General features: G+C 40.5%; 102 protein-coding genes, 1 tRNA gene, 1 pseudogene and 1 CRISPR repeat array (2 of these 105 cut by a window edge). Of the genes and pseudogenes, 15 read left to right on the forward strand and 89 right to left on the reverse strand.

The features are described from left to right. The 10 genes from dltD to QU661_RS05470 all read right to left on the reverse strand — a co-directional run. On the reverse strand, window positions 1-262 hold the 5' end (the start) of the coding sequence (gene dltD, locus QU661_RS05425; RefSeq protein ID WP_304989246.1) for a D-alanyl-lipoteichoic acid biosynthesis protein DltD. The gene continues 899 nt to the left of window position 1, outside the view; the window shows 262 of its 1161 coding nt (coding positions 1-262); the start codon lies at window positions 260-262; its stop codon lies off the left edge, out of view. 18 nt (window positions 263-280) lie between these two features. Then, complete coding sequence (dltC, locus tag QU661_RS05430) at window positions 281-520, reverse strand: D-alanine--poly(phosphoribitol) ligase subunit 2 (protein ID WP_106057095.1); 240 nt, start codon at window positions 518-520, stop codon at window positions 281-283. A 109-nt stretch (window positions 521-629) separates the two neighbouring features. After that, window positions 630-1799 (reverse strand): D-alanyl-lipoteichoic acid biosynthesis protein DltB, encoded by a 1170-nt coding sequence (gene dltB, locus QU661_RS05435; RefSeq protein ID WP_304989247.1) that lies wholly within the window; start codon window positions 1797-1799, stop codon window positions 630-632. Continuing rightward, window positions 1800-3317: a D-alanine--poly(phosphoribitol) ligase subunit DltA gene (gene dltA, locus QU661_RS05440; RefSeq protein WP_304989248.1), complete on the reverse strand. Its 1518-nt coding sequence runs from the start codon at window positions 3315-3317 to the stop codon at window positions 1800-1802. A gap of 202 nt (window positions 3318-3519) precedes the next feature. Further along, entirely contained in the window at window positions 3520-4131 is a 612-nt protein-coding gene (locus QU661_RS05445; protein WP_304989249.1) for a SurA N-terminal domain-containing protein, read from the reverse strand. Next, complete coding sequence (locus tag QU661_RS05450) at window positions 4118-5557, reverse strand: glycoside hydrolase family 25 protein (protein WP_304989250.1); 1440 nt, start codon at window positions 5555-5557, stop codon at window positions 4118-4120. Before QU661_RS05450 ends, QU661_RS05445 begins: the two co-directional genes overlap by 14 nt. A 261-nt stretch (window positions 5558-5818) precedes the next feature. Next, window positions 5819-6442: an NUDIX hydrolase gene (locus tag QU661_RS05455; RefSeq protein WP_304989251.1), complete on the reverse strand. Its 624-nt coding sequence runs from the start codon at window positions 6440-6442 to the stop codon at window positions 5819-5821. Window positions 6443-6638: 196 nt separating this feature from the next. Beyond that, window positions 6639-8333, reverse strand: a complete 1695-nt coding sequence (locus QU661_RS05460; RefSeq protein ID WP_304989252.1) for a phosphoenolpyruvate carboxykinase (ATP) — start codon at window positions 8331-8333, stop codon at window positions 6639-6641. 119 nt (window positions 8334-8452) lie between these two features. Beyond that, complete coding sequence (gene hslO / locus QU661_RS05465; RefSeq protein ID WP_304989253.1) at window positions 8453-9343, reverse strand: Hsp33 family molecular chaperone HslO; 891 nt, start codon at window positions 9341-9343, stop codon at window positions 8453-8455. A 66-nt stretch (window positions 9344-9409) separates the two neighbouring features. Beyond that, window positions 9410-10192: a CorA family divalent cation transporter gene (locus QU661_RS05470; protein WP_304989254.1), complete on the reverse strand. Its 783-nt coding sequence runs from the start codon at window positions 10190-10192 to the stop codon at window positions 9410-9412. Window positions 10193-10303: 111 nt separating this feature from the next. Here QU661_RS05470 and QU661_RS05475 point away from each other — a divergent pair, with 111 nt between their 5' ends. Next, window positions 10304-11821 (forward strand): Mur ligase family protein, encoded by a 1518-nt coding sequence (locus tag QU661_RS05475; RefSeq protein WP_304989255.1) that lies wholly within the window; start codon window positions 10304-10306, stop codon window positions 11819-11821. A gap of 33 nt (window positions 11822-11854) precedes the next feature. After that, window positions 11855-12889 carry a threonine aldolase family protein gene (locus QU661_RS05480; RefSeq protein WP_304989256.1) on the forward strand — a complete coding sequence of 345 codons (1035 nt, stop codon included), beginning with the start codon at window positions 11855-11857 and terminating at the stop codon, window positions 12887-12889. Between the two features lie 70 nt (window positions 12890-12959). On the opposite strand, the gene QU661_RS05485 is transcribed toward QU661_RS05480, so the two are convergent. The 25 genes from QU661_RS05485 to serC all read right to left on the reverse strand — a co-directional run bounded on the left by QU661_RS05485 (window position 12960) and on the right by serC (window position 39386). After that, entirely contained in the window at window positions 12960-13382 is a 423-nt protein-coding gene (locus tag QU661_RS05485; RefSeq protein ID WP_106057106.1) for a hypothetical protein, read from the reverse strand. Window positions 13383-13482: 100 nt separating this feature from the next. After that, on the reverse strand, window positions 13483-14751 hold the full coding sequence (locus QU661_RS05490) for a serine hydroxymethyltransferase (protein ID WP_304989257.1): 1269 nt from the start codon (window positions 14749-14751) through the stop codon (window positions 13483-13485). Beyond that, window positions 14744-16096, reverse strand: a complete 1353-nt coding sequence (locus tag QU661_RS05495) for a bifunctional folylpolyglutamate synthase/dihydrofolate synthase (protein WP_304989258.1) — start codon at window positions 16094-16096, stop codon at window positions 14744-14746. The genes QU661_RS05490 and QU661_RS05495 overlap by 8 nt, the downstream gene beginning before the upstream one ends. Beyond that, a complete protein-coding gene (locus QU661_RS05500; protein ID WP_304989259.1) occupies window positions 16086-18773 on the reverse strand; it encodes a valine--tRNA ligase in 2688 nt (895 codons plus the stop codon). The genes QU661_RS05495 and QU661_RS05500 overlap by 11 nt, the downstream gene beginning before the upstream one ends. A 95-nt stretch (window positions 18774-18868) precedes the next feature. Then, window positions 18869-19558 (reverse strand): GTP pyrophosphokinase, encoded by a 690-nt coding sequence (locus tag QU661_RS05505; protein ID WP_304989260.1) that lies wholly within the window; start codon window positions 19556-19558, stop codon window positions 18869-18871. Between the two features lie 54 nt (window positions 19559-19612). Beyond that, the gene (locus QU661_RS05510) at window positions 19613-20476 is read right to left on the reverse strand and encodes a bifunctional 5,10-methylenetetrahydrofolate dehydrogenase/5,10-methenyltetrahydrofolate cyclohydrolase (protein ID WP_304989261.1); all 864 of its coding nucleotides are present in this window, start codon (window positions 20474-20476) and stop codon (window positions 19613-19615) included. Window positions 20477-20660: 184 nt separating this feature from the next. Further along, on the reverse strand, window positions 20661-21983 hold the full coding sequence (locus QU661_RS05515) for a ribonuclease HII (RefSeq protein WP_304989262.1): 1323 nt from the start codon (window positions 21981-21983) through the stop codon (window positions 20661-20663). 51 nt (window positions 21984-22034) lie between these two features. Then, window positions 22035-22922 carry a ribosome biogenesis GTPase YlqF gene (gene ylqF, locus QU661_RS05520; protein WP_304989263.1) on the reverse strand — a complete coding sequence of 296 codons (888 nt, stop codon included), beginning with the start codon at window positions 22920-22922 and terminating at the stop codon, window positions 22035-22037. 75 nt (window positions 22923-22997) lie between these two features. Further along, window positions 22998-23339: a 50S ribosomal protein L19 gene (rplS, locus tag QU661_RS05525; protein ID WP_304989264.1), complete on the reverse strand. Its 342-nt coding sequence runs from the start codon at window positions 23337-23339 to the stop codon at window positions 22998-23000. A gap of 177 nt (window positions 23340-23516) precedes the next feature. Further along, on the reverse strand, window positions 23517-24398 hold the full coding sequence (locus QU661_RS05530) for a tyrosine-type recombinase/integrase (protein ID WP_304989265.1): 882 nt from the start codon (window positions 24396-24398) through the stop codon (window positions 23517-23519). A 34-nt stretch (window positions 24399-24432) separates the two neighbouring features. Then, window positions 24433-24969 (reverse strand): NUDIX hydrolase, encoded by a 537-nt coding sequence (locus tag QU661_RS05535; protein ID WP_304989266.1) that lies wholly within the window; start codon window positions 24967-24969, stop codon window positions 24433-24435. 382 nt (window positions 24970-25351) lie between these two features. Then, on the reverse strand, window positions 25352-25690 hold the full coding sequence (locus QU661_RS05540) for a hypothetical protein (protein ID WP_304989267.1): 339 nt from the start codon (window positions 25688-25690) through the stop codon (window positions 25352-25354). Window positions 25691-25806: 116 nt separating this feature from the next. Then, window positions 25807-26358, reverse strand: coding sequence for a hypoxanthine phosphoribosyltransferase (gene hpt, locus QU661_RS05545; RefSeq protein ID WP_304989268.1), 552 nt, complete (start codon window positions 26356-26358; stop codon window positions 25807-25809). Window positions 26359-26401: 43 nt separating this feature from the next. After that, window positions 26402-27016, reverse strand: coding sequence for a ribosome biogenesis GTP-binding protein YihA/YsxC (yihA, locus tag QU661_RS05550; protein ID WP_304989269.1), 615 nt, complete (start codon window positions 27014-27016; stop codon window positions 26402-26404). A 12-nt stretch (window positions 27017-27028) separates the two neighbouring features. After that, window positions 27029-29377, reverse strand: coding sequence for an endopeptidase La (gene lon, locus QU661_RS05555; RefSeq protein WP_304989270.1), 2349 nt, complete (start codon window positions 29375-29377; stop codon window positions 27029-27031). Between the two features lie 74 nt (window positions 29378-29451). Then, complete coding sequence (gene clpX, locus QU661_RS05560; RefSeq protein ID WP_304989271.1) at window positions 29452-30723, reverse strand: ATP-dependent protease ATP-binding subunit ClpX; 1272 nt, start codon at window positions 30721-30723, stop codon at window positions 29452-29454. A gap of 13 nt (window positions 30724-30736) precedes the next feature. Further along, window positions 30737-31330, reverse strand: coding sequence for an ATP-dependent Clp endopeptidase proteolytic subunit ClpP (gene clpP / locus QU661_RS05565; protein WP_304989272.1), 594 nt, complete (start codon window positions 31328-31330; stop codon window positions 30737-30739). A 39-nt stretch (window positions 31331-31369) separates the two neighbouring features. Further along, a complete protein-coding gene (tig, locus tag QU661_RS05570) occupies window positions 31370-32686 on the reverse strand; it encodes a trigger factor (RefSeq protein ID WP_304989273.1) in 1317 nt (438 codons plus the stop codon). A gap of 72 nt (window positions 32687-32758) precedes the next feature. After that, complete coding sequence (locus QU661_RS05575; RefSeq protein WP_304989274.1) at window positions 32759-33373, reverse strand: CYTH domain-containing protein; 615 nt, start codon at window positions 33371-33373, stop codon at window positions 32759-32761. Between the two features lie 152 nt (window positions 33374-33525). Further along, window positions 33526-34326 (reverse strand): glutamate racemase, encoded by an 801-nt coding sequence (gene murI / locus QU661_RS05580; RefSeq protein WP_304989275.1) that lies wholly within the window; start codon window positions 34324-34326, stop codon window positions 33526-33528. 49 nt (window positions 34327-34375) lie between these two features. Continuing rightward, a tRNA-Leu gene (locus QU661_RS05585) sits at window positions 34376-34461 on the reverse strand. Between the two features lie 127 nt (window positions 34462-34588). Then, window positions 34589-34870, reverse strand: a complete 282-nt coding sequence (locus QU661_RS05590; protein ID WP_304989276.1) for a DUF1292 domain-containing protein — start codon at window positions 34868-34870, stop codon at window positions 34589-34591. Between the two features lie 72 nt (window positions 34871-34942). Further along, the gene (gene uvrC / locus QU661_RS05595; RefSeq protein ID WP_304989277.1) at window positions 34943-36856 is read right to left on the reverse strand and encodes an excinuclease ABC subunit UvrC; all 1914 of its coding nucleotides are present in this window, start codon (window positions 36854-36856) and stop codon (window positions 34943-34945) included. Window positions 36857-36892: 36 nt separating this feature from the next. Beyond that, a complete protein-coding gene (locus QU661_RS05600; protein WP_304989278.1) occupies window positions 36893-38236 on the reverse strand; it encodes a D-alanyl-D-alanine carboxypeptidase family protein in 1344 nt (447 codons plus the stop codon). Window positions 38237-38294: 58 nt separating this feature from the next. After that, complete coding sequence (gene serC / locus QU661_RS05605; protein ID WP_304989279.1) at window positions 38295-39386, reverse strand: 3-phosphoserine/phosphohydroxythreonine transaminase; 1092 nt, start codon at window positions 39384-39386, stop codon at window positions 38295-38297. A 227-nt stretch (window positions 39387-39613) separates the two neighbouring features. Here serC and QU661_RS05610 point away from each other — a divergent pair, with 227 nt between their 5' ends. Further along, window positions 39614-40738, forward strand: coding sequence for a 3-phosphoglycerate dehydrogenase (locus QU661_RS05610; RefSeq protein ID WP_304989280.1), 1125 nt, complete (start codon window positions 39614-39616; stop codon window positions 40736-40738). A gap of 146 nt (window positions 40739-40884) precedes the next feature. Here the strand turns inward: QU661_RS05610 and QU661_RS05615 are convergent, their stop codons facing one another. The 4 genes from QU661_RS05615 to QU661_RS05630 form a co-directional block, all read right to left on the reverse strand. Beyond that, on the reverse strand, window positions 40885-41676 hold the full coding sequence (locus tag QU661_RS05615; protein WP_304989281.1) for a HEAT repeat domain-containing protein: 792 nt from the start codon (window positions 41674-41676) through the stop codon (window positions 40885-40887). 125 nt (window positions 41677-41801) lie between these two features. Next, a complete protein-coding gene (locus QU661_RS05620; protein ID WP_304989282.1) occupies window positions 41802-42731 on the reverse strand; it encodes a diacylglycerol/lipid kinase family protein in 930 nt (309 codons plus the stop codon). Window positions 42732-42804: 73 nt separating this feature from the next. Beyond that, complete coding sequence (locus tag QU661_RS05625) at window positions 42805-43887, reverse strand: YihY/virulence factor BrkB family protein (protein WP_304989283.1); 1083 nt, start codon at window positions 43885-43887, stop codon at window positions 42805-42807. Beyond that, window positions 43865-44470, reverse strand: coding sequence for an XTP/dITP diphosphatase (locus QU661_RS05630; protein ID WP_304989284.1), 606 nt, complete (start codon window positions 44468-44470; stop codon window positions 43865-43867). Before QU661_RS05630 ends, QU661_RS05625 begins: the two co-directional genes overlap by 23 nt. A 214-nt stretch (window positions 44471-44684) precedes the next feature. Here QU661_RS05630 and QU661_RS05635 point away from each other — a divergent pair, with 214 nt between their 5' ends. Beyond that, complete coding sequence (locus tag QU661_RS05635; RefSeq protein ID WP_304989285.1) at window positions 44685-45647, forward strand: AEC family transporter; 963 nt, start codon at window positions 44685-44687, stop codon at window positions 45645-45647. Here QU661_RS05635 and scfB read toward each other — a convergent pair. The 8 genes from scfB to hydE form a co-directional block, all read right to left on the reverse strand. Next, the gene (gene scfB / locus QU661_RS05640; protein WP_304989286.1) at window positions 45639-47030 is read right to left on the reverse strand and encodes a thioether cross-link-forming SCIFF peptide maturase; all 1392 of its coding nucleotides are present in this window, start codon (window positions 47028-47030) and stop codon (window positions 45639-45641) included. The two genes, QU661_RS05635 and scfB, sit on opposite strands and share 9 nt — an antisense overlap. Before the next feature lie 95 nt (window positions 47031-47125). Next, window positions 47126-47242 (reverse strand): six-cysteine ranthipeptide SCIFF, encoded by a 117-nt coding sequence (gene scfA, locus QU661_RS05645; RefSeq protein WP_465223536.1) that lies wholly within the window; start codon window positions 47240-47242, stop codon window positions 47126-47128. Between the two features lie 169 nt (window positions 47243-47411). Further along, window positions 47412-48842 carry a universal stress protein gene (locus tag QU661_RS05650; protein WP_304989287.1) on the reverse strand — a complete coding sequence of 477 codons (1431 nt, stop codon included), beginning with the start codon at window positions 48840-48842 and terminating at the stop codon, window positions 47412-47414. Between the two features lie 106 nt (window positions 48843-48948). Beyond that, window positions 48949-50043 carry a hypothetical protein gene (locus QU661_RS05655; RefSeq protein ID WP_304989288.1) on the reverse strand — a complete coding sequence of 365 codons (1095 nt, stop codon included), beginning with the start codon at window positions 50041-50043 and terminating at the stop codon, window positions 48949-48951. Window positions 50044-50133: 90 nt separating this feature from the next. After that, window positions 50134-51564 (reverse strand): acetate--CoA ligase family protein, encoded by a 1431-nt coding sequence (locus QU661_RS05660; RefSeq protein ID WP_304989289.1) that lies wholly within the window; start codon window positions 51562-51564, stop codon window positions 50134-50136. A 31-nt stretch (window positions 51565-51595) separates the two neighbouring features. Continuing rightward, a complete protein-coding gene (gap, locus tag QU661_RS05665) occupies window positions 51596-52609 on the reverse strand; it encodes a type I glyceraldehyde-3-phosphate dehydrogenase (protein WP_304989290.1) in 1014 nt (337 codons plus the stop codon). Window positions 52610-52647: 38 nt separating this feature from the next. After that, window positions 52648-53760 carry an Ldh family oxidoreductase gene (locus tag QU661_RS05670; RefSeq protein WP_304989291.1) on the reverse strand — a complete coding sequence of 371 codons (1113 nt, stop codon included), beginning with the start codon at window positions 53758-53760 and terminating at the stop codon, window positions 52648-52650. A 111-nt stretch (window positions 53761-53871) separates the two neighbouring features. Continuing rightward, the gene (hydE, locus tag QU661_RS05675; protein ID WP_304989292.1) at window positions 53872-54930 is read right to left on the reverse strand and encodes a [FeFe] hydrogenase H-cluster radical SAM maturase HydE; all 1059 of its coding nucleotides are present in this window, start codon (window positions 54928-54930) and stop codon (window positions 53872-53874) included. A 197-nt stretch (window positions 54931-55127) separates the two neighbouring features. On the opposite strand from hydE, the gene QU661_RS05680 reads away from it, so the two are divergent. Then, window positions 55128-55562, forward strand: coding sequence for a MarR family winged helix-turn-helix transcriptional regulator (locus QU661_RS05680; RefSeq protein ID WP_330692427.1), 435 nt, complete (start codon window positions 55128-55130; stop codon window positions 55560-55562). Between the two features lie 157 nt (window positions 55563-55719). Here QU661_RS05680 and QU661_RS05685 read toward each other — a convergent pair whose 3' ends face one another. From QU661_RS05685 to QU661_RS05695, 3 genes are all read right to left on the reverse strand, one after another. Continuing rightward, entirely contained in the window at window positions 55720-56550 is an 831-nt protein-coding gene (locus tag QU661_RS05685; RefSeq protein ID WP_304989293.1) for a patatin-like phospholipase family protein, read from the reverse strand. Window positions 56551-56579: 29 nt separating this feature from the next. Next, complete coding sequence (locus tag QU661_RS05690; protein ID WP_304989294.1) at window positions 56580-57188, reverse strand: histidine phosphatase family protein; 609 nt, start codon at window positions 57186-57188, stop codon at window positions 56580-56582. Between the two features lie 102 nt (window positions 57189-57290). Next, window positions 57291-59600 (reverse strand): SulP family inorganic anion transporter, encoded by a 2310-nt coding sequence (locus QU661_RS05695; protein WP_304989295.1) that lies wholly within the window; start codon window positions 59598-59600, stop codon window positions 57291-57293. Between the two features lie 98 nt (window positions 59601-59698). Between QU661_RS05695 and QU661_RS05700 the strand changes: the two genes are divergently transcribed. Beyond that, window positions 59699-60670 carry an aldo/keto reductase gene (locus QU661_RS05700; RefSeq protein WP_304989296.1) on the forward strand — a complete coding sequence of 324 codons (972 nt, stop codon included), beginning with the start codon at window positions 59699-59701 and terminating at the stop codon, window positions 60668-60670. A gap of 89 nt (window positions 60671-60759) precedes the next feature. Beyond that, a complete protein-coding gene (locus QU661_RS05705; protein ID WP_304989297.1) occupies window positions 60760-61626 on the forward strand; it encodes a nitroreductase family protein in 867 nt (288 codons plus the stop codon). Window positions 61627-61730: 104 nt separating this feature from the next. On the opposite strand, the gene QU661_RS05710 is transcribed toward QU661_RS05705, so the two are convergent. Genes QU661_RS05710 through QU661_RS05725 form a run of 4 tightly spaced genes read right to left on the reverse strand, consistent with a single transcriptional unit; the run spans window position 61731 to window position 66924 of the window. Next, a complete protein-coding gene (locus QU661_RS05710; protein ID WP_330692428.1) occupies window positions 61731-62219 on the reverse strand; it encodes an NUDIX hydrolase in 489 nt (162 codons plus the stop codon). Further along, the gene (locus QU661_RS05715; protein ID WP_304989298.1) at window positions 62216-64069 is read right to left on the reverse strand and encodes an ABC transporter ATP-binding protein; all 1854 of its coding nucleotides are present in this window, start codon (window positions 64067-64069) and stop codon (window positions 62216-62218) included. Before QU661_RS05715 ends, QU661_RS05710 begins: the two co-directional genes overlap by 4 nt. Next, window positions 64069-66372, reverse strand: a complete 2304-nt coding sequence (locus QU661_RS05720; protein ID WP_304989299.1) for an ABC transporter ATP-binding protein — start codon at window positions 66370-66372, stop codon at window positions 64069-64071. Before QU661_RS05720 ends, QU661_RS05715 begins: the two co-directional genes overlap by 1 nt. 3 nt (window positions 66373-66375) lie before the next feature. Further along, window positions 66376-66924 (reverse strand): MarR family winged helix-turn-helix transcriptional regulator, encoded by a 549-nt coding sequence (locus tag QU661_RS05725; RefSeq protein ID WP_304989300.1) that lies wholly within the window; start codon window positions 66922-66924, stop codon window positions 66376-66378. A gap of 372 nt (window positions 66925-67296) precedes the next feature. Here QU661_RS05725 and QU661_RS05730 point away from each other — a divergent pair. Then, window positions 67297-68334 (forward strand): annotated as a pseudogene (locus tag QU661_RS05730) (YeeE/YedE family protein). 96 nt (window positions 68335-68430) lie between these two features. Continuing rightward, window positions 68431-68655, forward strand: a complete 225-nt coding sequence (locus QU661_RS05735; protein ID WP_304989301.1) for a sulfurtransferase TusA family protein — start codon at window positions 68431-68433, stop codon at window positions 68653-68655. A gap of 57 nt (window positions 68656-68712) precedes the next feature. Here QU661_RS05735 and QU661_RS05740 read toward each other — a convergent pair whose 3' ends face one another. Both QU661_RS05740 and QU661_RS05745 read right to left on the reverse strand, forming a co-directional pair. Continuing rightward, entirely contained in the window at window positions 68713-69165 is a 453-nt protein-coding gene (locus tag QU661_RS05740) for a rhodanese-like domain-containing protein (protein WP_304989302.1), read from the reverse strand. A gap of 157 nt (window positions 69166-69322) precedes the next feature. Further along, complete coding sequence (locus tag QU661_RS05745) at window positions 69323-69859, reverse strand: LOG family protein (protein ID WP_304989303.1); 537 nt, start codon at window positions 69857-69859, stop codon at window positions 69323-69325. Window positions 69860-70077: 218 nt separating this feature from the next. Between QU661_RS05745 and QU661_RS05750 the strand changes: the two genes are divergently transcribed. From QU661_RS05750 to QU661_RS05760, 3 genes are all read left to right on the forward strand, one after another. Further along, window positions 70078-70656 carry a TlpA family protein disulfide reductase gene (locus tag QU661_RS05750; RefSeq protein WP_304989304.1) on the forward strand — a complete coding sequence of 193 codons (579 nt, stop codon included), beginning with the start codon at window positions 70078-70080 and terminating at the stop codon, window positions 70654-70656. Window positions 70657-70736: 80 nt separating this feature from the next. Then, window positions 70737-70826, forward strand: coding sequence for a CD1871A family CXXC motif-containing protein (locus QU661_RS08360; RefSeq protein WP_334307210.1), 90 nt, complete (start codon window positions 70737-70739; stop codon window positions 70824-70826). A gap of 8 nt (window positions 70827-70834) precedes the next feature. Then, window positions 70835-71719: a 4Fe-4S binding protein gene (locus QU661_RS05760; protein WP_304989306.1), complete on the forward strand. Its 885-nt coding sequence runs from the start codon at window positions 70835-70837 to the stop codon at window positions 71717-71719. Window positions 71720-71758: 39 nt separating this feature from the next. On the opposite strand, the gene QU661_RS05765 is transcribed toward QU661_RS05760, so the two are convergent. Next, complete coding sequence (locus QU661_RS05765; RefSeq protein WP_304989307.1) at window positions 71759-72277, reverse strand: methylated-DNA--[protein]-cysteine S-methyltransferase; 519 nt, start codon at window positions 72275-72277, stop codon at window positions 71759-71761. An 11-nt stretch (window positions 72278-72288) separates the two neighbouring features. Further along, window positions 72289-72939 carry a hypothetical protein gene (locus QU661_RS05770; RefSeq protein ID WP_304989308.1) on the reverse strand — a complete coding sequence of 217 codons (651 nt, stop codon included), beginning with the start codon at window positions 72937-72939 and terminating at the stop codon, window positions 72289-72291. A gap of 322 nt (window positions 72940-73261) precedes the next feature. Here QU661_RS05770 and QU661_RS05775 point away from each other — a divergent pair, with 322 nt between their 5' ends. Further along, window positions 73262-74287, forward strand: a complete 1026-nt coding sequence (locus QU661_RS05775) for a sugar-transfer associated ATP-grasp domain-containing protein (RefSeq protein ID WP_304989309.1) — start codon at window positions 73262-73264, stop codon at window positions 74285-74287. Between the two features lie 153 nt (window positions 74288-74440). Here QU661_RS05775 and QU661_RS05780 read toward each other — a convergent pair whose 3' ends face one another. The 6 genes from QU661_RS05780 to ygiD form a co-directional block, all read right to left on the reverse strand. Then, window positions 74441-75133, reverse strand: a complete 693-nt coding sequence (locus QU661_RS05780; protein WP_304989310.1) for a hypothetical protein — start codon at window positions 75131-75133, stop codon at window positions 74441-74443. Beyond that, entirely contained in the window at window positions 75130-78645 is a 3516-nt protein-coding gene (locus tag QU661_RS05785; protein WP_304989311.1) for an FMN-binding protein, read from the reverse strand. The genes QU661_RS05780 and QU661_RS05785 overlap by 4 nt, the downstream gene beginning before the upstream one ends. Window positions 78646-78902: 257 nt before the next feature. Further along, window positions 78903-79670, reverse strand: a complete 768-nt coding sequence (locus tag QU661_RS05790; RefSeq protein WP_304989312.1) for a hypothetical protein — start codon at window positions 79668-79670, stop codon at window positions 78903-78905. A gap of 465 nt (window positions 79671-80135) precedes the next feature. Then, window positions 80136-80648, reverse strand: coding sequence for a hypothetical protein (locus tag QU661_RS05795; RefSeq protein ID WP_304989313.1), 513 nt, complete (start codon window positions 80646-80648; stop codon window positions 80136-80138). Window positions 80649-80892: 244 nt separating this feature from the next. After that, window positions 80893-81726 (reverse strand): hypothetical protein, encoded by an 834-nt coding sequence (locus QU661_RS05800; RefSeq protein ID WP_304989314.1) that lies wholly within the window; start codon window positions 81724-81726, stop codon window positions 80893-80895. Between the two features lie 99 nt (window positions 81727-81825). Continuing rightward, window positions 81826-82593, reverse strand: coding sequence for a 4,5-DOPA-extradiol-dioxygenase (gene ygiD / locus QU661_RS05805; protein WP_304990465.1), 768 nt, complete (start codon window positions 82591-82593; stop codon window positions 81826-81828). A 211-nt stretch (window positions 82594-82804) separates the two neighbouring features. Here ygiD and QU661_RS05810 point away from each other — a divergent pair, with 211 nt between their 5' ends. Then, entirely contained in the window at window positions 82805-83203 is a 399-nt protein-coding gene (locus tag QU661_RS05810) for a hypothetical protein (protein ID WP_304989315.1), read from the forward strand. Between the two features lie 104 nt (window positions 83204-83307). Here QU661_RS05810 and QU661_RS05815 read toward each other — a convergent pair whose 3' ends face one another. The 10 genes from QU661_RS05815 to QU661_RS05860 all read right to left on the reverse strand — a co-directional run bounded on the left by QU661_RS05815 (window position 83308) and on the right by QU661_RS05860 (window position 96789). After that, window positions 83308-83514 (reverse strand): chemotaxis protein, encoded by a 207-nt coding sequence (locus tag QU661_RS05815; protein WP_304989316.1) that lies wholly within the window; start codon window positions 83512-83514, stop codon window positions 83308-83310. Window positions 83515-83589: 75 nt separating this feature from the next. Then, window positions 83590-83955: a CRISPR direct-repeat array (repeat unit 36 nt; unit sequence GCTTAGTTACTTTACTAATTTACAAGGTTCTCAAAC). 48 nt (window positions 83956-84003) lie between these two features. After that, a complete protein-coding gene (csn2, locus tag QU661_RS05820; protein ID WP_304989317.1) occupies window positions 84004-84672 on the reverse strand; it encodes a type II-A CRISPR-associated protein Csn2 in 669 nt (222 codons plus the stop codon). Next, the gene (gene cas2 / locus QU661_RS05825; RefSeq protein ID WP_304989318.1) at window positions 84669-84974 is read right to left on the reverse strand and encodes a CRISPR-associated endonuclease Cas2; all 306 of its coding nucleotides are present in this window, start codon (window positions 84972-84974) and stop codon (window positions 84669-84671) included. Before cas2 ends, csn2 begins: the two co-directional genes overlap by 4 nt. 4 nt (window positions 84975-84978) lie before the next feature. Beyond that, complete coding sequence (gene cas1 / locus QU661_RS05830; protein ID WP_304989319.1) at window positions 84979-85851, reverse strand: type II CRISPR-associated endonuclease Cas1; 873 nt, start codon at window positions 85849-85851, stop codon at window positions 84979-84981. Next, a complete protein-coding gene (gene cas9, locus QU661_RS05835; RefSeq protein ID WP_304989320.1) occupies window positions 85848-87242 on the reverse strand; it encodes a type II CRISPR RNA-guided endonuclease Cas9 in 1395 nt (464 codons plus the stop codon). The genes cas1 and cas9 (QU661_RS05835) overlap by 4 nt, the downstream gene beginning before the upstream one ends. Beyond that, the gene (gene cas9 / locus QU661_RS05840; RefSeq protein WP_304989321.1) at window positions 87128-90025 is read right to left on the reverse strand and encodes a type II CRISPR RNA-guided endonuclease Cas9; all 2898 of its coding nucleotides are present in this window, start codon (window positions 90023-90025) and stop codon (window positions 87128-87130) included. The genes cas9 (QU661_RS05835) and cas9 (QU661_RS05840) overlap by 115 nt, the downstream gene beginning before the upstream one ends. 393 nt (window positions 90026-90418) lie before the next feature. Further along, window positions 90419-91732 carry a 5-methylcytosine restriction system specificity protein McrC gene (locus tag QU661_RS05845; protein ID WP_304989322.1) on the reverse strand — a complete coding sequence of 438 codons (1314 nt, stop codon included), beginning with the start codon at window positions 91730-91732 and terminating at the stop codon, window positions 90419-90421. After that, window positions 91713-93563: an AAA family ATPase gene (locus tag QU661_RS05850; protein WP_304989323.1), complete on the reverse strand. Its 1851-nt coding sequence runs from the start codon at window positions 93561-93563 to the stop codon at window positions 91713-91715. The genes QU661_RS05845 and QU661_RS05850 overlap by 20 nt, the downstream gene beginning before the upstream one ends. 502 nt (window positions 93564-94065) lie before the next feature. Next, complete coding sequence (locus tag QU661_RS05855; protein ID WP_304989324.1) at window positions 94066-95907, reverse strand: ATP-dependent nuclease; 1842 nt, start codon at window positions 95905-95907, stop codon at window positions 94066-94068. Between the two features lie 9 nt (window positions 95908-95916). After that, entirely contained in the window at window positions 95917-96789 is an 873-nt protein-coding gene (locus QU661_RS05860) for a DNA adenine methylase (RefSeq protein ID WP_304989325.1), read from the reverse strand. A gap of 848 nt (window positions 96790-97637) precedes the next feature. On the opposite strand from QU661_RS05860, the gene QU661_RS05865 reads away from it, so the two are divergent. Then, window positions 97638-98864 (forward strand): ISL3 family transposase, encoded by a 1227-nt coding sequence (locus QU661_RS05865; RefSeq protein ID WP_304989326.1) that lies wholly within the window; start codon window positions 97638-97640, stop codon window positions 98862-98864. Window positions 98865-99039: 175 nt separating this feature from the next. Here QU661_RS05865 and QU661_RS05870 read toward each other — a convergent pair whose 3' ends face one another. The 15 genes from QU661_RS05870 to carB form a co-directional block, all read right to left on the reverse strand. Next, entirely contained in the window at window positions 99040-99624 is a 585-nt protein-coding gene (locus tag QU661_RS05870) for a hypothetical protein (RefSeq protein WP_304989327.1), read from the reverse strand. Window positions 99625-99641: 17 nt separating this feature from the next. Beyond that, window positions 99642-101003, reverse strand: a complete 1362-nt coding sequence (locus QU661_RS05875; protein ID WP_304989328.1) for an AAA family ATPase — start codon at window positions 101001-101003, stop codon at window positions 99642-99644. A 744-nt stretch (window positions 101004-101747) separates the two neighbouring features. Next, window positions 101748-103289 (reverse strand): glutamine-hydrolyzing GMP synthase, encoded by a 1542-nt coding sequence (gene guaA, locus QU661_RS05880; protein ID WP_304989329.1) that lies wholly within the window; start codon window positions 103287-103289, stop codon window positions 101748-101750. An 8-nt stretch (window positions 103290-103297) separates the two neighbouring features. Then, window positions 103298-104809, reverse strand: a complete 1512-nt coding sequence (locus QU661_RS05885) for an IMP dehydrogenase (protein WP_304989330.1) — start codon at window positions 104807-104809, stop codon at window positions 103298-103300. Between the two features lie 186 nt (window positions 104810-104995). Continuing rightward, window positions 104996-105592 carry a hypothetical protein gene (locus QU661_RS05890; RefSeq protein WP_304989331.1) on the reverse strand — a complete coding sequence of 199 codons (597 nt, stop codon included), beginning with the start codon at window positions 105590-105592 and terminating at the stop codon, window positions 104996-104998. A 9-nt stretch (window positions 105593-105601) separates the two neighbouring features. Then, window positions 105602-107245 carry a hydroxylamine reductase gene (gene hcp, locus QU661_RS05895; RefSeq protein WP_304989332.1) on the reverse strand — a complete coding sequence of 548 codons (1644 nt, stop codon included), beginning with the start codon at window positions 107243-107245 and terminating at the stop codon, window positions 105602-105604. 212 nt (window positions 107246-107457) lie between these two features. After that, the gene (locus tag QU661_RS05900) at window positions 107458-108168 is read right to left on the reverse strand and encodes a Crp/Fnr family transcriptional regulator (protein ID WP_304989333.1); all 711 of its coding nucleotides are present in this window, start codon (window positions 108166-108168) and stop codon (window positions 107458-107460) included. A gap of 12 nt (window positions 108169-108180) precedes the next feature. Then, the gene (groL, locus tag QU661_RS05905; RefSeq protein ID WP_304989334.1) at window positions 108181-109809 is read right to left on the reverse strand and encodes a chaperonin GroEL; all 1629 of its coding nucleotides are present in this window, start codon (window positions 109807-109809) and stop codon (window positions 108181-108183) included. A 128-nt stretch (window positions 109810-109937) separates the two neighbouring features. Continuing rightward, complete coding sequence (locus QU661_RS05910) at window positions 109938-110210, reverse strand: co-chaperone GroES (protein ID WP_304990467.1); 273 nt, start codon at window positions 110208-110210, stop codon at window positions 109938-109940. Window positions 110211-110352: 142 nt separating this feature from the next. Next, complete coding sequence (locus tag QU661_RS05915; protein WP_304989335.1) at window positions 110353-111201, reverse strand: DNA-3-methyladenine glycosylase family protein; 849 nt, start codon at window positions 111199-111201, stop codon at window positions 110353-110355. Between the two features lie 220 nt (window positions 111202-111421). Beyond that, window positions 111422-111796, reverse strand: coding sequence for a Rid family detoxifying hydrolase (locus QU661_RS05920; RefSeq protein ID WP_304989336.1), 375 nt, complete (start codon window positions 111794-111796; stop codon window positions 111422-111424). 206 nt (window positions 111797-112002) lie between these two features. Beyond that, entirely contained in the window at window positions 112003-112785 is a 783-nt protein-coding gene (locus QU661_RS05925; RefSeq protein WP_304989337.1) for a YlmH family RNA-binding protein, read from the reverse strand. Window positions 112786-112873: 88 nt separating this feature from the next. Continuing rightward, window positions 112874-113575: a tRNA (N6-threonylcarbamoyladenosine(37)-N6)-methyltransferase TrmO gene (tsaA, locus tag QU661_RS05930; RefSeq protein WP_304989338.1), complete on the reverse strand. Its 702-nt coding sequence runs from the start codon at window positions 113573-113575 to the stop codon at window positions 112874-112876. A gap of 94 nt (window positions 113576-113669) precedes the next feature. Continuing rightward, a complete protein-coding gene (locus tag QU661_RS05935; RefSeq protein WP_304989339.1) occupies window positions 113670-114356 on the reverse strand; it encodes a nitroreductase family protein in 687 nt (228 codons plus the stop codon). Window positions 114357-114394: 38 nt separating this feature from the next. Then, a protein-coding gene (carB, locus tag QU661_RS05940; RefSeq protein WP_304989340.1) for a carbamoyl-phosphate synthase large subunit crosses the window boundary here: on the reverse strand, window positions 114395-115343 show its final stretch. Its footprint extends 2237 nt past the window's final position; the window shows 949 of its 3186 coding nt (coding positions 2238-3186); its start codon lies beyond the right edge, outside the window; its stop codon occupies window positions 114395-114397.

Below are 115343 nucleotides of genomic sequence, written 5' to 3' on the forward strand. Positions count from 1 at the left end.
CATCTGTATCCCTGAAGAAGTTCGATGGATGATACTGAGTCTTACGACCGTGTCTGAACTCAGATGAGCCGAGCATGAGTACCGAATCTTTTTCAAGGTTTCGTGACAATGCATTATACGACAAATCTTTATATGTGTTATACCACGTTCCAAACTGTCCTGTCTTGTCTTTAAGATCATTATTAGCACATATAAAGTGTACAACCACTGTGAACATCGCCAGCAGCACGAGAGCCGCTACAAACGAGTTTATCTTCTTCATCTTATCTTCGTTCCTGTCTTATTCTCCTAGAATTCTTGCTGAAACTGTTTCTATAATCTTGTTTGGCGTATCCATCTGCTCCCTTGTAAATTCAGATGGTGATAAAACAACTCCATACTCATCCTGAATATCTAACAAAAGACTAACATAGTCAAGTGAATCGATTAAATCTTCCTCTAGCAAATTGATATCTGGATTTTCCTTTACAATTTCATCTCCACAAATGTTCTCAATGATGTCTAATAGCTTATCTCTCATGATATCTTCCTCCTGATTACAACTATAATTTAAATGTTTTGTTTTCAATTTCTATTATGTTTTTAATGTTTCTATATGCTTCTTAAATTTTAATTATGCGATTATCTACCTAACCTTGACTCGATAGTAAGATTCCTAATCTTCCGGAGAATATGAAGAATCCAAACATAACGAGGTGTAGTGTGATAAACCACGATACTCCCATAAACCACTTGTCTTTTTTATGAGCCTTATAGAATTTTGATTTCTTCTGGTATATCTCGCATACAGATAACAACACTCCGTGATATAGACCGTATGCGATGTAGTTAAGCTCAAGTCCATGCCATACCCCCATGACGAACATGTTAATCATAAAAGCGACTGAGGCGATTACAAGCTTGTTCTTAATCTTACGTGTTCTTACTAGTGCCATTGTGATTCTAGAGAAGAGGAAGTCTCTAAACCAGAATGATAGCGTCATATGCCAACGATTCCAAAACTCCTTGATATCCTTACTCACAAACGGTGCATTGAAGTTCTCCGGTGTCCTTACTCCAAATATGTAGCTAGCACCTATAGCCATATTGCTATAACCAGCAAAATCAAAGAACAGATAAACTCCGTAGATATAGAAGTAAATTGCTATTGAATACCATGTCCCTCCGGTTCCGAAGTAATTCATGACCGTGTAGAAGCATGCTGCAATTACCATCTTATAAACCATACCCTTGAGTATCTTGTATATACCTTCTCCTAAAAGCTCTAGATACTCATCTCTAGGAATGATTTTATCCACATCTTCGTCAAATCTTCTGCTTCTATCAATAGGTCCAGAAGTGATAGCGGGGAAAAACAGAAGTAGATATATGAAGTTTGAAGTCTTAAATTCCTTTATAACCCCATCGTATATTTCGATTACCATCTGTGTAGACTTGAATGTCATGTATGATAATCCTAAGAATGCAAAGATGTGGTACTTATTGCCAGTCAAACCTAGGATTTTATAAATTGTGAGCGGAGCTAAACTCGCTAACAAAAATATCCTATACTGCCATGTTACTCTACCATTCTTGGTTCTTAGTTCAAGATATATGCGTACAACAGCATACTCTATGACCGTGTATAGACCGAGATTGAAAAGAGCATTTAAATTGCTACCCATCGACAGCCATATGAACACAAATGTTACGAACATTCCGTACCACTTGATTGACTTCTCTCTGCAACCCAGATATATTGCAGGAATCGACAGACTCGCTAACCATATAAAGAAGCTATTGTCTGTAAAAAGCTGCATCTATACAAACTCCTCCAATTTCTTTCTATCTGCCTTGCCATTGTTAGTAAGTGGCATCTTGTCGATAAACTTTACACGCTTTGGGACCATGTAGCTAGGCAAGAAGGCTTTTAGCGTTTCACGCACGTATTTTCTGCCACTATAGTCATCAGCAATGATATTCCCTTCTCTTACAACAAAGGCAGTAAGACTCTCAACCTTTCCTTCGTGTCTCTTTGGAATAACTGCAGCAGCTGCTACTCCATCTATATTTGTAAGATTAGACTCAATATCTCCAAGCTCTATTCTGTAACCATGTAGCTTAACCTGATGGTCAATTCTGCCATCGCAGAACAGCATACCCGATTCATCGTAGTGACCTGTGTCGCCTGTTCTGTAAGCCCTAACAAGCTCATTAGGATTTTCACTTAGGGATCCGGCTTCAGTCATGAAGAATACTTTGTCGGTTCTCTCTTTATCCTTATAGTATCCCGAGCTTACTGAGTCTCCGACGATTATCATTTCGCTGTTGTCTGGATCAATTCTGATCTCAGTACCCGGTTTAGGAAGCCCGATAGGGAGTGCACCTTCTCTATCAATAATCTCATCTGTGATATCAATTTCTGTCACACATACAGTCGATTCTGTTGGACCATATGTATTGATGACCTTTGCATGAGGGAATCTCGCCCTAAGCTGTCTCGCCGTATCCTTTGTAAGAACCTCTCCGCAGAAAAGGAACGCCTTGATACTTCCAAATTTCTCTTCACTAAAATCGGCTTCTCCTAAGCACATATCCGAAAACGAAGGAGTAGACACCCAGTATTCGATATCAGACGATGCGATATACTTTAGCATTTCCGGCATATCCTGCTGCAAGCCTTTATCCAGCGCAATGATTATCGATCCAGTTGCGAGACCAGTGTACAAATCCATCACAGATAGATCAAAAGAAAAAGGAGCTTGATTTAAAAATCTTGTAGCCTCTGGAATACCGCCAGAAAGTGTCACTGACCATTTTAAGTAGTTATTAAGCGCATCAGCTGGTATTTTAACGCCCTTAGGCTTTCCTGTGCTTCCCGAGGTAAATATGATGTAGTAAGTCTCATCACCTGATACAGACTCTCTATCGTCATAAGAGGTGCAACTTTCAAGAATAGTATCGAGTTTTTCTCTGCCAACAACCTCATACTTATCGTCTATATTGAGCATTTCCTCATGTTGCACCACTATTACGATTTCATTATCTATAGCTGATGCAATATCACTTACCCTCTCTGGAGGATTTCCTATATCCACTGGACAATACGCATGGCCTGATCTCACGCATGCGAGAAAAGCAACGAGCATATCCGGATGCTTATGTCCATAAACCATGATAGGTTCACGATTTCCTTTTAGTCTATTCGATATGTAACTAGCAAGCGCTGATGACCTTTTCCAAAGTTCGCCATAGGTTATCTTACCATCTCTAGAGCTAAACACCAAGCGATCCGGTGCTTCTATAGCAGTACTCTTAATCTTTGCTATGATATCCATATCGTACCTCCATAAATCCTTCGTTATAATAAATATTATATAAACCGCCTTAAATGACTGGGAAGAAATTATTAAATAAAAATTAAGATTGAATTTTCTTGGTTTTTGTAAAAATACAATACTTGTTACCATAAAAAATGAGATGCTATATGACATCCCACTTAAGTCAATACTGTTCAAACTGGCTTTTGCTAATGCAATTTTATTTCTTAACTATTTTAGCATATAGCAGTTTCGATTCGAGGTCTATTTCTTTAACATGTTCACTAAGCGACTCCCCGGTTAACTTCTTGTATTCTGTCTCCGAATTAACACCCTTCTCCTTGAGAATCCCCTTTTCAGCCTTATCTATCTCTGTCTTACTCACTGATACTCGTTTTTTCTCTGCTATAGCATGAAGTACCAGCTTAGCTTTAACATTCTCTTTTGCCATCTCATCTATCTGTTTATCAAACTGTGAATGTGACAAATCAGCTTCCTTAAGATATTCAGCCACTGTCATATCATATTCCTTGATGCGCTTCTTATACTGGCTCTTGATGTTATCAATTTCTCTTGATAACTGTACCTTTGGGTATTTAATCACTCTTGTATTCTTAACAAGCACTTGCCACTCTTGCTCAGTTAGCGTCCTTTCCTTTGGCATCCTGAATTCAACATACTTTTCAGATTTAATTAGATCGTATCCTGTATATCTTGTGACAGTGAACATGAATAATGCGACATCTATGATGATAAAGATAAGTAATCCGATAAGGAGCTTCTGTTTACGAGTATGTCTCTTATGCGGGCTATTACCTTTAGATGACGACATCGCCACTTACCTCCTCATTAATCTTTTTAAACTTATCGCCATTTAATAGAGACTGTCCACTGAGCTTGTAATCAGCCTCTACAGAGCCATCAATAATCTCGTATTTCTGCGAATTATCTGGTAAAGCTAAACCATAAATATCTTTTCCCAAGACAGAGGATACTCTTATCTGTTTAGGTGTCCCATCTATAACATACTCGGTCTTACCATCAGTCATCACCGAATTCCATTCGTCAGAATCGGTATTTCTGTACTCAATCCTATAGTTGTCTACCCTGCCGCTTGCAGCTGTAAACTTCACACTTGTCTTTCCACCCTTTACACTCGTTACAACCTTAGACGGTTCAAGTTCAGTGGAATTAAGAATATCCTCATCACCGATCTTGAAAGGTATAACCTCTTTATAACCTATATAATCACCCTTTCCCTTGACTAACGCATATGCTGTGCCAGTATTTATATTATTAATATAAGAAACGGTATAATCCTTATTTAGTGCCAGTGATTTTCCATTATCAGTAAGATTAATATTGATTGTAACAGGACCGCCTGTATACTTAAGCATGTCATTTGATGCTTCTGCATTAAGACCCGGACTACCTGCTTTCACGGCTTTCTTATCTACATACATAACGTCGTAGTCCACCTTACCTTTGATGCCATCTACTCTTCCCGTGCTTGTAAATTGCCACATCGTGTAATCAGATGATGCCGAAAGATTGCTCGAATAATGAGCAATCCAAACCTCGTTGGAATTGTTGACAAGATTTGTAGTATCCACTCCCGTGGTGCTTCCCGCTAGGGATGTTGAAAGATATATTGATGCAGGGTATCCCTGTGAACGACAATATGACAAAAAGGCATCAGCAACTGCGGTCATTCGTTTCTTTGCATACTCACTTCCGTTTGCACGCCAAGAAGTGTAGGCATTATCGAATCTGCCGTCGGAGAATTCCAGGTCCATAACTAGCGGTAGCTCTAAGTCATATTTCTTAGCAAGCGCAACTAACTTCTTAGCTTCAGCAATAGCTTCATCTTCGTTTGTAGCCTGCGAATACCAATATACTCCCCGTGCGATTCCTGCTGCCTTAGCTCCCTCCATGTTTACATCGAACTTTGAATCTGTTTTGAAATCAAAATTAGATGATGTAGTCGCACCAGCCCTGATAAATGCATAATTTACACCATCGCTCTTTACTGCTTTCCAGTCGATATTGCCCTGCCATTCAGATACATCTATTCCGAGAAATTCATAATAACCCTCTCTATCCGGAGGTGTGCTCGGTAGCGATGTGCCTGCAAATGCCGAACTAGAAGCAAAAAACACCAATAGAAATAAAGCCACTATCAAAGCAGTAATACGGCTAATGACAGTTAACAAAGAATCTTTATGCGATATAATATATCCTTTGGTGTTTGAATTCATTAAATTCTCTCTTTATATTTCTCTTTGATTAATTACTTAAAATAATAACCTAAATATGATGGAAATGATGGAAATTCAGAAAAATAAATGCGGGTGATGAACACCCACATCGACTGTCTATTTATTATAGCATAATATTTATCTGTGCTGTGTGAAAAATCTATGCAAATACTGTTATGTTTATTTTAGAATAGGAAATTTGATGAGGTAGCCTACTAGTATAATGTTCAAACAAATACTCAATATTAATATGACTCATCGCTACTTCTTGAAATATCCACCTCGCCTTAGTTTCTCTATAAAGTCGTTTATAATCCCTGCTGTAAGTCCCCATATATTTCTACCATCGTATTTGTAGAAATATATGCTTCTATAACTAGAATCCCAGGCGTAGGTTTTCCCTCCTTCGATTCTGTCATAGGGAAAGCCTTCGACTGGCACGCTCCTCATCGCTACGTTATAGCGTTCTGGTTGTGTCTCTAAAAAGAATGTCAGTGGTACCGTGAATACCTCGGCCACTTCATCGGAAGAAAATGTGTAGTCATAATCCTTGAGCAGACCCACCACCGGCTGCAGGGTGTCGCCTGAATACACATTCACGACATCTAGCTCATCAAGAACTTCGATGCTGGATGGGGCGATAAGGAGCTCCTCGCTCGCCTCCCTAATAGCAGCATCAGTAGCAGGCTCGTCCTTCATGGTGCTGCCTCCAGGAAAACATATCTCACCTGGCTGCCTCCTCAGATTCCTGGCACGCACCTCAAACAATACCGATAGACCATGCGGAGTCTCCATTATAGGAATTAGAACACCGAAGCTTTTAGATGTAGACTCCGCCCCAGGATCATTCAGTAACGCTGTTTTTAATCTCTTAATCTCATTCATACCCAATCTCTATTTCATCTTGCTTTTTATTTAACCAGTAAAGTATTTCAGACTGCAATCATGATGAATAGTATTTAGTCAATTATATATTCATCTGCTCAGGATCACAACTCCGTCTGCTTTTCAGCACTACCTATAAAATAAGCGAAGCAGTAGTGCTGCTCCGCCTCACATATTTTTGCAATTTACACAGCGATTAGTTCTCTTCGATAAACTTTAGAAGCTCCTCTGCGCCCTTCACGATACTATCTCTGTCCTCCGGATCTCTACCGAGGTGAGTGTAAACTTCTCCGATAAATACGCCGTTGTCCTTTAGGCACTGATATACCTTATCGATGATAGGGTCACAGATTTCCTGCTGCTGCATTGGACCGAATGGGTTAGCAAAATAAGTTGTAGATAGTCCAACCTCCTGTGTTGTGCCCTTAGCCATTCTCTTACCCTCAACGAATACAGTCTTTGCATCATCAAGGTTATTGAACTGATGTAGTCCGAGGTCTTCATCGTAGTTATTTGCATACGCGAAGAGGTCAACGTGATGATTATCTGTAACTACTGAGTAAGGAGCTGCTGGCGTAATAACTCTCGCATTTGATAAATCCGGGTTAAAGAATATAGATCTATTCATATCACGATAAGGTGTACCTGGATCGAGATCATCAAGTCTCACAAACGCTCCTATTTCAGTACCCTTTGCGTATACCGTACCATCTTCAACATGGAATGTTCCCATGTCGTCAAACACGATTTCTATATTCTTAATCTTCTCATTACCAAGCGACTTTAGAGCTTCAATAGTTTCAGACTTTCCAGCTCCTGAGTCTCCCATGAGGCAGATACCCTTGCTCTTTCCATTCTTGAGAGTAATATTTACAAATGCACCGTGAATTGGTAACCACCCCTTCTGCATCATCGCAACGTTATGGAGTGTGAGAACGGTCTTCTTCATGTATCCGAAGTAAGAAATCTTCTCGTTATATGTAACAGAGCCTACCCAGATATTCTCCTCTTCATCGTGGTAGAAGGTGCATGCATTCTTGCCATCATCGTTACCGAAAATCAGCACACAGTCAGGTTTCTTTGAAGCCTCCTTCTTGGATGCAAGCTCAAACAGGTTAGCTAACGAAACTCCATTTGACATAAAATCTCTGTGGAAGTAAACGAAAACTGTCAGATCTCCAACCTTGGCAGGGAAACAGAAAAATTCATCACTATTACCCTTAAATGTATCCAGTGGATTCTCATATACCTGCTGGAATGCCCATTCACGCTTATTCGATTTAGGATGTAGAATCATTGGCGTACGAAGCATAATAGAGTCGATAAACTTAACCTTTCTCAGCAACTCATAGCGAGAGCTAAGCTTAAATGATTCGTTCTTATATAATGATAGTGCTGCGTTAGTTCCTGCAGGCTGCTGACGGTATATCTTATTTGCACGGCCCATCAGAGTTTCTTCGATGCGTCTATATGTAGCCATAATAAGCTGATTATGAGAAGAATCAGCATGTACAAATGTTGTTGAGCTCGATTCTCTTCTTCTATCTGTTGTAACTGAGTACCTCTCGTGAGCCTTCCAGAAGTCATACATGCCTTCTACGAACGAAAGTGCTAACGTTCTATCTTCAATATAAGGTGATTCAATCTCCTCTGCAGAAAAAACTAATGTCTGACGTGCAAATGTAGATAGCGCCTCGATAGCCGTCTGTAGCGACTTACCCTGTGTTGCCCAATTATAAAGCTTTGAATCAGTCTCCTCGAGATGAGCTATATAACTCTGCATAAACACCTTGAATTCCTTAGACTTAATAACCTCTAGACTAGTCTCAGGGTATACTAAATCAAAGTTCAAAATGACTTCATTATCGTTTAGATAAATTCTATCTTTCATTACTACACCTTTTTCTAAAAAATTTTTATCATTACAATGGTTTAACTACATCTAACTGTAGCATTTTTTGTATATTCTTTCAATACATATGTATTATTTTTATTGATTTCTAACAAATTTTAATCGATTTTTCTCGACGAAAGTATGTCATTTATGTCAGCTATACTAAATTTGTATGCGGTATTGCAGAAATAGCATTTAACCTCGATATCTTCACCATCATTCACGATATCCTGTAGATCCTTATCGCTAATTGCGTCTAGCGCTCTCTTTACCTTCTCCTTGGAGCAGTCACAGTAGAACTCCACGTCGTGTCTCTCCGTAAACTCAATATCTACGCCTTCAAATATATGTAAAAGCATGTCTTCAGGTGCCATCCCCTGCTCCATCATAGTTGTTACAGGTTCCAGATTAGCTAACTTCTTCTCCAGGAGTTCAATCACATCCTCAGGAGCATCTGGTAAGAGCTGCACAATGAAGCCTCCAGCATGCTTTACGCTGCTATCTGTATCTACCATGATCCCTAGACCAACTGCTGATGGTAGCTGTTCCGACACAGTAAAATAGTATGCGAGATCTTCAGCAATCTCTCCAGTTTGAATCTCTACCTGACCGCTATACGGCTCCTTTAATCCGAAATCGTAGCTAACTGTTAGAAGACCTCTTCCTACTGCAGCACCGACATCGAGTTTCCTGACATACTTGCGCGGGATATCAACATTTGGATTTCCTGGAAATCCTTTGACATGACCATGACTATCCGCTGTGACGGTTATGTATCCTGCAGGACCATCGCCCTTAAGAGAAATCGTCACTATATCCTTATCACCTTTCATCATGCTGCCCATTATAGCCCCTGCTGATAGCAGTCTGCCTAGGGCTGCCGTCACTACGGGCAGTGTTTTATGACGCTCTCTTGCTTCAGCCACGAGATGAGTAGAGCTGATAGCGAAAGCTCTAACGCTATCATTTGCAAGGCTCGCCCTTACTATATAGTCCTTATTATCCATCTTTTCTCCAATTGTCTAATCATTAAACTTAGAATCATCAGTCATTAATTCGGTTGCACTGAGTTCCTAAAGTATCCTCTTCTTTTTAAACACGTATATAAGACCCAGTACCACACTTAAACTGAGTACAGATACGTATATGTATCCAAAACGCCACCCGAATTCTGGTAGCTTCAGATTCATACCGTACCATCCTGTAATGAGTGTTAGCGGTGCAAAAATACTGGTCACGACCGTAAAGAACTTCATCAAGTTATTCTGTTCTATATCTATCTGCGCTTGGTACATCTCACTGACGTGATTAAGATATTCTTGAACCCTGAGAATAAAACTATAGAGCTTATCAAATCTCTTATCTAAGTATGAAAACATTTTATCCAGCTCTGCTAGGTCATCTGTAAGAAGCTCCATTCTTTCATAATATTGCTTCTTGAACATGATTTCCTTTCGTCTAACCACAATTTGTTTGAGCCCTGCTTTATCAGGTCTAGCGCCTCCAAATAGTTCTTCCTCCATGTCTACAATACTCGACTCAAGATTCTCAAGCTCATATATGTCATTCGATGAATACTCTAACATCAATTCGAGCAGTTCATCGCGCGGATCTTTGCTATTAACCTTTGATACACAGTCTATAAGCTTTGCATCTTCCGTTATAAGAACGCATTCATTCTGAGATGTGATTATAAGTGCTGAATTATCATCTTCAGTGCGAAATCCTAAAATAAGCTCATCAGCAATGCCTCGGAACGCATACTCCCTAAGTGCTCTAATTTTCTCGTTAGATTTTTCATCTAGCGATTCTAAAAAGTCTCGTTTTTCTTCATGTGAACTTATTAATCTAATCATCTTTACTCCTCTTTATACCGCTGTATTATACCATATGTATTGGAAATTTAACTAATTAAGGATATAATTGTAAATTGTAAATCTCATATTCTTATGGATTCCGGAGGAATTATGAACACAAAAGAAATTGTATCGAGATTAGAATACAAATTACTAAAAGGGTCACTTGACCAAGCCGTGACAGGTATCTGTTTCGACAGCAGAAAAGTAAAGCCAGGCGATGTCTTTGTATGCATTCGCGGCGCATCATTTGACTCTCACGATGCACTTCTGCAGATCGATAGTGGCAATCCTGCCCTCATCATAGTAGATGAGAGCTGCGAGCTCGACATATCAGCTGTAAGCTCAACTGTAATTGCAACCTCGGATACAAGACATGCTAAAGCTGTGGTTTCAGCAGCATTTTATGGTTATCCAGCGGAAAAGCTCAAGATGATTGGCGTTACTGGATCAAAGGGTAAGACTACTGTTACAACGATGATTATGGCATCGTTAAGAGAAGCAGGCTATAGAGCAGCATCAATAGGCTCAAATGGGGTGAACTTAGATGATGAAGTTCTAGAAGTTGCCAACACCACACCTGACTCTGACCAGATGCAGAAATTTCTTTCTATCATGGTATCAAAAGGTATAGAATACGCAGTTCTCGAGTGCTCATCACAAGGTCTTATGCAGCGTAGAACTGATATGATTAATTTTGATGTCGGTGTATTTCTCAATATTCAGCATGGAGACCATGTTGGAACAGATGAACACCCTACTTTTGAAAACTATGCATATTGTAAAAGTCTCCTGCTACAACAGTGTAATACGGGCATCGTTAATCTGGATGATGAAAATATTGATTTCATCGTAAAAAATGCAACATGTAATCTAATTACTGTCGGTCATGATGGAATACATAAGAAAACGGATAAGCTCGGCAGCAGACCAGATTATGCAATCTCAGAGCCTCATACCAAGGAATGTAACGGATTTATAGGTGAAGAGTTTAAACTTTCAGGCATGCTTAATGACACTGTATTTGTAAACATGCCCGGTGAGTTCGTTCCGCTAAATGGTGCAGCTACAATCGCTACTATAGAAGCTCTCGGAATACCTACAGATGCGGCGAAAAAAGCTCTTTCTCATATCCATATTAACGGCAGAGTTGATATGATTTACCGCACAGATGCCCTAAGTGTATGCATTGACTCTGCTCACACCAGAGAGAGCACGAGAGCTGTTCTCGAAGCACTTAGAGCATATAATCCAAAGAGGCTCGTATGTGTATTTGGCGCTGGGGGAAACAGAGATATTGAGAGAAGAATCGGAATGGGTGAATCATCTGGGAAATATGCCGACTTCTCCATTATTACTACTGAGCACAACAGGTTTGAGCCGTTTGAAACTATACTTGAAGGCGTTAAGTCTGGCCTTGAGCCAACCGGTGGAAAGTACATGGTTATAGAGAATAGACCAGAGGCTATACACTATGCGATTACTCAGTCCGAACCAGGCGACCTCGTTGCTATCATCGGTCTTGGTGACGATAAATACCAGCATATAAACGGTGTTAACGTTCCTCAGGATGACGATAAGTGTGCTAGAAAAGCGATTAAAGAGTGGGAAGAAAATAAAACCAATTAGGTATATAAAGTGATCTAAGATTAGAGGGTCAAAATGATTAGATTTGATAACGATTACAGTAGAAGTGCACATCCAAAGATAATTGAGGCTTTAAGCGAAGATATGTATAATTCATATACTGGCTACGGACTCGACTCATGGTGCGAAATAGCAAGTGATGAAATTCGAAAGGCAATAGGCAAACCAGATGCAGATATTCACTACCTTATAGGTGGCACACAGACTAACATGACTGTAATAGATATTGCACTTCGGAGCTTTGAAGGTGTCATATCAGCTGATACAGGTCATGTTAATGTCCATGAAACGGGCGCTATTGAGTTCACGCGCCATAAGGTCATCGCCCTACCATCAGCAGATGGTAAAATCACATCTGCACAGGTTAGAGAACAAGGTGTGCTAAAAGTACAGAACCCGACGCCAGGTCACGTAGTAGAACCTAAGATGGTGTACATCTCTCAGCCTACAGAATTCGGCACGCTATATAGTAAGGAGGAACTCGAGGCGATTCGTGCATCTTGTGATGAATTTGGGTTCTATTTGTTCGTAGATGGTGCACGACTTAGCTATGCACTTTCCTCTCCTTTTAATGACGTCGATCTAAAACATATCGCTAGTATCTGCGATGCATTTTACATAGGTGGCACAAAGTGTGGTGCGCTGTTTGGAGAAGCAGTTGTTATACTAAACAACGAGCTAAAGCCTCATTTCTTTAGTTATCAGAAACAGCACGGTGCACTCCTTGCAAAAGGATGGCTTCTTGGTCTTCAGTTCTATACACTTTTTAAGGATGATCTCTACACTGAAGTTGCAAGAGCAGCAGTAAAGATGGCGCTAAATATCAAGTCTGCTATGCTTTCAAAAGGCATCAAGCTTGCCGTAGATAGTCCGACTAACCAGCAGTTCTTTATTATGACTAATGAGCAGATTAAAGCGCTTAGCGAAGAATACATGCTATCTGAAATTGAGACTATAGATGAGTCTCATAAGTGCATGAGACTTTGCACCGCTTGGTATACAAAGCAGCAGGATGTTGATTCATTTATAGAGGCAATTAAGAGGCTTTAATTAGCAAAATAAAACAACCTGACTAATTCGAAAATCGGTAGTCAGGTTGCACTATAAGTACATTTTAAAATTAATTAAGAACCTCTACTCCATCGAAGTTAACTCCAATCATCTCTTCGAGTTCAGCACTGATGCTGATTACAAAGTCAATGCCATAATCCTTAGAGATATCCTTAATCTTTGAAAGGAAGCTTGGAAGCATATCTAGAGAGAAATCAGCATGTCTCATGATACCGTCCAGGAAGATTGTCTGGATGTCATTGTCAGAACTGATAATACCGAATAGGAATCCGATATACTCATCTTCATTAGTTATATGAACAAAATCCTCCATGCAGATTACACGAATCTTGTAGTCTAAATCATAGATAAGTCTGGAATTCTTGTTAATAAATACGGTACTGCCCTTGGTTTCCTCGACACTTGCGTTAGCTAGCTCGATCATTTTCTTGGTCTTGCCCTTACCTTTATGTCCTACCAATAATTTAACCATGGAATCGTCCTCCTTTATTTTCTTTTTTTGATTATACAATACCCGAATTTGTATATCAACAAATCCGGGTATCGAATTTAATATGTAGTAAAACTAGTTGCTATTTTTCTTCTGCAGCCTTCTCAGCATCTAGTCTCTTAACAACTTCATCAATTCTGTGTGCAACCTCGATAAAGTCTTCCTCAACGAAGCCTCTTGTTGTCATTGGAGCTGTACCAACTCTAACACCGCTAGTCTGCATTGGAGAACGCTTCTCGTTAGGAACGCAGTTTTTATTGAGAGTTATACCAACCTCATCGCAAGCATTCTGAAGATCCTTACCGGAGAATTCCTTGTCAGAAAGATCGATTAGGAATACGTGGTTATCTGTTCCTCCAGTTACAATCGTGTAACCTAGCTTGAGCATCTCATCAGCAAATGCAGCACAGTTCTTAACAACCTGTGCTGCATAATCCCTGAATTCAGGTCTTAGTGCTTCCTCAGCACAAACAGCTTTACCAGCGATGATGTGCTCGAGTGGGCCACCTTGTGCAAATGGGAATACTGCACTATCTATTTTCTTAGCGAGTTCTTCCTTGCAAAAAATCATTCCACCTCTTGGTCCTCTAAGCGTCTTATGGGTTGTTGTTGTGATGATATCAGCATATCCGAATGGGGATGGATGTACTCCACCAGCAACGAGACCAGCGATATGAGCCATGTCTACCATGAATAGAGCACCAACACTCTGTGCAATCTCAGCAAACTTCTCAAAATCGATAATTCTTGAGTAAGCACTAGCACCAGTAAGAATTAGCTTAGGCTGAAGTTCCTTAGCCTTTTTCTCAAGGTCGCTCATATCGATGAATCCATTATCATCTACGTTGTAGAAATGAACATCGAAAAACTTACCGCTGAAGTTAACCGACGATCCGTGAGTTAGGTGCCCACCGTTGTCTAGGTTAAGTGAAAGGATTGTATCACCCGGTTCTAAAACTGCATTATAAGCAGCAAAGTTAGCCTGTGATCCACTGTGCGGCTGTACATTTACGTGATAATCTGTATTGAATACCTCTCTCCACTTATCGCAACAGTATTCCTCGAGTTCATCAACGTATCTTGTTCCACCGTAGTATCTTCCCCTGTTTCCGGAGTGTCTAGTAACTGGCTTTGCAGGATATCCTTCTGCATACTTCCATGATAGACAGCTTCCGCAAGCAGCAAGAACTGCTTCTGAACAGTAGTTCTCAGATGCGATTAGCTCCACGTTATTCTTCTGTCTGTTGTACTCCTTCTCAACTAGAGCAGCAACTGTAGGAGACGTCTTTGCAATTTCAGCGATATTCTCTAAGTTATATCTGCTGTCATCGTAGCCATTTCTGTCAAACATTAATTTTCCCGTCCTTTCGATTGAAAAAAATTCTTATATCTCCAATAAGATATATGGATCCTAAAAAGAGCATCACGTCTGCACCAGACGACAGTGCCCTATCAAAGGCTGTTTTTTCATCGCTGATAGCTGTTACAGCGATATTTTCATATTCGAGTGTTTTCTTTAGCACCTCTGCTTTAAGTGCTCTCGGACTAACCGGTTCGGTTACAATCACCTCGTTTGCATCTACTGCAGCAAGACCTGAACGAAGTATCTCAGTCATAGCCTGATACTCCTTATCTCCAAAGCACCCGAAGACCGTAATTATTCTCTTATTCTTGAATATAGTTTTCCTAAGTTCCTTAAGCGTCTCCATGGCAGCTTTGAGCCCTTGAGGATTGTGCGAACCATCTATCACTATGTAGGGATCGCTCTTGAGAATCTCAAAACGCCCCAGATTTCTCGCATTCGCTAGACCTTTCCGCATTTCTAAGTCATCGATTTCGATTAGCTTGCGGTCTCGCATACTATTTACAGCAAGCAGTGCAGTTATAGCGTTCCTAACTTGATGTTCACCGATGAGACCTATCTTAACATCATCCATTTTGACTCGATCAGTTCCATCTCCGAATTCAAAATCAAAACTCATAAGTTCAGAATAATCATTTATTCTATATTTGGCAAGTGATGCGTCGATAAATCTGGAATTCTTTTCCCTAGCAACATCGGCTATAGCATCTTTGACTTCGAGCTCAGAAGATTCAGATATAACTGGAACACCCGCCTTTATGATTCCAGCCTTAGCCTCTGCAATCATAGGAAGTGTGTCACCAAGCATGTCAACATGGTCGAAACCTATCTGGGTAATCACTGATACTAGAGGGTTTGAAATGACATTTGTCATATCCATCTTACCGCCTATCCCAGTCTCTAGAATCACTATATCAGGTGTTTGCTCTAGAAAATACAGCAAAGCTGTAGATGTTAGTATCTCGAACTCAGAGAAGTATCCAAATCCTTCATCGTTAACTTGTTCCGCAAATGACATCACATATGTAGCAATCCTGCAGAAATCATCATCACTAATGTAATTCCTGTCTATATCGAATCGCTCATTGTACTCCATAACGTGGGGAGATGTGAAAACCCCAACAGAATAACCGGCTGCTCGCAGCATCGATGCTATGAACTGGCAAACAGAGCCTTTGCCATTCGTGCCTGCAACATGGACAAATTTTAAGTCTTTTTCAGGGTTACCTAATAACTCGAGAAGCCTTTTCATCCGCGAAAGTCCGAGGGGTCCTCTCTTAGATGTCATTTCCCAAATGCGCCGTATAACCGCCTCACTCGCTTTATTTGGCACTTGCTTCACCCATGGACTCAAGTCTCTTGATAACTGTTTCTAGCATCTCACGGTACTTGTCGCCCTTCTGTTTCTCCTCTTCAACCACCGATACAGGAGCCTTTGCAACAAATCCCTGATTAGCGAGCTTCTTCTCTACACGAGCAACCTCGCCCTCGAGTCTCTTCTTCTCCTTCTCAAGTCTCTCGCGCTCTGCTTCGAAATCAACCAAATCAGCTAGCGGAATCAGGAGCTCTCCTCCAGTGAATAACGCTGAAACTACTCCATCTGGAGGTTCGCTATCAGTTCCTTCAACTGTTATATCTACAACATTAGCAATCTTCTTAATGTGGGCAGAAATCGCTTCAACTGTATCCTTAAGCGCGTCCGTCTTTACGATCAGATTAAGCTTGCGACTAGGTGCAGCATCTACTTCTGTTCTAGCATTTCTAATTGCTTTGATGATTTCTTTAGCAGTCTCAATTCTTGAAACAGATTCAGAATATGCCTTTGTTTTGTCATAAATCGGCCATGATGATGTGATTAGCAAGTTATCATCGCTCTCCGAAGCATCTGTTTCTGCTGGCAAATATCCCCAGATTTCCTCTGTAATAAACGGCATGAATGGGTGAAGAAGTTTGAGTAAGTCTTTGAGCACTCTCTGAAGCACGAACCTTGCGGTTGCCTTATCTTCTTCATCATCGCTCCATAGTCTCGCTTTAACAAGCTCTATATACCAGTCACAGTACTCATCCCATATGAGTTCATAAACCTTCTGACCTGCAAGACCGAGTTCAAACTTCTCCAACGAATTTGTAATATCTGCCGCCGCTTCATTTACAAGCGATATAATCCACTTATCCTCATCTCTAAGTATTGCCTCCTCATCAGTTGCCATCGGTAATAGATTACCTTCGTCATCCAGAAGATTCATGATTGTAAATCTTGACGCGTTCCAAAGCTTGTTAGCGAAGTTGCGCGAGGATTCGAGTCTATCCCAGATAAATCTAGTGTCATTACCTGGAGTAATTCCAGTAATCAGCATAAATCTTAGTGCGTCTGCACCAACCTTATCGATTACTTCAAGCGGATCGATTCCGTTGCCGAGTGATTTACTCATCTTTCTACCCTGTTCATCCCTTACGAGACCGTGCAGGAATACATATTCGAAAGGTGGTTCACCCATAACCTCACACCCTGAGAACACCATTCTGATAACCCAGAAGAACAGAATATCGTATCCTGTAACCATAACTGAGTTAGGATAGAAATAATCAAGCTCAGGCGTCTTATCGGGCCATCCTAGTGTAGAAAAAGGCCAAAGCCCAGAGCTAAACCAAGTATCAAGTACATCCTCATCCTGATGCAAATGAGTGCACCCACACTTAGGGCATACACTTGGAACCTCTCGACTTACGACGATTTCCCCGCAGTCATCACAGTAGTATGCAGGTATTCTGTGTCCCCACCATAGTTGCCTTGAGATGCACCAGTCGTGAATATCGTTTAGCCAATTTAGGTAAATCTTCTCAAATCTCTCAGGGACATGCTTTAGCTTTCCAGACTTTACAGCCTCTATCGCTGGTTTAGCGAGATTTTCCATCTTGACAAACCACTGATCCGAAAGCTTCGGCTCAATTGCGTTATGACATCTATAGCACTTTCCTACCGGAATAGTAAGATCTTCAATCTTAACTAGGAAACCAGTTTCCTCAAGGTCATGCACCCATGCCTTACGGCATTCATATCTGTCCATTCCCTCGTATTTGCCAGCCAGCTCGTTCATCGTAGCATCATCATTCATACAAGACATGATTGCCAGACCATGTCTCTGGCCTACGAGGAAGTCATTAGCATCGTGGGCAGGTGTAATCTTTACCGCACCAGTACCTTTATCTGGGTCTGGATACTCATCCGCAATAACGGGAATCTCCCTATTCAAAATAGGTAAAATTACAGTCTTACCTACTAAATCCGCATATCTATCATCTTCAGGGCTTACAGCAATTGCAACGTCGCCGAACATAGTCTCAGGTCTAGACGTCGCAACAGTGATTCCCTCTCCACCATCCTTTGCAGGATAACGGAAGTACCAGTACTTACCTGACTCATCTTCGTGTTCAACCTCAGCATCTGATAGTGATGTCATGCAGTCCGGACACCAATTTACAAGCCTATTGCCCTTGTATATCATACCTTTATCATACAGCCTGATAAACAACTCTGTTACAGCCTTGTTACAGCCCTCATCCATCGTAAAACGTTCTCTACGCCAGTCACATGAGTCTCCGAGCTTACGGCACTGCTTTGTAATCCTACCGCCGTACTCTTCCTTCCACTTCCATGCACGCTCGAGAAATGCCTCTCTACCTATATCCTTCTTATCCTTACCAGTCTCTTCACGAAGAGCGTTGTTGACCTTAACCTCCGTCGCGATGCTTGCATGATCGCTGCCAGGTAGCCATAGTGAGCTATATCCCTGCATCCTCCTCCATCTGATGAGAATATCTTGAAGTGTCTGATCAAGAGCATGTCCCATATGAAGTTGCCCTGTGATGTTTGGAGGCGGCATAACTATGCAGTACGGTTTTTTGTCCTTATCCACCTCTGCGTTAAAAGAACCATGCTCCTCCCACATCTCATAAATACGATCTTCAAAATTCTTGGGGTTGTATGTTTTAGCAAGATTTTTACCCATTTTTTCTCCTAAATTCCTATTATAGTTTTATATCTCAATAGCCAATTGGTATATGTTACAGAATAATCTCATCTACATCATCAGTGCATCAACATTTATTCCTCAGAAAAAACCTCGTTCCTGATATTTTCCATCATATTATCTACATCAGCAAGAATCTCTGAGCAAATTTTCAGCTTATTCTGAAGATCTTCGCTCAGCGCACCTTCATTCTTGTACTTTAGCTCATGTTCCAGACTTGCCCAAGTATCCATAGCGATGCTGCGGAACTGCATTTCAACCGGAATCGAGACTTTCTTGCTAACAAGAAATATCGGCACCTCTATTACGACATGCAGACTTCTATACCCGCTTTCCTTTGGATTAGAGCTGTAGTCTTTAATCCTAATAAGCTTTATATCCTCTTGTTTCAGGAGCAAGCTTGATAGCCTATAAATATCATTTCGATAGTTACAAACAACTCTTACACCTGCTATGTCGTAAATCTGCTTTCTAATCTCAGATATGTTGTTAAGTGGATCCTCTATTCCATATCGCTCGGCCTTTTCAAACAGGCTGTTAACAGACTTTAGTCTGTACTGAATGTGATGGATAGGTCCATGATCATCTTGCTGCTTAAAGTCATCATCTAAAATCTCCAGCTTAGTGGAAATCTCTTTTATCGCCGCCTCATACTCGAGTCTTATGTCAGCGATTTCCTGAAAAAAAGCTTCCTTATCTCTCACAAGCTCAAGCTTGTTTTTGCTCAGCCTTTCAGGATTAAGTATCTCGTTAGTAATATTCATTCCACCTTATGCCCTTTAAAACCATAGGTCAAAACATAACCCTATATATAATCTTTAGACACGCTCCGCCGCCTTTACGACATTACGAAGTAGTAAGGCGGTTGTAACGGTACCTACTCCACCTGGAACAGGTGAATAGCTTAGTGACGTAGGCATACCCTTAGCTTCTAGCGCACCTGAGTCAAAGTCACCTGCAAGCTTTCCATCCTTGCCAGTGCCTGTGCCAACATCTATGATTATCTGCCCATCATGGAATAGTTCAGGACTGTATGACTCAATCTGACCTGTTGCGAGCACGACAACGTCTGCCCTATGGCATGCTTCCTTAAGATTTTTATCTGTGGTTCTTGTATGGCAAACTGTAACGGTAGCATTTGCATTCATCATCATGAGCATCAGTGGCTTTCCGACTCTCATACTTCTGCCTACAATCGTTACTTGCTTTCCCTTAAGGTCGACTCCATAAAATTTTAATATCTCCATGCAAGACTCAGCTGTGCATGCATAGAACGCGTTAGGATCATTGGCAAAAAGATTTGCATATGAAGCATCTGTAATCGCATCTATATCCTTATCTGGGTTAAGAAGTGCACGCAGGCGTTCGCCGTCGATTGATTTAGGAAAAGGCATAAGCATGATAATACCGTCGATATTATCATCGCTATTGAGCCTTACAAGCTCCTCTTCAGCCGCGTCCTGAGACACGGTCTCATCTAGCACAACTGACTCGCATTCGATTCCATACTTGCTAGCTCTCTTGATGATAGCTCCCTCATAGTACTTCTCACCATCATCCTCGCCAATTCTATAAGTGGCAACCTTTGGTGTATTACCAGTAGTAGCCAGTAACTCAACTCTTGAAATAATATCCTGATCTATCGCGTCCCTTACAGATGCGCCTTTTAACAATGTGTGCATATCTGATGTTTCCTCCGCTTTATTAACGTATAAAACCGTTTAATATTATAGCATAATGACAAAAGAATTAGTATATTCTTTAAGTTAAACAACAAAAGTGTTATCGCATAAAATATGCGATAACACTCATTATTGCAATTAATTAAAAATCCATAAGTGTTTATGCAAACATAAGCCATAAAAATTATTTACTGTTTAGTGCTGCCTTTGCAAGAGTATCAGCTATATCATTATACTTATCTCCTGAATGTCCTTTAACTTTTACGAAATTGATTCTCATAGTCTTTCGGCATTCGCGTATATACTCTTTGTAGGCCTTTGTCATAGCTAGATTAGACTTCCACTCATCGTCTGCCCATTTTCCGACACCAAGGTAATCATGGTATATGACAACTGAATCTATTCCATGCTCCTTGCAGTACTCAATCGCCAGCTCTGCACCCTTGATCTCGCCAGCAACATTTCTCAGTTTACTACCTGCGTTATCTGTATAGAGCTTGTTAAGTTTTATAGCCTTGCCATCTACGAGAATCACCGCACCAGAAGCGTAGTGCCCCGTCGCCACATCATAACTGCCATCGACATATGCCTTTACTATGCCATCGCACTGTAATGGTGCGTTGAGTTCAGTTTCTTCTTGGGAAAAGTTACTTAGTTTGAGTTTCATGCTATCAAGCACTTCTTTGCCAACAAACTCTTCTGCTTCGCTAAGTCTTGCGAAGCCTTTATATTCAGAATTCGGAAAACCTTCAACTTGACTCTTACAATCGTCCCAATTGCTGTAGATACCTGGAACTCTTCCAACCTTTACCGCGTAAAACTTTTTCTTTGCCATCTTGTCCCCCTCGCTTGCTTCGAATTTTTTGAGAAATGACTTGCGGTGAATCGGAGAAATCCCTAGCGCTCGGAGACCGTCATAATGAGATGCTGTTCCGTATCCCTTGTTGCTGGCAAAATCATATCCAGGATATTCAACTTCCATCTCCTTCATGAATGAATCTCTTGCAACTTTTGCAACTATCGACGCTGCCGCAATGGAATAGCATGTAGCATCACCTTTTATTATTGATCTCTGTGCTATACCTTCAGCCTTAAGGTCAATCGCATCAACTAACAGCATATCTATTTTCTCACCTTTAGGAAGCTTCTTCTGAACTTCCCTTATAGCTCTATACATAGCTAACTTCGTGGCATTAAGAATATTGATTTCATCTATTTCCTTTGCAGTTGCAACACCAATCCCATATGCTGTAGACGCTTCGCAGATTTTCTTGCTAAGTATCTCTCTCTGCTTTTCAGACACTTTTTTAGAATCATCCACTCCTGCAACTCTAAAATCCGATGGCAAGATTACGCACGCCGCATAAACGGGTCCAGCAAGCGGTCCACGACCAACTTCATCTATGCCCGCTATATTCTTAACGCCTGATTCACGTAGCTCATCTTCAATCTGAAGTAGTTCCTGCATCCTCATAAGTTTCTTTTCTTCACGCTCTTGCTTTGTCATATTCAGCTTCTCTTCTCATACATATGTAAATACCCTGTTAACACGCCATTTTTATTTATAAACTGGTCTTTCAAGTGTGATATTTCCTATTATTCCCGTTCTAAATTCATCTAATATTGCACGGCCAGTTCTCTCATAGTCTATGCGCTTACCAGACTGAATAAATCCACGCTTCAAAGCGATTGCCTCCATATCTGATAGCACAGGATCTATAGGTTCCCCGTACTTATTATACTCCTCGTCATCGTCGCTAGTGAGCCCGTCAAGCTTATATCTTGCGATGAGTTCTTCCGGATAGTCTTTTCTTAAAACCTTTAACAGTTCATATGCGAGATTCTGCACATTGAGAATCTCATCTTTGATACTTCCGCAAAAAGCGAGGTTTAACCCAACATGAGGGTCCTCGAACTTAGGCCATAGAATCCCCGGTGTATCAAGAAGCTGCATGCCATTTTCCAGCGCAACCCATTGTTTTCCCTTAGTAACTCCTGGTCTATCTCCCGTCTTGGCACTTTTCTTACCGATGAGTCTATTTATAAACGAGGATTTTCCTACGTTAGGAACACCCACGATTATCAATCGAAGAGGTCTCTTTAGCGAACGCTCCTCATTTCGTTCCTGCTGAAGCTTATCGAGAATCTTATAAAAGGCTTTTATATTATCACCATTTTTGGAATCCACAGGTAGAGCAATATCTCCACTCGACTCAAAGTAATCTTTCCACTCATCCGTTGCACGCTTGTCAGCAAGATCGCATTTACCTAGAATAACCACACGCTTTTTCCCCGAAATCAATTCATCGATAATAGGGTTTCTACTGGAAAGAGGAATCCTGCTGTCCACTATTTCGACTACGAGATCCACAGCCTTTAAGTTCTCTTGGATGAGCTCTCGAGTTTTTTTCATATGTCCGGGATACCAATTAATGTTATTAATCATAATTTCTCCTAAGAAAAAAGCATACCGCAGCAATATGCCGAGGTATGCATTATTATCCTTGCATGTAAGCTAAGACTATTTTGCCTTCTTGATTCTAGCAGCCTTACCCGTTCTCTCACGCATGTAATTAAGCTTAGCTCTTCTAACACGGCCCTTCTTAACTACCTCGATCTTATCAACCTTAGGTGAGTGTATTGGGAAAGTCTTCTCAACACCGATTCCCTGAGCAAGTCTTCTTACAGTAAACGTCTGAGAAATGCCACCATTCTGCATCTTGAGCACATAGCCTTCGAATACCTGGATTCTCTCTCTCTGACCCTCGATAATCTTAACATGTACCTTTACAGTATCACCGACATTGAACTCTGGAACATCGTTCTTCTTATAATACTGAGTAATCTGATCTAAAATATTCATCGTTATTCCTCCTCTCTCTCAAAGACGTTCGTAGCATGTTTCTTCTTCGAGCTCTGCCCGTTACTTGCATAGCTAGAGGACCGTCCGTAATAACTTTTGTATGATATCATACCACTACCCTTATTGCAAGGGTTAAAAGCGTTTCTATTAAAAAAGCCCGCCTTTACGGGCTTCATTTTATGCTCTTGGATGTGTCCTACTGTATACGTCTTTTATTCTAATATTCGTCACAGATAGATAAGCTATTCCAACAGACATGTCATCAAATCCCATGAGCTCCTGAAGTGTCTTAAGGTCGCCACCATTCTGCAAGATATGCACTGCGAAGCTATTCCTCAAAATCTGAGGCGTCATGCGGTCTTCAATACCAATCATTGCACCGTATTCCTTCAGCATCTTCCAAATTCCCTGCCTGGTTAGAGGCTGTCCTCTGAAATTGATAAACACATAGCTGTCATCGGTAACCTCTGTGCGAGCTAAACCAGAATAAGCAGTGTCTTTGTATCGTCTAAGAGCTTTCTGCGCATACGAACCAAGCGGTACAATCCTGCTCTCGCCTTCACCATCACGAAGGGTTACAAAATTCATCTTGAGATTAACATCTTCGAACTTTAGGCGCACAACCTCAGTTACTCTTGCACCTGTTCCATACATGAACTCAAACAGCGCCGTATCTCTAATTCCCTTAACAGTCTGATCTGGCAATGTAAGTAGCTTCTCGACCTCTTCAATTGACAAAAATTCAATCTGTCGCTTATCATTCTTCGCAGATTTAATCTTAGAGAAAGGATTTTCCGCAACTTCGCCAGTTTCAATTCCATAATCGTAAAATGTTCTGAGTGACGAAAGCTTACGATTGATCGTTGCTTTTGACTTGCTTGCATTATTTAAATCTAAGATGTAAGCAATTGAATCGCTTTCTTTGCATTCTGCAAGCTCTTTACCGCTGTGATTCTCAAGGAATTTTGCAAATGAGATAACATCCCTCTTGTAAGCCACTAAAGTATTATCTGCTTTCCCTTTTGTATCCCTTAGATACGTAATAAATTCATTAATCATAACCTAACCCCCGTTATAACTATATGCACCCAATCTAGATAATTCCTGAATTTCTAGCAAACAGTACACCTGTGACCGTCTTGCCATCTTCAATATCTCCGGACATTATCCTTCTAATTACCTCATCAGGTGCCATCTGAACGATATCGATATCCTCTGTCTCATCGAAATCGGTTTTCCCTGGGCTGAGATTATGACAAACATAAAACTCAAGTATCTCTTCAGAATATCCAACGCATGGGGCCATTCGAAAGAGCTTAACCATTTGTCCCGCAGAATATCCCGTCTCTTCTCTGAGTTCTCGCTTTGCTGCGTCCTCGAACGTCTCTCCAGAATCGACTTTCCCCGCCGGAAGTTCAACAACCTGTCTTTTGAGAGCCTGTCGCCATTGTTTTACAAATACTATTTTCCCATCCTCTGTAATCGGTATAAGTACTGCAGCTCCCCCATGTACAACAATGTCTCTGTATGCGATCTTGTCATTAACTGCTAAAATCTTATCCCTTCTTATGTCAAAAATCTTCCCTTTGTATACAATATCCGACTCTAATGTTTTTTCCTCATAAGCCATAAATATTCCTATATACCCTCCATTTACTAATATAACTTTATCACAATTTACCTGAATAACTCGCTATTATACTTAAAAAATACAAAAAAAGCACGAAATTTCACTTGAAATTTGCGCATTTTATAGAAATATAAAAAATCCCTCGTAATTGTACTTAAAACCAAGGGATTTTGCAAATTAAAAATTATGTGTTGCTCTCATATTCACACACGCACATGCGCAAGAAATAAGATACGCATTAATGATATCACTAAAGGGCTCCCCCTTCAGCACATCTTTAGCCAAGCGAAATCAGAAACACTAAGCGATAAACTTTTCTACAAAAACGCATCTACAATTTAGTTATAGAATACACATTCACCTTCATGTCACATTTACTTTGCTAGCAAAGCCCAAGATTGGTGGCAAACGCATACATAAATCTCATCTTCCACTTCTTCCATGTATTGATGTGAGCGAAATCGTCAAAGCCACCACCTCTAACCTTGACACTGCTGATAACTCCCTGCCTATAATAATCAGGTATTTCTTCAAGTGCTCTCCTAAGACAATCAAGTTTGACAATTGCATCATCTATCCTATGATCCTGCCCAGATTCATGAGCGGAACTCATAGCGATTTTCTCTAGTCGCTCCATGTCACGAATCATCCACACACATTGGTAATAAACTTCTCTCGGGAGACAGCTCTCGCCCTCAATTCGATATTGATACTCTTTCATACATATTTCCTCCTTTACACATCAAGTCTAAGAAAAAAACAAGAAAAAATAAATGGACCTGCATAAATAGGTCCAAATTATTCTATAATAATTATTTTTTAGGAAGTTTTCATAAGTTATTCTTCCGGCTGAAGATAACTGATATATGGAAGGCTTCTGTACTTCTGGTCAAAATCAAGTCCATAACCAATTATAAATAAATCGTCTACTGTAAAGCCGATGTAGTCAGCTACAAAACCTGTTGTGCGACGCGACGGCTTGTCTAGCATTGTGCAAACTTTGACAGTCTTTGGATTCCTCTCCTTCAGCTTCTCAAGTAGAAATGTTAGAGTCGTACCTGTGTCGACTATATCCTCGATGATAAGCACATTCTTCTGGTATAAGTTCATGTCTGTATCCATCTTAATCTTAACTACTCCAGAGCTTGTAGTACTTGAGCCATAACTGCTAGCTTTGATAAAGTCAATGCTGGTATCTATCGTCATTTCCTTTAAAAGATCACACATCCAAAGCACAGAACCTTTAAGGGTACCTATTACTATTAGTTCCTCTCCTTCAAAGTCCTTTGAAATCTGCTCAGCAAGTTCCTTTGCACGCTCTCTAATTTGCTCTTCCGTATATAGAATTTTTCCAAAAACTCCACTTTCCGAAACCTTAATATTAGTCATTTGTTCCCTCCACTCTAACAATAATCATGTTATGCACGTCTTATTAAACATCAAATTCTTCTGTTCTTTCGTAGCTTTCCAGGAGTTTCTTTATTTCATCTAAAAGGTCCTCATGTCCTGACTTTTTGAGCGCACTTACTGGAATAATCTTATCGGACTTGTTCATCCCCAAAGTTTTTCGAATTTCAGAGATATTCTTGCTACGCTGATTAGATGATACTTTATCAGCTTTAGTTGCCACAACGATACCATCTAAATTGAAGTACCTGAGATAATCATACATCTGAACATCTTGTGCAGAAGGCTTATGTCTGATATCTACAAGCTGAATTACCTTGAGCAGACCTTCTCTATTCTCGAGATAGCCTTCCATCATCGCTCCCCACTTCTCAGACTCAGATTTTGATACTCTTGCATAACCATATCCCGGTAGATCGACGATTCTGAACTCATCATTTATCCTATAGAAGTTAATGGTTCTAGTCTTGCCAGGGCTGCCGCTAACTCTTGCTAGATTTTTTCTTCTCGTCAGCAAGTTAAGAAGCGATGACTTCCCCACATTCGATCTACCTGCAAAAGCAATCTCTGGCACACCAGGTTCAGGGTATTGCACAGATTTAACTGCAACCGCTTCGAGTTCGGATTTATTTATCTGCATCTCTCAACCTCTTTACCTACTTGCTATATCCAGTTTTTTACTCGCCTCATCCTCTAGGATGATCTCTTTAAATGCATCTTCAACTGTCTCAAGGAATACGAAATCAAGCTTCTTGCGAACTGATGCCGGTATCTCCTCAATATCTCGCTTGTTGTCAGCTGGCAGAAGTATTTTACTAATGCCTTGTCTATATGCAGCGAGCACTTTTTCCTTGATTCCACCTACAGGCAGTATTCTACCCCTAAGTGTAATCTCTCCGGTCATAGCGACGTCTCTTCTAACCTTTTTGGCAGACAATGTAGAGAACAGTGCTGAGCACATCGTCACACCTGCGGATGGTCCGTCTTTCGGTGTTGCACCTTCAGGAATATGAACCTGAATATCGTTCTCCTTAAATGTGCTATCAGAGATATCATATTTTGAAGCTACAGATCTTATATATCCTAGAGCAGCCTGGGCAGACTCTTTCATCACATCACCCATCTGACCAGTCAATATGAGTTTCCCGCTTCCTGGCATCTTGATTGTCTCAATCTCAAGAGTTACTCCGCCAACAGCTGTCCATGCCATACCAGTTGTAACACCAACCTGAGGACTGAGATCATCGAGATCCTCTCTAAATATCTTTTTACCCAGATACTTCTCGAGATTTCTAGATGTAATTAGGTACTTATGCTTCTTTTCGGTTACGATATTTTTTGCCACTTTGCGGCAAATAGATCCGATTGCACGCTCCAGATTACGAACTCCAGCCTCTCGCGTGTAATAGTTGATTATATCGCGAATTGATGATTCGGAGAACGAAAGCTGACTCTTTCTTATGGCATGCTCTTTAAGCTGCTTTGGAATCAGATAATTCTCTGCAATACGAACCTTCTCCTCCTCGATATAGCTCGAGAGTTCAATGACTTCCATTCTATCGAGCAGAGCTCTTGGAATTGTCTGAGTAGTATTTGCAGTGGTTATAAACATCGCTCTCGACAGATCAAACGGCACTTCAAGATAGTGATCCGTGAAAGTCTTGTTCTGTTCTGGATCTAGCACTTCCAGCAGTGCCGATGCAGGATCTCCCCTGAAATCGCTTCCAATCTTATCAATTTCATCTAGTAAGAACAACGGATTGTTTGTCCCTGCTTCTATAAAGTTATTGATAACTCTACCCGGGATTGCTCCAACGTAGGTGCGTCTATGGCCTCTGATCTCAGCTTCATCACGAACGCCACCAAGTGACATCCTAACGAACTCTCTATTAGTAGCATGAGCAATTGAACGAGCTATCGACGTCTTTCCGACGCCCGGAGGCCCAACGAGGCATATGATAGGTCCTTTTGCACCCTTGGTAAGATGCATAACGGCGAGCTGCTCGATAATCCTCTCCTTGACCCTAGTTAGGCCATAATGCTCATTGTTAAGCGTTTTTTCAGCCTTTCTTATGTTAGTATTAACCTTCGACTCTTTATCCCAAGGAAGCTCTAATATCGTCTCGATGTATGTCCTGATCACGTTTGCATCGGGACTCATCATGTTCATCTTACGGAACTTGTTTATCTCCTTGCGGATTTTTTCTTCCACCTTCTCATCGAGCTTGAGCTCATCTAGCTTCTTTAGCCATTCATTAGCCTCATCCTCAGTGTCATCATCGTTCTCTCCGAGCTCCTCCTTGATTACATTGAGCTGCTCACGAAGATAATACTCGCGTTGGCCTTTATTCATATTTTGCATAACACGATTGTTTATGCGCTTTGTTAGTGTTAAAACTTGGTTTTCTCTAGAAATAGTCTCAACTAGCTGCTCTATCAACTCATTTACTGAATCGACCTCCAGCAGTCCTTGAAGAACATCAAACGGTACATCAAGTTCTCCCGCAATAGTGTACGCGAGTTCAACTGGATCATCTACTCCATCTATAAGAGCCCGTGCAGCGGCCTCTCCCGAGTTACTCATCTCGACATAACTAAAGTAAGTCTCCTTAAGCACTCTTACAAGAGCGATAACATTTAGCGCATCTTTTTCTTCAGAAATCGCATCAAGTACTTCGTAATCGCAATATAGCGTATCATCTTCGTCATATACAGCAGAAAGCTTAATACGATTTCCACACTCCGCGAGTACTCTTACGTACTCTTCATGACGCTTTATAACTTGCTTTACACGAATTTCTACACCAGTCGTGAAGATATCTTCTTCTTTTGGTGCATTAACAGAAATATCCCTCTGAGTTGCTACAACTAGATGTTTATCTTCGCTCATAGCAGCATCAAGTGATTTCAGAGACTTGTCTCTTCCAATATCAAATCCAACTATTGTATTTGGAAAGAAGGTCTGTCCCCGAAGTGGTATGAACGGTACTCTAACTTTCATACTTCCTCCTTTAGTCCCTATACCACAAGACGGCATCAAAACATTAATGCCGCCCTGAGATATCATTTAAAATTTTATGCGTCTTTTTCCTTACTATCAGAATCTGTCACGAGAATAGGCATAGCACCCTTTTCGACAGTTTCCTTAGTGACAATGCACTTATGCACATCATTTCTTGACGGCAATTCATACATGACATCTGTCATCATGCTCTCAAATATCCCTCGCAGGCCTCTAGCACCTGTTTTAAGTTCAATTGCCTTATTAGCAATAGCAGAAATTGCATCCTCCTCGACTTCAAGCTCAATGTCATCCATAGCAAGCATGGTCGTATACTGCTTTATTAGCGAATTGCGAGGCTCCTTCATGATTTTGACAAGAGCTTCTTCACTCAGTTCGTCAAGTGAAACGATTACAGGCAGTCTTCCTATCAGTTCTGGGATAATTCCGAACTTCAGCAAGTCCTCTGGCTCTACCATAGACAAAACCACCTTCTCATCGATGTCGTGAACAGAATCGTTTGTCCCATTAAAACCGATAACTTTATTTCCTAGCCTGCGCTTGATTATTGTAGAAAGCCCAGCAAAAGCGCCCCCACAGATAAATAGCACATCCTTAGTATCAAAATGGATGAATTCCTGCATTGGATGCTTTCGTCCACCCTGAGGTGGTACATTTGCTACTGTCCCTTCTATGATTTTGAGCAGCGCTTGCTGTACTCCTTCACCGCTAACATCTCTAGTAATAGATGTGTTTTCAGACTTGCGGGCAATTTTATCGATTTCATCGATATATATTATTCCCTTTTGCGCTCTATCCAAATCACCATCTGCAGCTTGATATAGTCTGAGAAGAATGTTCTCGACATCTTCACCAACATATCCAGCCTCAGTTAATGACGTAGCGTCAACTATTGCAAATGGAACATTGAGAATACGCGCCATCGTCTGCGCTAGTAACGTCTTACCGCTACCAGTAGGACCTAACATCAGTACATTGCTCTTCTGAAGCTCAACCGCATCGTTATCAGTCTTACTTCCATTTTGCTCTAAATATTTAATTCGCTTATAGTGATTGTAAACAGCTACAGCAAGGCTCTTTTTTGCAGCCTCCTGCTCTATTACATATTCTCCTAGCTCTCTGGCAATCTCCTTTGGAGTTGGTAACGTAGTCAGCGTCTCATGCATTTCCCCATTTAACCCGTCTTCCTTGAGAAGCTCCGAGCAAAGTTCAATGCATTCGTTACAGATATTTACATCTTGACCTACGATTATACGTCTAACTTGGGAGCTCGTCTTGCCACAGAAGGAGCAAACTAATTCATTTGGATTGTGATTGTTATCCAAGCTCTACCTCCAGTTATCTGCTCAATTCATCTCTAGATAAAACCTTATCTACAAGACCGTATTCAACTGCCTCTGAAGCCGACATGAAGTTGTCTCTGTCAGTGTCTATTAAGATTGTTTCATAAGGTTGACCTGTAGCTTCAGAAAGTATCTTATTGAGTTTTTCCTTTGTCTTCTGCATCCACTCTGCCTGAATCTTGATATCTGATGCCTGGCCCTTAGCTCCACCAAGTGGCTGGTGAATCATTATCTCAGCATTAGGTAGTGCAAAGCGCTTCCCCTTTGTGCCCGCCGTCATGAGAACGGCTCCCATGCTTGCAGCCATCCCAAAGCAGATAGTAGAGATATCCGGCTTAACGTACTTCATCGTGTCATAGATACCCATGCCTGCCGTTACGGAGCCCCCTGGCGAATTGATATAAATATTAATATCCTTCTCAGGATCCTCAGCTTCTAGAAACAATAGCTGTGCAACGACAACGCTCGCAAGATGGTCATCTATCTCTTGATCAATAAAGATAATCCTATCCTTGAGTAATCTAGAATAGATGTCGTAGCTGCGCTCGCCGCCACCAGTCTGTTCAACTACGTAAGGTATTAAACTCACTATGCTTCCTCCTTATGGCAGACATTTCTATCTGAGAGCTTACTTGCTCTCCTCTGCCTCTTCCTTTTTCTCAACTAGCTTAGCGTTATCGAACATGAAGTCGATAGCCTTGCGTGTCTTTACATCTTCAGCGAAGAATCTTAGGTTTTCTTCACCCATAACCTTTTTAACCTGCTCAATTGACTGTCCATATTGTTCAGCAAACTTCTGCAGCTCTTCCTCTAGCTCAGCATCAGTAGCCTCAATACCTTCCTTAGCAACAACTGCTCTTATAAGAATTCTCATAGTAACTCTCTTCTTAGCATCTTCTCTCGCTCCGTCTCTGACATCCTTAATTGTTTGTCCGAGAAGCTGCATATACTGGTCTAGAGATAGTCCCTGATGAGCGAGCTGCTGATTCATCTCGTTTACCATTCTATCAATCTCTTCTTCAACCATTGCTATAGGAACCTCTACTTCGTTAACTTCACAAAGCTTATCAAGAAGCTCATTTTTCATCTGAGTTTCGTCTCTATCCTTTGCATTCTTTTCAAGATTCTTCTTAACATCAGCCTTTAGTTCTGCTAATGTCTCAAACTCGCTTACATCACTAGCTAGATCATCGTCAATCTCAGGAAGAACTTCTACCTTAATCTCGTGAATCTTTGTCTCAAATAGAGCATCTTTACCAGCGAGGTCCTTTGCATTATAGTTCTCTGGGAACGTAACTCTAACTTCTACTTCTTCACCAGCACCCTTACCAATTAGCTGATCTTCAAAACCTGGAATAAACTGTCCAGAACCAAGCTTAAGTTCAAAGTTCTCAGCCTTTCCACCATCGAAATGCTTTCCATCGATAGAACCATCGAAATCGATAACAACCGTATCACCATCCTGAGTCTTGCGACCTTCAACTGTCTCAAGTCTAGCCTGGCTCTTCTGGATTCTCTCTAGATCTGCATCAACATCAGCATCAGAAACCTCAGATACAACCTTTGTTACCTCTATATTCTTGTAGTTTTTAATTTCAACCTCTGGGAAGAGCTGTACAGTTGCAGTAACTGTCACATCCTCACCCTTCTTAACCTCTCCAACCTCAAGCTGTGGATTAGCAACAACCTCAAGATCAAGTTCTACTATTGCTTCTGGATAAGCTTTGTTAAGCAGACCATTTAACGCCTCATCATAGAAAATATCCTCACCGTAGTTATTCTCGATAATTTTTCTTGGCGCTTTGCCCTTGCGGAATCCGTCGATAGAGAACTTATCCTTGTTCTTCTTGTATGCGTCAACAACAGCTTCCTCAAACTCGTCATCTGTGAATACGAGGGTAAATTTTGCGATGTTGTTTTCCTTTGAAATCAGATTAGTGTTCATTACATATCCTCCTAATTTTTTCTTAAATAATTAATGTTGATATTATGTTATACATGTGGGACTTGACAGAATCTACTCTTCAAAACCCTTCTGAAGCTTGGAGATATTCTCCGACTTAAGATTGTACTTCTCAGCCAGTTTACTAGCTATATATTTAAAATCCTCTTCGCTTCCGTGATACCACTCAAGTTCCATCTCAGAAATAGGAACGTCTCCAGATTCTCCATGAACGGTACCAATGTCAAAGGAAAGTGCACTTATAGAATCACCTGTATCAATTTTGAGCAGTTCACGAGTGAAATCCATTTTCATAACTTCTTTCAACTTCTTATTTCCTGCAGCCTTGATGAGCACATCATATGCTTCACTTGACTCAAAGGCTTCAATATCAGGCTCCATTGCAAACCTTTCATCGTTGATTACTAAATTAAATTCTTCTCTAGAGTGAAGTCCATCTTCAACCTTGTTATCCCACTTCACGGTAGCAGTAATACGATCATTCTCATATCTAACCCTATAGGCAATCCCTGCTTTTCGAAGATCGAGATCGTCCGTATCAAAATAAACCGCCTTCATGTCGATTATTTCTAATGCATTGCGATCAACATAATCATCAAGCATTGAATCATTTAAAATTTTATCTACAAGAGACGTATCATCAATACAAAATTTAAACTCTGTTTCCATATAAACTCCCAATAGCCGCTAGTACGGCATTTTTCGTAATATCAATTGATTTTACATAAAACCATTGATTTTGTCAATGCGAGAGCCATTTTGATAGCCACTTTTGAGCATATCTACACACTTTTAACATAAAAAATACCGCTTTCGCGGTATTATTCGTCCAATTTCTTCAATTTAATTTTTGTATCATACCCTTCAAACAACGTATCTGTCATTCTTATGAAGTTTTCTGAAAGATCGCTGGCATAGAATCTATCTGGAAATTCATTTTCTAATGCCAACATCCCTTTCTCGGTCAGTATATCCACCACATCGCTGATAACCTCTGCAGAAGAATTATACAGCCTTAGCTTAGGATAAAGCCTGTTGATATTAGGTGCGATAAGCGGGTAATGAGTGCATCCTAGAATCAGACTATCAATACGATTCTCCTTTACAAAACCATCCATGTAATACTTTATGGTAAGATCCATTATCTCATTATCAATAATTCCTTCTTCAATCAGCGGGACAAATGCCGGACACGCTAGACTAAAAGTGTTGATACTCGGATTAAGCTCATGAATTCTATCTGCATAAACTCCACTCTCTATTGTTACCTTTGTGCCGATAATCCCTACATTGAGAGCATCATCTGCGGCTACACGTCTAGCTGTCGGATCAATCACTCCTACAATTGGCACGTCAGGATGCCTCTCTTTCAGCATATCGAGTGCCATTGCTGTAACCGTATTGCAGGCAATTACAATAAGTTTAACGTTCTTGCTAACCAAATAATCAACTATCTGAGCAGAAAACTTGCAAACAGTCTCTGGAGATTTTGAACCATAAGGAGTCCTCGCAGTATCACCAAAATAGAGAACCTTTTCATTTGGAAGAACGTGCTTAAGAACCGGTACGCTAGTTAGTCCACCAAGTCCAGAATCAAAAAATCCTATTGCTCTATTATCCATCTCCCTCTCCTTAATAAAAAAGCGAGGTTCCGTATAAACCTCGCTCACGTGGTGCGGATGGAGGGACTCGAACCCTCATGACTGTTCGTCACACGGACCTGAACCGTGCGCGTCTGCCAATTCCGCCACATCCGCTCATGCAGTTTCAAACTGAAATAGACAAGCGATATTATACAATAATTACCAAAAATTGTAAATATAAAATACTCACAGCAAAACCGCGCTGACAAAATCAGCGCGGTGATATAATCTATCAGTTATATTATTCGTCTTCCTCTGCCATTGCTGCCTCAAAAGCCTTTACAGCAGTATTAAACTCTTCCTCATCATCAATATCTACGATATCAAATGTATCATCATCGATATCCTTATATCCATAGATGTATACATCGTCAGTTCCATCTATTGGGGCAAGAGCAATATACTCCTTGGAGTCAGCTTCGAATGTTCCTAGAACATCGCAATCAACTGCAGTTCCATCGTCAAATTCTAGAGTGATTATATCCTCTTCTTCTTCAATCATGTTACGTTCTTCCTGAGACATAGTTACTCTCCTTTTCTCTATCTGTGTTAGGTTAATATAACATTAATATGTTCATTTATCAATGCATTTCCGTTATTTCTTGTTAAAGTATTCGATTATACTCTCGGCAGCCTTGCTGTTAATGCTATCGCAAGCTAGAAGTTCTTCATAGCTAGCACGCTTTACCGATTCGATATCTCTGAAATGCTTTAGTAGCTCCTTGCGCCTAGAAGGTCCGATTCCAGGAATTTCCTCTAATGCTGACTTTGTCATCGCAGAAGTTCTACGCCCTCGCTGGAAAGTTATCGCAAATCTGTGAACTTCTTCTTGTATGCGACCGCAGTAACTGTACAGTAGTGGCTCGCCTTCGAGCTTAATCTCTGAACCGTCTCCAAAAACTATAGCCCTCGTCCTGTGAACATCATTCTTTGCAAGACCCACTACAGGAATAGACATGCGTAATGCGGAGACAACTTTCTGTACTGCATGCACCTGCCCGAGACCGCCATCTATAAAGAGTATATCAGGATATGTGTTAAATCCTAAATCTCCATTTTTTGCGCGTTTTAGTCGTCTATATATAACCTCTTGCAGCGACGCATAATCGTCTCCCTCGGCATCTTCACTTTTTATTTTGAATTTTCGATAATCATTTCTAATCGGCTTTGCACCTTCATATACAACCATCGCCCCGACAGTGTCTAGACCATTCATATTAGATATATCATAGGCTTCGACTCTATATTCGCGATCATCTCCATCTTCGATGACGTATGGAATTGAACCTTCAACTAGTGCAGCCTTTTTAATTAGCCTCGTAATTTCATCTCTAAGTCTATCTTTCTTCTCAGCATCGCGCTCTGCTCTTTCATCGAGACTCTTTACAACCTGTAGTGAATCATTTATCGCAAGATCAAGAATCGCCTTCTTCTCACCGCGTTCTGGCACTATTATCTTAGTCCGATGCACGGTGTCACTCTTCGCCTTGGCATTTTCTTCGTTGGTGTTGTCAAGCAACTCAATAATCAGCTCTTCTTCTTCGATGTGTTCCGTTAGCAAAATCTCCTTTGGCAGTTTCGCGCTTCCCGTATAGTACTGCTTTATAAACGCAGACATCATTTCACTTCTTGCACTGCTTAAGTCCGAATCATATTCATCCATATAGTGAATCTCACGCCCTATAAGTTTGCCCTCTCGCACTTTGTATTGGGCGATAATCTCACTATTCTGAGCAATTAACGGCAGCAGAACATCTATATCTCTATCCGTAATCATAGTTGCCCGCTGAGTTTCTCCAAGCGCTTTAAAGGCATTGATATAGTCCCTATACTTAGCTGCCTCCTCATACTCCATTTTATCCGAAGCTGTCATCATCTTCTCTTTTAGTTCCTTGATTAGTTTAGCATCCTTACCGTTTAGTATCTTGAGAATACTATCTATCATCTCATCATACTCGGCTTTATCTGCAGCATTTATACAGATACCTTTACATTTCCCAATGTAATAGTTTAAACACGGACGAAAGTTTGCCGGAAACTCCTTAGTCTTACATTTCTTAATAGGATAAATCTCATCAATCAGCTTTAAAATCTTTGTAACAGCTCCGCTATCCGAATAAGGTCCGAAATACTTATTCCCATCTCGCTTTACTTCCCTTGTTCTAATAGCGCGCGGAAACTCTTCACTGGTAGTTACTTCTATGTAGGGATATGTCTTTCCATCCTTGAGCAGGATGTTGTACTTCGGCATGTATTTCTTGATAAGATTGCATTCTAAAATCAGTGCCTCCATCTCCGTAGCACATGTAATATAGTCGAATTCCGCAATATTATCTACCATCGCACGCACCTTGGGTGATTGCTGGGAAGATTTATGGAAATATTGCGAAACACGATTTCTTAACTTAATAGCCTTGCCAACGTAAATAACGTTACCAAGGCTATCCTTATGCATATATACTCCTGGTGAAAGGGGTAATTTTTTAAGTTCTTCTTCGATGTTAAACATTGAATGTTATCCCTATTTTAATCCGTATCTCTTTTATCATTTGTAAGTCCAATTACGCCTTCTTCTATCCTCTTCTATTTCGAGCCGCTGCCTCGCAATCTCACGAATTTTCTCCTTGTGCTTACGCGCCTTCAATTTCTTCCTACGTCTTCTGATGTTTCTGGCACGCACGAAAAGCAGTATGATTACAAGCAAAATCACGCATATCGTCACCGTCATCATGTTGGAAATATAGATATAAGATGGCAGCCAGCCCACTTTATCATCTTCCTTGACCACAAGGTCTACCGTTCCAGTGAGCTCGTTTGCTACATAGATACGATATTCTCCAACCTTATCTCCTGCTTTTAACGGAGCTTCTACGTTATTAAAAATAACTGCTTCCGTTTTTACGAGCGAATCGCTACCTTCAGGTGGAATATAAACATATCCCTTTCCAGATGTATAAACCTTGAGTCTGGTTTTTGCTCCATGCTTAACCTTGACTCTTCCAACCTTAACACACTTCTTAATAATGACCTTTTGTGTAGCTTTTTTAAACCCATAATTGAACAGTTTGGTCGCATCCTCTGATGACTTACCTTCCGCTTCATTAAATAGCACAACTACAAGGCTCATATCGTTATGAGTTACGTATGCTAAGAATACCTCTTTACCTTCAGGTTCAGTCAGTTTTGAGCAAATACCGCCATTAAAGCCTTTGTATGAATCGTTTCCTGTCATAAATGGATGCGTATTGGTTATTTTTTTATCGCCGTTACCAGTTGTTCCCTTGACCGTATGGTTGCTTTCTCCAGACATTCTCTTGATAGCACCGTACTGGTATGCGGCTTTGGCAATTTTTGCTGTATCTTCAACTGTTGAGTACTGATCAGTATCATACTCTCCAGTCGTATTTGTATATCTAGTATTGACAAGTCCTAGCTGCTGAGCCTTTGAATTCATCTGATCGACGAAGTTAGCCTCCGAACCTGCTGAATAAATCGCCAAAGCTTTGGCTGACTCTGCATCTCCTGACATCAGCATAGTGTACATAAGATCTTCAACCTTGACGTTTGTCCCTGAGGGAAACGTGGTACCCGCACTATATACATCATCTGAAATCTGAACATTGTTCTTATATTCTTTATCATCATGCATGTTGTCAATGACAACCATCGCTACCATGAGCTGCACTGTGCTCCCAGGTTGGAGCTTTCTATCCTTGCGAGATGAATAAACTACCTCACTCGTGGACGCTGAAAGGACGACCGCCGATTCCGCCTCAATCTCCGGGGCTGAAGGGGTGCTCGTCTTAGCTTTTGCCTTTTTCTTCGAAGCGGCAAAGCTTGCACTAATATTGATGGTGACCATCAACGATGACACCAGAAGTATCACCATGACGGCCACCAAAATTCTCACAAGACTTTTATTAATATTTTTTGAATCAATAATCTTGTTATTTGTTCTCATTCTCAAACTTTTCCATATAAGCGACGAGAGCCTTAACACCTTCCAAAGGCATTGCATTGTATGTGCTTGCTCTCATTCCGCCAACAGTTCTATAACCAGCAAGGTTAATCATACCCTGTTCCTTAGCTCCAGCGATAAATTTCTTATCGAGCTCTGGATCTCCAGTTACAAAAGTAATGTTCATTAACGATCTGTCTTCCTTAGCAACTGAAGGCTTGAACATCTCGCTCTTATCAAGGTAGCCATATAGAAGGTTAGCCTTCTCAACATCCCTCTCGTGAGTAGCCTTTACACCACCATTTTTTAGAAGATACTTGAACACTTCACCAGCAATGTAAATTGGGTAGCATGGAGGTGTATTGTACATCGATCCCTTCTTAGCGTGAGTTGCATAATCTAGGTAAATTGGAGTGTTAGCAGGTGCTTTTCCAACAAGATCTTTTCTAACGATTACGATTGTAACACCAGCAGGTGCAACGTTCTTCTGCGCACCAGCATAGATCAAACCGAACTTAGTAACATCAACTTCCTCTGAAAGAATGCAGGATGACATATCTGCAACTAATAGGTGATCACCTACATCAGGAACTTCGTTGCAATGTGTCCCGAAGATTGTGTTGTTGTAGCATATGTGAACGTAGTCTACATCAGGTCTGATATCCTCTGGCTTAAACTTAGGAATGTATGAATAATTATCTTCCTCAGAGCTTGCAAGAATCTTAACATCACCGAACTTAGTTGCCTCTTCATAAGCCTTCTTAGCCCAGTTACCTGTGATGAGGTAATCAGCCTTCTTGCTGCCAGTTAATAGGTTAATTGGAACCATGGAGAACTGAAGAGTTCCACCCCCCTGAAGGAATAGAACATAATAATCATCAGGAATGTTCATCAGAGTTCTTAGATTCTTCTCAGCATCCTCAATAATCTGCTTGTACTCTGCTGATCTGTGGCTCATCTCCATTACAGACTCACCTGTGCCATCGTAGTTGAGCATCTCTGCTGCAGCTTTCTCTAGTACCTCTACGGGTAGAGTTGAGGGACCTGCAGAGAAATTAAATACACGTTCATTTGTAGCCATTTAAATACCTCCAAATTTGTTTCAAACTTACACGAAAATTGTAGCACTTTCAACATTGAATGTAAAGAATAATAATGCTATACTTAATATCGTAAATAGTGCATTTTTCAACACTTATGGCAGTGTATAAGCCGCCTAGCACGTGATTAATGGGCTGTTCAATGAATTATATTTTCAACACTTTGACCACGCCCCCTAATTTGGGAGGCAATAGGAGGTACTTAAGAATGGATAAGTTTAATATCGGTACACTCAACAACATTTCACAGGTAGGTCTTGGCAGACTTACAGAAAAGTATGAGTTGACAGAAGATATAGACACAGCACACGGAGTTGTGGTTCGTAGCTTCAAGATGCACGATATGGATTTTTCTGACAATCTACTAGCTATCGGCAGAGCTGGTGCTGGAGTTAACAACATTCCTCTAGGCAGGTGTGCTGATGAGGGAATCGTAGTGTTCAATGCACCTGGAGCAAACTCCAATGCCGTAAAGGAACTTGTAATCTCAGCAATGATCGTAGGCGCCAGAAACATCTGTGAGGGAGTTGCTTGGACTAATACTCTCGAAGGCGATGTTGCTGGACAGGTAGAAAAGGGCAAGAAGCAGTTTGCTGGAACTGAGATTTCTGGCAAGACTCTCGGAGTTATCGGACTAGGTGCTATCGGAGCAAAGGTTGCAAACGCTGCTCACGCTCTAGGAATGAACATCGTTGGAAACTCCGTAGTAATCCACCCTATACTCACTGCTCCATGCGAGATGTATGATGATATCGCTGAGATGGTTAAGGTGTGTGACTATATAACTATCCACGTTCCATCGCTTCCTGAGACTAAGGGCATGATCAATAAGGCACTTATCGATAACATGAAGGAAGGTGCAATCATCCTTAACTTCGCTAGACCTGATTTAGTTGTGAACGAGGATATCCTAGCAGGACTAGAATCTGGCAAGCTCAGAAAGTATCTGACAGACCTTCCAAGCGAAGATTTAATCGGCAAGGCTGGCGTAATCGCTACTCCACACCTCGGAGCTTCCACAGCAGAGGCTGAGGAGAACTGTGCGGCTATGGCTGTTGATGAACTCATGGATTACCTAGAGAAGGGTACTATCAGAAACTCTGTTAACTTCCCTGCTGTTGAACTTCCAGCTAAGGAAGGATTTAAGAAGATTAGCATTCTATTCAAGGGTGAACTCGATGTTGAAGCTGCTGTAAAGGCTGCTTACGGAAGTGTTGATGACGTATGCGTTGGCAAGAGCCGTTCAGAGTACGGTGCTGCAATTGCCCTCGTACCCGCAGATGCATCCGGCGAGTTATCTGGAGAAGGAATCCTCAGAGTTCGCGAGCTGTAAGAAATACAGTGCTCAGGCTGTCAATTCGCTATGAATATGAAATGTGGCCTGTAATCTAGCGAACTTACTTAATAACACAAACTGCTGGCAGATGCGTAACGCATCTGCCAGCAGTTTCAAATTCTTAATCAGATTAGTAATTTTGATTACTTCCGTAAAAAACGCACAGCTGATTTTCTCGCTTTCTCGATTGCTGTAGATTCTTCACTTTCTACAGCGGATGAAGATATCCATCTTTTTCCAAATATGGTTTGCGCCGCTTCTATCATAATTCCAGAGGCATATAAATCCATTTCACTAGAAATTCCTTCGAAAAATGATAATTTAGTTCTTTCCTGTAATTCTTCTATTTTAACACGATTAAACATCATCTGCATAAGGCTAGATGCAGACCATGCTCGGCAAATCGCTTCTTCATCACAGAGCAACTGATGCATAAGCAATTCAATTTCATTCGATGCTCCTATCCAACCAATGGCAATGATGACTTTACAACGAAGATTATCATCATTTATATCTAAAAGTGAAACAAGAATATCACAGGCTTTATTACAAAACGGTAGATAAAATTCTCTATGCTTTAATTGCGATAATACTTTTGCTAATAGATAAGCTGTGTGCACTTTTACTTTTTCATCTATATTTTCATTCAGTTTCCCAAATAAAAGTACTATTCCTTCTCTGTCATGTTTATAAAAACCATTTTCAAGATATAGATTTAAATTCTGTTCCCAATCTTTGATAATAAGTTCATAGTGATATGTAATTTCATTACTTTCTGCTAATTCGGCTGCGAATTTTATCCTCATGCCGGAATCAAAATTATTATTTTCCAACTCAAGATAGGCTTTTTCTAAATCTGCCCTTGTAAGGTTGCTACGACGAGTTCTTTCGTTATTTATATCCTTCTTTATTTTATCAACCGCTTCTGCTGCCATTACTTCCATTTCCTCTTGACTTTAAGTGCGCCTAACAACCGTCTCTGTGTATTCTATCACCTATCAAGTCTAATTACACAAAAAAGAGGTTCCAAAAATTAAGAACCTCTTCTAGAAATCAATCTCTAAACCAAAATATTTACCGCATCACGAACTGTCTCAATCTTAATATCGCTCTCGCCTTCCTTGTACTCTCCATCGAGAGTCCATGGAACGTCAGCGCTCATCTCAAACCGAATGGTCTTTGCACTATAGAATGCAATATCCTTAGTGTCTAGATCATTTGCCAGCAGTGATCTTGCAATCGAATTCACATCTAGCAGGTTCTTAGGTGACTTGATTAAAAGCACCTCCATGAGACCGTCGTTCATATCTACTCTAAATGAATCAAGCTTAAGCACTCCACCTACGGATGTCGCGTTGCATACTGCACCAAACACTAGGTTCTCTTCAATAACGCGCTCTGTCGGAAGTCCTTCGTCGGTGATAACCTTTACATATTGGGATTTAATGCTGACTATATCCTTAATTCCTTGTAACACGTATGCGGTGTGACCAAGTATATTCTTTAGGTTCTGTGGCACTGAGTACGATGTGCTTGTGAAAGCTCCAAACGAAGCTACATACGAAAAATAGCGCCCATTAAACGAACCAACATCAAGCGTAATCGTCTCACCATTTGCAATAGCTTTTGCTGCTTCTATGATATTCTTCGATAAACCGATGCTGGATCCAAAGTCATTAGTGCTACCAGCAGGAATATATCCGACCTTGCACTTAGCTCCCGAAGATATAACGCCATCAATCATCTCGTTGTACGTACCATCTCCACCTGCACAGGCAACCACATCGTACTCATTAGCATATCGATGTGCAAATTCTCTTGCGTCACCTGATTTTGTCGTCACCAGCACACTAGTTAAACAGCCTGCATCTGAAAATATCTGCAGGATATCACTTAAATTCTTACTCGCCTGCATAATGCCAGCACGAGGATTTAGAATAAATAGCATTTTTTTCCTATCAATAGTTTCAATAATATTTAATTCTTCCATATCATCTACCTCAAGTTAACCTGAGACTTTAGCCCCATCAATTTATAGGAATTATATCACGAATACTAACAAGCTATAGCTTGCGATGCGCCTTTCTCTGCTTTTCTTTACGAAGCTCTTCTTCGTAGCCTTTGACAAATTTACGGCTTAACTTAACTGCAATTGTTTCTAGTTCGGCACTGTAATTATCATCACCCGATATAATGTATCGCTTTGATTTTTCTTCGCCGAGTAGCATCGACTTCTTTTCAATATACTCAATCATCTTTTCATGACTCAGCCTATTACGCTCCATGATTTCATCCCATGCCTTGTTGAACATCATCCCGACACAAAGTATCCACGAAATAATATAGAACCACAGCATAAGAGCTACGATAGATGCGAATGCACCGTACAGGATATCGTAATTTACCGAGTAACTGATATAATTCGCATATATCGTGGTCGCAATCAAAAGTCCAAATGACGAGAACACCGCCCCCGGAAGTATAGCTCTAATCGGAACTCTCACAAGTGGTAATATGTAGTAATTTAACGTAATCATGGCGAAAAACGATACTGCTACAATTGGCAGCTTTAATGCGATAAGAGCCCTTGCGAGGATACCACCATTAAATAGCTTATAGAATATTTCTTCTCCATATACGAATACGACAAGTGTAAATGCAACTGCAAAAATTGTAATAGCAGCCGTAGGAACAGCTTTCAGTCTCTCTGCAAAGAAATTAAATTTGTAAGCACCTTCGGTCAGTGTATAACTCGTCAACCTGGAGAGAGAGAACTCCAAGGCAGATGATGCCCAAAGTGCTAAGAAAATCATGATGAAATTGCCCAACCTCACAGATGATGCGGAAAATAACCCCATAACGAAGTTACTAAGCTGCGAATCAATATTATGACTGAGCCAATTCTTTATAATATCTAATGATAGGTCAAAAACTCCTAGCACCTGCGAAAGCACTATGAGTGTTGGAACACTAGCCATGAAGAAGTAATATGCAACCTGTGCAGCAAATCCTGCATAATACTGGTCATCGAATTGCCTGAATATATGAAAGACGATCTTTATAAAATTGTCCTTATTCAGACGAACTTTCTTTTTCTTCATCTTCTCAATATTAATGCCTGAATTATTTTCTGTCTCTTTGTTCATTGATAAGTTCCTCTAGCTTCAGAAGCGACTTAGCTCTATGGCTAATTCTGTTCTTGAGCTCTGCAGGTAGCTCACCAAAAGTCTGATCATATCCTTTTGGAATAAATATCGGATCATACCCGAAGCCATTCTCGCCACGCATCTCCTCGGAAATGGAACCCTCACACTCTCCGCGAGCTATAAGCTTAGTTCCATCAGGGTATATAAGCGTTATCACCGACACAAAGCGAGCCCCTCTTTCTTCGGTCGGGATACCCTCCATTAATTGAAGTAGTTTTACGTTGTTATCACGTGGAGTACATCCTTCACCAGCAAATCGCGCTGAATATACACCCGGTTTTCCCCCGATGCAGTCAACAGCGATACCGCTGTCATCTGCAACCACTATCCCCTCACACTGTTTTGCAATTGTAGAAGCTTTAATGTAAGAATTTTCTTCAAACGTTGTGCCAGTTTCTTCTATCTCGTCCTTTGGCAAGCCCATCTCATCACGCGAAATCACATCCATGCCAAACTTAGAGAATATATCGCGCATCTCACGAATTTTCCCCTCGTTCTGCGTCGCCAAAATCACTTTATCCATCAATATCTCCTTAACAATACCCATTTTTTTGAAAATAAAAGTCCGATTCACCTAAGACAACCTCGGTCACTTATTCTCAAAAATCATAGTAATTATACCATAACGAAATGCTTATTTATGTATTTTATCTTGGTTTACAAATAAAACACAGTGTATTTTGTTAATGACGAAATTTTGGTATTATATTACTTGTAAAAGAAAGGAAAATAGCGCTATGCAATTAATAGCTTCAAAAGTTTTTGTTATATTTTTATATATAGCTATAGGTTTTGCTGCGAATAAGCTTCGCCTTCTAGGAACTGACTCCTTAGATCACTTAATTTCACTCGTTCTGAATATCACAACCCCCTGCCTTCTGATTTACTCAATTTGCGGTAAATCTTCTATACGTGCAGATACTTTTTCAAACACAATTATAATAATAGTTCTTTCAATAGTGATGTTCATTGTATTCGGTGCAATATCGGTTAAAATTTCTAGATTATTTAGCAAGAAAAACAACGATCAGCAAAATGTCTTATCGGTAGCTATGGTTACCTGCAATTCAGGTTTTATGGGATTCCCCATCGCTCGCTCCGTATTTGGTCAAGTGGTGCTTTATTATTCAGTAATTCAGAATATCGCCTGTAACCTATATCTTTTTATAGGTTGTATGATTCAGCTGAGTCTAGGTGAAAGCAAGGATAGCTCTGGCAAAAGTAAAACTATAAGTAGAGAGACAATTGTCAAGCCTTTCAAAAACGTAGTGACAATTGTATATATATGTTCGTTTTTAGCTCTCTTTTCTGGTATAAAAATTCCAACTCCAGTTATGGATTCCATATCAACTATCGGTGATACGACTATTCCAATATCGATGATTATCATCGGTATCCAGCTTGGAGATTGCAATCTCAGAGCACTTATAACGGATAAAGATCTTATCTTATCAAGCCTGGTGTGTCTAGTCCTGGAACCAACGCTTGCAGTCATTACAGTTTGGTTTTTGCCACTAAACAACATCTTAAAGCTCACTATAGCTCTATCATTTACCTACCCTAGCGCTGTGCTCGGCGTAGCTTTAGCGGCTGCTGAACACAAGGACACTAAACTCATGTCAGAAGCCGTGACCATGTCCACGATGATGTCGATGATTACACTTCCAATATGGATTATGGTTATCGGTCACCTATTCTGATATTCTATCGATTCCGAGTTCTTCTTCGGCAACCTTTAGCATGAGCGCACATTCAATTCTCTTTTTGTGAAGCTCACACCCAAAGTCGTAAACCTTGTTGATATCACCATTAGTGTGAAGATTATTAGCTGCACATCCGCCAGAGCAATATAGCTTTGCAAAACAGTCACGACACTTATCCCTGGTATACAGATTATTATTATATTTAAAACCGTCTATTATATCCTGCCTTTGAATTCCATCATAGACATTTCCAACCTTATAATCATCATCTCCCACGAACTGATGACATGGGTAAAGGTCTCCAGATGGTGTAACTGCAAGGTATTCCGTACCTACACCGCATCCGCTAATGCGCTTATAGATGCAAGGTCCTCCTGTCAAATCTACTGTATAATGATAGAAATTGAATCCCTCGCCTCTCTTCTCTCGCTCTAGCATCTCAATAGCCAGTTTTTCATACTGCTCCTTCAAGATATCGAGATCTTCATCATGAAGAGCGTAATCGGTGCTGGGATCGCTGACAACAGGCTCTATACTAGTCTCCTTAAACCCTAGATCCGCCATAGCTAACACGTCTTCAGCAAAATCCTTATTATGCGCAGTATACGTTCCGCGCATATAATACTGTTTCTGTCCCCTATCCTCAGCCAGGCTCTTAAATTTCTCTATGATCTTGTCATATGTGCCTTTGCCATCTTTGCTCGTACGCATTAAGTCATGAGTTCTTCTGCGTCCATCCATGCTCAACACTACATTGCTACATTCTCTGTCCGCAAATTCTATTACATCATCATCTATCAACACACCATTTGTGGTAAGCGTAAAATTAAAGTGTTTGTTATGCGTCTTTTCGAGCTCCCTTCCATACGCAACGAGCTCTTTGCATACATCCCAGTTCAAAAGAGGCTCGCCTCCAAAAAAATCAACCTCAAGATTCTTTCGGCTTCCAGAATTCTCTACTAAGAACTCTAGCGCCCTTTTACCAACTTCGAGGGACATTATTCCAGCTTTGCCACTGTACTCGCCTTTACCTGCAAAGCAATATTTGCAGTCCATATTACATCCATGTGCAATGTGGAGGCAAATTGCTTTTAGTACAGACTGCTTAGCTTTTAAATCTCCAGCAATCTCTTCAAATGGGTCATCTGAAAAAAGAAGCTTCTCTGACTTTAACTTCTCGATATCAGCCAGCGTTTCGTCGATATCGTTATCTGTAACTTCGCTGTACTTAGCTGTTATCTCAGAGGCGATTTCATCTCTAGACAGCCCTTTATCATATAAGGCGATTATATGATAAGCTACCTCATCCACAGAGTGAACCGCTCCACTATTAACATCCATAACGATGTTATATCCGTTTAGTTTATACTGATGTATCATTTACTCTTGTACCATACCTTATAAAAATCATTTCAATAATTAGGAATTTAGCTCAAACAATAAAAAAGCGCTGCAGTAAGCAGCGCCTTCAGTTACTATTTGTTCTTAGCCTGCTCGCAATGCTGATTAGCAACACTGCACGAAGTCTTGCTTGCGGACTGGCAAGATGTCTGGCACTCGCCGCATCCACCGGAAAGAGTTGACTTTGCCATATTTCTTGTTGAAATTGTCTTGATTCTGCTCATTACATTATCCTCCTAACTACTCGTTATAGAATATCAAATACGTTTAAAACTGTCAATCCTGACATGATTATTTGTATTTCATGATTACACTTATCAATATGCAGTGCCCCTAAAATTATATATTAAGCTTTCTGTCTTAATCCTCAGATTCTCCAGACTTTGATTCAAGTTCATCAAGTGCTTTAATGAGTTCAACTGCATCAATGGCCCCTGTAGCACAGAGCTTCTCAATAGCTGCGATCGTATCCTTTGAACCTTTAGGTGTAGATTCAAGCTCTTTCTCTAGATCACTCAAGTCTAAAGCTTCTGTACTTTTTTCACCCTCCTCAATGTCTTCACTATCTGCTTCTATATTATATGGTCTGTCTTCAGATTCGGTTGTCTCGGTCACTCCATCTGAACCCTCTATTTCAGTTGCTTCTGATTCAGCTTGCTCCGATGCACCAACCTCCGGTTCAGCTACTTCTAGCTCAGTTGACGCTGTTTCAGCTGCTTCTGATTCATCACCCTCTGGTTCTGCAGCTTCAGATTCAACTACCTCTTCATACTCAGCTTCTACGGATTTATCTAAATCTTTAGGGCAAGGTGTTTCTACTGATTTCTCTAATCCTTTGCTAGTATTATTCGATAATTCTGCATCGGTCTCTTTTTCAACTGCCGGTTCTTCAGCAAGTACTTCGTCAGTAGGTATAGAGGCTCCTTTTGCCTCAAAAGAGATTTCATCTTCCGTTCTATCGTCATCCGCTCTATCCTGAGTTTCGCTTGATTCAGATACTGAATATGAGTTCAGAGCTCTCTTGTCAGCAGTAATCTCATAGTCGAACACGGCTTCAGTCTTCATGCTACGATTTAGTATTCTGATTCGATCAGCCATCTTGCCATCCCCAGTAGCATTAACCGGAATCTGAATCGACACACCCGCCTCAATCTCATATACCTCTTGCTGACCATTAGTTGGTGGTAAATCCCATTCTTTGGTCACAGCATTAAACGACCTGTGCAGGAACCTAACTCTTCCTCTCTTAACATCGATGTGATATATAACATCACCCTTTACACTTGGAATTAAGCATTCGCTCTGCTTGAGGCTGAGCTGCCCACGAAGAGCAACAGTTCCCTTTGCCCTCTTATATATAGCACCTCTATATTCTTGTATTCTTTTTGTCTCCGTCTCTTTGACTACCATCACATCGCACTGAGCATGTCGCATAATGTATGACGCCGTAAGCCCTATAGTACTACTTGCGCCCGGCTTCGTCGATTTCGTCATGACAATCATCTCCACGCCAAATTCCTTTGCCGCTTCGATAATTCTCGCTCCAGCACGACCTACTGCAGACCTTGTGATAACACTGTACTTATCTATTGTCTTGGCAATAGAATTGAGTTTCTTGTCAAGCTCCTCTCTAATCTCTGCTTCCTCACCGAGAGAGAGTGCATATCCTGTATTCTCACGCACCATAACGAGCACAACCTCGAAAGCCTTCGGCGAAAACGTGGTTTTAAGTTGCTCAAGCGCTATTAAACTCCTAGGTGAACCATCAACTGGCACAAGAATTCTCTTCATCAAATCACCCTTACTACTTTCTAATAAGTGCACTAATATCCCATCTAAATATACAAATTGATTATACATTTTAGCGATATCAAAATCAAATTAAAGGGTGGCTAAACTATTTCAACCACTTGTTTTTGGTCATTATCAGCTCCTGTATAGCCATATATAACAGTAGATAATCGTCATCTAGACTGCAGATTAGACTGTTTTCAGTGAGCACATCCTCTTCGAAAGCAATTCTCGCATTTCCTGCAATCACAGCCTTCCTCGTCCCATCTATTGTGATGATGTAATTGCAGCTAAGATTTGCCTTTCGCACGGCTCTAAATCCCTTTATATAAACGTGCCCATCACTCGTCTCAACGAAGTATGAATCACTATCACTTTCAGTGTCCCTATATAAAGTTCCGTATTCTTCACCAGACATATAGAACTTAAACCCGTTCTTTTCAGCCTTTGCAGAACCAATCACCTGTGCGAGCACCTCTCCAGCTTCCTCGATTGCTTCATCACCATCGGGTACGTTGTAGATTTTCACATCGAGAGGCTCATTTATTGTTCTCACATATACATATTCGTTATCATCAGCATCCCTATACAGGCAGTCTGTACTATTTGCATAGAAGAACTTAAATTTATCCAGCAACTTGATTTCCGAATTATCACCAGCTTTAATCCTTTTAATGGTTTCCGTTAAATCATCCACCAAAACGGTGCTCATGAGCTTCCAGCTGGCAAAACGCGAGTATGACTTAGGATTTACCGCCATGCTTTTTGTATCCAAAACATCTATAAAATGAGCTTCATTATCCGCATTTTTCACGATATGATTGAGTTCCGTACCGCTCTTAACAACTATATTACTTTTTTTATCTTTATAAATCGTAATATAGTCTTTGAATGGACTTGGTCCAAAGATAATAGCATCCTCACTCGTAAATGTGTTGTTACCCATCCATGGATGCCCTAAACATGTATTAACTGCACTTAGACGTTCATAGATATCCTCGATAGTGATATCCTCGCAGCCCTCAACAATTTTGTCATACAGGTTGCGATCATTGTAGTGCTTTCCGCCAGTTGTCAGCCATATCGCTACTGCAAGCCCGATGAAAATGCCACCTAATATAAATTTCCCGACAGTGATTCCCATAATACCCATCGCAAGGCACAGAACCATAAGAAGTCTGAAAAGCTTGTCTCCGTTCATATTCATTCCTTATAAGAGTGATGCAGGAATACCTGCATCACTCAAACACAACGCATTATCTCACTTTTTAAATTAGACTGAATGTAGTCATTAAATATTCTTGATTAACTTCTCTTTCTTGTTCATGATATGGCTATATCTTCTTAGTGCAACCATAGCATTTACAGCCTGTTCAGGTGTAGAGAAAGCAGGAATGCCCTTATCTCTGAGCTTCATGATAGCTTCTCGGCACTCATTTCCACCCTGGCACTCCATAATAAAGGGCTTGCCGAGATTCTTATACTGCCTGTGAATATTAATTACAGTCTCAGTAATAGCCTCAACATCGGTTACTGCAGTTGGGCAAACGGAAATAAGTATTCCATCAACATGCTCATCTCTATATGCTGTTTTAAGTGCACCACCATACATGTCAGAAGTTGCCGTTCCACTGATATCAACAGGGTTGAGTGGTGATCCGAATGCAGGCATATAATTTCTGATATTCTCTCTAAGATCTGGGGAGATGTCCTTTAGCTCCTTTAGAGGCATGCCCAATCTTTCGAAATGATCAGCCGCTAGAAGTCCAGCTCCACCTCCATTTGTAATGATAACTACATTGTCACCTCTTAATGGAGGGCAGTTACCTAAAGCGAGAGAAGTATCCAAGAACTCCTGCCATGTCTTCTCACGAAGAACACCTGATTCTTCGAATAATTTATCATACTCAGCATTTGAATGGCCCTTATTCTCAGAGGCAGTGTGAGCAAATGCAGCCTTAACACCTATTTCAGAAGAACCAACCTTTATTGCAGTAATTGGTTTCTCGCACTCAAGGCAAGCTTTTTTAAACGCCTCAGGACTATCAAGAGCTTCGATATAAACTGCAATGCATTTAGTATTAGGCTCTTTGTCTGCATACTTTATCATCTCGCAGAAATCAACGTCCGCCTTGTTACCAAGTCCTACGAACATGCTGATTCCAAAGTGATCAATCTGAGATGAACCTAATGCAGCTAGAAGGTTAGAACCTGACTGTGAGATGAGTGCAACTGGTCCCTTGTTAGGTAGATATGGTATGAATCCACAGTTAAAATCATGGTAAGGTGTTCCGATACCCACTAGGTTTGGACCGATTAGCGGAAGCTCATGCTGACGGCAGAACTCAGTGATCTCATTTTGCAAGTCCCCATTTCCAACTTCCTTGAATCCAGATGATGAAACTACAGCTATCTTAACCTTTTTCTCAACGCAGTCTTTGAGAGCATCGAAAACACCAGTTGCTGGTAGCGATACGAATGCTAAATCAACATCACCAGGAACATCCTTTATATTCTGATATGCAGGAATTCCTGCAACTTCAGTAGCTTTGACGTTGATAGGATACAACTCTCCCTCATATCCGCACTTTCTCAGCCCCTGGATTACCTTAAATCCAACCTTTGTCTCATTGCGGCTAGCTCCTATTACAGCGATTGAGTTAGGCTTAAATGCGTACTCTAGTTTGTCAACGACGTATTGTCTTGCTTCTTTTACTTCCATTTTAATTATCCCCTCCTACTTCGAAATAACTTTATAGCTTTGCCATGTAGCTTAGAGTTCTAATCAGCTGACTTACATAGCTCATCTCATTGTCATACCATGCAACTACTCTGACTTCATAGATGTGCGTTCCACACTTCTGAGCTAGCGTCTGAGTTGCATCAAACATTGAGCCGTAGCTCATCCCTATAACGTCTGTCGATACTATTTCATCCTCGTTGTAACCGAAAGATGCATCCTGCGCAGCTTTCATTGCTGCATTGATTCCCTCTACTGACACCGAATCAGTCTCATCCTTGAGAGTAGCATCTAGGATAGTAATGGATCCAGTAGCTACCGGAACTCTTTGCGCAGATCCAATGAGCTTTCCTGCAAGCTCTGGAATTACATTTCCAATCGCTTGCGCCGCACCTGTAGTAGTAGGAACAATATTGATTGCCGCTGCTCTCGATCTCCTGAATTTAGACCCCTTATCCGGTGCATCGAGTATCTTCTGATTGCCAGTATAAGCATGTATGGTCGTCATAAATCCTGTACGCAGCTCTCTGTAATCAGCGAGTGCCTTTGCCATTGGAGCGAGGCAGTTCGTCGTACAAGACGCCCCTGACACTATTCTGTCTTCAGAATTCAGAGTCTCGTGGTTAACGCCATATACGATGGTCTTGAGATCATTTCCAGCAGGTGCTGAAATTAGAACTTTTCTAGCACCTGCATCCAGATGCGCCTTCGACTTCTCCTTAGATGTGTAGAACCCCGTGCATTCAAGCACAACATCTATTTCTAATTCTCCCCAAGGTAGCTTACTAGCATCTGCTTCCTTGTAAATAGTGATTTTCTTACCGTCGACTGTGATCGACTCATCGTCATTTTCCACAATATGTCCCAGATAAGTTCCCTGTACACTATCGTATTTTAACAGGTATGCCAGCATATCGGGAGATGTTAAATCGTTGATTGCAACAACTTCGAATTCTTCCATCTCCATGACACGTCTGAATGCTAATCTACCTATACGACCAAATCCATTGATAGCTAATCTAATCATGTATAGTCTCCCTTAACTTGTATTAAGTTGTAATTTATCTATTCAAATGGGAATTTGAAATCCATGCCAAGCGAGTCACGCACCTCGATAAACTCGCGCTGCACATCCTCTCCCATCGGAACGCCTTTGTCTTTGCGGAATTCTTTTATATCCCACTCCTTCTCGCCAGCGGTGTATATTCTGTTATGACCAGGTGCCTTATGAGATGTCCTAAGAGCTCTAAGTATATCGCCCGCAGTCTTCTCACACACCTCTCTACCAATCATAGCCTCTGGATCGATTACTATGAAGAAATGTCCGAGGTGATAAGGTCTTAATTCTCCATTTTCACCTATGCACGTCAAATTCTTAAGGAACATTCCGCCAGAAAGAGCTGCTGATAGTAGTTCAACAGCCGTCGCATAACTGTAGCCTTTATATCCGCCAAGCTCCTCACCAATTCCACCGAGTGGAGCTAGTGCAGCTTCCCTATTGTTGAGTGCTTTCAAAATGTACGATGTATCAGTAAGCGCTGAACCGTCTCTGCCGATAACCATTCCTGCCGGAGTGTCCTTGCCGATACGCTCATAAAACTCGAGCTTTCCCCTCTGTGTGATGGATGTCGCACAATCAATTAAAAATGGATGCCCTTCATCCGTAGGAATTCCGATTGTCAGTGGATTAGTACCGAGCATATTTTCAACACCGAATGTTGGCGCGATTGATGGCCTTGCATTAGTACCTGTAATCCCTATCATTCCTTCATCTGTCGCCATGGATGTCCAATACCCAGCAATACCGTAATGCGAGGAGTTGCGAACTGCAACGCAAGCAGTGCCGTATTTTTTTGCTTTCTCGATAGCCATGTCCATAGCCATCTTGCTCGCGACCATACCCATACCATCGTTAGCATCGAGTACTGCCGTCGTAGGGGATTCTCTGATAACATCCACCTCTGTAACAGGATTTAGGATACCTTTGTTGATGCGGTCAACGTAAATAGGCTTGAACCTATTTACACCATGACTCTCGATACCTCTTCTATCGCTCTCCATCAGGACTTCCGCACAGATCTCAGCATCAGCCTCAGGAACTCCGAGTTCTGTAAAAGCCTTTACCATAAAATCCTGTACCACATCCCAAGCTATATACGGACGAGTTTCTTTATCCATTAAGCACCTCCACAATGAATAAAACATACTGCAATATATTGTGAATCAGTCGATAATCGTGTGATAACGTCTGAGTTCATTATTCATAAATCAACCAAGGTTGACTTGGAATTACATCCTATCCCAATCCTTGTAGTCTCCGCGCGCAGTCACTGTCCTATACCCAATCTCTGCCAATCTCTCATCGAGTAATTGTCGACCTTCTGCCGCCTTATCTTTGACACCAACCTTTCCCTCATACAAAAGGTATTTGCTTCTGGCATTATCCGGTGAAAGACTGGGCATTATTACATTTGCTCCTGCCAGTACCCCCTTCTCGCGCCCCCTTTTATCGATGGTCCCTAGCGCTGTTGTAGCTGGAAGCAACGCTTTGGGAAACATTATCCTCAATATGCTAAGACAATAAAGTGTGAGTTCAAGCGTACCGTCAGTCTCATTTCTAAACGGTGTATCTTTATGGTGTATAAATGGTCCAATTCCTATCATATGAGGTTTTAGCTTCTTTAAATACTCAAAGTCGCTAGCCATCGTATCATAGGTCTGTCCTGGCGAACCAACCATGAATCCAGCTCCAATCTGAAATCCAACGTCTTTTAACACGTCAAGACATCGCATACGATTCTCTAAAGATTGTGATTCTGGATGAAGTCGTCTGTAGTGTTCAGCATCAGCTGTTTCATGTCTCAGCAAGTATCTATCCGCACCAGCCTCAAAATATCGTTTGTAGCTCTCGCGCTCTTTTTCTCCAATCGAAAGAGTTAGCGCACAGTCAGGATAGTGTGATTTAATCGAAGAGATAATCTCACACATCATATCATCCGTAAAATATGGATCTTCTCCACCTTGTAGCACGAACGTCCTAAGCCCGATTTGATAGCCTATATCACAGCAGCTTAGAATTTCTTCAAGACTAAGCCTGTATCTCTCAACGTCGTTATTACTCTTTCTGATACCGCAATAATAGCAGTCATTTTTGCATATATTGGAATACTCTATGAGTCCTCGCAAAAATATATCGCGACCATAGTTACCAACTGCTATTTCTTGCGCTTTGCTTCGCAGATACTCACGAACCTCGTCATCTCTATTTGAAAGAAGCTCAATATATTCGTTATGTTCCAAAAGACCTTCATCAACGAGTTTGTTTGCTAGTCGCATAACTTCAGTCATTTTTCTAATCCCCCCATTAGATATTTTAACACAATGAAATATTATAACAACAAAAGATAATGCGTGATTTTTTGAACGTTTGTACAAACAATAGTTGACACATATATTGTGTTAGGCTAAAATAAAATTAAATTGCATGCAACAAGATATTAAATAAAGAATTGCATACAGTATCTACACAACTGGGAGGAAAACTGATGGACAAGTACGATAGCCTAAAGCTAGAGAATCAACTATGCTTTCCGCTGTACGCATGCTCTAAGGAGATAACTCGCAGGTATAAGCCATTTCTGAGCAAGCTGGATCTCACATATACACAATACATCACGATGATGGTACTTTGGGAGGCACGTGAGCTGAGTGTTAAGGAACTTGGGGATAAACTATTCCTTGATTCTGGCACACTAACTCCACTGCTCAAGAAGCTTGAAGCTAAGGGTTATTTAACTAGAAATCGCTCGGTAAAGGATGAACGCAATCTGATCATCAAAATTACAGACAAAGGTATGGCTCTCCGCGAGGAAGCGCTTGCTGTACCACAGGAGATTCGTTCATGCATAAGTCTTACTGACGACGAAACCGCAGCACTGTTCAAATTACTTCATAATTTTATGAGCACCATCGAGCAGTAAGATTGAGTTCAGGAGATTACATTGAACAACATCAAAGAAATTAGGCAGGAGCGAGTGCTCCTGCCTGTTTTCATAATCTGTAAATTTTCAAGTTATGTATTTATACCAGTGTTCAAATTACAGCAAGATTTAACTATAATCAAATGTCGTATAGACGCTATTTTATATCAGCTTTCTTTGCCGCAACAAGACCTTTTCTATACAGAGACTTAAGCATATCTACATCTCTAGTCAGAGTCTTGAGTTTCCCAATGTTCTCAGGTGCAATGATTTTTGCGACTCCTTCTTCCTCGAGCTTTTTTATAGCATCTAGCTGCGTATTGTAGGTTTCGGCTCTATGCTCAAGAAGCTCAGCTGCCTTAGGATACTGCCTAGCCAGTATCTGGGCCATTCTCTTATCGCTATTATCTATGCGGTGCCCAGCCTTAGGTCTAGTCAATATAATTACGAGTTCATCGCAGCCATCATCTAATGCCTTCTTATATGGGATTGGGTCTGCTATACCCCCATCAAAATATTCCACACCATCTATCTTATAAGGTTTATTTACAACCGGTACGCAGCTAGACGCATTTATAGGTGCATAGTTATTATAGTTTAGATCGGCTTTTGTAAAGTATTTAGTCTTGCCAGTATTTGCTTCAGCAGCAATTATTATGAATTCTGATGGATTGCTCTTAAGAACTTCGAAATTTAGTGGATATTCACCATAACTGTTCGACAGTGTACCATATACATAATCTAAATCAACATATGAACCTGTCTTAATGAAATTATCAAGACTCATATATTCCTTTCGCATAGCATATTCCGTATAAAATTCATAATTTCTGTGTTGTTGTCCTGCAAGGAATGATGCTATATTAGCGCAGCCAGCTGATACACCATAGCACCTGTCAAAAGTAACTCCATACTCAAGGAAGTAGTCGAATACTCCAGCTCCAAATATATCACGCGTTCCGCCACCAACATCAATAATGCCTCTCATACCTTACCTCCTTTTATATAGTAAATTATCTATTTTATATATTTATCAGTTTCAATCTGCAGGTCATCCCTGACTTTAAGTTCCCAACCTTCGACATCGACAACTTTCACATTGCAGTTTCCGACGTGCTCTGTCCACAAATCACTGAATTCCATACCTCTCATATAGAGAAGCATCATGTGAATTGCCGTACCGTGAGATACTGCAAGAATGTTGCCTTCGCTGTTTTCATCTCGCACCCTCTCGAGGAATCGCTTAACCCTGAATTTAAGTGTCTCTAGTGACTCACCGCCTTCTGGTGGAATGTAATTACCTGGTGACAAGAATATGTTGCTCTTATCTCCATGAAGCTCATCATACTTTCGTCCTTCATTTATCCCGAAGTCAATTTCTGCAAGATCATCATCTATTATAAACTTGTCTCTAGCCTCCGAAGTAACGATTTCCGCTGTTTTAATCGCTCTCTCTAGAGGGCTACAATAGATTTTGTCGAATTTGATATCCCGTTCACTTAGCAGTTCCGCAACTTTCTCTGACTGAGCAATTCCAACTTCGTTTAGTTCTGTTTGCATTTGTCCTTGAAAACGCTTCTCACTATTTAGGTCGGTCTGCCCATGTCTAAGAATATATATCCTCATAATGAATTAACCTTTCTGTTTTAATCTACTAATAATATGCAGTCTAATAGATACTTTACGTTCATCGTCTCCACTATGCTTAACATGATTCACAGTCCACAATTATTTCTTCTTATGAAAATAATCTTTTACACCATCAACTAAGTGTTCGATTTCATCAAATCCTGGGAATAAATGCTTGTCACGAACCTTACCACGGAGTTTACCCTTGTCTTCGCCTTCACGGCGAATCTTCATGATTCTCTCCCAAATTTCAGGATAATCATTCTTCAAGATTTCTCTATGTCTAGCTCTCTCTTCAGAAAAGGAGTTATATGCATCAGGGAATCTATTTCTAAACTGCTCTTCGCGAACAATTCTAGTCCTGATGATCTCATCTAGCTCATCGGAATTTCTATCGTTAATTTGCATGTCAAGCTTTGCGTGATATAACAGAATCTTCTCACGTACTCTCTGGAATTTTTCAAGATCTATCTTACCTAGTTCAAGAAGGTGAGCAAGTTGGAATTCGAGAAAATCTAAGAACTTCTCTTCGTCAATCTCGCTCCAATTGCTGCCCAGTGCATTTCGTTCAGCCTCGCGAATCATGTCATCATCTACTTTTTCGAGGCTTATAAGCTTATCTGCCAGTGAATTCGCAACATCTTCCATCCTGGCCTCTGCCTGATCACCATACGCCCATTCAAACTCCGCAATCTGCGAGCTTCCAGCCGAACCATTGATGGAGATATAGCAGACATCACCTTCGCAATCACCTAGTTCATATGGCTTATTTATGCCCACCGACTTTAGAGCCTGATAGATATGTGGGACTATAGCATAGTCTTTGAACATCTGCTCCGCTCCAAAAGCACGTAGCTGATCATTTAAATCCCCCGAGTGCTCTGTCAGAAATAGCTTTATGCCGCGCTCTTTGTATTTTGTATATAAAATCATCAAACGCTCTACGGCTGTGACATCAATGCTTGTAATACCACTGGCATCAACAATTACAGCCTTCATATCGTCAGTTACTAAATCATCTATCTCATCCTTGATCGTATTCGCATTGGCAAAGAATAATGCCCCTCCAAATCTGTATATGAGCACCCCTTTAATCTCACGAGTTCCCGTCGTTCTGTCAATAGGATAAAATTGATCTTTCTCAGGTATGTATCCAAGTCTACTTCTAGGAGGATTGGACGCTCTGATGATTACGGTCACAAATGAAAGAATAATTCCGATAAGAACGCCATAGATTGTTCCAAAAATTAAGACTGTAAACATCACCACATAGAATATCTTCCACTCGGTTCTATCGACCTTGCGCAGCTTGGCAGCGAGTTCGAATTCTGTACTGCTGATGAGCGCAGAAATCACTATCGCAGTTAAAACTGGTACTGGTAGCATGTGGATAAAATCCGTTCCAAAAATAAGGATTATCATCATCGTAAATGCCGCCGATACCGACATCACCTGCGACTTAACACCAAACTGATCAGCTATGTTGCTCCTCGAGACACTTCCGTTTACAGGGCAGCAACCAACTAATCCTCCGGCGAGATTGCTCATCGCATAGGCGAAAATCTCCCTATTATTATCGATTTTATCATCATACTTAAGAGCAAAATTATTGGTTGCGAGAAGAGTCTCAGAGATGATTACAATCGCTATGATCAGTGTCTGCAGCATCATCGTTCTGACATTGCCATGAACCAGAGTAATATCCGGGATTACGATGGCTGGTAATCCTGACTTTACCTCAGGGAGCAGCTTCACCCCATAGCTCTCAATGTTCATAAAGTAAGTAAGTCCTGCCCCGACAAACATCATTACAGCACTCATCGGAATCGCTGGAATAACTTTCTTGGAACCTAGAATTATGATAATAGTACCGAGCCCTAGAATTAACGACGGAACGTGAATCCCAGAACATGCTGATTTGTATATGTGTTCGAGGAGCTCGTGCAGTTCTCCTCTCCCTGAATCACCGCCAAATAACTTAGGAATCTGCATCAGTATAATCGTACAGCAGATTCCCGTTATGAAGCCTCCCATTACCGGAGAAGAAATGAATTTTACCAATCTACCAAGTCCGACTATGCGAGCTATCAGTATCCAGGCTGCTGTGAAAAGTGTTATTACAGGTATTATCTTCACTGCCTCTTGTGATTGATATGAAATGCCCATTGAATACAGCATACCACCAACAAGTGCAGCTGGAGCAGCATCTACTCCAAAAACGAATCTCGGCGAACTAGTTATAAGCCCGTACACCAGTATAGGGAGCAACGACCCATACAATCCGTAAATCGGCGGAAGCCCCGCTACTAGTGCATAACCGATTGAAATCGGAATAGACACGAGTGCAACGATGATTCCAGCAGGAATATCTTTTTTCAAAAAATGCAAATCATACCCTTTTAGCGACATCTATCTCCCCTGTTATTTGCGTCCCTTTGCGACATAACATACACTCTCATCATAAACTTAATGTATATTATACATCAGTTGCGTGTTAAAATTATGATATGAAGAGAATTAGATTAGGATTATCGGGTATAGAGGTTTCAGCGGTAGGCATGGGAACGCTCACGATGGGCTTCTCGCAAAAGAATCTATCACTAGACGAAGGTGCACGTATCATCGTACATGCGGCGAATAGCGGGATTAATTTCCTCGATACAGCTCAGTACTATGACACTTACAGATATCTCAGACCTGCACTGGACACAATTAAATCAGATGAAAACTTATCGATGCCGGTTATCTGTAGCAAGACTCTCGAGACTGATTATGAAAGTGCATCAGCCGCAGTCGATGAATGTCTTGCAGAGCTCAATCTCGATCAGGTAGATATTTTTCTGCTCCATGAAGTTAGAGGAGTTACCGATCTGCGCGGGCGCAGCGAGGCTTGGAGGGCACTTGTAGACAAAAAAGCCTCCGGTCTAATTAAGGCGATTGGAATCTCGACACATCATGTGGACGCATGCCGCTCAGCGACGAATTTGGAATCCTGTGATATAGTATTTCCACTAATCAATAAGACTGGTATGGGAATCAGGGATGGAGAAGGACCTGGGACACGAGAGGATATGGAGGAAGCGATAAAACTATGTTCAAGGTGCGGCATAGGTGTATTTACCATGAAGGCTTTCGGCGGAGGAAATATCATCGAGGATTATGTAGAATGCCTAGATTACGTAACTTCACTGGATGGTGTAGATGCTGTTATGATTGGCATGGGAAGCATCGAAGAAGTCGATACTTCCATCAAATACTTTGAAGGTACTCTAGATAAGGGATATACGCCAGATATCAGCAAGAAGCGCATGATGGTAGACCAGAGTGACTGTGAAGGCTGTGGTACTTGCAAAGCTCGCTGCGTGAGTCAAGCAATATTTTGGAATGACAATGGACTTGCCGAGATAAATATTGAAAAGTGCGTGCGATGCGGTTACTGTGCACCCGTGTGCCCTGTCAGAGCTATTGTTTTTTTATAGCATTTAAGAAATATATTGATTATCCGTATTGTACTAATTTTGCAAAATTGATATTATTGTCATATGTATGGACTTGAAAGGAGAACTTTATGGAATATTTAAGATACTATGATGAGATTGTTTCTCGCCGCCAGTCGTGCCGCGATTTCGCAGATACAGCAGTTGATGCTGCTTCAGTTGAGGAAATAAAAGCTTATAACGAAGTAGTTCCTAAGCTACTTCCTGAGATTTCTACCGAGCTTCATTTCTTCAAGGGCGATGTAGTGGATTTCCTCGGAAGCAGCGTAGGATATAACGGCTTTACTGTTAAGGCACCTAACTACTTGGCGCTTTACTCAGAGGAAGCCCCTCACTATCTAGAAAATGCAGGATTCATCGCACAGGGTCTAACGCTCAAGCTTACACAGCTAGGATTTGATGCTTGCTGGCTAACTGTAAATGATGCTGAAGCAGCTAAGGGTGCACTTGGCGTTGATACTGATAAGACTCTTGCGGTATTTATCGCATTTGGACACGGCAACAAAGCTAAGAAAGACGTTCGTCTCGATATCAAGAGCCCATCCAACGTTACGATGGTATCTTACGAGAAGAAGGTTGCACCAAAGATCAGCATGCAGGACCTTTTATCTTACAAGGTATATGGAGAGCCTGTTAACATGGAGCTTCTGTACACTGAGCTTGAGGATGCACTACTCTCAATCGCTGTTGCACAATCATTCTTCAACCGTCAGCCATACAGAGTAATCGTTGATGACGATATCGTATCGCTAATTGGACTTGACGACGACCTTACAACAGCTGAGGATCAGCTTCTAAACTACGGAATTGCAATGTTTAATTTCTATGCAGTTCTTGACTCGACTAGAGCTGGTGTAAAGATGTGGAGTTTCGATGATGCAGGCAGGGATCTAAAGCTTCCTGAAAACGCCCACTACATTGCAAAGATTAGAATTTAATCAATATCATTTGACGATGAATAGATAAACAAGACCTAGAAACTGGAATCTTATCATTCCATCTTCTAGGTCTTTTGCTTTAATTTTAATTCGCCCAAATTGCCTTATATGGACTTTCCATCGAGCAAAGCTTCTATCAGTTCATCGCTCTCGTTATATACGAGCTTAAGCGAGAAGAAATCATCCCTCTCTTCAAGCAGTCTGAGAAATATCTTATCACCATCCCAGAGTTCGAGTTCTAAAAGCTTATCCTTAGGAACCCACTCAAGTACGCCTTCATCGCAAGGAATCGGTTCACCTTTAAATCCCGTCGCCGTAAAGAGATGCATGTACTCGACCATCTCCCTTTCACCAGAGCCATAGATAAATGTCACTATTCCGCGAAACTTATACTCTGTAAGCTCGTACCCCGTTTCCTCACGCACTTCACGTAGTAGGCAGTCATCAGGACTCTCTCTATCCTCAAAATGCCCCCCAACACCAATCCATTTGTTGTGGTTGATATCGTTTTCTTTGATGACGCGATGCATCATCAGGTAATGCTCGTCTTTCTCTATGTAGCACAGTGTACTAAGTCTAGCTTTGCTCATCATGAAGCCTCCACTTCGTCAAATTGCGAGTTATACAGTTCTGCATATGCTCCGTCCTCTCTAAGAAGTTCATCATGCGTTCCTTGTTCTATTATATCTCCATGGTTCATAACGAGTATGAGATCTGCGTTTCTTATTGTCGATAATCTGTGAGCTATTACAAAGGTTGTACGCCCCTTCATCAGTTGATCCATGGCTTCCTGAATCCTAACTTCTGTTCTAGTATCTACTGAAGAGGTAGCTTCATCAAGAATTAAGAGCTTTCGATTTGCAAGAATTGCTCTCGCAATGGTTAAAAGCTGCTTCTGTCCCTCAGATATATTGGTTGCATCTTCGTTTAAAACCATATTGTATCCACCAGGGAGCGTCTTTATAAATCTATCCGCTCTTGCCGCCTTAGCAGCAGCTATAACCTCTTCATCGCTTGCATCCTGTTTTCCGTATCTGATATTCTCCATGATAGTATCTGAGTACAGCCATGTATCTTGAAGAACCATAGCGATATTGTCTCTCAGTCCATGACGGCTCATGGTACGAATATCCAAATCATCAATCTTTATCGATCCTGCATTTACATCATAAAAACGCATCAGGAGCTTGACTATTGTAGTTTTGCCAGCACCAGTTGGCCCGACGATAGCGATTTTCTGTCCCGGTTTAACTCTTGCACTGAAGTCATTTATGATAACCTGATCTGGATCATAACCGAACTTCACATGTTCGAATTCTACAAACCCTTCTACATCGATATCATTAATAGCATCATCAGGGTCTCGAGGTTCCTCTTCCTCAGCTAGGAACTCGAATACACGTTCACCAGCTGCCCCCATCGACTGCACCTGATTCATGACCTGAGCAGCCTGCGAAAGTGGCTGTGTGAGGCTACGCACATACTGTATAAACGCCTGTATATCTCCTATACCAATCACATTCTTGATAGCAAGCATCGCTCCTGAAATAGCTACTCCCACATACCCGAGATTTCCGAAGAACATCATCACAGGCTGCATAACCCCCGATATGAACTGGGACTTCCAAGCTGACTCATAGAGAATCTCATTGGTCTCATTGAACTTCTTCTCCACGGACTCCTCTTTGTTGAACGCCTTTATCACGAGCTGCCCTGCAAAATTTTCTTCGATCTGACCATTTATATCACCTAGGTACTCCTGTTGGGTCTTGAAGTGCTTCTGCGACATCTTGATTATAAAGCCGAGTAACAGAATGGAAACCGGAATCGTGACAAATGAAATAAGTGTCATAAGTGGTGATATGGTCAGCATCATTACTACCACACCGATAACGGTCGCTACAGAGGTAATAATTGTGGTGACACTCTGATTTAACCCTGTTCCCAATGTGTCTACATCGTTCGTAATCCTTGACAGAATATCACCATACTGATGGCTCTCGAAATATTTCATCGGCATACGGTTAATCTTTTCCGAAATATCACGACGCATATTATAAACGATTTTCTGGGTGATTCCCGTCATAATCCAGCCCTGTATGAAAGTCAGCACAGCACCAATTGCGTATAGAGCAACAGTGATGACCAAGATTTTGCCAATCGTCGTAAAGTCAATAGTTCCCGTTCCTTTGATTTTATGCATCAGCCCCTCTGCGAGCACTGTTGTCGCACGCCCCATCACCTTAGGTCCAATTACCTGAAATACTGTACCAGCAATCGCAAATAATATAACAACTACAAATGCATATTTATAACTTCCGCTATATCTCAAAATCTGTTTGAGTGACTTGCTGAAATTCTTCGGCTTCTCGGATGGCTCACCTGAGCCTGGTCCATGCCCACGCTTGACTGGAGCTGGTTTCTTATTCATATTCTCTGCCATTATTCCACCTCCAATTCGTCCTTTGATAGCTGCGATTCAGCAATTTGCCTATATGCTTCACATGTTCTGAGCAAATCTCTATGTCTGCCCTTTCCTACTATCTCTCCTTCGTCGAGAACGATAATCTGTTCAGCATCTATAATCGTTCCAACTCGCTGCGCGACAATAATTTTAGTCGCATCCTTCTCATAATTTGCAAGCACCCTTCTGAGCTTCGCATCCGTTTTCATGTCTAATGCCGAGAAGCTATCGTCGAACACCAGAATCTTCGGATTTTTGGCAATCGCCCTCGCAATAGAAAGCCTCTGCTTCTGTCCGCCTGACACATTAGAGCCTCCTTGTGCAATTGCACTTTCAAATTTATCTTCCTTCTCTTCAATGAAATCGAGAGCCTGAGCAATCTCCGCGGCCTTGCGAACCTCTTCGGATGTTGCATCTTCATTTCCAAATCTAATATTTGAATCGATAGTCCCAGAGAACAGTATTCCCTTCTGAGGTACGAAGCCAATCTTCTCTCTGAGTGACTTCATGCTGATGTCACGTATATCCCTACCATCAAGCTTAATGCACCCAGCCGTTACATCGAAAAATCTCGGTATCAGATTAACTATTGTGCTCTTACCTGAACCTGTACTTCCTATTATGGCAGTGGTTTCGCCAGGATTTGCTGTGAAGCAAATACCTGATAGAGCAGGTGCATCAGCACCCTCATATCTAAAGGAAACGTTATCAAACTCCAATCTACCAGAACATTCCTCAATATCAATTGCATCGTTTCTGTCAATTACTGATGATTTAGAGCTGATCACTTCATCTATTCTATTAGCCGCAACTCCAGCTCTAGGAATCAGTATAGACATAACAGTCAATATCATAAATGACATTACGATCATCATCGAATATGTGAGAAATGCTGTCATTGAGCCTACCTGCATATTTCCAGTATTAATTCGGTGCGATGCTACCCATACAATCGCTACACCAAGTAAATTCATCAGCATCATGAGCAGTGGTGGCATAAAAGTCATCACCCTATTGGCAAACAACTGCGTCTTCTTGAGATCTGCATTAGCTTTATCAAATCGTCTCTCCGCCGATTGCTCTCTCCCGAATGCACGAATTACTGGAATGCCGGTGAGTATCGAACGAGAAACGCTATTTAGAGCATCGACGAGTTCCTGCATGATGCGGAATTTTGGCAAGGCAATGACCATAAGTATTAATACTATAGCCACCACAGTCGCTACACCAACAGCAATTACGTAGCTCATATGAGCTCCGGTCTCAACTACTTTGAAGATTCCCCAAATCGCTAAAATAGGTGCGTAAAGCACCATACGCAGTATGATTGTAGTTGTCATCTGAACCTGCTGTATGTCATTGGTAGCTCTCGTAATCAGCGAGGATGTCTGAAATCTATCCATCTCCGCACTAGAGAAGCTCATTACTTTCTCAAACACCTCTCTCCTGAGAGTCATACCTATCTTAGCTCCGACCTTCGAGGCTATATAAGAGGCTACAATAGCCGCAGAGATTATTATAACTGTGACGAGCATCATCTTAAGAGCAGTGTCCCACAGATACGTCTTTTGCACTCTATCTACATTTACCCCTGCTGCCTCAGATGCACTAGTAGCATAAGCTATCCCCATAGACTTTAACGTCCTATCGCCAACAGATGATATAGTCTTGTCCATATCGCTCTTTGATTTATTTATCGTTGATTTATCCATCTGACCATTAGCAATCTGGGTCTCAATCATCGGACGCATGTCAACGTAAGTATGAAGCTTACCACTCTGATTTTTTGATTTAAATGACTTGATATCCACCTTCATCAAATTCGCAATTTCAGAAATGGACATATCATCTATACGCGCAGCTATTGCCTTAGTTTCTGGTCTCGCACTAAGTTGTTCCTTTACGGTCTTCTTGAACTGCCTAACGGTCATATGTCCGAGCTGATAACTGAGAACTATCGGCCTAAGCAGTTTGCTATCTAGCTTGCTTAACTTCTTTTCATCCTTAGTCACGAGTGTGTAAGTACCGCCATCCTTCTTGTATGCAGAGGCCCAAAGTCTCTTCTCACCGTCATTCATGAAAATCTGTGCTTCTCTATACTCATCTTCCGTTACTTTGCTGGGAATGATATGTTCAATACCTTTATTCTGAATACCTGTGTCGATAATCTTTTGCATATAGCTCGGAATCGAGATATCTCCAAATGCTTGAACTACAAGCACTAAAAGAAGCGTCAGAACAGCTATTTTGTATGGTTTTAAATTCTTAATTAGTTTTATCATCTGTTACTTTTCATCTCCCTGCTCATATAAGTCAGCGCCTTTATCAAAGTTAATGGCACCATCTCCATTTAACGCATTTTGTAATTCCTCTTGAGCAATCTCCGCAAGCTCTGCAATAAGATCAATAATTTCGGTCACCCGTTCTTCTCCAAATCTCTTGAAAACAGTTTCGAAGTATCTATCAATTCTTTTCTTATATTCGCTTATCCTCTTATATCCATCTTCAGTTAGAAATACCAAGGTGTTTCGCCTATCACTCCTATCAACTTTCCGTTCGATAATGCCTTTTTCTTCTAGACCCGCTAATCCCCTGGATACGCCTGGCATCGTCATACGCAATGATTTGGCTAGGCTGGAGACCTTAATATCTTTCATCGCCGATAGCTTTATATCGAGATCATCGGTAGGCTCGTCACATTTCCCAGCTTCACATCTGCATAGTGCAAACACAATCATGTGCTCACTTGGGTTAAGCTCCGGAACTAGATTCCAAAATTTAATTTTATGGAATTTGTGCATCTGAAGTAAGAATTTAGATTGATACTCTTTCACTTAAAACTCCTTTTCTAGAAATACCTTTATAATTGAATGCTTTACATTTTATGAAACGTAAAACAAGGCAACCTATTCTTTTAAAGTAAATAATTAACTATGTTAATTATTTCAGATGTGAAAGATTATATTCTTATCCTGTACGTTAGTCAATATTTTTATACAAAATGCTATCGTCTTAACATCTTAATTTCAGCAATTTAAAAGGATTACATACATTTTAATGCATTGATAATCCTTATTTGAAGTAATTTCATATTGATTATTTATATACATATATTAAGACTTTAGATAAAGAAATATAATCATTAATTGTAATCCATATAAAAGGAGGCTATTTTGCTACTTAATATATCTGGTTTGTTTATAGGATTGCTGTTCGGCTTTCTACTCAAGCGCGGACGTTTCTGTCCTACTGGAACGATACGAGATATCTATCTTGAGAAGAAATACTATAACGCAGTTCTCATCTTGACGATAATTGTTACCGAAGGACTGCTTTATCACATACTGGTCGGCAGCACTGTGATTCCTTCACCGTACTTTGGATGCTATTCGATGGTTGCCGTTCCTATAGGTGGATTCATCTTCGGAATCGGAGCAGTCCTCACCAACGGCTGTGTTACGAGCACTATCGTTAAAGTCGGAGATGGACGAATCATCGGAATACTATCGCTCATAGTTTTTGCAACGACTGAATACTTTACGAACAAATGGATTTTTAAGCCATTTACACAGAAGATTATGGGGCTTCAGGAAGTATACGATATCGACTTGTTCGATATGCCCTTCTCCCCGCTGCTTATATTTGCACCAGCAGCCATATTGCTATATATCCTGATGTTTCGTCATTATAGAGCACACAAGCCAAAATACAAGTTGCCACAGACATATACCGGACTCCGACACATTTTCTGCGAGAAGATTTGGAGTCGTGAGATAACTGTAGTACTCATCGGGGTGCTCATGGCTGCTGCATTCTACTTCAGCAACCTCACTGGTAGAAATGGTGGAATCTCAATTTCCGACCCAGTATTATCTTGGTTCAACATGATAACAGGCACGCATTCCGAGCCCATCGGATGAGTTGTCTATAACAGAACCGACGGTGTCGGTTGGGATAATTTGGTGATTGTAGGAATAATCTTAGGTTCCTTCTTTACAACCTTTACGAGCAAAGAATTTTCGATAGTCAAAACAGATAAGAAAATTGTAATAAAAACCGTACTTGGAAGCATGCTCATGGGAATAGGTGCCGTGTGGGCGAAAGGCTGTCTTATTGGAAACGGCCTCGTTGCAACTTCTCAGCTCGCTACAAGAGCTTGGCTTGCACTGTTATTCATTGCACTAGGAATCTGGTTTGGCGCATGGTTTATGTATGTCCGTGGCTTGAAAAGTGCAAGAGGGTAAAGTAAAAATTAAAATATATAGAATAGAAATATATAAATTAATACGTTCATGTCACTGATTTGTATGACATATTTACATTGATACAAGGAGGAAAGAATGGGAAATATAAAGCTTGACACCAAGGGCATGGACTGCCCGATACCACTTATAGAGCTTAAGAAGGCTTTGGGGGAAGCTGAAGAAGGTCAGATTATAGAGGTTGAATTCACTTGCCCTGACGCTGTAGTAAATCTGCCAGGTTACTGCGAAGAGCACAACCATGAAGTTCTGGACTTCGACAAGCAGGGTAACAAATCATGGAAGCTCACTGTCAAGAAGTGATAAAAATGAACAGAATAAAACAAATGAGTCTCAATTATAGTTGATACTGCTGAGAGCCTAGTTGCTCTCACCTTCTTGGAGATCTTTATACTCTTCCTCTACTATAACCTTGCCCTTCCACACCTTGAGTCCGTTAAACTCATATACGTTGGTATATCCTTGCTTTACAAGGCGCTTTGCAACTCTCTTACTCAGACCACCGTAATCGCAGTAAAGTAGAATTTTCTGATTTTTATCGGGGAGTGCCTTTACTTTTCCCTTATCGAAATCTTCGTACCATACAGGAATAGACTTCGGAATATGACCCATTCCCCAAGCAACCTTGCCTCTTACGTCGATAATCTTAGCATCATCCTTCTCTGCATTCTCAACAAATTTAGCGGCCTCTTTGCCGGAAATATGTGTATATCCGTCTTTATTCTTCTTGTCATCTGCGCTCTTTTTAGTACAGCCTGCAAGCAGTGCTATACTTATGAACAGAATAATAATTGGTAATATCTTTCTCTTCATTTTTTCACCTATTCCCAGTGAACTTCTGAAACAACCACGGTTTCAGTCCATTTTTTGCTTACTAAGTAATTGTATATAGGTTATGTATGATTGTCAAAACAGTTTTTACCATTAATCTGCGAGTAAATATCACTATTTTAAATACTATAGGCAAGTGCTAATTTTCCCCTAGCTCAGCTTTAATCTCATCTAGATTGCTCGCAAAGACAACCTTGTCAAGGTCTTTAGCTGGCAGGAAGTCGGCATCTACCATCTCATTAAGTAGCTTTCTTAAAGGATCATAAAAGCCTTCAATATTATATAGAATGCAAGGCTTATCAGTCCTATTCAGTCGCCTTAATGAGATTATCTCTGAAATCTCTTCGAGTGTGCCCGGTCCACCTGGAAGTGCGATAAATGCATCGCCAAGATTGATCATGCGGGTCTTCCTCTCTGGCATAGAATTTACAATCTCGAGTGTGTAGAGACCCTGATGTCCCTTCTCCTGATTGAGCAGGAACTCTGGTATGATGCCGTACACCTTAGCGCCACCTTCTAGAACTGTATTTGCAACGATTCCCATGAGCCCTACATTTCCGCCACCGTATACAAGGCTGTGTCCACTTTCTACAATCCAGTTTGCGAGTTCAACCGCTTTATCCTTAAATACTGACTTCTCACCGAAGCGAGAGCCGCAGTAAACTGTAATATTCATATCCTTTTTCTCCTTTTTCATATCGTAATATTTTAGTATCATTGCTACAAATGGTCAATGATTTGTTATCATCAATATTTTTGATAGTGCACAATTTAAATTAAGATTTTTATAATGATTAATTACTTCACTTAGATGTTATACTAAACCCATATCGTAAGATTATAATATATTATGTTGCGTTTACTCGCGATAAATAAGGAATATTGGGGAATATTATGAAGAGAAAACTACACATTAAGAGATTTACGTTACTTGCGGCAGTCGTGCTTGTGCTCGCAATATCATTCACCGGTTGCGGCAAGGATGGTTCAAATTCAGATTCAAAAGGCAGCAACAGCACAAAGGCTAGCCTTAAGAACTTCGAAACCACTACGCTAGACGGCGAAAAATTTACACAGGATAACTTGAAGGATTACGACCTCACCGTGGTTAACGTATGGTCGACAACTTGTGGATACTGCATCGATGAGATGCCTGCTCTTGAGAAGCTCAGGAACCAGCTACCTTCCAACGTGCAGTTTGTATCAATTTGTCTCGATGGAGACTCCTCACCAGACACTGCAAAGGAGATTCTCTCCAAGCAGGGATTAACGGCAAAGACGCTCGTTCCAAGCGACTCTTTGAACGAAGGATTTCTTCAGTACGTAAGCGGTACTCCTACCACCGTGTTCTTTGATAAGAATGGAAAGCAAATCGGCGATCCAAAGGTCGGAGCTTTCTCAACACATGATACTGATGCAATTACTGAACTCTACATGAAGGAAGTAAATTCGCGTCTTAAGAAATTGTCATAGGTAGGGATTGTCAGGAATAGATTATGTCTAAAAAATATAAAAGGCTGATACCGGCCGCGCTCATTGCGGCTGGTATCGTTATGTTAATAATAGGTTTCAATAGAGGCGAGATGCTGACGGTTTTCAGCAAGGCTGCCACCGTCTGTCTCGAATGCATAGGAATCGGATAGGAGGCGCCATGAAGACTAACAACCCGAGGCGTCATCTGGTGCAGCTCATAGCAACATTAATGACCAATCCTCATATCTCGAATTTCACCGATGGCACTATATACAAAGGTAAGAGTAAAAACTTCTGCTCACCTGGATTAAACTGCTATTCTTGCCCAGCTGCTGGTGCTGCATGCCCTATCGGAGCACTGCAGTCGGTCGAAAACGGCAATAAATATCATATTTCATACTACGTGCTGGGTTTTTTGCTCATAACTGGAGCATTTCTCGGTAGATTCGTATGCGGATTTCTATGTCCATTCGGATTCTTTCAGGACTTGCTGTACAAGATTAGGATGAAGAAATGCCACTTACCTGCCAAGATTGATAAATCTCTCAGGTATCTCAAATACGTCATACTTGCAGTATTCGTATTTGCACTTCCAATCGCAATCTCCAATGAATTTGGAATCGGTGAACCATTCTTTTGCAAATACATATGTCCAGCTGGCACTATAGAGGCTGGTATCCCACTTCTGATTAAGAACGAATCTCTCCGAGCTATGATGGGAATTTTATTTGACTGGAAGATGATTCTTCTAGTTATCACGGTCATACTTTCGACGATGATCTACAGACCTTTCTGTAAATACATATGCCCTCTAGGTGCGATATATTCGCTTTTTAACCGCTTTAGCGTGCTACAGATGGAAGTGGATAGTAATAATTGTATAAACTGCATGAAATGTGAAATCAACTGCGATATGCAGGTCAGGGTTCTAGACAACATCAACAGCGCCGAATGCATTCGCTGTGGTAAGTGCAGGAGCATATGTCCGACTAGCGCCATCAACTGGACAATTGGCGGAAAAGTAATTCTAAAATCAAACGAAAACAGCAAGCAAAGAGCGTAGCTACGCCTACTATTTTATTGGTGATATTTTCTAGTATCCTCACCTAAGATTGTATTTCTCAAAATCAACCCCCTCCTGGTGAAGCAGATAAATTTTCTTATCCATGCCTCCTGCATAGCCCGTGAGTTTTCCGTCTTTCCCCACCACGCGGTGACAAGGCACTATGATTGAGAACTCATTGCTGCCAACCGCTCCACCCACAGCCTGGGCTGACATGTGGTCTTTACCGATTCTTATAGCGACTTCATTCGCAATTTCGCCATAAGTGCTAAGCTCGCCATAAGGAATCTTCAGCATTATCTCTGAGACGGTCTTTCTAAATTCTGACCCCTGCAGCTTAAGCTTAGGCGTAAAGCATGGAACAGTTCCTGCGAAGTATTCGTCAAGCCAGCGCACTGCATCGTTTATATGTTTATTAGCATGGGGATTCTCGATTGTTTCGATGCCTTCAGATGCCTCTGCTATCAACTCTTCATCAAACCAGACACCGAGAAGGCTCTCTTGATTGGCACAAAGCTTCATCACACCCATAGGTGAGTCGTAATAATACATGTACATAGAAACCCTCCTTAATTATATGGATTTATCAGCTTTGGGCTACTTCCGATATTATCCTTTATAACCTTTATATCCTCTGGCGAGAGCGGAATATCGTAGCTCACAGCGATGACTAGCCATGTATAACAATAGTCATCAACGTTCGTTTCCGGTAGCCACTCGCTTGGTCCCTTGTCTGACTTGTCACGATTTACTGCCCCATCCACATCTACTCCAACACGGACGTCTGTCGCGTATTGATGCTTCTTAGAATGGCTCCATTTGGCACCACCGTGCTTATTTACATAATTAAGTGGGATGATATGGTCAAAGTTACTGTCATTAAGTGAGAGGTCATCGCCTGTATATGGATCTATGTAATCGCCATCCTTATAGTGCTTACTTGTCACAAATGCAAATTTTCTCAGCGAATACTTTCTGCCTTTATACTCGATTCGTCTGTATGGCTCTGTATAGGAGTCACGGTCATAATCAGCGTACTCATCGGGCGATGACACCTTTACTTCATCTAGTAGCTGCTCTACACTCTTTTCCTTTAGCGGCTTTACCTTACTGCCTGAGCTCCCCAAGTCACCTATATCTATTCCCATCTGGTTAAATACGAAAACAGCTGCGGCAATTATCAATGTCGCAAGCATTTTCTCCATCTTCTTATTTCTCATACTGTACCATCTATATCCTTTGCCCGAATACCTCTGTCTCGCCATGTTTACTAAGCCCTTTTTATGAATCTATTTTGCTGTAAAGCCGTGATACCTTACTATTATCACGCATTGCTATATCGATACTTTTTCAAATGAATCATTTCATTATATTAACATCTTGTTTTTCAATTCAATATGCTTATGATACCATAGACAATGAGGATTTGAACAATCCATGATTCATAAATTTGACCAATAAATATTTGATTTATAACTATTATCTGATATAGAATGTTAAAGATAAGTTGAAAATTTACGATTTATGAAACGAGGAATTTATATGGGCGAAAGCAAACTAAAATACGGACTAAGAGTGCTAAAGAACGCAAGCTTTAAGAAGTTCACGGACTGTGTCAATGAAGCACACAGAATTTCCGGCAAGAGCAAGCTTGCGTGTGCAATTGACATTGTACACTGCATGAGAAAATTCGATGCTGGTTACTATGATTATGTAATCTTCCAGTTCTGGGACAAGACCGACGCAGAGAAAGACACTTACCTGACTAGATTCAGAAGTAAGAAGCTTGTATCTCAGATGAATGACCCTGCTTACGCGCATTTCTTTGATAACAAGGATGAATTCAATGAGAAATTCAAGGATTATATCGGTCGTGATTTCATCGAACTCGAGACTGCTACTAAAGACGAGGTTGAGGCGTATTTCAACAGAAAAGACAAGGTGTTCTGCAAGATGAAGGACCTCGAGTGCGGCATAGGTTGTGAGAGACTTGTGACATCTGACTTTGAGAATTTCGATGCCTTCTATTCATACATCAAGGAAAAAGACTTTGGCACTCTCGAGGGCGTAATCGAGAACCATCCTGATCTCAACAAGGTATACTCCGGTAGTGCCAACACGATGCGTATGATCACGATCATCGGTGATGACGGCAAGCCACATCTGATATACGCAGTACAGAAGTTCGGTATCAACGGCAGAGTTGTCGACAACTACGGAGTTCACGGACCAGTTGACCTAGAGACTGGCGAGTTCCTATTCCCTGCTCACTCTGGAGATACAAAGGCGGAAGGACTTTACACTGAACATCCTAATTCACACGAGAAGCTTGTAGGATTCAAGACTCCGTTGTTCAAGGAAGCTAAGGAGATGATTCTAAAGGCGGCTATGGAAGTGCCACAGATTAGATATGTAGGTTGGGATGTTGCAGTAACTCCGACTGGACCTGCTATCATCGAGGGTAATGTATACTGCGCTCACGATTTCTGGCAGCTACCAGGACAGACTCCTAACAACATTGGAATCATGCCTACGCTGAAAGAGCTAGTTCCAAGCTACAAGTATTAATAGTTATAGAAATTAGATTGATTATTTTCGGATATATGTAACTCATATACAATAATTCATTAAGAATACAAAACATCACAGGGGCTGGTCTCATCTGAGACCAGCCCCTGCTTACTACCATATTTTATGTATATACTATGAAAACTGCGATATTTAAGCAGTAGCAACCTTGAGCTTTCTGCTCTTTAGAACTGCCTTTCTAAGTCTCAAAACGACATAGCTTATGTATACAACGGAGTATACGATTATACCTGTTATGTGAGACTTTACATCTGCCGAATACAGCACCATTATATGCACATAGATTCCGATAAAGAACGGATAAGCCATGCGTTGAATCTTTTTCCAAGTCTTACCACTCATCTTGCGGCGAACCAACTTAAACGAGGTGATAAAGAGAGGAATAAGCATAGCTAGTAGGCACAGAGTGATTGTCGATGCGATTAGCTCTCTCGTAGGCATAGCCTTTGGATTTGTAAATAACATCGGGAAGTACTTAACTCCGAACACCACGTTGTGGCTGAGAGTCAGCAAGCTTCCTATGATAGATATCTCTCCGCGCACGCTCATCAGCTTACGAGACAGTTTGTTGTGCTTAGTGATGACACCAAGATACATTACCACCATAAAGGTAGCTGTTGTAAAGATGCCTCTACTGAACATGTTCATAAAGTATATGTTGAACCATTCTGGGAATTTCTGGTCATATCCGAGGTTGAAGTACATAACAACTGCTCCACACCATACGTATATACCCAGATAAAAAGCCCCTGGGTGCTTCTTAATTGCATCTGCTGTCAGAATATAGAATATGACAGTCACTGCGATTCCAAATATTGTGTTCACGATACCGTCCTTTCCGTCTCAGCTACAGCAGAATTTTCTGCAGTTTTCCTGCTCTCTGCTGGCTTCTGTAAATCTTCTCTCTTGTTAGCTTTTCCGCTATCTCTGCTCTCGACACTTGAATTTCCTGAGATTTCGGCGGTTACTGCACTTCTTGTGCTTACTGTTCCGCTTGTAACGGCGGATGTTGTCGCACTAGCAACTGGAGTTTTGACATTCACCATAACTAGAGTCTTAGTCTTTTTATCGATTCCGTCGACTGAGAACTCGAGCACTGCCTTGGTCATCCCCTTCTTTGAGAGGTCAGGCTTCTGCACTAGCTTAACCTTTACAGAACCATCCATAGGGATGTTGCTGAACTTAGCCTTATAGTCTTCAAGCGTCGGTTCAGTTCCGTTTACCTCGATTGGCTGAGAGTTTACCCTCTGTGGTGTAAATGCTGTTCCACCGTCCTCGTCATCATCCGCGATTCCATCGTGGTCTTTGTCTCTGTAAATCCAGTACTTATATTCTCTAACCAGAAGCTTGCCGTTCTTCTTAGCCTTGAACTTCATGGTTACTGTCCTAAACATCCCATCGTCACCGTCCCATTTATCATCATCTACCACTGGTGTGCCGGTGATTGTCGTTCCGTCAAATGACAAGCCTTTAGGTAGTCCTTCGATTGAAGTGGCCATCTCTGCATCCTTATCGAGGCTTTTAACTGTAGCTGGCTTAATAGGAACACCCTGTGTCCACTTTGGTCTACCTGGCTCATCGAGTGCAGTCTCGATTACCTTGCTATCCACTTTAACCTCTGGAAGCGCCTCCTCTGCATCTGCTGCTGGAGTCTTCACATTGACCATCACGATTGCCTTGCTCTTCTTGTCGATTCCGTCGACTGAGAACTCGAGCACTGCTTTGGTCATTCCCTTCTTTGAGAGGTCAGGCTTCTGCACTAGCTTAACCTTTACAGAACCATCTGTAGGGATGTTGCTGAACTTAGCCTTGTAGTCCTCTAGAGTTGGTGCTTTGCCATCTACTTCAATTGGCTTTGTGTTAACTCTCTGTGGTGTAAATGCTACTCCGCCGTCTTCATCGTCATCTGCTATTCCATCGTGGTCTTTGTCTCTATAAACCCAGTATTTGTACTTTCTAACTAGTAGCTTACCATTCTTCTTGGCCTTGAACTTCAAAGTTACTGTCTTGAACATTCCACCGTCACCATCCCACTTGTCGTCATCAACGACCGGTGTTCCTGTGATATTTGTGCCATCAAAGCTTAGTCCCTTAGGCAGTCCCTCGATGGTTGTCTGCATCTCTGCGTCCTTGTCTAAACTCTTAACCGTCGCAGGCTTAATAGGCATACGCTCAGTCCACTTTGGTCTACCTGGCTCATCAAGTGATGTCTCGATTACCTTGCTGTCAACCTCTACCTCTGGAAGTGCTGGTTCTTCACCGCCACCTCCGCCACTACCATTATCATCAACAATCTCTTTATCCGCTTCTGTACCTGACAACTGAAATTCTACATGGATTATCTTAGGTGTATTAGGGTTCTCATCTTTATTAAGGGTATATTTTACCTTTTTATTTACAGGTTTTTTATCAGGTGTATACTCATAGCGATTTCCGCTCTTTGAAACAAGGCGAACCTTAACTGTTTCGAACTCGAACGATAAAGGCGCATCAACAACCTGTTGATTGTCGATTTTACGGTCATCAGTAGGATCCTTTTTAATATTCTTCACCTTGTACCACTTCGAACCATCCTTGCTGTATTCAAGTCCAACGATGTAATCCTTGCTGTAACGTCCAACGAGGATTCTAAATTTGTCGTACGAGAGCGACTGCTTGTGAATAACCTTTGCCTTTATTATTTTCTTATCACCATATGATTTTAGATCGCTTCCATTTTCAATAGCTTTGCCATCCTCATCTGTGATGCTGAGTCCATTGGCTGCAAAATCTTTCCACTCTGCTTCCCTAACAGAGCCATCTTTCTTAACAATCTTAACCTTAAGTTCTGAGAAGTCAACGGAATCACCCTTATTAACTTCTACTGTCTTAGTCTTTGGCTCAATAATTGAAATATCCTTTACATCAGAGTTAGTTTTATAATCGCTAGCCGACTTATGCGTAGCTTCCTTTGTCGCAGCCGAAATTCCACTTGCACTTATCGTAGCTCCGCTCACGCTATCGAACATCTTCTTGCCCTCATAGCGGTCGTTCATATACGCCTTTACAGTACGTGACATGAGAGCTATATCAGATACAGTGTTATTTCCTGATAGACCGCTCAGCATATCGACATACTTATCGCCAAGGAGCTCCTTGACCTTAGCCTTAGGATTACTGCTTTTCCTTATCGCTTCGAAATACTCACGATATAATCCCATCTTAGCGATGTTCCAGCGACCTTCCTTGCCCTGCAGGAACGGTATCACGTTCTCTGCCTGGCTTCTAAATGGTCCCATGTCATCGCGATAATCGTCACCTACGCCGACCCTTAGATTCGATATCTCGCCATCCTTTACCGTAATATAAGTCTTAATTCCACCTGGATTAAGGTATCCGATACCAATTCCAGTGTATTCGCCATCCTTGAGTTTATCTCCCGGGTAATGTTTACGAAGAGCTGCATCTACATATGATGGCTCCCCTGTCTCAGGGTTAACCGATGGATTTGTATCATCTGTGCTTGGCTTTTTGTCACCTGTGCTAGGCTTGCTAGTATTGGTGATGTTAGTCTTGCCAGCACCTGCAAGTGCATTTCTCACCGCATCGATGATTCCACGGCTGGAATATGTAGCTCCAGAGACTGTGTCTACACTCTTGCCTGGACGTCCTAGCAGTCTACCGATAACAGCCTTTGCACGATTAAAGAATGGTGCATCGTCACTGTGTGAAATTATCTCGACATTGGTAATATTACCACCAGAAACAGTTACACGGACTCTAATTGGTCCATTGAAGCCCTGACCTGTTCCAATATATACACCATCTTTTAGGTTAGCACTTCCGATTGAAAAAGATCCTGCTACATTACCTTTTCTTCCCTTAGCAGATCTAGCGTCTTTCTTGACTGGCGTTACCTTAGCCTGCTGCTTCGATCCAGCCTTGCGCAGAGCATCAGCAACCGCCTTCTTGATTGCATTTGAAGAAATAGTCGCTCCTGAAACAGAGTCAACGTTCACATTACCACTGCTCAGAATCTTGCCTATTACAGCTTTCGCCCTATTAAAATACTCTGGTGTTTCTGTCTGAGATATAACCTTGATATCTGTCAGCTTTCCACCCTTGACAGTGATGCGAACAGTAAGGGGACCACCGTAACCGGTTGCAGTACCTTCGTATTCTCCATCCTTAAGACCTTCTGTGGAAACCTCTGAACCAATTGCCTGAGCTTCCTTGGCAGCCTTTTCTTTAGCAGCGTTGTTCTTCTCGACGACCGTAACAGCCGAATAAGCCATAGCGGCGGTAACAGCCACGGCTACGACAAAGGACAGCACTCCCTTGAAACCAGTTGTCTTCATCTTTCCTCCTATAAATGAGTGTGAAAATTTTGAATAAGTTAGATATATTTTACAAAAGTTAGTTATGTTGAACTAACATATATTGTATTTTAATTCAAATAACATAAATGCGCAATATATTTTTAACCAATAATTTTACTTGTTTCGATTATTTTTTTAGATGGATAGCACAATTTAAAAGAGTGAGCCATGGCTCACTCTTTTAAAAGTGTGCGTATAAAAAAGATAGGAATATATCTTGATTGTAGCTAATTAAATTACATATCTTTGTTGATAAAATATCCGTACTGAACTACTCTATCAAAGGCAATCTTCTGCCATTCTTCCTTGATAGAATCTCTGTCTGTAAGGAAGAAGCCTGGCTCCATAAAGCGGATAATTATAAATTCAGAGTTCTTTTGATCCCAATTGTTACCTCTGCTGAAATCTATTCCTTTGCCTGTATTCTTAGTGACTATCGCCTCGAGGAGTGGAGCTGTGACGGAATTAATTGGAACAACCATATCCGCCTTATCGAACAATCCCTTCTTGGTCTCGCTAGTATATATGCCAAAGGTTCCTATAGCGCTGACTGCGCATACTACTCGTTTAATATCATTAATATCAACCTCATGCTTAGCACCGATAATCTTGTTACCGCGGAGCTTTATCTGTTTCTCCTTGAGAGTCGTGCCAAGTGTGAGATCTAGCTCACCGATATTGTTTGGAAAGTCCTTAGTGAGTTTGTGAGCAGCAAATGCTGTTAGCAATGTCTTAGTCTCCTTGATATTATGATTCTCATAGCCATAATCCTCATCCAAAGTTATATCTATCATCTTCTGTTTAGGATCTACGCTAACCAGGTTAATACTGTAGCTACCATTGGAGCTGAAGTAGTTCGTCATGATAATCGTTAGTATATCGTCGAAACTAACGTTTAGTACACCTTTCTTCTTGTGCGTATAGGTGAAGCCGTCACTACGAATCTCTAATGTGTACTTAGGCTTTTCGAAAGTCACAATATCGGTATCAAAGATGCTAATCATAAGGGTCTCCTCACTTATTCTCATCTCACTACCATGCTTGCAGGTGCGAGAAGTTTACTGCGTAATAAGTTTTATAGTTCTCATGTAGGTAGTATAACCTTATTTTTATACTTTGTCTGCATGTTTTCGGGAATAGTGAATAATAAATCAAAAATTGTGCAAAGTTTTCCGCTTTTGGCACTTTTTTGCCTTGCACTATTCACACTCCGCTGATTTTAGAGTGTTTTTGAGCTTTTTGTGGTGATTTCAACGGAATATTGCATAGTATTTTTTCATGATTAATAGGTATTATAATATGATTGCACATAAGTAAAATGTGAACAAATTATAGTTATTATGTACTCCTAGAATGAGACAATCCACTACAAAATCACCACTGCTCACGCGGGCAGTACCAGTCTAATAAACATGAACAATATTCATGTTTAGGTGTAAAAAAATCATTTTAAATTATCAAGAATGCGATTAATCGTGATATTTTATACTATTCAATGATTTGTCTATTTCCTTTGAGATTCTACTCTTTCGCAATTTTCCCTGTAACATGAATTTAAATAAAACTAGGGGGTTAAAACTGTATGATAATTGGATCTTATAATAATTTATCCATTCAATCACAGCAAATCCCCAAATAGCGAAAGAAATAAGATTTGAAAAAGATTTGCTGTCATTAAATATTATCATAGCTAATCCTATACACAGCAAAATTTGATCTATTGCTTTGAAAACATTATAAATCTTGCCTGTATATTTTACGGCAAACCTCGGTTTAGACATTCTTTTTATTAAAATACACCAGAATGCCGCTCCTTGTACAAGTATAAAACTAAGAACAAATAAAGAAAAAGAAATAGGACCTAATGAATTTGTGACAATAATCATTTTTTTGAATATGAAATAATTAATCCAAAATACTATTACTGAAACTAACTCCCCTGCAGCGAGATTAAACAATTTTTGTTTCATTTGTTTTTTCAATACCCTATACTCCGTCCTATATAAATTTAATCTATATCTGATATATTATCATGAAATTTCCAGGGAACTATAGACTATATATTTTACTATATATTCTTCATCATGTGACTAGACATTGTTAAGCGTCGGTTTCATATTATCTAATTCTTAATAGTAATATCACTTTGTACATTTGTAAAAAAAATTGGGTGCGAATATGCACCCAATCATTTTATTATTAGACCGTGTAGTGAAGCAATCGCAATTACTCGCTCAGTTTAGTTATCGCCTGATCATACGAGATGCAGAGTGCCCCATCAAAGCTGAACTTCTTCCATAGCGACACGTTATTCTCGTCCCTATAGGTGCTGAAGATAATGGCTTTGTCAAGTTGTGCGAATGAACTTGTAAACGACTTACCGCCCTGTGCATTTGGCACGGTTTTACCGTTCCTTTTATATACATCCGAAGTATTTCCCGAATCATCTTGGCTAACACGGTTAGATAGGGTTTCAACCAGCTCAAGCTTCGAATTCTTCATTGTGTACTTGTGGATATTGTACTGCATGTAATCATCGCCGCTCGAATCATACATGTATAGAGTATTTGCTTCCTTACCCTTATACACGACATACGAAGTGCCAGCCGCTGCCATCACGTCAGACAATCTGCCTCCATTAACATCATCATTAAAGCCAGCATAGCTGCGCTCTACGGCCTCCTTACCATTGAACGTATATATATGCAGTCTTGCTATGCCTTGATTCTGCGAGGTGAAGAAGAACAGCTCTGGAATCTTGTCACCATCCACGTCGCACAGTGCTATAGGTCTATCTATACCTCTAGCATTATATGTATTCTTGCCTGGGACGGTCTGCCATGAGTAGGCTTTTATCGTCGTACTATTCTGCTCGATGACGGTCTTATATGCACTATATGCTGCTTTTCTGTTCTGCTCGTGCTTCTCAGTGACTTTTGGTTTTGATGGCTTCTTCTCCTCTTTCTTAGGCTCTTTCTTGCTGCAGCCTACAATAGATAGAATGAGCAATGCAGATATTACAATCGCAATCGCTGATTTTAGCCTCGTCTTGGTATTCATGGTATTCCTCCCTTTTGATAATCGCTCTGTATATTTAATCGTATTATGTCTACATTACACATCCTAATTACGGAATGCTTGTGCTATAGTTCTGCATTCTTATTCAAATAAATAAGATGTCATTGAGATTGATCCGATGTTCCTTACGTTGTTAAAGACCTGAGCTGTGCTTCCCTCGCTTGCTCCGAGTATGTAGAGTAGCGGGTAAAAGTGATCCTTTGTCGGAACGGCGTAATTGTAATCGCTACGACGCTCTATGCCATTTATAAGAGTGCTGTAATCACCGCTTAACACGATGCTTTTTACAACATCATCGAAGTCGTCGGCAAGCTGACTGCCGCCAGCGTTGCTCCAGTCAACCAGTGTGAGATTATGTACGATGTTACCGCTACACACAATCAGGTAGCCTTCTTCTCTTAGCACAGAAAGTTTGCGTCCCATCTCAAATGCTTCTGCTTCTGTTAGATTCCTATCAACACTCAGCTGAACCACTGGGATGTCCGCAGCTGGGAACATATGGACTAGTATAGTCCAAGCGCCGTGGTCGATTCCCCATTCGTCATTTGTTGATACTTCATCGCTTAGCAGCTCTTTCACCCTATTCGTTAGTTCTGAACTACCTTGTACTCGGTATCTCACTTTATATAGGTCATGAGGAAATCCGTACATATCGTAGATTTGCTGAGGCTCTTCTGCGCTTTCTATTAATGTACCGCTTGTGTACCAGTGCGCGGAAATCATAAGGATTCCTTTTGGTCTACCGTATCGTTCTATTATATTGCGGCCGATGCTTCCGAATTGTTTTGTTATGTTGTTATCTTCGAGCGCAATCATTGGGCTTCCATGTCCGACGAATATCGTTGGCATCTTCACGTTATTGTCCACTCCCTATTTTAATATCTCTATCTGTTATAGAGTATTATACTAGAATTACGGAGTAAAGGGAACTTGGCTGATTGACGGTATATGCATGCGAGGAGTTATTTACACTAGATGGTTGAAAATGAATGTTAATGAGTTTACTCTATAATCAGCAAATATTGGATACATGCCTAGTGGTATAGGTCAGGAGGTTAAGATGCTATTAATCGGAGTAAGAGCAGATGGGAATTGGCTATTGTCGCAGTGGGATCTTACGTATGCTACCGGTTGGGAGGGACTATGCAAAGCTGCTGCAAAGATGTACGATTACTACGATAGCAAGGAGATGCCAGTTGAGATATTAACGGATAATCATCTAACAGGTGCTCATTCGAAGGATGATATCATGAATATAGAGGAAGCTGGCAATCTCACTGTTAGGGGATTTTCGACGGTGTTCAAGCTGCCGCTGATGATTACTTTTTATAATCAGTCTAAGACTGTGTATGTCAATATCGCGCAGGCTACTGAGGAATTTGCATATGCTGATTATGAGAAGTTTAATAAGTCGCTCTGTCAGTATCTCGATAGTGTTGAGATGGCGATGTTTGAGTAGGGCTGGATAAGTACGAGATTAGATGAAGGAATGGAAAAAATCAGGCGTGAGCCTGATTTTTTGTGGCTTTGATGAATCGTGATGGTTCTAATAATATGTGTGCCTTATTTCAAAAATGACCTGTTTTCTGAAATAAACTGTTTCATTAAACCAGTAAGCGCTGACGCTTGGCTTACTCCTAGCGCATCACACGTTTCTTTAAATTCTTCTACTACTTCCTTTTTTAACTTGTATGACTTATTTATTAGTCCTGCTTTCTTTTGATATTTTTCTGTTGCTTTTGTCTGAGCATTAGGGGTTCCTTTTGGCATTGTAACAATTCCTTTTCTAATTGTTTATTTAAATATAATGTTTATAAAAATGCAAATAGTGATGATGATATAACATTGTAGTTACTTTACTGATTTACAAGGTTCTCAAACTGCTGGCTACTGCCCAGGAACTCAACATTGGCTTAGTTACCTTACTAATTTACAAGGTTCTCAAACTGCACCATCAATCGGCGGCGGTGGTACAAAGCTTAGTTACCTTACTAATTTACAAGGTTCTCAAACCGGCTCTCTAAATGTTTGTTGTGTCTCTTTGCTTAGTTACTTTACTAATTTACAAGGTTCTCAAACCTGTGATATAACCTGACCCCTACCATAATAGCTTAGTTACTTTACTAATTTACAAGGTTCTCAAACACATCCCTGGATTAATTGACAAAGATATTTGCTTAGTTACTTTACTAATTTACAAGGTTCTCAAACCTCAAATTTTGGTTATCACAGAACCCAGCATACTGGCATATGTGTAAATCAGTATTCTATTATACATTGTGATTGGTCAATTACATGCACTCTCTCACATGTTTTTTTATTTATCTCATGTGACTCGATCATTATTATTTGCACCTTTTGGTAAAAGGCTTCTTTATATAATAACTGAATTTCATCATCATCGAGAAAGTCATGTATGTTTACAAAGATGATGCACTTTAGCTTAAGGATTTTAGATTCTAATTTTATATAATCTGTTATCTTTTCAAGTAAGCTTAGCTGCTTTTCTTCAAAAGAGATATCACATGCCTTAATTATATCTTTTATCTCCTTAATACAATCGAAAGATACATCATATGGCAAATCCAGAATAGCTTGATCGAGGAGGTTTAAAATATCCGTGTTTATCTCCTGAAATTTATCATAGTAATTTTCACAGATGCTTGCTTCTATATCTTTTAAAGCACTTCCCAATAATTTCTTGCTATTTAAACTAATTGTAAATGGAGAAGTTATAAATTCATACTTAGAGCTTGGAATATCTTCACCATCATTTTCTATTAATATTATTTTACTATCTAATTTTGAATTATTAATGGTATCTAATATAACACTAGTCATTACTCGTGGATTCTCTATAACGAATATATCTATGATATTTTCTTCAAGATCCACTATCAGATTACATGATTTGATTACAAGTTTCAAAGTATCACCAATGTTTCATCTGAGTCGATAGTTTCAGACTCACTTTCCCCCACTACAAACTCTATCTTAGAATATTGCTTCTCTGTTATTTTTAGTATCTGAACCAATCCTCTAGGAGGTTTGAATTTCTTAACATTTGCCACGATGCTTTCAGCCATTGTCGAATTAACTGCTAGCTTACAATATATGGATTCTTGCATCATTAAGAATCCTGCTTTTATAAGACTCCTTCGAAATTTGCCATACTCAGACCTATCTTCTGCAGTTTCTACAGGCAAATCAAATAGCACAATAATCCGCATATATCTATATCCCATATTGGTAAAATCTCAAATCTGATATATCCCTGTTCTCAATGGCGTCAAATACGCTCTTGCAATAGATTTTTATAGCATTAGTTACTGTCTCTTGCCTGTAATTAATACTTACAACTTCATTAAGAATATCTATCATAATTCTTTTTTCTTCTTTGTCAAACACTTCAAGCTTAAGACTTTTAACTTTCCTATCTACGATAACTCTAAAAGGTTCCATTAAGTCTGATGCTAGATTAAAAGGGTTAAACATGTTGTCATGGAACAAGCCAAGCTGAGTTAGATATCCATTTGCTGCAATATGCCTCGTAAATGAAGAGAGTATCAGGGCATAACCATAGTTTAATGCAGCATTTATCGGAATATCAGAGCCACGAGTAAAATCGAGTCCAAATAAAGCATTAAAATAAACTTTGGCCGCATGCCCTTCTCTATTTGTCTTATCTGCAAATTCTACTTGACCAATGTATGATTCTAATAGACCAGCCTCTGGAAGTCTCAAATCTTGTAGGTGAAATTTCTGCTGACTTATTTTCTCTTTAATAATTTCAGTCCAAATCTCACCTTTGATACTATCATCCCATTTCACTTGACTTCTAATCTTAGCACTTGAATCATGTGAACCATAGTAAGGTACTAGTTCAGATGAAGGATTTCTTTTCTCATCACAAAATATTACCTTAACCTTTTGCTTAACTAATTCCGCAAGAAGCGAGGCGGTTATAGAAACAGCAGTTGTTTCTATAACCAATGTGTGAATTTCACTTATATAAATCTTGTGAATCTTCTCCTGTCTCACAACCATATAACCAAGCTGATAATCAAGCTTAGAGCTTTGTGATATTACTACTGTACGCCAGCTCATATCTTTAGTAAATCAATTTGTCTTTCGAATAATCCGGTATATGATTTTGTAATTATTTTGGCTTCTTTAAACTTGTCTAGTTTCCTAGACACTTTACACTTGCCACTTTCTGCACTTCCTCCAATCGAACTTAAATCGACAGTTTGTTTAGCCCCATAGATATTATTAATGATATCTAATATCATCGATGCTTGTTTTGATAACTCAAGTGTTTCAAACCTCAATATTCCATTTTTTATAGTGTCAGTAGTAATATTTTTTTTCGTATTAAGTGCATTACTCTCCATCTTTTCAATTATTACATTAATCATGAAAATATTTTTCTGTTTAGTGATTATCCTATTTCCATATTTATCTATTTCAGTATAATCATTATTCTCTTTAGCCTTTTCGATTTTATGCATATATTCAGTAACTTCATACGGCATATTTATTTGTTTAATTCCGTTTATATACATGGTATCACCAGTACTTCCGCCAATAGTATATTTATACCCATCTAACATTAGTTCTGTTTTTCTAGGCACAAATCTTATTACAACTTCAACAGTTTCAGCCGCCTGATTCATACCTTTTTCCAAGTACGATTCTTTTAGATATTCCTGAATTCTCTCAACAGTAAGCGTTCTGCTACTTCCTAGATATATCGGCAGTGTCTCGAATTTCCTAACTTCTTTGTTCTTTTCAGTGTATTTTACGAAGCAGTACCCCGATGTTCCAATAGCAGTTTTTCCGCCATATTTCGTAACATCGTTAAGCGGAGTATTCTTAGTTTTAAGCCCTGTATATACAAGTGGCTTTGCCTTTGACTTAGGATAAATAGTTTCCTTAAAATATTCCCCTTTGCCCTCTTCAGTCTTATATGTTACTAGAGGAGAATATTTTGCCATTATTCGCTTGACGGTAGTAATAGTGTTGTTACCTTCTTCCACACTCCATGCAATCTCATTCTTATTCTGCACTGTGTTCTCAAAGAACTTACTTAAGTGATACTTATATTTCTTGTCATTTTCTTTTCCCTTGGATTCTTTTATAAATCTTGCAGGATTGCCCTCAAACTTCACATAATACGAATTTCCAACGACGATATTTAGATATGCGTCGTTAGCATGGTGATAGCAGTTTAAGACTCTGGATTTTGGCAATTTAAACTTCTGCCTAAAGTCAGAAACTAGTCTTGCTTTAGAGAATACTATCTTTGTATTGTTATCAAATGCTTGTGAGAAGATTCTTGTTATAGCTTTAGTTGCTTGACTTGTCTCGACCAACTGCCTACTTATAAATCCAGCTTTTTCATCATCTGAGAATGCATAACTATGTCTAGTAAGTCTTGCATATTTCTCGCTAGTGATGAACTTACCATCCAGTAAGGCTTTCCATTTACCATGCATTTTTGCTTGATTGCTTTAGTGATTGGCATGTCACTCTTACGAGCATTGAACTCTTTCTTTACAAGGACTAAATTATTATGAATACTATCGTCCTTTGTAAAGTGCTGAGGATAAATGTGATCCAAGTCATATAGGTTATCGTTCATCAAGTTATCTAAATCAATCTTCTCTCCAGAGTACATACACATTCCTTGCTGCATATAATAGAGGAAAAGTTTTCTGCTCTTGAATGCGGATTCATCTCGGTTCTCGATCTCTTTAATCCAGTCTTTAGTCTCACCTTTTATGTTCTTATATAAATCTATGAGCTTCTGCTTTCTAGATGTAGTTCTTTCTTTCTGCCCATCTCCTCGTGTAACTTCGACAGATACTCGTTTTGGAGCATAACCAATTACAGATTGTAATTCATCTACAATCTTCATAGTCTGCCATACCATTCTTTTTACAGATGGCGACAGATACATATCCTCAAGGTCTTCTATTTTCCAGCTAGAAAGAGGTTTGATTGTATCATCCATCATTCCATTCAGCTGGCTAGTAAATGTATAGTTGTCACTGAGAAGCTCCATTAGATTTTCTTGTCCATTCCACATAAAGCCGATGATACTATCTATCTCACCAGTTACTTTGGATGTTCCTTGCATCTCAAGAAATTTCTTAGATAGATTCCCCCATCCTTCGAATTTGAATCCTAATATCTTATTAAGCTGTTTCTTGTCAAATGTATTTGGGTATCTATCTTCGATTTTTTCTCGGATGATTTTTCTATCACCGCTGTATATAGTGCTCCAGTAGATGATGTCCTCTATGATGTCCTTATTGGATTGCTTAAACACAGCATCGCCAAATACAGCCCTAAACTTACCAAGCGATGCAAGTTTTGTTGTGCATGTTTCATCAGATAATCCTGTAATTTCAACATCATCGCGAGCATAATTGTGTTTAACTAAATATTCTTTTATTTTCTTCTTTGACACTTTATTCCCTAATGTGAACAAATCATTATAAATGCCTTGCTTAGCTTTAACACTGATTCTTTCGTTGTCTATCTTAATGTTGTTAATTTCATTTAGAACTATAAATTTTTCATACGCTAAGGAATGCTTAGGTAGTGTATACTCATCGGACATATACGAGCATCTTCTAAGCATACGCTTTATAAATTCTTCTGCGGATGCTGTTCTATCTATGTATTTATCAAAGTTCCAAGGCATAACTTTAACACCAGGTTTTAGTCCCTCTTCAGTTCTAACTGCCCAGTTGTTATAGCCTTTTACGCCATTAAACTCTCTACCTAGTGGTCCTACGTAGTATGGAATCTGGAATTCAAATAACTGAATGATTTTATCCTTAATGGACAAGCCATCTTCATCTATATCTTGAAGGAACTTTAGATACCTCTCAGCATTGGAAAGTATGCGCTTAAGCTCTATTGTGTGTACCTGGTTTGGGATTACCCCATTATTGCTAGTTAGCTGTTTCTCTAGGAAGCAATCTTTCTCAATCTTATCCAAGATTCTTGCTTTTACCACATTATCCTCAGGCACTGAGTCGTTGAGTACCTTTTTTACAAGTTTATATAGGTCTTCCTTTGCTGTTCCAGAATTAGCACTAGTTGTCCCTAGTCTTCTAATTTTGTTACCGTGACTGTTCACACTTCCAACGTAAGCACTATATGAGCCGACATCCATTGTCCTAAATATCTTTTCATAAGCATCCTTGTCATACTCAGCAAGTAGTGATTTTAAATCTTGCAAATCCTGTTTGTGACGTTCGTACATCTCAACTCTAGAATATGATAGATACTTGTTATTGCCGAGTATCGATGATAATAGGCAAATCTCATATACGCTCTTAGCCTTTAAAATTACATCAAAATACTCATCTTCCAGAACTTCTTGAATCTTATCTAAATTCTCTTCTAGGTTCGAATCAGTAAAACTAATTGATACTTTAAGGCATTCTGAATCGACCGAAGGATTTTCAATATTAGATAAAAGTTCTTTTACAGTAACCTTTAGCCCGCACACTAACTTAAGCACAGCACAAATATGTTTCTCACTCTTGGGCACACCAAGTAGTTCTCGGAGCGCATCAAATTTAGCTGACCTTGTCTTACCTCTATCTCCTATTATCTGTTTAATCTCTGGATACTTTGAAATATCTAGTAAAGCTGATATGTTGTTAATTTCTTTGTTATTGCTTAACTGGGAAGTCTCGAATGCATCTATTAGTTCTTTCCATGCACTGTCGAAATTATTATCCCTGTCGTCGTCCGATGACATGTTGGTATTGAGAAAATGTCCTCTGTGCGAGAACATATTTAGAATAGCAAGGTAAACGAGTCTCACGTCGAACTCTCTGTCTTCGTGAAGTAATGCTTTTCTAAGATGGAAAATTGTTGGATATTCATTATAGTAATCAAAATCTGTATAGCTGCCATCATTAAACAGAGCATTCATCTGCTTATTAGAATCTGACCTGTCTTCATACTGCAGAAAGCTCTCGTCGAGGCGCTGGAAGAAACCTGGATCAACAGCATCAATCGCATCTGAAAAGAACAATTTGAACATTGCCTTTCTAGCCTTTTCTCTTTCAATTCTACGGCGCTGAACTCTCTTAGTTCTACGATTCACCGCTGGCTGAGCTTCTGTAAATAGTCGCACACCCCATATGTCTTTACCCTTTGCACGCATAAGGTTATATTCTGTATCGGTAACTGCCCATCCTACAGAGTTAGTTCCCATGTCCAAGCCGATGTAGTATTCCTTTTTGTTATCCATAAGTTTCACCTTTCTAGAAAAATTTATATTAGCTCTTGACCTCAAAAGAAATTGTGATAATATATAGGTGATTTACAAGGTGAGTTCAAATAAGGATTTATCCGTATCTGATTGCCTCCATTGGGAGCATTTTTCTTGTAAATACTAGTCGCTTATGCGGCTATTTTTTATGCGATTTTTTCAAAAAAATAATGCGCTATTTCAGTAAATATGTGCGTTTGACGTTACATTTACTAAAATAGCAACATTAGTCCGCAAGGAAAGTATAGCATCTACTGTGCCTCCTTGCATTAAAATATAAACAATTTTATTTGTATTTTTGAGGTGCAAAATACCGTTATTTCACGAAAAAAGTCATGGAATAACCATAACTTTAATTGTAATTTATAATGTTTATTTAATCGATTTTACAAAGGCTATTTCATTAATCCTAATTTGTTTCTTAAAATCCTTATAATCTTTTGACTCACTCGGAATCCTCAGCCCCAGCTTGGTTATGCAGATATCTGTTCTAGCTTTCACATTTCCTTCGTAGGTTGAACCTTCATTCATCATTAGGCATTTACTGCCTGAATCAGCTGAGTCAGGATATAGATAGTATCCGCGTTTAGAGTCGAACCTGAACATATAGGCGAGCACCTGCAGATAGTCTTTGTTCCCGATATTATCAATTGGCTTATATTTAGCATCGGCGATGACTCTATCAGCTGGATTCTTCCCTATGAAATCTGGATATATCAATCCAACACCACCAGCAAATAGCCTCTGTGCGCCAGTGCCAGACTTATTCATTGGATGATAGAACATATCGCCGATAAGGGAATTAATGTATTCCTCCCATAGCCACGCACCATCGAACAGGATGCCGTAAACTTTTCGACGTCCGTCACCGAACTTGTGCTTCTGATTTTGAAGGATTAATATGCATAGTCTTTGAAGGTCACTGTATTCGTGATAGTACGCATGACGAATAGTGTTTTTCCTGTTTGCTTCGAGAACGTGTCTTCTATCTGTCGCCCTGTATTTAGGAGTGGCGTCTATAACGAGCTTTACCTCATCCTTTACTTTGTTAAGAAGATTGTAGCCGAATGATTTACTCTTGATGTGCTCAATGGTATGCCTTATTAGCTCCACGAGATAATTATCAAATGAATATTCCCTCTGGTTGTATGCGATATCACCTACAAATGGAATATTCCTCTTGATATGCCTTGCAATATCTATTGTTCCTCTTACGTTTCCATCGTTATATTTTTTGTTGATATATGTCTTGAAAGCACCTTTTCTAGCAGCGACTTTGAGATAGTGAGGGAATAGAAATAGAAGCAGATTAAACATCCGCTCCTCCTGATTAGCATCCGTATCAAGACTTATGAAATTAGGAAAATCCAGTACCTTTTCTAATAGGTACTGGAAGAAATAGTCATTATCACCAAGGCTAAATCTAGATTCGATTACAAGGCGTTCATCGTCCAATCCGAAGAAGCCCATGACGTTTCCAGAGCAATACATATCGTTACAGCTTTGTAGAATCATCTGATCCTTGGTTATGTCTTCCGCATCCTTGATAATCTCAGGAAATACGAATACACCCTCTCGTTCAAGCTGCTCAAGCGTCTTGTCGGAAACGTGCGAGACTATGGATTTTACTTGATAAAAATCCTCTTTTGGCAGGTATTGATTATCCTTAATTTTGAGCTGCTTCATCTGTAGCACCTTCATCTAGCGCAGAATATCCATACGCTCTAGCAAACCTCTTCATGATGCCCTTTTCGTCATAGAGACCACGCACATATTCTTGCAGTAGTGGCTCAAGATAGTCAGTCCAAAAGTCATCGAAATCCAGATACTTTAGTTTAAGGAAATACGAAGCACCAATCTGATAGTTCTCGTTTAGGCCCTCTACTTTGAGAATCTCAGCATTCAGTCTATCCATCCTTGCAATTGCCTCATTCTTAGTGTCTTCATCGGCTATTGTATCTAGCATATCCTGTGTAGATTCAGCTCTCACCTCAACGAACCTAAACCTTCTGCGCATAGCAAAATCGAAGCTATCTACGGACCTGTCGATATCGTTCATCGTGCCTATGATATATACATTCTCAGGGATGTAGAACTTCTCATCTGGGTTAACGTGCATATTTGAGTACTGAGTTGCTACTTCACCAGCTTGTCCACGGTATCCTGGATCAATTGCAAAGAATAGCTCACCGAGGATTTTTGAAATCTCTCCACGGTTTATCTCATCGATGATGAAGATGAATTTCTTTAAAGGCTCTGCTTCGACTTTTGTCTTTCGGTTAGTCTTCCCAGCTTCTTTGATGGCTTTAAATAAAGCGAAATCATACGAGTAATTCTGGGTACCGAACTGCTTACCAAAGAACTTCGTGATATCACTTACTTTATTGAAGTCGAGTCCTGACTCGAGCATCTTTCGTAATTCATCGATATTTAAACTTAGTTTGTTTACTGTCTCGTTGCCTGGTATTGCAAGGTAAATATGCTTATCATCCATATTTGTGATAGTAAACTTACTGCCTTTTATAGTTCTAAATTCTTCCTCTCCGAACTCAATATCTGCAAAAAATTCCTCTAGTGCGGTGTTAGAAGATATTTCTTTCTCCCTTACCTCTTTAGGCTTCTGAGAATCCTCGAAGTTTCGTCTTGCTCTATCTACAAAGCTTTTAAATATACCGTCTTGCAGTTCAAAGCCCATGCTTCCGTCTTCATTCATTTTAGGTCTTAAACCTTCAACAAAATCTGAATAATCATAGCTTGGATGGAACTGTACAAACTCGACTTGTCTTCTCTGTTCCTCTGTTAGATCAGCCCATTTGTCTGTGTATCCGTTGCTTATTATGTCTGCGGCTATCTGCTTAGCAAGATATGATTTACCAGTTCCCGGTGCACCTCTGAAGATGAGGTTTTTGGATTCGAGTAGTAGTTTTGAGTATGGAATTTTACACTCAATCAAAGTCTTTACTGTATCATCAATGATTATTTTTTCAACTTTGTCATCTTTCTTTGTTTTTTCGGTTTTGTCCCTATATATAAGGACAAACTTCTCGCCTTGCTTTCCAAATCTCTTTACACACTCTTGAACAAAGTTCAATGTTGAAAACATATTCCATGAATAAATTACAAACTGTGGACCACCCTCTCGTCTGTAGATTAAATACTCAACTGATTTCTTGTAATCACGATATTCTTCTACACTTGAAAAAATACCCCTAATAATTGCCTGCCCAGGGCTGTACTTACAGATAGGAAACTCCTTCTTGGCTTCCTTTGACAATGCTATGAGTTTTCTTTCGAAAATCTGCATAGCAAGACGAGGAAGCGTTTGATTAGATATACGTTGCTCCCCTTTATTTCTTTTTCTTCTGATCAACTCATTATCAGAAGTTACATAATATGCATCTATAGGTTCGTAGTTGTCACCTAGGTTTAGGTTGTCTATATTAAACCTTGTATCTGTTGAAATTAGGTTGTCGGCGGTGATGGTTAGTTCGTATTTTTCTTGAGTTGTGGTGGTCATTTCTTGTCTCCGTGAGTACTATTCTCTTAACTGAGAAGTGCTGATATTGTATCTGATTTCAATTATAGTCTTATAAATAATTTACTACAAAAAGAAAGTCTATTGCTCAGAATACTTAGTTGGTATAACAGCTGTTAAATCCATTCATATTATGCCTGTAAGATCTTATACCCGTTACATCTTAAGATACGTGAAAATTCTCTAATAACACGTACTTCCCTATAAGTACGAAAGTAGGATTTCATCTTGGCTCCTGTATTCGAGAGAAAATATTATACGATATTTACTTCTACAGCTTGTGTGTGATAGAGTAATTTTGTCAACCACAATGGCAACCTCCAATGTTATTTGATGTGATTGGCGAACCAACATTATAATAACATTGGAGGTTTTTCTTGAAGCGAAAGCTCAGAGAATCCACTGCTAAACCAGAATTCTTTACTTCTCGTAATACAATAGGATACATCCTAAAACTTTGATGCCCTACTTTTCATGATGCTAATTATACGTGCCTATTTGACATTGTTAATGGCTTTGCAATCCCATAAGCTTCCTTAAGATCATACATGAACTTTAGCAATTCAGATACAGTATTGTAATCAGAATAAAAGTATTCAAGGATATCAGATTTCAGCACAAATTTCCAGGCATCACTTTCGAGATCACCATCTTTAAAAACTCCCTTAAGATCATCATTTGAAAATTTTTCTCCTATACCCTGAAAAAGAGTTTTTACTTTATCGGCAGTAAACAATGCAGTTGATTCTTTTTCATCTAGAGTTCTCCAAAATGATTGGTGCGCCAGTGAATCATTACAAATTTTCATTATTATCCTATATAAGTACGATTCTGGTGCAAAATAGTTTGGTGCAAAAATGATATTTGGTTTATGCTTTCTATCATTTACTCCTCTGTTTTTAGGATCAAAATAACAGTCCATATAATCACATGCACGTGGTTTTTCGGTAGAATTTTTTATTCTCGCATCACCATCTAACATGATTATAACTCTTTTAAAATATTCATCCGCTTCAGAAATATCTATTAAATTCTCACATCCTAGGTGCGTGACTATCTTATTTGTCTTATCTTTTATTTCAAGAACTTCCTCTAAAGAAAGGATGTTGTGATCTATTTTATCTTTTTCTCTATTATCAGAATTCCTTAATGCACTTAATGATGAACAGTCTTTGACTTTTGTCAGTACCTCCTTATATGCATTCATTAATTGTTCAAAAATTGTTTTCCCAATATCATCTTCAAAATACATTTTCACATAGGGCTGTTTAAACGTCAGACTACCGAACATATCTTGTTTAAGCATATTATAGTCTTTTATTCTTGTAACCATTGGAGCGGATGGACTCTTTAAATACACTACAGTATAGTTCTCTTTGTCTTTTTTTTCTTTCCTTAAGCACTCCTTTAGTACCGTCAAGGAATGTGAACTCACTACAACTTGTATTTTCAACTCGTCTGCTAGCTTGTCTAATAAATTAATCATCCTAACTTGTGTATCGGGATGTAATGATACTTCTATCTCATCAATGCACAGCAGCGCACCTTGATAATCTTCTTCCATGGATAGAATATATAATTCTGTGAGTGCACTAATAATATTCCCAACATTATCTTGACCTATAGATTGTGATAATGTAGGAGTATTTTTAATATCCATATGTAGTGAAGCCCTAGAGCATGCTTCTTTATTTACCAGTGAAGCATCTGCATCAAGCTTTATAGAATTAGGAATAACGTAGTTGTACCATTCCCGATATTTGTCTGTTGCATTCTTTTGGACAAACAGATTATTTCTTCTAATTTTCCTTATTTTAACGGATTCTCGTCTCTCTCCTAAAGGATATAATCTTGAGAGGCTTGAATAAATCGTAGGAATCTTAACTCTACCAGACCCACCTACACCATACTTTTCCTTTTCAACTCTAGCAACATCTGTTGTAGTCATTCCATCATAATGGATATTTACGGTGCGTGGGATTATTCTTATGCCACGATTACCATCTTTATAGTTATTAAAAGACAATCTCCTCGCAATCGCAAAATTCCCATCATCTTTTATATATTTTATAAATATCTTGTATTCCTTAAATGGCTCATTAACATCAATATTAAAGAACTCAGTAAATTCTGGCTGAAAATTGCTAGCAACCTGTGATTTCCTATTCGTTCCAGAACCAGAAGCTATTAGTGACAAGATGTTAGACTTGCCCACACCATTCACTCCACTTATAACTGTAATCTTTTTTGCTAAATTAATTCTAACATCTTTAAAAGAACGAAATTTTTCTAATATAAGTTCACTCGCTAGTAATCTCTTATTCATCTTTTTCTCCTACTGTGCATTGATGCAAATATTTCCATTCTGAATTGGCGATACATTAGAAAGCATTGATTCATTTTTAAATATTAAGAGTTCCTGACCTTTTCTCTTATTACCCACACTATAATTTAATTCGAATGTTTTAATATATCTGTTTTCATAGATTTTTTTAATCTCTGGCTCATTGTCATATGTAATCAACCAATCACAATTTACCACGCTTGAAATCAGTTTTTCAATTCTTAAATGATCTTCATAATCAAAATAGTTCATGTAAAGTTGACGCCCTTTTCGAAAATAAGGTGGATCAAAGTATATAAAAGCGTTATCTTCATATTTAGGGATATAATTTTTTATAAATGACACAATATCTTTATTGTACAAATGAATGTGTCGTTTCTTCTCTGCAATTTTCCTAATTCTCGCAATTAACTCAGGTTTATTAAACCTAGCATCTAATTTCCAAGGCCCTTGCTGATCTTTGCCGCCAATAACACCACCTTTTATTATTCCAGATCTATTTGTCCTGTTCATAAAAAATGTTGCAAATCCCAATTCAAAACTGTATCTAGAATTCTCATTCATACATATCGTTCTCTGTTTATACCACTCATCCATATTAACTTGAGTTTTCTCAATCTCACTTATAAATCGTTCTGTATCGGTAAGAATTGCTCTCCAGAAAGAATAAATGCATTTATCTAAATCGTTAATTACAATTTCAGATACAATACCTTTTTCAAGCAGCTCGAGTGCAACTGCTGCCCCCCCTACAAATGGCTCAATATAGGTCCCTCCTACACGTCCACGAGCTTCGATCATCGTTGATATAAATGGGGTTAATTTTCTTTTTCCTCCAGGATACCGTAACGGAGAGTAATACATTTGACACATCCTCTTAAAACTTCAATTTCAAAATCACCAAACAATATTTATTATAATACTATGTTCAAAATTTATTCACTGACATCAATCAATAATAATTATTTTAAGATAAAATATATAACCTTTTTATAAATAAATGTTAGCATAATTATTTATAGTTTATCAAATTTTAAATAAAATGAAAATAATGAATGTGTAACGATAATCACTTTCACCTTCAGTTCTTGAGAAATTCTAGCGGAGGGCGCACATACCAACACCAACATGCCATAAACCGTAGCACCACGTCATCGTACTACGTGCTCGTCTCGCTGGAGGTCCTGGCGGAGAAACTACATAGACCACCAACACACCGTCGACTGCAACCACTCAACTTCGCACCCTTTGTTTGTTTAGTGGCAGTCTTGGTGGAGGACACACATCAAATAACAACACGCCGTAGATTTCTTCCAATCGCTTTCACCTTCGGTTCAGCTCCTGGGAAATCCTGGCGGAGGAACTACATCGAAAAATGGTGGGCGCATAACTGCAACCCACCATTTTTCGGGTAATCAAAGTTTTTTAGGGTCTAGATATTTTAGGGGCAAATTTTAGGGTCTGGTTTTAGGGTCAGATTTTGTATTAGAAAAGCGAGGCAAAGATTATTCTTGCCTCGCTTTTTGCTTTTTCATAATATATCTTCTGGGAAAACATTAGAGAAAGGAATTCATATGAATATTATCACATCTTTACTGGACATTGAAGACAATGACCTTGAGTTGTTATCTTGTGAAGTTCAGGACTTAAAGAAAATAGTTACTGTTGGCAGTATGCCTACACCTCACTTTTGTCCTCAGTGTTTTTACTAAATGCATTCTAGAGGCATTAAAACTAGGACAGTTAATCACCCTGTTCTTCAGGACGGCTATAAGCTAGTAATAAAGCTCCAGCAAAGACGTTGGAGATGTACAAACTGCGATTGCCTTTACGAATCAAATGAGCATTTCAAACTTGTTAACCGCTACAGGCGTAATACTAATGCTTCTGACCTACTAATTCTTAATCAGTTTAGAAATCTTATTTTTTCAGCTGTAGATATAGCTAGGCAACTTCATACTTCAGATATGCATGTTCTTAATGTTCTCGACAGATATATACAATTGGATCGTCTTCCACTTACAGATGCTATTTCTGTCGATGAAGTATACCTAGATATGGATAAAAACTGTAAATACGCCCTAGTTATTCAAGATTTTTACACTGGTGATCCTATAGATATTATTCACAGCAGATTAGATAGAGTTACTGAACCATATTTCTCAAATATTCCCTTAAAAGAACGTGCTAATGTTAAGTATCTAATTTCAGATATGTATAACCCTTATTTAAGTTATGTAAAAAAATACTTTCCTAATGCTGTATCTGTAGTGGATTCTTTCCATGTAATGCAATGGCTCATTCATTCTCTTGACATGTTTCTTCGTAACCTGCAAAAGGAATATAAAGCACGAGATGAATCTAAACGATATGCAAATTTTTCAAAATACGGACATCCGCAAAGAATCCCTATTTCAGATGAAGTATATCTTCTTAAGAAGTATCGGTGGCTGCTTCTTAAGAATCAAGAGCATTTAGAATATCACTTAGAACCTAGATATGACAGACACTTTAGATATTTCATAAACACTTTTGGATACGAGGAAAAATTTCTGGCTCTTCACCCATATATCAAGGTCTTTAGAGATTTAAAAGAAGAGTACGTAAGATTTAATTCTAGAAATGCTGGTAATCCCTTAAAAGCTTCTGAAGAAATAGATTCCCTAATACACAAATACTGCAGTAGTGAATATCAGATATTCGTTGAATTCGGGAATTTACTACGTAAATACAAGAATCCCATTATTAACTCATTCATAATGGTAGATAGATTAGGACCAGATGGCATATATAACAGCCGTCTTTCTAATGGTCCAATTGAATCTTTAAATCGCAAAGTAAAAGACCTAAAGCGACTAGGAAGAGGATTTCGAAACTTCGAACACATGAGAAATCGGTTCCTTTTTGCTACTCGCAGGAATCCAATTTACAAAGGCTAATAATCAAATCACTAATGTTTTCCCGTGCAAAATGGATTGGGCAAACTGCCCAATCCATTTTGCATTTCGTAAGACCCTAAAAACTTTTTATCAACCCAAAATTCTGATAATCCATACTATAAGAATAATGTTCTTTAGCTTCCATCTATATTTTTATCATACTTTTACGTGATTATTATATAATTCTATTTTTTTGTGCTATTGAAATACAATACTCGAAATATAAATACAAATTAGAATTTTTGCATTCTTTAAGTTTATTTGCATATTCTATTGCCATATTAATATCTAAATCACCTTTATTAGTTGGAAAAATTCTAAAGTATCCTTTTACTTTTTCTCTAGGATTTATACTAATGCCTATATCTTCCATTGTTCCCTCTAAATTAGGATCATTATAAATAGGTACAATATAATCATATAAGGGGTGTCCAATAAACATAGTCTTATCTTTAAATTCTTTAGCTTTTTGTACTTCACAATCATCTAAATCCATAATAATAAACAGCTTAAAATTAACTAACTTTTTTTTACAATATTCTATTCCATATTCATCAGAAAATTTTTTTAATCCCATATTGAATTTATTAGACCAAAGTTCATTTCTAACACTATTTACCTGTATACTACACTTCCCTTTATTTTTAGCATGTATTTCATGTTTAATTTTAAGATTTGATTTAACAGAGCTACACATTAGTAATTCAGATTTTCCGTGAACAATTGACATAACATTTAATTTTGCAGGTCTTATTTTCATAACTAATCACCTACAATCTAGTTCAAATCTTCTTCAAATTGATCAACAAGATCATTAAAGTCTAGATATCCAACATTTGGTATTCCAGAATAATCACCCCTAAGATATTTTAATCGTACATTATTATTCTTTTGTGTTCTAAATTCATATTTATCAATCGACAAAATATTCTTTTTACCAAAAGCATCACCTACTATAATATAGACATATTCTTGTGGTAGCATTTCCATCAAATATGTACTGTGTGTTGTGGCTATAAATTGTGAATTTTCGCTATAACCGAAAGAATTCAATAGAGAAGATATTACTTCGTAAATAAGCAAATCATGAATACCGTTTTCTAGTTCATCTACAAGAACAGTGTTCCCTTTTACGTATAAGAAAATATACTTAATAGTCTCTATCAGGCGTTGGGTTCCTGTGGATTCAAGTGTAAATGGAATATCTTTTAATTCACCATCTATAAGTTTTGTAAAGTAGAGTTCATATTCAAATTTATTATCAATATGTTTAAAGACATAAAAAACCCTTTTTATATCTGAATACAATTGTGTAAAAACTCCATTTAAGAAATTTTCCATCGATAGCAATTCTTTATTTCTTTCATTATCCACATTACCTTTTTCAATTTTTGATAATATTTCTTTAGATGTGGCAATTCTTCCTATGATTGATTTTCCATTTTTACATTGTAAAGAAATTTTACTTAGCCAGGAAAAAACATTTAAAAAATTTCTACTTAATGTTTTTTTTGTAAAAGAGTCATTTTTTATTCTAAACTCATTAAAAATAATGCTCATAAAAGTGTTTTTTCCCCAATATTTTTCAATATTATCTATTAATTCTTTTCTGTATGATGTTGATAGTATCATTGAGGGACTAATAGTTATATTACCTTTATCTATTTTAAAAATACTACCAACTCTTTCATTTACTAAATATTTTAATTCTTCAAAAATAACTGAATTATTATCAAATTTTAACTCATAAGAACCCTCAATTCCATTTATATTAAAGCCAATCTTTATTTCCATGTCTTCTTCACAATCAATAGTCTTATTGTCTCTAATTAGATTTTCCAAGCTATATAAATTTTCTTTTAAAAAATCAATAAAATAATTTTTTTCTACATCATTTTCAAAATCCGGCAAAGATTCATGGAAATTTTTTTCACCGGAAAACTCTTTCAACTTAATAGTATTTGTTAATGTTAATAAAGTTTTTTCCAAAAATAGTATTGAAGATATTATATTTGTCTTACCTGATCCATTCTCGCCATATATAAATACAATTTTTTTAGGCTTACGATTTTCTCCTCTAAAATCTATCCTTGTATCAGTAAGCGACTTAAAATTCTTTAAATCTATATAAGCTAGCATACTACCTCTCCTTTTTGTTATAAAATATAACACAATTATTTGTTACACCTACAATATTATTATATATAATCCTTTTACAGATGTCATGTACTATTTTTAAAATTGAATGCCAATATAATTCTCAATTACGCTTGTATCATTTATTATCTTAAGAAATTGTTTAATTTTAAACAATAATTAAATACATAATTATAAATTTTAGTTTTAAATATCACATTACTTAATCCCGTACCAATAAAGATATTTTTAATTTCTTACCATCCAATGAGCTGCAATCCACACCCTAACACACTGTAGACTGCAACCACTCAACTCCACACCCTGTGCTCGCTTCGTGGACAGTCCTGACGGAGGAACTATATCGCTCTACTGTCACGCCGTAGACTGTTCCCAATCATCTTCGCTATCGCTCGCTTCTTGGACAGTCCTGGCGGAGGACACACACTGACAACCAACACGCCGTAGATTTCTTCCAATCACTTCACCTTCGGTTCAGCTCTTGGGAAATCCTGGCGGAGGAACTACATCGATCTACTGTCACACCATCGACTGCAACCACTCAACTTCGCACCTTGTGCTTGTTTCGTGGGCAGTCTTGGTGGAGGACACTCACAACCACCAACACGCCGTAGACCGCACCACCTCGTTATCGCCCCTTGGGCTCGCCTCGCTAGCGATCCTGGCGGAGGACACACATCAAAAGGCCTGCCCTCGCATGAGGGCAGGCCTTTTGATGTGTGTCCATCATTCGAACTCCACCGTTCCCGGTGGCTTCGAGGTCAGATCGTAGAACACTCTATTCACGTGATCCACCTCATTGATAATTCTATTCATCACCTTCTGCAGCACTGCCCATGGGATTTCCACCGCTTCTGCTGTCATGAAGTCGACTGTCTCGACCGCACGGATCGCCACCGCATAGTCATACGTACGGAAGTCTCCCATTACACCGACTGACCTCATATTAGTTAGAGCTGCGAAGTACTGGCTGATTGAGCCTTCGAGGCCCGCCTTGGCTATCTCCTCGCGGTAGATTGCATCCGCTTCCTGTACTATCTTAACCTTCTCAGCTGTAACTTCGCCGATGATTCTGATGCCGAGCCCTGGACCTGGGAATGGCTGACGGTCAACTAGATAGTCTGGGAGGCCGAGCTCTCTTCCGAGGGCGCGCACTTCATCCTTGAATAGCATGCGGAGTGGCTCGATTATCTCCTTAAAATCAACGTGGTCTGGTAGTCCGCCCACGTTATGGTGGGACTTGATAACTGCCGACTTGCCGAGGCCGCTCTCGATGATGTCTGCGTAGATTGTTCCCTGAGCTAGGAAATCAACTGCGCCTATCTTCTTAGCTTCATCTTCAAATACACGGATGAACTCCTCACCGATGATCTTACGCTTCATCTCTGGGTCTGTCACGCCAGCAAGCTTTGAATAGTATCTCTCCTGAGCATTTACACGCACGAAGTTGAGGTCGTACTCGCCCTTGCTGCCAAATATCTCTTCAACCTGATCGCCCTCGTCTTTACGGAGTAGTCCGTGGTCTACGAATACGCAGGTCAGCTGCTTGCCGATTGCCTTTGCCAGAAGTGCAGCCACTACGCTGGAATCAACGCCGCCAGAGAGTGCAAGTAACACCTTGCCGTCTCCAACCTTCTCTCGCACCTCTGCGATTTTCTTCTCAGCGAAGGAATCCATCTTCCAGTCCTGCTCGCACTTGCACACGCCTAGTATGAAGTTGCTGAGCAGCGCTGTGCCCTCTGCCGTATGGTTAACCTCTGGGTGGAACTGCACTGCGTAGTAGCCCCTAGCCCTGTCCTCCATGCCTGCAACTGGGCAGTTTTCTGTATGTGCTGTAATCTTGAAGCCTTCTGGAACCTCACTGATATAGTCGGTGTGGCTCATCCATGTTACGGTCTCGTCGCTGAGTCCTGCAAAGAGGCCTTCCTTGCAGTCTACCACCGTATCGGTGCGGCCGTACTCGCTCGTCGGAGCTGTTCCGATTTTACCGCCCAGCACGTGTGCCATCAGCTGTGCGCCGTAGCAGATGCCAAGGATTGGCAGATCTAGCTCGAACACACCCTTATCGATTGCTGGTGCACCCTCTCCGTATGCGGACTGTGGTCCACCTGTAAAGATGATGCCGCATGGGTCAAATTCCTTGACCTTATCTACTGTTATATTTTCAAAATTATGAACTTCCGAGTACACGCCGAGCTCACGAACCCTGCGGGCGATGAGCTGGTTGTACTGTCCGCCAAAATCAATAATTAATATCTTGTTAGCCATTATCGCTCCTAACGTCTTACCGTTGCTACGCTGTTGTCTTTGAGTACAACATCGTGCGCTCCGCCCTCGATGATACTTGTCGCCGATACTAGTGTGAGCTTGGAATTATGCTGTAGCTCTGGAATCGATAGAACTCCGCAGTTACACATTGTCGATTTAACCTTCTCCAGAGAGAGGTTTACGTTATCATGTAGCGATCCTGCATATGGAACGTAGGAGTCAACACCCTCCTCGAACTTGAGCTTACCTTCGCCGCCGAGGTCATATCTCTGCCAGTTACGGGCTCTTGCAGAACCTTCGCCCCAGTACTCCTTCATGTAGTTGCCATTTACCATAACCTTAGCAGATGGTGACTCGTCGAATCTTGCAAAGTATCTTCCCAGCATGATGAAGTCCGCGCCCATAGCGAGTGCTAGTGTCATATGGTAGTCATACACGATTCCGCCGTCGGAGCAGATTGGAATATACTCACCTGTTTTCTCGAGCCACTCGTCTCTTGCTGCTGCAACCTCGAGCACTGCAGATGCCTGTCCGCGTCCGATTCCCTTCTGCTCTCTAGTGATACAGATGGATCCGCCGCCGATTCCAACCTTGATGAAGTCTGCGCCGCTCTTTGCGAGGAACTCAAATCCTTCCTTGTCAACGACGTTACCGGCACCGATTTTAACTGTGTCGCCGTACTTTTCCTTAACCCACTTGAGTGTTCTTGCCTGCCACTCTGAATATCCCTCGGATGAATCGATTGTGAGCACGTCTACGCCAGCATCTACGAGCGCAGGGATTCTCTCCTCGTAGTCACGAGTGTTGATTCCTGCACCTACGATGAAGCTCTTGTTGTCGTCGAGTAGCTCGTTTGGATTCTGTTTGTGGGAATCATAGTCCTTTCTAAATACAAATGCTACCAGGCATCCGTCCTTGTCTACGATTGGCAGCTGGTTAACCTTGTTCTCCCAGATGATGTCGTTTGCCTCGGATAGAGTGATTCCAGCATTGCCGTACACGAGGTTCTCGAGAGGTGTCATAAACTCAGAAACCTTAGTGTCTGTGCTGAGTCTGCTCACTCTGTAGTCCTTGCTTGTAACGAGGCCGACTAGCTTGCCGTGGCCTGTTCCGTCATCCGTAACCGCCACTGTCGAGTGTCCGGAGTTCTTCTTAATTTCTAAGACATCAGCAAGTGTACTGTCAGGTTTTACATTAGTATCACTAGGTACAAAGCCTGCTTTATAAGACTTAACCTTCTTGACCATTGCTGCCTGGTTTTCGATTGACTGGGAACCGAAGATGAAAGAAATTCCACCCTCCTTCGCTAATGCAACCGCCATCCCATCATCAGAAACTGCCTGCATCACTGCGGAAACAAGTGGAATATTCGCCTTGATCTTAGGCTCCTCGCCTTTCTTGAATTTAGTAATAGGAGTCGCGAGCGACACATTCTCAGGCCTAGCATCTGCGCTAGAATATCCAGGCACTAGAAGGTACTCGCTAAATGTTCTTGATGGTTCTGTTAGAACGATTGCCATTTTGCACCTCTCTCTTTCTATATAAAAATCAAATTGTAATTAAAGATATTAATTGAAAATTATAGCACAATGGGGCGGTTTTCGGTAGTGGTTGGAGCGTAAAATATAATAAAAAAGCTGTGACCGAGCGAATTGCCCGGTCACCACTCTATGATTTAAGTTTTATCTGTAATCACTGTTTGGTGACTACGCTCTAATCTCGTAAGTTCCCTCCTGAGGCTCCTCATATGTGAGGCCTGCAGGTTCGAACATTCCCTTGACTAGTTCTGTTCTGAGCACATAGTAGAGTTCATCCTCTTCATTAGCCCAGTGCTGAGCGTGAATGTCCATGTTGCGCCTCCATGTGATGGAGTCGTCTGTCTGGCTGATCATTTCATTTACATTGTCACAAGGCATGCCATCGAGCAGTGTGTTGTTAAGGTATCCGAAAGCTACATCTGGCTTAGTTCCAGCTGGTACCGCATTTAGCTCGCCGAAGCGTCTAGCTGCCTGCTTTAGATCCTCTACTCTTGCAGGGTTTGCTGCTGCGATAGTCTTAACCAGCTTCGCATATCTGCACTCTGCATCTGCAATTCTTGCCTGAAGGCTGCCGTGAATGTTGTCAGGGTCAACCGCCTCTTCAAGCGGACGTCTATCGTAGCTGTGACACTCATTTGCAAGCTCCTCTGTTAGCTCGCTCCAGCCCTCTGCCTTTCCAGCATCGATCAGAGCATCTGTGAGGTCATCCTGAAATATAATCTTGTCATATAGCCACTGATGTATAGGTCCTAGAAATAAACTCATCGTTACCTCCTATTTTCCAAGGAATAGCTCGATATCGTCGTCTACTGTTCCGATTCCTGCGATTCCGAAGTTCTCAACAAGTACGTTTGCAACGTTTGGCGAGAGGAATCCTGGTAGCGTTGGTCCTAGGTGGATGTTCTTAACACCGAGGTATAGAAGTGCGAGAAGTACGATTACAGCCTTCTGCTCATACCAAGCGATGTTGTAAGCGATTGGTAGCTCGTTAACGTCATCTAGTCCAAATACTTCCTTGAGCTTGAGTGCGATCAATGCTAGTGAATATGAGTCGTTGCACTGTCCTGCGTCGAGCACACGTGGAATTCCACCGATGTCTCCAAGGTCTAGCTTGTTGTACTTGTACTTAGCGCATCCTGCTGTGAGGATTACTGTATCCTTAGGTAGAGCCTTTGCAAAATCTGTGTAGTAGTTTCTAGACTTCATTCTGCCGTCGCAGCCAGCCATTACGAAGAACTTCTTGATTGCTCCAGACTTAACTGCCTCAACTACTGTATCTGCTAGTGCAAATACCTGCTCGTGTGCAAATCCACCTACGATCTCTCCTGTCTCAATCTCTGTTGGCGCTGGGCACTTCTTAGCTAGCTCGATGATTTCGGAGAAGTCCTTAGTCTCACCATACTTGCCGTCGATGTGCTTGCATCCTGGGTATCCTGCTGCACCTGTTGTAAATAGTCTATCCTTGTAGCTATCTGCTGGTGGCACGATGCAGTTTGTAGTCATCAGGATAGGTCCGTTGAATGTCTCGAACTCTTCCTTCTGCTTCCACCATGCATTTCCGTAGTTACCAGCGAAGTGCTCGTACTTCTTGAATGCTGGGTAATACTGACCTGCGAGCATCTCAGAGTGTGTATATACATCTACGCCTGTTCCCTCTGTCTGCTCTAGAAGCATCTCGAGGTCCTTTAGGTCGTGACCTGAAATCAGGATTCCTGGGTTCTTTCTAACACCGAGATCTACCTTTGTGATCTCTGGGTTTCCGTAAGCAGATGTATTTGCCTCGTCAAGTAGAGCCATACCATCTACACCGTACTTACCTGTCTCTAGTGTAAGTGCAACTAGGTCATCTATTGATAGAGAATCGTCCAGTGTAAGTGCTAGAGCCTTCTGCATGAAAGCATCAACCTCGACGTTGTCCTTAAGCAGAGCGTTTGCGTGCTTGCTATAAGCGGAAAGTCCCTTTAGTCCATAAGTGATGAGCTCTCTTAGAGATCTAACATCCTCGTTCTCAGTGGATAGAACGCCAACCTCTGGGCTTGCAGCCTTTGCAGCGAACTCACCAACGCAGCCATTCCACTTTGCAGCCTCAGGAAGCTTGCTTGTATCGTCAAGCTGCTTTAGTAGCTGCTCCTTACATGTTAGTGTCTCAACGATCTTAGCTGTGATTGCTTCGTCATCAAAGTTAGCATTTGTGATAGTTGTGAATAGGTTTAACGACACTAGGTGATTTACCTGCTCGCTTACTTCCTTACCCTCAGCTCTTAGCTGTGTAGTCACTGCAGAAAGTCCCTTAGTTACGTATACGAGCAGATCCTGTAATCCTGCTGTCTCAGGAAGCTTGCCGCAAACACCTCTCATAGTACATCCTGTGCCCTTTGCTGTCTCCTGGCACTGATAACAAAACATACGGTTTTCCATGTGTTTCTCCTTTCAACTCTTATATAACGTTCATTTTTGTCTTTAATCAATTGTTTGCTTTAATTTATGGCTCAAGCATATCATTAAAAAAAGATAGAATCTGTAACTAATGTTACAATTCTATCTTTTAATTTTTGTTTTTGAATTAATACATCGTGTCCATATCAATTACTTTATTCTTATTAAATTGCACGCCCAATATGCTGGGTGTATTAGTTGAGCGCCTCGATTTCCGCAGGGTCAAGGACATATATCTTGCGACCCTTTATCTCGATCAAACCATCGTCCTGCATCTTCATCAGCTCCCTTGAAACTGATGGTCTCGTCACACCTAGGAACTCCGCTAAACCTTCTCTCGTCATATTGATTGGCTTGTTCATATCTCTATCGTTGTAGATGAGTAACATCTTGGCGATCTTCTGACGGAGAGTCGGACAGGATAGTATCCTCAGCCTCATATTTAGCGCGTAGGCATTCCTCGCAAAGCTCATCAGCATATTATTGATCAGCTGATTATGATATCCACAGCCGCTTCCACAGGTTTCCGCCATGAACTCTCGTGGCAATGCAATGACCTTGGTATCACAAGTAGCCTGAGCAAATACACCGTACTTCTCTTTGCCGAGAAATAGCAGTATATCTCCAAACACCTCACCAGTATCTGTAAAGTTTCCGATAACTCTCCTGTTGCCGTCGAAGGAATCATAACCGATTCGTACACCGCCATCTAGGAGAATGTGGAGCTTGGTTGGTTCATCCTCTTCAGTGAATATCATGTCTCCCTTCTTGAATGAGAGGCAGAGTGCACCACTGCATGTGAAGCAGTTGTGCACGTCATCTACCGTCATATTCTCAAAAAGCGGACTGACAGTAAGGCGTCCAGCTATTGCTCTATCTGTCTTTGATGATGCTCTTGCTGCCATATCCTTTGCCTATTACATCATGCCCATTCCGCCGCCTGCAGGCATTGCAGGTGCAGCTGGCAAATCTTCCTTAATCTCAGAAATTCCAGCTTCAGTAGTGAGAAGCATACCTGCTACACTTGAAGCGTTCTGAAGCGCAGATCTAGTAACCTTAACCGGGTCAACGATACCAGCTTCAATCATGTCTACGTACGCCTCTGTTGCTGCATTAAATCCTACGCCCTTCTTGGACTCCTTAACCTTAGCAACAATTACGCTACCTTCAAATCCAGCGTTCTCAGCAATCTGTCTAACTGGCTCCTCTAGTGCTCTGACTACGATTCTAGCACCAGTCTTCATATCTCCTTCTAGGCTCTCAGCATACTCAGATACCTTATCGATTGCACAGATAAGCGATGTACCACCACCTGCAACGATGCCTTCCTCAACAGCTGCCCTTGTAGCATTGAGAGCATCCTCAAGTCTGAGCTTCTTCTCCTTTAACTCTGTCTCTGTGGCAGCTCCAGCATTGATAACTGCAACTCCGCCAACTAGCTTAGCAAGTCTCTCCTGTAGCTTCTCTCTGTCGAAATCAGAAGTCGAATCCTCGATCTCTCCCTTGATTTTCTCAACTCTCTCTTCGATTTCAGCCTTATTTCCAGCACCGTTAACGATTACTGTATGATCCTTATTAACCTTAACAGTTCCAGCCTTACCGAGCATGTCCACTGTAGCTTCCTTAAGCTCGTATCCTAGCTCCTCGCTGATAACAGTACCGCCTGTGAGGATTGCGATATCCTCCATCATAGCCTTTCTTCTGTCGCCAAATCCAGGGGCCTTTACAGCCACTACATCAAGAGTTCCTCTTAACTTGTTAACAACGAGTGTTGCGAGCGCCTCGCCATCTACGTCATCTGCAACGATGAGCAACTTCTTACCGGACTTCATGATGTCCTCAAGAAGTGGAACTAGGTCCTGGATGTTGGAAATCTTCTTGTCTGTAAGAAGGATATATGGGTTATCGAGAACTGCTTCCATCTTCTCAGAATTAGCTGCCATATATGGTGACAGGTATCCTCTATCGAACTGCATACCCTCAACTACATCTAGTGTAGTGCCGAGAGATCTAGATTCTTCGACTGTTATTACTCCGTCAGTTCCTACCTTCTCCATAGCCTCTGAGATGAGCTCTCCAATCTCTCTATCTCCTGCTGAAACAGAAGCGACCTGAGCTACGCTCTCCTTGTCATCTACCTTAACTGCACTGTTCTTGAGGTACTCAACTGCAACCTCTACAGCACCGCTGATTCCCTTCTTGAGAACCATTGGATTAGCACCAGCAGTTACGTTCTTGAAGCCCTCGCGAACGATTGCCTGTGTTAGCAGTGTAGCTGTAGTAGTTCCATCACCTGCTACATCGTTAGTCTTGGTAGCAACTTCCTTAACCAGTTGAGCACCCATGTTCTCAACCTGATCTTCGAGCTCAATCTCCTTAGCGATTGAAACTCCGTCGTTAGTAATAAGCGGAGATCCATATGATCTCTCGATGAGAACATTTCTGCCTTTAGGTCCAAGTGTAATTTTAACCGTATCTGCAAGCTTATCTACGCCTGCGAGGAGTTTTCTTCTTGACTCCTCTCCATAATGTAAATCCTTTGCCATTTTAGCTTCCTCCTATATATATGCACCAATCAAGGTGCGTGATTAGATTTAAACTACTGTCTTTGCAATATTATGCATATCTGTCTCTCTTTGCAGTGTGTAACTATACCTCTGTAGAGGCTAAGCAATTACTCGATTACTGCCAAGATATCCTTCTGGCTCAAGATGATATAATCCTCACCACCGTACTTGAGCTCTGTGCCGCCGTACTTTGAGAATATAACCTTATCTCCAACCTTTACTTCCATCTTCTCGTCTTCAGTTCCTGGACCTACTGCGAGGACCTCAGCCTCCTGTGGCTTCTCCTTGGCACTTGCCGAAAGTATCAGACCGCCTTCCGTCTTCTCAAGTGCTTCACTACGTTTAATTACGACTCTTGCACCTAGTGGCTTTATTCCTATACTCATTTGTAACCTCCTAATCATAAGTCTTATTCATATTGTTAGCACTCAATTATTAAGAGTGCTAAGCTCTATAACATAATTTTACTCAGCACCTCATATGTTGTCAACACGGCACTATGAATTAAATGTGAAAATATCTTCACTTCATGCTTCTATAGTAATAGAACAGATATTGCTGCGCGATGCCTCCTAAATCTCCGAAGTGCTCGTCTGCAAACTTCTGCATGCCTTTGATATCCTTTATGTCAAAACCATAGAGGTCAACCATTATCTTCTTCATCCAGATATCTATAGGAAATGCAGTAAAGTCTCTTAATCCAAATAGCAATATGCAGTTCGCAACCTTAGGTCCGACGCCTAAATATGATAGTAGCGCTTTGTGCTTCTCTTCCGTCGTTCCCGTCGGTATACCTTGCTCCGCAAAGTGCTTAGGTGCCGATACGATGTAGGCATTCCTGTACCCGAGTTTCAGGTCTGCAAGTTCTCCAAGCGTGGCCTTAGATAGTTGATCAGGTGTCGGAAATGCGTATCTCACCTCACCCATGAATTCACCTATCTCTGTGCCGTAATTCTTCGCTAACGACTCGATGCATTTCTTAATCCTTGGAATATTGTTGTTCTGTGAGACTATAAAGGAAATTAGCACCTCCCAGTAGTCCTGATTGAGTATTCTGATACCGTGGCATATGTCAATTGACCTTGCTAGCTTAGGTTCGCCCCTTAGAAGAGTCTTCTTCATAGCACTGTAGTCCGTATCCAAATCGAAATATCTATGCCAGTACTCCTCACTTCCGCCTGTGCACTCAATTATGAGTGCGCACGAATCATCATAATGCTCAAGCGAAACGTGTGCAGCATAGCCTCCTGTAACACCTATGTATGAACCATCCTCGCACTCATTCCAGCGAAAACACTGTCCACACTCGAACACATGAGGTAACTCTATATCGTGCAAATTATCAAATCTAATAACCTTAATGTTGTTCATAAGTCCGTCCTTTCATAATGGCTATTATACATGAAATTTCCATTCTGATTGATAGGAGTTGCAAATAAAATGACCGCCAGCAAGCATTTGCAGGCGATCACTTATGTTACAGCTACTCAAATTCAGTCGATTATCATAGTTACTGCTCCGAAATTAGTGAATTTCCAGCTATTGAAAATTTCAATATGGGTTTTCGTCACAGTTTTTTATTTCGTAGATTTTACTTTACTGCAATAATTTCCACTTCACAGAGTGCTCCTGCTGGAAGTGCTGTGATTGCAACACAGGATCTAGCTGGTTTTGAAGTGAAATACTTAGCATACACTTCATTGAAATCCTTGAACTCTGTCATATCGAGGATATAGCAAGTGGTCTTAACTACGTTATCGTAAGTCATGCCATTAGCCTTAAGAATCTCTCCTACATTTTTACAAGCCTGCTCGCACTGGCTCTGCACATCTTCGCCTACAAACTTTCCTGTCTCAGGGTCGATTCCGATTGCGCCAGAAGCATAAAGTGTATTTCCTGCCATCACTGCCTGTGAATATGGTCCGAGAGCTACAGGAGCAGTCTTGATATCGGTATATTCAAACATTTGTCTACCTCCGATGAAATTATTATTTAGAAAAATATATTACATTTTGATTGTAACACTAGCGAGAAACTAGTTCAAACAGCTACCTGATAGTATCAATGACTTATGTTTCTAAAAGCGTAATCTCCGCTAGGTTTGATTTCCATTTCGATCCCCATTATGCATGGTTCATTACTATGACGCTTACAGTTTATTTTCCATGCTACCTAAATGAACACCTTAAACTCAGCCCAGATTCTCCCCTTCTTGGAGAGTCCAGAGAATTCTGTGAGCACTGCCTTTCCCTTGCCGCGTAGAACTATCGTGTTGCCTTCATCTATACGCTTATCTATCTTGGTTACTTCATCGTGATTTACAAATACGATGCCACCCTTTATGGCTCTCACCGCTTCACTTCGAGAGACATGAAATGCTGCTGACACGACGTTATCCAGTCTTGGTGAAGAGAGCGTATCTCTAACCGATTTCACCATCTGCTCGGGGACTTTCAGATTGCATATCTCAGAGGCCGTGATCTGGAGATTTGTATGACCTGCGCTGTGAAATTCGGATAGAAGAAAATCTACGATTTCTGAATTTATAATCATGTCAGCACCTTTATCATTTACCAGGATATCACCGATCACAGACCTATCGAGTCCGAGCGATAGAACAGAACCGAGATAGTCCCTGTGTGTGAGCTTTCTGCCACCAGGAGAAGCCTTGATATGGAGCACCGAGAGTGGGGAAATCATCTCCAGCGCTTCCTCGAGAGTATCTGCATAGACATCCGGAACGAACATGAGAATTCCCCTCTCGGCATCCTCGTAGCCACCGTAGAAAAATGATTTGACGTCATTCCTCCCCCTGACTACGCGCATGGCAAGCGACTGTTCGTGCATGTTGAGAAAACCTGTCGTGGTAATGTAGCTACCGCGTTCAGCCTGCTCTAGCTTATCCTCTATTCGCGCTGTAATAATCTTGTCGTTATCCATGTTCTTATCTATCAAAATGATCTATCTGTTTCTCTTATCATTATTCTATTTTCTGTTCTATTTACTTGCTTTAATTCGACATTAAATGATTTTATCAGTGGCTTTAAAGCTTCTTCACCGATGTGACAACCAACTTTCCGCCTTGAAACTCAAACTCTATATCCACGTTTGCAAACGCCATCTTACAAGGCTTTACAGATTCTCTATCATATGCATCACGTGGATCAAGTTCAAGAATCCTCATGAGTGGCGCGCGAAACTCTTCATCTACTTTTGAAAGTAAATTCTCTGGAAATTCCACATCTATCGCAGTGTCGACACCATGTGCAAACCCTTTATCTGCATCTGTGATGATATCACTATATGGGACATACGGCTTGATGTCGTATATAGGCGTTCCGTCAAGGAGATCTGCTCCTTCAACGATAAGGCTGAGCTTACCACTCACATTTCTTATCTCAAGTAGCTTAACTGCGGACATGCCAAGTGAGTTCGGTCTATATGGCGACCTTGTGGCAAATACCCCCTTACGTATATCTCCGCCAAGTCGAGGGGGTCTCACAGTCGGTTTCCACGCTGGGTTCTTCACATTCATATCTATCTTGTTACGTGAGAATCCCCAAATTAGCCAAATGTGAGAGAACTCTTCGAGTCCTCTCACAGCGTCTGGATTATTAAATTCGTCGCCGAAGACTATCTCCGACTTCAGACCTTGTACGAGCCTCGGCTGCCTCGGTATACCGTACTTCTGCTTGAATGCAGATTTAATGACGGCAATCTTGCGAATCTCATGTATATCGTTCATAATCCTATCCTATAACTAATGTATCATGCGGTTAGAAGCATTAGATTTTTGATGCACTTAATTATATTTCGAATTGCAACATATGCGCGTATCACTATGCCCAAACGAACTCCTTTGGCGATGCTCCAATTTCGAAATGGTACTTCACTATACCAACATCGAGCTTAGTGAACTTTCCAAATCCTGATTTTATCTTGACTCTATCCCCACTTATCGCAAAAGTAAATTTCTGCCTATTCATGGCTGTAGGTGCTAAAAGCGCCATCTCTACACCCTTCTTGAACCACTCAGGTGTGTCCTCGTATCTTGAGATCCTTGAAGACTTGCCATCGAACACATCCTCTGGCTTCTTAGATTTTCTGATAGACCCCATAGTCTGTCCATATCCAAGAGCGATTACGGCAACTATCTTCTCATCGTGCCCAACGTCGATGACCTCCTTGACCTTCTTGTACGTTCCGCCGACCCAGCAAGTGTTTAACCCATGTTGCATGCAGCGAATCACTAACTTCTCACCGTAGTACCCCGCCTTGTCATCGAGGTCATCGCGCCTCCTGCCGACTACGGTGATGTAATTTTTGACGTTAGAAAATTTTCCGTATTTTGCAAGTAAACTCGAGAACGCCTTTGGCTCATCCTGTATAAGCTGGAAATGCATGTCTCCCTCGCGGTTACACTGCTGAATCATGACCTTGAGGTCTTCTACCGCCTTCGTGTCAATAGGCCTATCCTCGTAAGCACGCACGGAGTGTCTCATCTTTACACACTCTCTTATGTTCATAGCTCCCTCCTCTGCTTGAATAATAACTAATTATAACACTAAGCATCGATTGTGGACACCTTAAATGTTATATCATCTAGTGCCTTTAGCAGTACTCTCACGGTATCAAGTGAAGTGAGCGTAGTCACGCTATTTTCAGCTGCACACTTTCTGATGCGACTACCCATGGAGTTCGCATCTACGGATCTGATATCTCCGATATTAATCACGTAAGTAACGTAACCCTGTCTGAACTCATCCATTACTGCATCCAGACTATTATCTGTATGCTCGAAGCTTCTGGTCTTAACACCGTTATTTTTCAGGAACTGTGCCGTACCCTCTGTCGCTTCGATGTTGAATCCTAGATCGTAGAAGCCTCTGATTAGAGGAAGTGCATCCTCCTTAGACTCGTCGTTGATCGATGCAAATACCGTTCCGTAATTCTGCATCCTCATGCCTGCCGCCTGCATGGCCTTGTAAAAAGCACGCATCATATCATCATCATACCCGATGGCTTCGCCAGTTGATTTCATCTCAGGCGATAGTCTTATATCCATTCCAGAGAGCTTTGCGAATGAGAACGCTGGCACCTTTACATACCATCTCTTCTTCTCGAGCGGCTTCACACCCTTGAACCCTTGCTCCTCTAAGCTGATTCCGAGCATTACCTTGGATGCGATATCTGCAAGGTTGTATCCGGTAGCCTTGGAAAGGAATGGGACGGTTCTCGAGGATCTTGGATTTACCTCGATTATATACACATTTTCAGAAGAATCGACAATGAATTGGATGTTGAATAGCCCGCGAATACCTATTCCGAGACCCAGCTTCTCTGTGTAATCCCTAATAGTCTCCTTGACATCCTCTGAGATGGAGCATGGTGGGTAGATACTAATCGAGTCTCCAGAGTGAACACCTGTACGTTCAACGAGCTCCATGATGCCTGGGATAAATACATCTGTACCATCGCAGATCGCATCCACCTCGATTTCCTTCCCGCGGATA

Source organism: Mogibacterium neglectum (genome assembly GCF_030644205.1).
GTDB lineage: Bacteria > Bacillota > Clostridia > Peptostreptococcales > Anaerovoracaceae > Mogibacterium > Mogibacterium neglectum.

What these genes read in the sequence shown, in the direction of transcription:
- QU661_RS05790 (WP_304989312.1), bottom strand. Translation starts at nt 79,670, where the DNA reads ATGATTAGCATCTTTGATACCGATATTGTGACTTTCGAAAAGCCTAAG.
- QU661_RS05535 (WP_304989266.1), bottom strand. Translation starts at nt 24,969, where the DNA reads ATGGCTTATGAGGAAAAAACATTAGAGTCGGATATTGTATACAAAGGG.
- QU661_RS05715 (WP_304989298.1), bottom strand. Translation starts at nt 64,069, where the DNA reads ATGGCAGAGAATATGAATAAGAAACCAGCTCCAGTCAAGCGTGGGCAT.
- QU661_RS05610 (WP_304989280.1), top strand. Translation starts at nt 39,614, where the DNA reads ATGGATAAGTTTAATATCGGTACACTCAACAACATTTCACAGGTAGGT.
- QU661_RS05590 (WP_304989276.1), bottom strand. Translation starts at nt 34,870, where the DNA reads ATGTCTCAGGAAGAACGTAACATGATTGAAGAAGAAGAGGATATAATC.
- dltB (WP_304989247.1), bottom strand. Translation starts at nt 1,799, where the DNA reads ATGCAGCTTTTTACAGACAATAGCTTCTTTATATGGTTAGCGAGTCTG.
- QU661_RS05800 (WP_304989314.1), bottom strand. Translation starts at nt 81,726, where the DNA reads ATGAATACCAAGACGAGGCTAAAATCAGCGATTGCGATTGTAATATCT.
- QU661_RS05500 (WP_304989259.1), bottom strand. Translation starts at nt 18,773, where the DNA reads ATGGGTAAAAATCTTGCTAAAACATACAACCCCAAGAATTTTGAAGAT.
- QU661_RS05575 (WP_304989274.1), bottom strand. Translation starts at nt 33,373, where the DNA reads ATGGAAACAGAGTTTAAATTTTGTATTGATGATACGTCTCTTGTAGAT.
- hydE (WP_304989292.1), bottom strand. Translation starts at nt 54,930, where the DNA reads ATGACTGAAGTTATGCGACTAGCAAACAAACTCGTTGATGAAGGTCTT.
- QU661_RS05760 (WP_304989306.1), top strand. Translation starts at nt 70,835, where the DNA reads ATGAAGACTAACAACCCGAGGCGTCATCTGGTGCAGCTCATAGCAACA.
- QU661_RS05875 (WP_304989328.1), bottom strand. Translation starts at nt 101,003, where the DNA reads ATGCTAGCTTATATAGATTTAAAGAATTTTAAGTCGCTTACTGATACA.
- QU661_RS05770 (WP_304989308.1), bottom strand. Translation starts at nt 72,939, where the DNA reads ATGAGAAATAAGAAGATGGAGAAAATGCTTGCGACATTGATAATTGCC.
- QU661_RS05885 (WP_304989330.1), bottom strand. Translation starts at nt 104,809, where the DNA reads ATGGCAATCGTTCTAACAGAACCATCAAGAACATTTAGCGAGTACCTT.
- QU661_RS05685 (WP_304989293.1), bottom strand. Translation starts at nt 56,550, where the DNA reads ATGAGAGGCATTATTGATGTTGGTGGCGGAACGCGTGATATATTTGGA.
- QU661_RS05740 (WP_304989302.1), bottom strand. Translation starts at nt 69,165, where the DNA reads ATGAAGAGAAAGATATTACCAATTATTATTCTGTTCATAAGTATAGCA.
- QU661_RS05490 (WP_304989257.1), bottom strand. Translation starts at nt 14,751, where the DNA reads ATGTTTGACAGAAATGGCTACGATGACAGCAGATATAACTTAGAGAAT.
- QU661_RS05735 (WP_304989301.1), top strand. Translation starts at nt 68,431, where the DNA reads ATGGGAAATATAAAGCTTGACACCAAGGGCATGGACTGCCCGATACCA.
- murI (WP_304989275.1), bottom strand. Translation starts at nt 34,326, where the DNA reads ATGGATAATAGAGCAATAGGATTTTTTGATTCTGGACTTGGTGGACTA.
- hcp (WP_304989332.1), bottom strand. Translation starts at nt 107,245, where the DNA reads ATGGAAAACCGTATGTTTTGTTATCAGTGCCAGGAGACAGCAAAGGGC.
- QU661_RS05455 (WP_304989251.1), bottom strand. Translation starts at nt 6,442, where the DNA reads ATGAATGAGATTAAGAGATTAAAAACAGCGTTACTGAATGATCCTGGG.
- cas1 (WP_304989319.1), bottom strand. Translation starts at nt 85,851, where the DNA reads ATGAGCTGGCGTACAGTAGTAATATCACAAAGCTCTAAGCTTGATTAT.
- QU661_RS05670 (WP_304989291.1), bottom strand. Translation starts at nt 53,760, where the DNA reads ATGGATAAAGAAACTCGTCCGTATATAGCTTGGGATGTGGTACAGGAT.
- QU661_RS05870 (WP_304989327.1), bottom strand. Translation starts at nt 99,624, where the DNA reads ATGAAAATAAGACCTGCAAAATTAAATGTTATGTCAATTGTTCACGGA.
- QU661_RS05935 (WP_304989339.1), bottom strand. Translation starts at nt 114,356, where the DNA reads ATGAACATAAGAGAGTGTGTAAAGATGAGACACTCCGTGCGTGCTTAC.
- QU661_RS05700 (WP_304989296.1), top strand. Translation starts at nt 59,699, where the DNA reads ATGAAGAGAATTAGATTAGGATTATCGGGTATAGAGGTTTCAGCGGTA.
- scfB (WP_304989286.1), bottom strand. Translation starts at nt 47,030, where the DNA reads ATGATACATCAGTATAAACTAAACGGATATAACATCGTTATGGATGTT.
- groL (WP_304989334.1), bottom strand. Translation starts at nt 109,809, where the DNA reads ATGGCAAAGGATTTACATTATGGAGAGGAGTCAAGAAGAAAACTCCTC.
- QU661_RS05515 (WP_304989262.1), bottom strand. Translation starts at nt 21,983, where the DNA reads ATGACAAAGCAAGAGCGTGAAGAAAAGAAACTTATGAGGATGCAGGAA.
- QU661_RS05765 (WP_304989307.1), bottom strand. Translation starts at nt 72,277, where the DNA reads ATGTACATGTATTATTACGACTCACCTATGGGTGTGATGAAGCTTTGT.
- QU661_RS05815 (WP_304989316.1), bottom strand. Translation starts at nt 83,514, where the DNA reads ATGCCAAAAGGAACCCCTAATGCTCAGACAAAAGCAACAGAAAAATAT.
- ylqF (WP_304989263.1), bottom strand. Translation starts at nt 22,922, where the DNA reads ATGATTAATAACATTAATTGGTATCCCGGACATATGAAAAAAACTCGA.
- QU661_RS05680 (WP_330692427.1), top strand. Translation starts at nt 55,128, where the DNA reads ATGGACAAGTACGATAGCCTAAAGCTAGAGAATCAACTATGCTTTCCG.
- yihA (WP_304989269.1), bottom strand. Translation starts at nt 27,016, where the DNA reads ATGCAGATAAATAAATCCGAACTCGAAGCGGTTGCAGTTAAATCTGTG.
- QU661_RS05785 (WP_304989311.1), bottom strand. Translation starts at nt 78,645, where the DNA reads ATGAAGACAACTGGTTTCAAGGGAGTGCTGTCCTTTGTCGTAGCCGTG.
- QU661_RS05710 (WP_330692428.1), bottom strand. Translation starts at nt 62,219, where the DNA reads ATGATGAGCAAAGCTAGACTTAGTACACTGTGCTACATAGAGAAAGAC.
- serC (WP_304989279.1), bottom strand. Translation starts at nt 39,386, where the DNA reads ATGGCTACAAATGAACGTGTATTTAATTTCTCTGCAGGTCCCTCAACT.
- QU661_RS05750 (WP_304989304.1), top strand. Translation starts at nt 70,078, where the DNA reads ATGAAGAGAAAACTACACATTAAGAGATTTACGTTACTTGCGGCAGTC.
- ygiD (WP_304990465.1), bottom strand. Translation starts at nt 82,593, where the DNA reads ATGCCAACGATATTCGTCGGACATGGAAGCCCAATGATTGCGCTCGAA.
- QU661_RS05630 (WP_304989284.1), bottom strand. Translation starts at nt 44,470, where the DNA reads ATGGATAAAGTGATTTTGGCGACGCAGAACGAGGGGAAAATTCGTGAG.
- QU661_RS05485 (WP_106057106.1), bottom strand. Translation starts at nt 13,382, where the DNA reads ATGGTTAAATTATTGGTAGGACATAAAGGTAAGGGCAAGACCAAGAAA.
- QU661_RS05720 (WP_304989299.1), bottom strand. Translation starts at nt 66,372, where the DNA reads ATGATAAAACTAATTAAGAATTTAAAACCATACAAAATAGCTGTTCTG.
- QU661_RS05460 (WP_304989252.1), bottom strand. Translation starts at nt 8,333, where the DNA reads ATGAAAGATAGAATTTATCTAAACGATAATGAAGTCATTTTGAACTTT.
- QU661_RS05620 (WP_304989282.1), bottom strand. Translation starts at nt 42,731, where the DNA reads ATGGAAGAATTAAATATTATTGAAACTATTGATAGGAAAAAAATGCTA.
- QU661_RS05860 (WP_304989325.1), bottom strand. Translation starts at nt 96,789, where the DNA reads ATGTATTACTCTCCGTTACGGTATCCTGGAGGAAAAAGAAAATTAACC.
- QU661_RS05915 (WP_304989335.1), bottom strand. Translation starts at nt 111,201, where the DNA reads ATGAACAACATTAAGGTTATTAGATTTGATAATTTGCACGATATAGAG.
- QU661_RS05470 (WP_304989254.1), bottom strand. Translation starts at nt 10,192, where the DNA reads ATGATTAGATTAATAAGTTCACATGAAGAAAAACGAGACTTTTTAGAA.
- uvrC (WP_304989277.1), bottom strand. Translation starts at nt 36,856, where the DNA reads ATGTTTAACATCGAAGAAGAACTTAAAAAATTACCCCTTTCACCAGGA.
- dltA (WP_304989248.1), bottom strand. Translation starts at nt 3,317, where the DNA reads ATGGATATCATAGCAAAGATTAAGAGTACTGCTATAGAAGCACCGGAT.
- hpt (WP_304989268.1), bottom strand. Translation starts at nt 26,358, where the DNA reads ATGACTAATATTAAGGTTTCGGAAAGTGGAGTTTTTGGAAAAATTCTA.
- QU661_RS05920 (WP_304989336.1), bottom strand. Translation starts at nt 111,796, where the DNA reads ATGTTTGAATATACCGATATCAAGACTGCTCCTGTAGCTCTCGGACCA.
- QU661_RS05475 (WP_304989255.1), top strand. Translation starts at nt 10,304, where the DNA reads ATGAACACAAAAGAAATTGTATCGAGATTAGAATACAAATTACTAAAA.
- QU661_RS05775 (WP_304989309.1), top strand. Translation starts at nt 73,262, where the DNA reads ATGGGCGAAAGCAAACTAAAATACGGACTAAGAGTGCTAAAGAACGCA.
- lon (WP_304989270.1), bottom strand. Translation starts at nt 29,377, where the DNA reads ATGAAAGTTAGAGTACCGTTCATACCACTTCGGGGACAGACCTTCTTT.
- QU661_RS05530 (WP_304989265.1), bottom strand. Translation starts at nt 24,398, where the DNA reads ATGATTAATGAATTTATTACGTATCTAAGGGATACAAAAGGGAAAGCA.
- QU661_RS05745 (WP_304989303.1), bottom strand. Translation starts at nt 69,859, where the DNA reads ATGAATATTACAGTTTACTGCGGCTCTCGCTTCGGTGAGAAGTCAGTA.
- guaA (WP_304989329.1), bottom strand. Translation starts at nt 103,289, where the DNA reads ATGGCTAACAAGATATTAATTATTGATTTTGGCGGACAGTACAACCAG.
- QU661_RS05705 (WP_304989297.1), top strand. Translation starts at nt 60,760, where the DNA reads ATGGAATATTTAAGATACTATGATGAGATTGTTTCTCGCCGCCAGTCG.
- QU661_RS05660 (WP_304989289.1), bottom strand. Translation starts at nt 51,564, where the DNA reads ATGGAAGTAAAAGAAGCAAGACAATACGTCGTTGACAAACTAGAGTAC.
- QU661_RS05510 (WP_304989261.1), bottom strand. Translation starts at nt 20,476, where the DNA reads ATGCACACATTGTTAAAAGGCGCATCTGTAAGGGACGCGATAGATCAG.
- QU661_RS05865 (WP_304989326.1), top strand. Translation starts at nt 97,638, where the DNA reads ATGCATTCTAGAGGCATTAAAACTAGGACAGTTAATCACCCTGTTCTT.
- QU661_RS05505 (WP_304989260.1), bottom strand. Translation starts at nt 19,558, where the DNA reads ATGAATATTACTAACGAGATACTTAATCCTGAAAGGCTGAGCAAAAAC.
- gap (WP_304989290.1), bottom strand. Translation starts at nt 52,609, where the DNA reads ATGATTAGATTAGCTATCAATGGATTTGGTCGTATAGGTAGATTAGCA.
- QU661_RS05850 (WP_304989323.1), bottom strand. Translation starts at nt 93,563, where the DNA reads ATGACCACCACAACTCAAGAAAAATACGAACTAACCATCACCGCCGAC.
- QU661_RS05450 (WP_304989250.1), bottom strand. Translation starts at nt 5,557, where the DNA reads ATGAATTCAAACACCAAAGGATATATTATATCGCATAAAGATTCTTTG.
- cas9 (WP_304989320.1), bottom strand. Translation starts at nt 87,242, where the DNA reads ATGCATGGTAAATGGAAAGCCTTACTGGATGGTAAGTTCATCACTAGC.
- tsaA (WP_304989338.1), bottom strand. Translation starts at nt 113,575, where the DNA reads ATGAACGATATACATGAGATTCGCAAGATTGCCGTCATTAAATCTGCA.
- QU661_RS05480 (WP_304989256.1), top strand. Translation starts at nt 11,855, where the DNA reads ATGATTAGATTTGATAACGATTACAGTAGAAGTGCACATCCAAAGATA.
- QU661_RS05650 (WP_304989287.1), bottom strand. Translation starts at nt 48,842, where the DNA reads ATGAAGAGAATTCTTGTGCCAGTTGATGGTTCACCTAGGAGTTTAATA.
- scfA (WP_465223536.1), bottom strand. Translation starts at nt 47,242, where the DNA reads ATGGCAAAGTCAACTCTTTCCGGTGGATGCGGCGAGTGCCAGACATCT.
- QU661_RS05695 (WP_304989295.1), bottom strand. Translation starts at nt 59,600, where the DNA reads ATGTCGCTAAAAGGGTATGATTTGCATTTTTTGAAAAAAGATATTCCT.
- QU661_RS05810 (WP_304989315.1), top strand. Translation starts at nt 82,805, where the DNA reads ATGCTATTAATCGGAGTAAGAGCAGATGGGAATTGGCTATTGTCGCAG.
- QU661_RS05600 (WP_304989278.1), bottom strand. Translation starts at nt 38,236, where the DNA reads ATGGTGATACTTCTGGTGTCATCGTTGATGGTCACCATCAATATTAGT.
- cas2 (WP_304989318.1), bottom strand. Translation starts at nt 84,974, where the DNA reads ATGCGGATTATTGTGCTATTTGATTTGCCTGTAGAAACTGCAGAAGAT.
- QU661_RS05625 (WP_304989283.1), bottom strand. Translation starts at nt 43,887, where the DNA reads ATGAACAAAGAGACAGAAAATAATTCAGGCATTAATATTGAGAAGATG.
- QU661_RS05540 (WP_304989267.1), bottom strand. Translation starts at nt 25,690, where the DNA reads ATGAAAGAGTATCAATATCGAATTGAGGGCGAGAGCTGTCTCCCGAGA.
- QU661_RS05900 (WP_304989333.1), bottom strand. Translation starts at nt 108,168, where the DNA reads ATGGCAGCAAGAGCATCATCAAAGACAGATAGAGCAATAGCTGGACGC.
- QU661_RS05845 (WP_304989322.1), bottom strand. Translation starts at nt 91,732, where the DNA reads ATGAAGCAGCTCAAAATTAAGGATAATCAATACCTGCCAAAAGAGGAT.
- dltC (WP_106057095.1), bottom strand. Translation starts at nt 520, where the DNA reads ATGAGAGATAAGCTATTAGACATCATTGAGAACATTTGTGGAGATGAA.
- hslO (WP_304989253.1), bottom strand. Translation starts at nt 9,343, where the DNA reads ATGGATAATAAGGACTATATAGTAAGGGCGAGCCTTGCAAATGATAGC.
- QU661_RS05615 (WP_304989281.1), bottom strand. Translation starts at nt 41,676, where the DNA reads ATGGCAGCAGAAGCGGTTGATAAAATAAAGAAGGATATAAATAACGAA.
- QU661_RS05635 (WP_304989285.1), top strand. Translation starts at nt 44,685, where the DNA reads ATGCAATTAATAGCTTCAAAAGTTTTTGTTATATTTTTATATATAGCT.
- QU661_RS05890 (WP_304989331.1), bottom strand. Translation starts at nt 105,592, where the DNA reads ATGAGTTTATTTCTAGGACCTATACATCAGTGGCTATATGACAAGATT.
- tig (WP_304989273.1), bottom strand. Translation starts at nt 32,686, where the DNA reads ATGAACACTAATCTGATTTCAAAGGAAAACAACATCGCAAAATTTACC.
- rplS (WP_304989264.1), bottom strand. Translation starts at nt 23,339, where the DNA reads ATGAATATTTTAGATCAGATTACTCAGTATTATAAGAAGAACGATGTT.
- QU661_RS05655 (WP_304989288.1), bottom strand. Translation starts at nt 50,043, where the DNA reads ATGAACGGAGACAAGCTTTTCAGACTTCTTATGGTTCTGTGCCTTGCG.
- cas9 (WP_304989321.1), bottom strand. Translation starts at nt 90,025, where the DNA reads ATGGATAACAAAAAGGAATACTACATCGGCTTGGACATGGGAACTAAC.
- QU661_RS05855 (WP_304989324.1), bottom strand. Translation starts at nt 95,907, where the DNA reads ATGAATAAGAGATTACTAGCGAGTGAACTTATATTAGAAAAATTTCGT.
- QU661_RS08360 (WP_334307210.1), top strand. Translation starts at nt 70,737, where the DNA reads ATGTTAATAATAGGTTTCAATAGAGGCGAGATGCTGACGGTTTTCAGC.
- QU661_RS05445 (WP_304989249.1), bottom strand. Translation starts at nt 4,131, where the DNA reads ATGTCGTCATCTAAAGGTAATAGCCCGCATAAGAGACATACTCGTAAA.
- QU661_RS05690 (WP_304989294.1), bottom strand. Translation starts at nt 57,188, where the DNA reads ATGAGGATATATATTCTTAGACATGGGCAGACCGACCTAAATAGTGAG.